We start from the raw sequence: 105,369 nt of genomic DNA on the forward strand, positions 1-105,369 counted from the left end.
GCCTCCTACCCCCCCCCGGGCCCCCACCCCCCCTTCTGTGGCAGCCCGCGGGGGCGGGGGCCGGGACACGGTCCCGGCCCCCGCGCCGCGTGGGACCCGGTCCGAGTGACCGGCCCCACATCCCCGGGGCCCGGTTTGACCCCCTCGGCCACCGCCCCGTAACCTTGACCGTCGGCGTGTCCATGGATATGAGGACGTGCCACATCCCCGTAAACCTCTTCCTCCGGAGCACACGGTGTTCCGGAGAGGCCGCCCGTCTTCGTCGGACGGCTGGACTGCGGGGGTGCCGTTCCCGAGCGAGAGAGTGAGATCCGCGTGTACGCCATCGTGCGCAGCGGTGGTCGCCAGCACAAGGTTGCTGTCGGCGACATCGTTGAGGTTGACAAGATTTCCACTGCCAAGGTTGGCGACACGGTCGAGCTCTCGACCCTGCTCGTTGTCGACGGCGACGCTGTGACCAGCGACCCGTGGGTGCTGGCCGGCATCAAGGTCCAGGCCGAGGTCGTGGACCACCACAAGGGCGTCAAGATCGACATCCTTCGCTACAAGAACAAGACCGGCTACCGCCGTCGTCAGGGCCACCGCCAGCAGTACACGGCGATCAAGGTCACTGAGATCCCCGCGGCTGCGAAGTAAGGGACTGAGGAGAGATGGCACACAAGAAGGGCGCATCGTCCACCCGTAACGGTCGTGACTCCAACGCTCAGCGCCTCGGCGTGAAGCGTTTCGGCGGTCAGGTCGTCAACGCGGGCGAGATCCTGGTCCGTCAGCGCGGCACCCACTTCCACCCGGGTGCGGGCGTCGGCCGTGGCGGCGACGACACGCTGTTCGCGCTGCAGGCCGGTTCGGTGCAGTTCGGCACCCACCGTGGCCGCAAGGTCGTGAACATCGTTCCGGTCGCCTGAGTCTGCGGATCCCCTGATCCACGGATCTGTTGATCCACGGGTCTGTTGATCCACGGATCTACTGACTCAACGGCTCACACCGAGCGTTTCGCGAGGCGGACCTCACTTCCCGATCGGGAAGGCGGGTCCGCCTTTCGCGTGTTGACATAGGTAATACCCCGTACGTATCTGGAGGCACTGCACCATGACCACCTTCGTGGACCGCGTCGAGCTGCACATCGCCGCGGGTAACGGAGGCCACGGCTGCGCCTCCGTACACCGGGAGAAGTTCAAGCCGCTCGGCGGCCCCGACGGCGGCAACGGCGGCCGTGGCGGCGACGTCATCCTGACCGTCGACCAGTCGGTGACGACTCTTCTCGACTACCACCACTCCCCGCACCGCAAGGCCACCAACGGCAAGCCCGGCGAGGGCGGCAACCGCGCCGGCAAGGACGGCCAGGACCTCGTCCTGCCCGTGCCCGACGGCACCGTGGTGCTGGACAAGGCCGGCAACGTCCTCGCCGACCTCGTCGGCCACGGCACCTCCTACGTCGCCGCCCAGGGCGGCCGCGGCGGCCTCGGCAACGCGGCCCTCGCGAGCGCCCGCCGCAAGGCCCCCGGCTTCGCGCTGCTGGGCGTGCCCGGGGACCTCGGGGAAATCGTCCTGGAGCTGAAGACCGTCGCGGACGTGGCCCTGGTCGGCTACCCGAGCGCCGGCAAGTCCTCGCTGATCTCCGTGCTGTCCGCCGCCAAGCCGAAGATCGCCGACTACCCGTTCACCACCCTGGTCCCCAACCTCGGCGTGGTGACCGCCGGTTCCACCGTCTACACCATCGCCGACGTGCCCGGCCTCATCCCCGGCGCCAGCCAGGGCAGGGGCCTCGGCCTGGAGTTCCTGCGCCACGTCGAGCGGTGCAGCGTCCTCGTCCACGTCCTGGACACCGCCACCCTGGAGTCCGAGCGCGACCCCGTCTCCGACCTCGACGTCATCGAGGAGGAGCTCAAGCAGTACGGCGGCCTGGGCGACCGGCCCCGGATCGTCGTCCTCAACAAGATCGACGTCCCTGACGGCAAGGACCTCGCCGAGATGGTCCGCCCCGACCTGGAGGCCCGCGGCTACCGCGTCTTCGAGGTGTCCGCGGTCGCCCACCTGGGCCTGCGCGAGCTGTCGTTCGCGCTCGGCGACCTGGTCGCCACGTCCCGCGCGGCCAAGCCCAAGGAGGAGGCGACCCGGATCGTCATCCGTCCCAAGGCCGTGGACGACGCCGGCTTCACCGTCACCCAGGAGGAGGACGGCCTCTACCGGGTGCGTGGCGAGAAGCCCGAACGCTGGGTCCGCCAGACCGACTTCAACAACGACGAGGCCGTCGGCTACCTCGCCGACCGCCTCAACCGGCTCGGCGTGGAGCAGGAACTGATGAAGGCGGGCGCCCGCGCGGGCGACGGCGTCGCCATCGGCCCCGAGGACAACGCCGTCGTCTTCGACTGGGAACCGTCCATGATGTCCGGCGCCGAGATGCTCGGCCGACGAGGCGAGGACCACCGCTTCGAGGAGCAGCGGCCCGCCGTGCAGCGCCGCCGCGACCGGGACGCGGAACGCGACGAGGCCCTGCGGGAGTACGGCGACTTCGACCCGTTCGAGTAATTCGCTGATCTGCCGTCGGGTCCGCGGGGTCCGTGAGATCCCACGGACCCGACGGACCCGACGGACCCGTGGGATCCCACGGACCCGCTAGTTCCATCAGCACTTCAGGCCCGTTGCGGCCGGGACCCGTTCCCGGTCGCAACGGGTTTTCTGTTGTCTGCCCAGTTGTCATGCGCACGCATGCCTGTGTTCAGCGGACGGACCGTCCGGTCGTGGGAGCTTCCGAAGGTCAGACCGTCCAAGAGGCCACTGTGGCAAGGGAGTCCGCGCATGACCGGAGCACCATCGCCCGACCGACGCCGCTTTCTGACCGCCGGTGCCGCCGTCCTCGGAGCCGCCGCATCCGCCCAGCTCTGGCTGCCGTCCACCGCCCGGGCCGCCGAAACCCCGCTGCCCGAGGGAGTGTTCAGCCTCGGCATCGCCTCCGGCGACCCACTGCCCGACGGCATCGTGCTCTGGACCCGGCTCGCCCCCGACCCCCTGCACGGCGGCGGCATGCCCGACGAGATCGTCCCCGTCGAATGGGAGATCGCCGAGGACGAGCGCCTCCACAAGGTCGTCCGCCGCGGCACCGCCGACGCCCGGCCCGAGTACGGGCACAGCGTTCACGTGGACGTACGAGGACTGCACCCCGGCCGCTCCTACTGGTACCGCTTCCGGGCCGGCGGCCGGATCTCCCCGACGGGCCGCACCCGCACCGCCCCCCACCCGCACGCCAGGGGCGGCTCACTGCGCGTGGCCCTCGCTTCCTGCCAGAACTGGCAGCACGGCTACTTCACGCCGTACGCCGACATGCTCGCCCAGGACCCCGACGTCGTCCTCTTCGTCGGCGACTACATCTACGAGTCCACGCCGTCCTCCGCCGGCCCGCGCCGCCACGAGGGCACCGGCGAGCCGTACACCCTGGCGCAGTACCGCAACCGCTACGCCCAGTACCGCAGCGACCCCGACCTCGCCGCCATGCACGCGAACGCGCCCTGGGTGGTCACCTTCGACGACCACGAGGTCGACAACGACTGGGCCGGCGAGATCCCCCAGGACCCCGACAAGCAGTCCCACGACGCGTTCGTCGCCCGGCTCGCCGCCGCCTTCCAGGCCTACTACGAGCACATGCCGGTCCGGGCCACCGCGATCCCCACGGGTCCGCACATCCAGATGTACCGCCGCCTGGAGTTCGGCCGCCTCGCCAGGCTCAACGTCCTCGACACCCGTCAGTTCCGCAGCGACCAGGTGACCAGCCAGGCGGCCGCCCAGGATCCCTCGCTCACCATGCTCGGCGCCGCACAGAAGCAGTGGCTGCTCGACGGACTGCACGACTCACCGGCCCGCTGGAACCTGATCGCCTCGCAGATCATGATGGCCGAGACCGACATCCTGCCCGGCGACGGAAAACTCTGGTACTACGACGCCTGGGACGGCTACCAGGTCGAACGCAACGCCCTGCTCGACGAGTTCGCCTCCGTCCGCAACCCCGTCGTACTCAGCGGCGACCGCCATCTCACCATGATCAGCGACTTGAAGAAGGATTTCGCGGACCCGTCGTCGGACGTCGTCGGCGCCGAATTCGTCGGCACCTCCATCTCCAGCAACGGCGACCAGGACCAGGCCGCCTTCCACGCCCAGTGGGACCCGCTGAAGGCCGACAACCCGCACTGGAAGGTCATCGACGCCCACCGCGGCTACCACCTCTTCGACATCCGCCGCGACGGCATCGACGCGCGCGTGCGCGTCGTCGACACCGTCGTCAGCCCGCAGGCCACCGCGAGCACGCTCGCCACCCTGCGCGTCGAGGCCGACGAACCGGGCGTACAGGTCGTCTGACGTACGAATCGGGCACGCCGAAAGTCAAGTCTTTGTAACGGGAGCCTGGGACTCATCTGTGTCCCAGGCTCCTCTCAGGTGAACCTAAGGTAAACGTCTTACCTTCCGTTAACCATGGAGACGGACTGTACGAGAGGCGAAGCCCCGGTGAACAACGCCCCCATAGGCCCCGTGAGCCCCACCGGTCGCCTTGCCGCCCTGCCCGCCGGCACCCGCCTGCTGCACATCGGCCCGCACAAAACGGGGACCACGGCCATCCAGGGCGCCCTGTTCGCAGCGAAGGACGAGCTGCCCGAACACGGTGTGGAGTTCCCGGCGACCACCCGGCACCCGATGGAAGCCGCCCTCGCCGCCTGCGCCCGGCCAGCGATGATGGGCGACACCGTGCCCACCGAGAAGCACTGGACGCGGCTGCTCAAGCAGGTCGAGGCCACCGGCTCCCGTACCTCGGTGATCAGCAGTGAGTTCTTCGCCGACGCCCCCGACGACGAGACCGTCGCCCGCATCGTCGAGCAGCTCGGCGGCGAACGCGTCCACGTCCTCGTCACCCTCCGCCCGCTCGCCAGGATCATGCCCTCGCAGTGGCAGCAGTACGTGCAGAACGGGCTGCGTATGGGCTACGAGGACTGGCTGGAGCACATGTTGCGCAAGGCCCCCTACGAGAAGCCCAACCCCAGCTTCTGGCGCCGGCACCGGCACGACCGGCTCGTCGAACGCTGGATCCGCGCGGTCGGCGCCGACCGGGTCACCGTCGTCGTGGTCGACGACCGGGACCGCGACGGCCTGATGCGCACCTTCGAAGCCCTCCTCGGACTCCCCGAAAAACTCCTCCACCCCGTCCCCGACACGGCGAACCGCTCCCTCACCCTCGCCGAGACCGAAATGCTGCGAAATCTCAACGTGGAATTCCGCGGCAATGGACTCCCCGACGAGCTGTATTCCAAGCTCGTCCGCAACGGCGCCGTCATGCATATGAAGAACTCGTGCAGCCCCACCGCCGCCGACGTGAAGATCTCCACCCCCGACTGGGCCGTCGAGGCCGCCGGCCGCATCGGCGCCGAGATCGTGGAACGCATCGGCGCCATGGGCGTGCGCATCATCGGCGACCCCACCCTGCTCCACGCCCTGCCCGCCATCCCCGCACAGCCCGGACCGCCTGCCGTGGAAGCCCGCATCGCCCCGGAAGTCGCCGCCCAGGCGCTCTACGGCGCACTCGCCGCGGCGGCCTCGGCCCCGGTCCGCCACACCGCCGAGCCGAAGTCCCGCACCGTGCACCAGACGTCGTCCAAGGAGCTCGTACGCGTCCTGGGGCACCGATGTCTGAAGAAGCTGCGACGGCGCTGAAGCGTGGGAAGAGTGGGACGGCTTAGCTCGGCTAAGCCTTCCCCATAGCACGGCGTAGTGCTGCTGAGACGTGCGTCGCGTCACGCACAGCAATCGGAATGCGCTGTGTAGTTACTCACAGCAAATTCACGGAACTCTTCCGGTGGCCCGGCGGGCGACGCCCATCACCAGCGATGCAAGGTGAATGAAAGGTTGCGGGCACATATGCAGCGGACGGCGCTCACCTTGCACAGCGGTTACCGGAAGTGGGACCATTTCCTGGTTCCCTGATGCCCCAAGGTAGGTCACCTGTGTCCCAGCACATAGCCAAGCCCCGAACCACCGCCGTGATCCTGGCCGGTGGTACCGGCCAGCGGGTGGGTCTGTCGATCCCCAAGCAGCTGCTGAAGATCGCCGGCAAGGCCGTCATCGAGCACACCCTGGCCACCTTCGAGAAGGCAGGCTCGATCGACGACATCATCGTGCTGATGGCACCGGGCTACGTCGCGGACGTCGAGAAGATCGTCGCCAAGGCCGGGTTCACCAAGGTCAAGAAGGTCATCGAGGGCGGCAACACGCGGAACGAGACCACCGAGCGCGCCATCGAGGCCCTCGGCGAGGGCCTGGCCGAGGGCGAGGACCTCAACGTCCTCTTCCACGACGCCGTACGCCCCCTGCTGTCGCAGCGCGTCATCGACGACTGCGTGACCGCACTGGAGCGTTACCAGGCCGTCGACGTCGCCATCCCGTCCGCCGACACCATCATCGTCACCCGCACCCATGGCGGGGACGGCGAGTTCATCACCGAGATCCCGGACCGCTCCAGGCTGCGCCGCGGCCAGACCCCGCAGGCGTTCAAGCTGTCCACGATCAAGCGGGCCTACGCGGTCGCCGACGGCGATCCCAACTTCCAGGCCACCGACGACTGCTCCGTCGTCCTCAAGTACCTGCCGGACGTGCCGATCCACGTCGTCGCCGGCGACGAGTACAACATGAAGGTCACCCAGCCCGTCGACGTCTTCATCGCCGACAAGCTCTTCCAGCTCGCCTCCAGCGCCGCCCCCGAGCAGAAGAGCGAGGACGCCTACCGCGAGCTGCTCACCGGCAAGACCGCGGTGATCTTCGGCGGTTCGTACGGCATCGGCAAGGACATCGCCGAACTCGCCGAGTCCTACGGCGCCAACGTCTACGCCCTCGGCCGCTCCACCACCGGCACCCACGTGGAGAACCCGGAAGAGGTCGACGACGCGCTCTCCAAGGCGTACGCCGAGACCGGCCGCATCGACTACGTCGTCAACACCGCGGGCGTGCTGCGCATCGGCAAGCTCGCCGAGACCGACAACGCCACCATCGAAGAGGCACTGAAGGTCAACTACCTGGCCCCGGTGCAGATCGCCCGCTCCAGCTACAAGTACCTCGCCGAGACCCAGGGCCAGCTGCTGCTCTACACCTCCAGCAGCTACACCCGAGGCCGCGCCGAGTACAGCCTGTACTCCTCGACCAAGGCCGCCATGGTGAACCTCACCCAGGCACTGTCCGACGAGTGGGCCGGCGACGCCGTCCGCGTCAACTGCATCAACCCGGAGCGCACCGCCACCCCGATGCGCACCAAGGCGTTCGGCCAGGAACCGTCGGGCTCACTGCTCTCCTCCGAGGCCGTCGCCCGCACCTCCCTCGACGTGCTGCTCTCCGAACTCACCGGCCATGTCATCGACGTCCGCCAGCAGGACCCGACGGCCGCCGCCGGCCAGGCCTCCGGCTTCGAGCAGGCCCTGGCCAGTGTCCTGGACCGACAGGACGGCGTGGCATAATCGACAGTCATTAGTCATCTGTTATTCAGGCCTCTGTGGTTGCGCGCGTTCGCTGAGCATTCACAGGGGCCTGAACCCGTAAATACCCAGATCGACAACCTCCCAGATCGTCCGCAAGGTCAAATTCAGGCCTTTTTGTCAGCAAAAGGTTCTCCGTGATATCCACCGCTATTCGCGTCGCCCGGGTGGGCAGCGCGGCCGAGCTGGCCGCGGCGGCACTCATGGTGCTGGGCTTCCCGGTCCTCATGGTCGCCGCGCTCGTCCCGAGCGTCTACGCCTTCGCGGCCGCGGCCGCCGTCACGTACCTGGCGGACCACTACCTGCACCGCAAGGGCAGCTACCTCATCAACCGCCTGAGCAAGGTCCGGGCCGGCCTGTCGATCCGCTTCCTGATCCGGCAGCTGCTGCTGATCCTGCTGCTGGCCCGCATGGACCTGTCGAACGGACTGGTCTTCTACGGCGCGATCGCCTGCTTCATCGCCTTCTACGGCCTGCAGGCCCCGCACGGCGCACTGGTCACCCTGATCCGCAACCGCCGCCGGATGCCGGTCGCCACCCGCAACGTCGACCTGAAGTCCCGCATCCGCATCCCGGACGCCCCGCCGCGCGGCCTGCTCGACCGCTCTGCCGAGAAGATGCTCCACCTCGACCTCGCGGCCGTCGTCGGCCTGCTGGTCTCGGCGATGACGGACAACGTGGTCGCCGGTTTCGTCGGCATCGGGATCACCCTCGCCCTGGGCTGCCTGTACGTCCTGGTGCTGATGCCCTACGTGCGCGGCCGCAAGACCCCGCCCGACGCCGACACCGTGCTGGCCGCCGTCGACGACTGGCTCGCCGAGTACCGGCCCGGGACCGTCCTGTACTTCTCCGGCTCCAAGGACTCCGCCTACCAGGTCAACATGTGGCTGGAGACCATGGAACAGCTGGAGTCCCGCCCGCTGATCCTGCTGCGCGAGCGGGTCATCCTGCAGAGCCTCGCCCCGACCACCGTCCCCGTCATCTGCGTGCCCGGCGGCGTGCACCTGATGAACATGGACCTCTCCACGGTCCGCGTCGCCCTCTACGCGGCCAACGTCGGCAAGAACATCCACCTGCTGCGCGTCCCCACGATGAAGCACGTCTTCATCGGCCACGGCGACAGCGACAAGCTGGCCAGCGTCAACCCGTTCAGCAAGGTGTACGACGAGGTGTGGACCGCGGGCCGCGCGGGCCGCGACCGCTACGCCATCGCCGACGTCGGCGTCCGCGACGACGACATCGTCGAGGTCGGCCGCCCCCAGCTGGCTCCCATCCAGGGCTGGCAGGGCGTCCCCGACGGCCGTATCCCCACCGTGCTCTACGCGCCCACCTGGGAGGGCTGGGACGGCGACCCCGGCAACACCTCCCTCGTACTGGCCGGCGAGAACATCGTGAAGAAGCTGGTCAAGGCCGACCCGCCGGTCCGCGTCCTCTACAAGCCGCACCCCTTCACCGGCACCGTCAGCGCCGAGGCCGGCGCCGCCCACCGGCGCGTCACCGCCCTCGTCGAGAAGGCCGCCGCCTCCCGTGCCACCGATGCCCGCTTCACCGCCGACACGGCCGCCCAGACGGCGGCGAAGGCCGAACTGACCCGCATCGAGACCCGCCTGACCGAGCTGGCCGGCACCGGCGACGACAAGCGCGACGAGGCCGAGGCCAGCCGGGACGACGTCGTCGACCTGAAGAAGCACGAGGAGATCGCCCGGCTGCGCGCCGACTGGAACGACTTCTACTGGCAGGCTCTGCCGTCGTACCGGCACGCCGTCATCACCGGCGCCGAACCCCGCCTCTACGACTGCTTCAACGTCTCCGACGCGATGGTCTCCGACATCTCCAGCGTGGTCTCCGACTTCATCGCGAGCGGCAAGCCGTACGCCGTCACCGATTCCGCGGGCGTCGGCGTGGAGGAGTTCAAGCGGGCGAACACCGCCGTGCGCGCCGCCGTGATCCTCTCCAACAGCGCCAAGGAACTCGGCGGCCTCCTGGACGCCGTGCGCGACCCGTCGGCCGATCCGCTGGCCGCGGACCGGGACGAGCTCAAGCACTACCTGCTCGGGCCGGACGAGCCGACGTCCATCGAGCAGTTCAACGGCGCGGTGGCCGCGCTCGCCCGCAAGGCCGAGACCCGCAACCTGGGCCAGGAGGCCCGGATCGCGGCCGGCGACCCCGAGGCGGCCGAACTCGCCGAGGTGCTGCCCGGCGGAAAGCCGCGGACGACCGCCGGCGAGGCGGAGGGCGCGACCGCCGGCTGACACTCGCAAAGACCGCGAACGGGCCCGGTCCCGGGGACATCCCCGGGACCGGGCCCGTCCCGGTTGTGCCGACGCGGCGCGTTCTCTTACTTCTGCTTAGTAATGCACGGATTTCTTCTTACTCATGCTTCGCCATCCGCGTTGAGTAGCTCTTACCGTGCGCCCGTACTGTCCGGTGTAACCCGCTGTACACCACCCGGCTGTCCGTTCGTCATGTGAGCTGGGCCACTGAGTGCGTACTCCAAGGCAACCTGTCGTGTCGATCGGCCATCTAAGACGTTGCGATCGAGGTGACGCAGGGGGAACGCACCATTGACTAGGGGGAAACGTGACCGTCGTTGCGCAGCCTGATGTGACCGTGATCATCGGGGCGTACGAAGCGATGCCGTACCTGGTCGAATGCCTGGCCTCCGTCGAGTGCCAGACCCTCGACCCGGCCCGCATGGAGGTCATCGCCGTCGACGACGGCTCCACCGACGGCACGGGGGAGTACCTGGAGGAGTTCGCGGCCCGCGCCGCCATGCCGGTGACCGTGATCCGCCAGGAGAACTCCGGCGGCCCCAGCGGCCCGCGCAACGTCGGGCTCGCCAAGGCCGCCGGCCGCTACGTGTTCTTCCTGGACGCCGACGACCGGCTCGGCCCCGAGGCACTGGAACGCATGGTCGCCATGGCCGACGAGAACAACACCGACGTCGTCCTCGGCAAGGTCGAGGGGATCAACCGCAAACCTCCGCGGTCGATGTGGGGCGAGACCCTCGGCCGTACCGACGTCTTCTCCTCCAACATCAAGTTCGCGCTCAGCGCCCAGAAACTCTTCCGCCGCGCCCTGCTGGAACGGCACAGCATGCGGTTCGACGAATCCCTGTGGACCGGCGAGGACGCGCTGTTCACCATGGAGGCCTACCTGCGCGCCGACGGCGTCTCCGTGGTCGCCGACTACCCCTGCTACTACCTCGTCGGCCGCGAGGACGGCAAGCACGTCACCAAGAGCGGCAGCTACATCCTCCGCTTCGACTCCGCGCGCGCCCTGATCAACCTGATCGCCGAGATGGTCCCGGCGGGGCCGCGGCGTGACAGCCTCATGGTCCGGCCGTTCAAGGTCACGCTGCTCCCGCAGTTCGGCCCGAAGTTCCTCAAGGACACCGACGAGGTACGGCAGCACAAACTGGAGCTCGCCAAGCCGCTGATGGACGCCCACTGGAACCCCGAGGTGGCCCGCCGCCTCAAGGTCCACGAGCGGCTCCAGCTGCACCTGGTCGCCGTCCGGCGCACCGACCTCCTCCCGGACGTCGTCGAGTTCGTACGGGCCAAGAAGAAGCCCACGCCGGTCGTGGAGGGGCGCGGCACCCGCGTCTATCTCGGCTACCCGCACTTCCGTTCCAAGGCGGCCGGCCTCCCCGACTGGATCTACCTCGCCGAACCCCGCGAGGCCCGCGCCGTCAAGGGCTACCGCGAGGAGGCCGCCAACACCTTCCTGCGGCGGGCGCTGCGGAAACTGCGGCGGTCGCTGCCGACCCGGAACGTGAAGGCGGCCGCGGCCTGACCCCGCCCCGAGCGGTTATCCGCCCGACCCCAGCGCCCGGCGGATCGGCTTGCCGACGGCCCGGCGGGCCCGCCGGTACACCGAGGCCGACGGTGTCGGCGGTGCCGGCGCGGCGGACTTCTTGGCGGCGCGGGACCCGGCACGAGCCAGTTCCTTCTCCAGCCGGGCGTTGTCCAGCGACAGTTCCTCGATACGGCTGTGCAGCCAGCCGAACCGCGAAGTGAGCGAGGCGACGTCCGCGTCGTTCCAGGGGCGGATTCCCGCCGGGAACGCCAGCGTCCGCATCCGCTCCTCGAAGGCCGCTCCGCCATCGCCGTGCGTGAAGGTGTTCTCCAGCCCGTTCCTGTCGAGGAACCCGGTGAACCGCTCAAAACGCTCCCGGTGACCGCCGACCAGTCCGCCGAAGTCGGCCTCCGCGTACAGCTTCGCCGGGTCCGCCGACTCGGGGTCCTTCACCGCCTGGTCCAGTCGCCGATGCGGAATCTCGAAGTAACGGCAGAGTTCCAGCGTCCGCGAGTCACCGCACAGCACAGTGGCCGGCGTGCCGGCCAGCAGTGCCGCGATGTTGCCGTGGATGCGCGAACCGAAGGAGAAGTCGAAGGAGCGGAGATCGTCGATCCAGGTGAACGGGTCGACGTAGACGCGCGCCTTGTCCTCGCGGAACATCGGATGGTCCGGGTGGGTCGGCATCGCGGTCACCGCGGCGTTGGGGTCCGACAGGTCCCGCCAGTGCAACTGCCGTGCGTCGCTGAGGTTCTGGCCGACGAAACGCAGATTCGGATAGCGCTCGTGGGTGCGCGTGATGATCCGGTCCAGGCCCTGCGCACGTACGGCACTGTGCGAGCCGTTGATCGCGATCCGCGATGCCGGCGTCAACTCCAGCGCCTTCTTGTGCACCGGGAGCCGTTCGCCGTACATGAACAGCGAAGGGCAGCCGATGACCTCGACGTCCTTGAAGCCCATGGCCTTCAGGTACTGCTCGGTGAACTCGCCCCGCACGCCGATCGACGCACTGCGCTCCAGCACCGCCGCGCAGAACTCCCGCACGGTCGGCTCCATCCGCTTGAGCCGTTCCGGGTTGTAGCTCACCCCGGTCTGCGCACCGACGCCGAGCACGACCACCGGGATGTTCAGCCGGGATATCAGCCGGGTCATCCGCTTCAACGCGCTCTCGAAGGAGGGCCGGAAGGCGTTGGCGAGCGGGATGACGAAGGCGTCGTACTCCTCGTTGATGCGTGCGGCGGCGGAGACGTCGGAGGGCATGCCGTTCGAGACGACCTCGGTGTCCGGCGTCTCGAGAATCTTGTGGGCGGCATCGCTGAAGATCAGGTTGCCCGAATTGGTGGCAATGACGTCCCGGTGCAGGGCCTCCTCGACGGTGACGACGTCGTAGGGGCTCTTACCCGACCTGAGGAGGATGCGCTTCACGCGGCGATCTTTAGATGACACAAACTTCAAGTTAACTTTAAGTTCGTTTCGATTTCTATGGAGAGACAACACAACCTTTTTGCCGTGCGCGACACGTGAAGGGTCCGTCACGCCCTGTTCTGTCCGCCGCCGGTCTCTCGCTCGTCCGTCATCGGTCCCCCCGCTTGTCCGGAGGCTGGACGGTCGGGCCTGGTGCAGGTCCCCTTCGCGTAGATTGCTGGCACGCGCAAGGAAGTGGGGACAGGACGTGGCAAGGGCTAGGCAGGCCGTCGGCGAGGCCCGCAGGATCGTCGTCAAAGTGGGCTCCTCCTCGCTGACCACCGCCTCCGGCGGCCTGGACGCCGACCGGGTCGACGCGCTCGTCGACGTCCTCGCCAAGAGCCGCAGCGGCGGGGAGAAGGAGATCGTCCTCGTCTCCTCGGGCGCCATCGCCGCCGGACTCGCCCCGCTCGGCCTGCGCCGCCGCCCCCGGGACCTGGCCCGCCAGCAGGCCGCCGCCAGTGTCGGCCAGGGGCTGCTCGTCGCCCGCTACACCGCCTCCTTCGCCCGCTATGCCGTCCGCGTCGGGCAGGTCCTGCTCACCTCCGACGACATGAGCCGCCGCGCCCACCACCGCAACGCCTCCCGCACCCTCGACAAGCTGCTCGCGATGGGTGCGCTGCCGGTCGTCAACGAGAACGACACCGTCGCCACCGACGAGATCCGCTTCGGCGACAACGACCGCCTCGCCGCTCTCGTCGCCCACCTCGTCCACGCCGACCTGCTGGTCCTCCTCTCCGACATCGACGGCGTCTACGACGGCGACCCCAGCAGGCCCGGCACCTCGCGGATAGCGGAGGTGAAGGGGCCCGAGGATCTCGCGGGCGTCGAGATCGGCAGCGCAGGCAAGGCCGGCGTCGGCACCGGCGGGATGGTCACCAAGGTGGAGGCCGCGCGGATCGCAGCCGCCGCGGGCATCCCGGTGGTCCTCACGAGCGCCGTGCACGCCGCCGACGCGCTCTCCGGCGGCGACACCGGCACCTACTTCCACCCCACCGGCAAACGGTCCGCAGACCGCCTCCTGTGGCTCCAGCACGCCTCCACCCCGCAGGGCTCGCTCACCCTCGACGACGGCGCCGTCCGCGCAGTCGTCCAGGGCCGCAAGTCGCTGCTGCCGGCCGGGATCGCCGCCGTGGAGGGCGATTTCGGCGCCGGTGATCCGGTCGAGCTGCGCGACACCGAAGGACGCGCGGTGGCCCGCGGGCTCGTCAGCTTCGACGCCAAGGAGATCCCCCAGCTGATCGGGCGTTCGACCAGGGAGCTGGCGCGCGAGCTGGGCCCCGCGTACGAACGTGAGGTCGTACACAGGGACGACCTGGTGATCCTGCACCCGTAAAACGGGGCGTAACGACGGACCCCGGTGGGGGACGTTCCGTAAAACCGCCACACGAACCCTTGCGGCCTGCTCAACTTTGACTCAGGACCACGTTCCGCACGAGCACAGCTGAAGGAGGCCGTCGTGAGACGAGTGCGCCCTGGGGCTGCGGCCTCCCGCGGTGCTCTGACGAGCGTCGCGGCCGGGGACACCTACGAGGAGCCGAAGGACCTGCCGCGCCTGTGGCACGTCACCCTCAGCGTCTGCGGTGCCGAGGTCCCCCTGCCGGAGCTGCGCCGCGGACTCGAACAGCTGGCCCACGACCACCCCTTCCTCCTCACCAGCCGCTACGCCTGCGACCACGCCGAGATCCGCTACTGGGAAGAGGCCCGCGACCTCCACGACGCCGCCGCCGTCGCCCTGCGTCTGTGGGGCGAGCACCGCCAGACCGCCGGACTGCCCGCGTGGGAGATCGTCGGTCTCGAGGTCATCGACCGCGCCACCTACCACCAGCGGATCGCCGAGGGCTACGGCCCGCCGCCCGCGACCCCGGTCGGCATCCACCCGTTCTGACGCCGCCCCCGACGCCCCCCTGCGACGTCGGCCGGTATTCACCCGTTCTGACGCCGCCCCCGACGCCCCCCTGCGACGTCGGCCGGTATTCACCCGTTTTGATCCACGTCTCGCGGTGTGGGATGACGCGTGGACGGCCCGCCGGCGCGCACTACCCTTCCCTCATGACCACGCTTTCGCCGTACGACGCCATGTCCCCGGTCACCCAGGCCGCCTACCGTGCCAAGGCCGCCGCCGCCGACCTCGCGCCGCTGCCGCGTGCCGTGAAGGACGACGCGCTGCTCGCCGTCGCGGACGCCCTGGAAGTGCGTACGAGCGAGATCGTCGAGGCCAACGCCAAGGACATCGCCAAGGCCCGCGAGAACGGCACCAGTGAGGCGATCATCGACCGCCTCACCCTCACCCCGGAGCGGGTCCGCGCCATCGCGTCCGACGTCCGCGACGTGGCGAAGCTGCCCGACCCGGTCGGCGAGGTCGTCCGCGGCTCCACCCTCCCCAACGGCATCGACCTGCGCCAGGTCCGCGTCCCGCTCGGCGTCGTCGGCATCATCTACGAGGCCCGCCCGAACGTCACCGTCGACGCCGCCGCCCTCTGCCTGAAGTCCGGCAACGCGGTCCTGCTGCGCGGCTCCGCCTCCGCCTACGAGTCCAACACCGCCCTCGTCCGCGTCCTGCGCGACGCCGTCGGCGGTGCCGGGCTGCCCGCCGACGCCGTCCAGCTGGTGCCCGGCGAGGGCCGCGAGTCCGTCCACGAGCTGATGCGCGCCCGCGGCCTCGTCGACGTCCTCATCCCGCGCGGTGGCGCCTCCCTCATCCAGACCGTCGTCATGGAGTCCAAGGTCCCGGTCATCGAGACCGGCACCGGCAACTGCCACGTCTACGTCGACGCCCACGCCGACATGGACATGGCCATCGACATCCTCATCAACTCCAAGGCGCAGCGGGTCAGCGTCTGCAACGCCGCCGAGACCCTCCTCGTTCACCAGGACATCGCTCCCGAGTTCCTGCCGCGCGCCCTGGACGCCCTCGCCGAGGCCGGCGTCACCGTCCACGCCGACGAACGCGTCCTCGCCTACGCCAAGGACTCCAAGGCGACCGTCGTCGAGGCCGTCCCGGAGGACTGGGAGACCGAGTACCTGTCGTACGACATCGCCGCCGCCGTCGTCGACTCCCTCGACAAGGCCGTCGAGCACATCCGGCTGTGGACCTCCGGGCACACCGAGGCCATCGTCACCACCTCGCAGCAGGCCGCCCGCCGCTTCACCCAGCTGGTCGACTCCACCACCGTCGCCGTGAACGCCTCCACCCGCTTCACCGACGGCGGTCAGTTCGGCTTCGGCGCCGAGATCGGCATCTCCACCCAGAAGCTGCACGCCCGCGGCCCCATGGGCCTTCCCGAGCTGACCAGCACCAAGTACATCGTCACGGGCGACGGCCACATCCGCCGCTGACGCCCGTCACCCCTGCACCCGCACGGGTGAGGGGCGCGCGGAAGGGCGTACGGGCCCCCGGACCGGCGTGAGAGGCGTCTCACCGGACCTATGAATTTCCATACCGTCTGCCCAAATTGACCCCCCAGGTCTACTCTGGATCCGTGCCGGAGGACGTGGGGGGCACGCCGTTCCCTGACGGCTGGGAGCCCGACGACGACCATGACCACGGAATGTCGGACGAAGAGTTCGACACCGTGGTCTTCGACGAGGCCTTCGTGAAGGCGGCCGTGGTCCACGAGCCGACCGCCGTCGAACGCCTCCTTGCCGCCGCCCAGGCCAGAGCCGAGGCCTCCGAGGCCGAGGCCCGCCGCGCCCACGCCAGAGGCGAGCGCTACGACGACCGCTACAGCCCGGACGGCACCGATCTCGGCGGCGAACTCGACGACCTGGACGACACCGACGTACTCGAAGACCGGTACGGCGCCGCCGGGACGTACGGCAAACACGTCCGCTGGCACCGTCCCGTCGCCTGGGTGCTCGCCCTCGTCATGGGCATCGGCATGGTCGCGCTCGCCTTCGCCGCGGTCTACCGCAGCGCCTCCTCGGGCGGCAGCCGCGACCAGGTGCCCCGGCCTCCCTCCACCGGTCAGGAACAGGGCACGGCGGCGGCGCCCTCCGTGTCCGCCGACTACTCCCAGCCCGCCAAGCCGGCGGCCTCCGCGGTACCCCGCACCCCCTGAGCGGCCGCGGCCGCCCTGGTGGCGGACCTGGTGAGAACCTGTCAGAAGTTGTCGTGTAGCAGCGCGTTTACCTGAGGCTCCCGAGACCTACTCTGAAGGTATGGGCGGGCCAGGAGACCCACCTGAGGGGACACCCGAGGGCGGCCCCGTGGGTGGCGAGGACGAGTACCGATCCGTCGTCTTCGACGAATCGTTTGTTCGCGCTGCCCGCCTCCAGGAATCTTCCGCACGCGAACGTATGAGCGACCATGCGCCCGCCGTACGCCGTCGGCCACCCCTGCGCCGGGGTCTCACCCGGCAGGCCCTGATCCTGGTCGTGCTGATCCTCGTCGCCTTCGGCACCGCGATCTACATGGGCGTCCGCCACCCCTACGGCACCGACGAGGCCGCCCAGCAGCCCGTCGAACCCCTCCGGATGACCGTCGTCCCGCTCTCCCCCCAGGGCGCGGTGCCCGGCACCACCGACGCCGAGACCCTGTTCGCGCACAGCCCAGCCGCACACTACGAGGTCGGCGCCGAGGGGATACCGCTGCCGGCCGCCCGGAGCACCGCGCACTTCTCCGACAGCCAGGTGGTCACCGCCCTGACCACGGTCAAGGACTACCTCGTCCGCTCCTCGCTCTACCCCGAGGTCCTCGACAGCAGCGAGGTGCGGCCCGCGCGGGCGCTGCTCGACCCCGGTCAGCTCGACCAGTTCGACCAGAGCGTCGACCACCCCGCGGCGGACGGCCGGCACGCCCCCACCGGATGGCTGGTCCGCTTCGACCCGGCCCGTGCCGAACTCGCCGACCCGAGGATCCGTGTCCAGGGCAGCCTCCAGGTCACCGAGACCGACCCGGCCACCCTGGAGGTCACCGCCGACCACACCTTCGTCTACGCGCTGCGCCCCGCCGATGCCCCGGTCGGCGCCGAGGTCTCCCTGTTCACCGTCCGCCGCGAGCTGACCTTCCGGTTCGACCGCGACGACCTGCGCCTGCACCAGACCCAGCTGCTCGTCTCCTACGTCCAGGCGGGCCCCCTGTCCTGTGCCGAGGAATCCGCCGACCATCTGCAGCCCCTCCTGGCCGGGCAGACGGCCAAGGCGGGCGGCCCGGCGGGCACGAACCCGTTCGCCACGGGCAGCGCCACCGCCCTGTGCGGGACGCTGGCCGCTGCGGCCGAGCCGAAGGTCTGAGCGGCCCGGACCGAGGCGACCGGGAGGACCGAGATCCCGCGACCGGGCCGTGCGGCCCGGCGCACCCCGGCCCGGCGGGGGATCCGGGCCCGGCGGGGGGCCCGGGCCCGCTACGCCTCGTCGTCCTGCGGGGGAGTGTCCCGCGGCGGCGCGTCCTTCGGCGGCGGCGCGCTCGTGAACCCGTCGAAACCGCGCCTCACCCGGCCACCCAGGCCTCCCGCCCCGCCCGCGATGTCGGAGACCAGCTTCATCAGCGGGTCCTTGGAGCCCTTCACGTCGTCGGCGTAGCTCGCCGCGGACTCCTTGAACGAGTCGCCGACCGAGGTGTCCTTGTCCTCCGTGCGCCGCGGGTAGTGACCGTCCATGATCCGCTGGTAGTCGCGGGACTCGGCCCACTTCTTCAGCTCGGCCGCGCGGACCGTGGTGAAGGGGTGCGAGCGCGGCAGCACGTTCAGGATCTTCAGCACGGAGTCGCGCAGGTCGCCGCCCGCCTCGTACTCCTCGGCCTGCTGCAGGAACGCGTCCACGTTCATCTCGTGCAGGTGGTTGCCGCCCGCTATCTTCATCAGCCCGCGCATCGAGGCCCGCAGATCCTGGCCCACCAGCAGCCCGGCCCGGTCGGCGGACAGCTCCGACTTGCGGAACCACTCCCGCAGGGCCGTCACGATCGCCAGGATGGCGAGATTGCCCAGCGGGATCCAGGCGACCTTCAGCGCGAGGTTCGTCAGGAACAGCAGGATCGTGCGGTACACCGCATGCCCGGACAGGGCGTGCCCCACCTCATGGCCGACGACCGCCCGCATCTCCTCCTCGTCGAGGAGTTCCACCAGCCCCATGGTCACCACGATGATCGGCTCGTCCAGGCCGATGCACATCGCGTTCGGCTGCGGATCCTGCGTCACGTACATCGGCGGGACCTTCTCCAGGTCCAGGATGTAACAGGCGTCCCGCAGCATGTCGTTCAGGTGTGAGAACTGCTGGTCGGACACCCGGACCGAGTCGGACAGGAACAGCAGCCTCAGGCTCCGCTCCGGAAGCAGCCCGCTGAGCGCCTTGAAGACCGTGTCGAAACCGCTCAGCCGCCGCAGCGCCACCAGCGCCGAACGGTCCGCCGGATGCTCGTACGCACGCGAGGAGATCCCCGGGAACCGCCTGCGCTGCCTGCTCGGCACGCGCTCCTGCCCGTTCTGCTCGTGGCCGTCGTCGGACATGTCATCCCCCATGTGCGTGAGTGTCTGCCGTGCCCCCGAGGCAGGGCCCAGCCTAGGCGGAGATACCGTGGACGGGCAGTACAGCCGAAGGAGTCCTCATGGAGCACCACCCCCCGGCCGCCTGGCTCACCCAGGCCGCGAGCGCCGCCCAGCAACAGGGCTCGGGCGACCTGCTCCGGGTCGTCCTCGTCGTCATGTTCGTCGGCTGCGCACTGACCGCCTGGTTCCTGCTGCGCGGGTACAAACAGAAGGACGACTGAGCCGCCGGGATCGTTCCCCCCGTCCGGTGCGACGCACGTGTGACCCACGAGGACGTGTGACGCAGAAGGACACGGGAGAACGCAGGAGCCGGGCCGGGCACCGGCCGGGTGGCGCTCGGGCGTCGGGCTTCGCTCGGGCCTCGGGCTTCGTTCAGGCGTCGGCCCAACGGAGGAGTCGGCGTGATCGCCGCCGGGCCGCACGCTTACGATGAGCCGACATCTTTATCCCGTCCACACGCGATAGGTCCTGCCGCAGATGATGAATCTTCACAGCGCCGCTGCCCAGTTGGTCACCCTCGCCGCCGAGGGCGAGGAGCACGGCGGCAACCACAACAGCCTCAACCCGGCCGTCACCGGTGGCAGCGCCCTCGTCATCCTGCTGCTCCTGCTGTGGATCACCACCCGCTTCAACCGCGACCGCTGAGCCGGACGCCGAGCCCGGCACCGGTCCTCCGGGCGGGGCCCACGGGCCGGGCCGGTAGGGTCTGCACGCATGGGAGAGCAGGACATGCCTACCGGTCCGGCGAATGACGAGGCCGACTACGCCGCCACCCCGGTGACGACCCCGCGGTACACGCCGGCGGGTCCCGCGCACACCGGCAAACGCCGCCTCGGCGTCATGGGCGGAACGTTCGACCCGATCCACCACGGTCACCTCGTGGCGGCCAGTGAGGTCGCCGCCCAGTTCCACCTGGACGAGGTGGTCTTTGTACCCACCGGGCAGCCGTGGCAGAAGACCGCCCGTGCCGTCTCACCGGCCGAGGACCGCTATCTGATGACGGTCATCGCGACCGCGGAGAACCCGCAGTTCTCCGTCAGCCGTATCGACATCGACCGCGGCGGCCCCACCTACACCGTCGACACCCTGCGCGACCTGCGGGCCCTCAACCCCGACACCGACCTGTTCTTCATCACCGGCGCCGACGCGCTGGGCCAGATCCTCACCTGGCGGGACTCCGAGGAACTCTTCTCCCTGGCCCACTTCATCGGCTGCACCCGGCCCGGCCACCACCTGACCGACCGCGGTCTCCCGGAGGGCGGCGTCTCGCTGGTGGAGGTTCCCGCGCTCGCCATCTCCTCCACAGACTGCCGTGCGAGAGTCGCCAAGGGCGACCCCATCTGGTACATGGTGCCGGACGGAGTCGTGCGCTACATCGACAAGCGCGACCTGTACCGCGGCGAGTGAGCCGAGAGGGGCACCGGTGAACGACCGATACGACGCGGGCTACGGAAGCGACCAGTACGAACTCGTCGGCTACGACGAGTACGGGCAGCCGGTGTACCGCCAGATCCCGGCACAACAGCAGCAGACGTACGACCCGTACGCGAGCCAGGGGCAGGGGCAGGGCTACGGCTACGACCCGTACGCCAGCGGCGGGCAGCAGACCGCGCCGTCCTACGACACCGGACAGCAGGCCCCCGTCTACGACACCGGACAACAGCCGTCCGTGCCGCCCACGCCCGGATACGACCCGTACGGCACCGGCGGCCAGACCGCCTACGACCCCTACGGGCAGGCGGCCACCGGCGGCCGGCAGCCCCGGGTCGCCGAGCAGACCGCGCACATCCCGCAGCAGGCCGGACCGGGCAGGGAACCCGGGCCCGTACCCGCCGGACCCCGCCAGGCCGACGACGAACGGGACTACCACACAGGGCAGTTCGCGTTCGTCGAGCAGCCGGACGGTGACTCCGAGGACGTCATCGACTGGCTGAACTTCACCGAGAACCGCACCGAGCGCCGCGAGGAGGCCAAGCGCCGCGCCCGCAGCCGGATGGTCGCCCTGGTCGTCGTCCTGGCCCTGGTCGCCGTCGGCGGCGTCGGCTACCTCTGGTACGCCGGAAAACTCCCCGGCGTCTCCTCCTCCGGCACCAAGGGCGGTACGACGACCTCCGCAGTCGCCCAGAAACGCGACGTGATCGTCCTCCACCTGCACAACACCGGCGGAGGCGGCACCTCGACCGTGCTGCTCGTCGACAACACCACCACGAAGCAGGGCAGCACCGTCCTGCTGCCGAACTTCCTCGCCCTCACCGACGACGACGGCACCACCACGACCCTCGCCAAGTCCGTCGACGACGACGGCTCCTCCGGCACCCGCGACCAGCTCGACACCGTCCTCGGCACCAGCATCGAGGGCACCTGGCGCCTCGACACCCCCTACCTGCAGAACCTCGTCGAACTCGTCGGCAACATCGACATCGACGCCGACGCCGACGTCCCCGACCCGGACGCCAAGAAGAAGGGCGAGGAGCCCCTCGTCCACAAGGGCAAGGACCAGACCCTCGGCGGCAAGGCCGCCGTCGCCTACGCCACCTACCGCGCCTCCGGCGAGGCCCAGAACGCCCAGCTGGAGCGGTTCGGGCAGGTCATGCAGGGTGTCCTGCGCAAGATGTCCTCCGACTCCTCCGCCGCGACGACCACCGTGCAGACCCTCGCGCAGATCCTCGACCCGTCCCTCACCGACAAGGACCTCGGCACCTTCCTCGCCAAGCTCGCCGACCTCGCCAAGGACGGCGACTACAAGACCGCCCTGCTGCCCGTGCAGAGCGACGGCACCCTCAGCGCCGAGACCAGCTCCAGCGTCGTCAAGGACATCCTCGGCGGCACCGCCAAGAGCCCCGCGGCCGGCTCCGCGGTCCGCGTCTCCGTCCAGAACGCCACCGGCGTCAAGGACGACACCGAGAAGGCCCGCGTGGTCCTCGTCAACGGCGGCTACACCTTCCTGGAAGGCGGTACGGCCTCCGGCACCCAGGCCACCTCCAAGGTGCTGTACTCCGACGCCGCCGACAAGGAGAACGCCACCGAGGTCGCCAAGACCCTCGGCCTCGGCACCGGCACCGGCACCGTCCAGAAGGGCACGGTCGGCTCGGGCGCCGACGTCTCCGTCGTCCTCGGCCAGGACTACAAGCCGTCCTCCTCCTGAGCGGCGGCCCCTCGCACCCCACGTGACCCGGTAATCACGTGGGGTGCGCCCGGTGGTCCGTGAGACCCTTGAGGTCAAACGACCGCCGACGGAAAGCCATGCAGTGACCGCAACCGATCGTTCCCTCGAGCTCATCTCCGCCGCCGCCCAGGCAGCCGCCGACAAGCTCGCCCACGACGTCATCGCCTACGACGTCAGCGACGTCCTGTCGATCACGGACGCCTTCCTGCTGGCCTCCGCACCCAACGACCGCCAGGTCAAGTCGATCGTCGACGAGATCGAGGAACGCCTCCAGAAGGAACTCGGCGCCAAACCGGTGCGCCGCGAGGGCGACCGCGAGGCCCGCTGGATCCTGCTCGACTACGTCGACATCGTCGTCCACGTCCAGCACAGCGAGGAGCGTGTCTTCTACGCCCTGGAGCGGCTGTGGAAGGACTGCCCCGAGATCGAGCTGCCGGCCGACGCCAAGGCCACCCGCGGCAAGGCGGCGGAGCACGCCCAGCTCCAGGCCGCCGAGGACACCGGCGAGCCGGGCGGGCAGTGGTGATGAGCGCCACGGGCGAGGTGACCGACCGCAAGGGCCGCGGCCGCCGCATCATCCTGTGGCGGCACGGTCAGACCGCCTGGAACGTGGAGCGCCGCTTCCAGGGCTCCACCGACGTCGAGCTCACCGAGACCGGCGTCGGCCAGGCCCGCCGCGCGGCCCGCCTGCTCGCCTCCCTCGGCCCGGACACGATCGTCTCCTCCGACCTGCGGCGGGCCTCCGACACGGCCGCCCAGCTCGCCGTCCTCACCGGCCTCGACGTGATCCACGACGAGGGGCTGCGGGAGACGTACGCGGGCGTGTGGCAGGGCCTCACCCACGAGGAGATCATCGCCCGCCACGGCGACGAGTACGCCGCCTGGAAGCGCGGCGAGCCGGTCCGCCGCGGCGGCGGCGAACTGGAGACCGAGGTCGCCGACCGGGCCGCTCCCGTCGTGCTCCGGCACGCCGAGAAGCTCCCCGAGGACGGCACCCTCGTGGTGGTCAGCCACGGCGGCACCATCCGCACCACCATCGGCCGTCTACTCGGCCTGGAGTCCCGGCACTGGGAGAGCCTCGGCGGTCTCACCAACTGCTGCTGGTCCGTGCTCGGCGGAGGCGCCCGCGGCTGGCGGCTCCTGGAGCACAACGCCGGCACCCTCCCGGAGCCCGTCCTCGGCGACGACGACTGAGGATCTTTGAGCCACCTGACCTCGCCGGGGCCCGGATTTCACTTTCCGGCAGGTCGCAGGCTAAAGTTCTTCTTGTTCACCCCGCCGAGCGGGAAGACGGGAAGAACGCAAGGGGCTATAGCTCAGTTGGTAGAGCGCCTGCATGGCATGCAGGAGGTCAGGAGTTCAATTCTCCTTAGCTCCACAGATCGACACTCCGCACATTGTCGAGTTGTCAAAGATCGGTGATGAGAATCCCGTCCTCCTCAGAGGGCGGGATTTCTCGTGTTCCACTCCCGGATGATCTCGGTGGCCTCCTCCTCCGTCACCGGCCACAGCCGCTGCCTGCGCTCCCGCAGCAACGCCACCCGCTCCCGCGTCCGTTCGTCCTCCGGCGTGTAGACCACGATCCGCGCCTCCGGCATCCCGTCGATCGACAGCGACTGCGACGTCATCCGCAGCTCGCCCACCGCCTCATGACGGAACGTCTTCACCCGCGGCCCCGGCTGCGCCACCGCCCCGCTCGCCCACAACCGGGCGAAGTACGGACTGGCCTGGGACAGCGCCTGTATGAAGTCCTCCCACGCCGGCTCGCCGACATGTCTGCCGTAGCAGGAACGCAGGGTGGCCACCATCACCGGCAGTTCACGCTGCAGGTGCACCACCGGGGAGGCCTCCTCCGAGACCGTGAACAGCGTCCACAGGACGTTCGGCACGCCGATCCGCACCGTCTCCGGCACCAGGAACAGGTCCCGGTACGCGGCGTTGGTGGCCAGCACGTCGTAGCGCGAGGTGTACACCACCGCCATCAGAGGGTCGAGTGCGTCGATGATGCCCTGCACCTCAGCGCCGACCGTCCGGGACAGCCCCTCCGGCATCGGGGCGAACGGCACCTCCGCCAGCCGGTACAGATGCTCCCGCTCCGGGAGGTCCAGCATCAGCGTCCGTGCCACCGCGTCCAGCACCTGCGCCGAGGCGTTGATCGGCCGGCCCTGCTCCAGCCACGTGTACCAGGTCACGCCCACGCCCGAGAGCTGGGCGACCTCCTCCCGCCGCAGCCCCGGCGTGCGCCGCCGCAGCCCCGGCGGCATCCCGACGTCCGCCGGCTGCACCCGGGCCCGCCTGCTGCGCAGGAACGCCGCCAGCTCCGGCCTGCGGCGGTGTGCTGTCGTCGCCATCGTCACGTCCCCCGTCGTCACGTCCTCCATCGTGGGCGCGGTCCCCGCCCGCTGCCAGGTGCTGCCAGTACCAGCATCGGCGGGCTCTCGGCACCCGTACCGGCCCGCCGCCACGCTCGGACGCATGACGACGACATCCCGGACGGGACCAGGTCCCGCACCGGCTCCGACCCCTGCCAAAAGTGAAGCACCCGGCACTGACAACCGGCCCCGGGTGCTCCTCGCGGTCGTCCTCGCGGCCCTGTTCATGGCCGTGCTGGACGTCTTCATCGTGAACGTCGCGGCCCCCACCATGGGTTCCGAACTCCACGCCTCCGGCGCGGACTTGCAGCTGGTCGTGGCCGGCTACGCCATCACCTACTCCGTGCTGCTGATCACCGGCGCCCGGCTCGGCGACCGGCTCGGCCACGGCCGGGTCCACCTGGCCGGCCTCGCCCTGTTCACGACGGCGTCGCTCGCCTGCGGCCTGGCCCAGGGGGCCACCGAGCTGATCGTGTTCCGGCTGGTGCAGGGCGCCGGATCGGCGGTGATGATCCCGCAGGTCCTCAGCATCGTCCAGCGCTCCTTCACCGGCGAGGCCCGCATCCGGGCGCTCGGCGCCTACTCCGCGGTCCTCGCGGTCGGCGCCGCCGCCGGCCAGATCATCGGCGGCGTCCTGGTCAGCGCCGACCTGTTCGGCACCGGCTGGCGGCCGGTGTTCCTCGTCAACGTGCCCGTCGGCGCCGTACTCCTCGTCCTCGGCCGGCGCGTCCTGCCGCTCGGCGCCGGAGCCGGTCCCGAGCGGGCACGCGGCCTGGACCTGCCCGGCCTGGTCCTGCTGGGGGCCGCCGTGTCGCTGCTGACGGTCCCGCTGGTGCTCGGCCAGGAGGAGGACTGGCCGCTGTGGTCCTGGCTGTCCCTGGCCGCCGCCGTGCTCCTGTTCGCGCTGTTCTGCGGCTACGAGTCGAGGCTGGCCCGGCGCGGCGGCGCCCCGCTGATCGCTCCCCGGGTGCTCCGCCACCCCGGCATGGCCCTGGCCGTCCTGCGCATCCTCGCCGTCATGGCCGTCAACGCCGGATTCCTCTTCACGCTCACCCTCCACGTCCAGAACGGCCTCGGCTACAGCGCGCTGCGCGCCGGTCTCACCTTCGCGCCGACCGCCGTCGTCTTCGGCACGGTCGCCCTCACCTGGCGCAGGTGGCCGGCCGCCTGGCAGCGGGCGCTGACTCCCGCCGGGTTCGCGCTCGCCGCGCTGGGCGTGGCCGGCGTCGGGCTGGCCTTCCACGGGGGCGGCGACGGGGGCGCGTGGCTCTATGTGGCGTACGCCGGCGTGGGTGTGGGGCTCGCGCTCGCGTTCAGCCCCACGCTCACCGGCGCGCTCGCAACCGTGCGCCCCGAGGACGCGGCGGACGCCAGCGGACTCCTCGCGACCGTCACCCAGCTCGGCCAGCTCATAGGGGTCGCCGCGTTCGGCACACTGTTCTTGAACCGGCTTGAGTCAGTTGGGGGCCCGCGGGCGTATACCTCTGCGGAGGCGCTGTCAGCCTGTGCATGGGCGCTCGCCGCGACGGCGGCCGCGGGTGCCGTGTCCGGACTGGTACTGAGGCGTCGCTGACCGTATTGGTCCGGCCGTGGCAGAATCAAACGGCCGGAAGGGGGCGCGGCCCGACGGGAGGAGTAGCGATGCCTGCGAGCATCCTTGAGGAGGGCGGCCACCTCCTCGGTGCGTCGTTGATACGGGACACGATCACCCGGCTGCTCTGCCCTTCCTGCGGTTCCGCGCATGTCGCCCAAGTACTCGGCGACAACGGCGGGATCTCCTACGTGTGCACGGCCTGCGGCCACAGCTGGAGCTGATCGATGGGTGCACACAGGCGGAAGTGCGACTGGTGCGGGAGCGGCACCCCGATCGTCCGCGACATGGAGCCGATCAACCCCGACTACCAGTACTGGTGCGAGGAGTGCGCGCGGGCGCTGATCATAAAAGGCGACCCGATCGAGACCTACCGTGAGCTCGAGGGCGAGCCGATCTACGGCCGGCTCCTCGAAGAGCACTGCACGCTCAAACGGTTCTATTCGTTCGTCACGGCCTGAGCGGGGCCCGGCTTCGGCAACGATGTCCGGGCGATCGCGAGGAACAGCACCCCGGCGACCGTGTAGAGCCCGGACAGCGTCAAGGCGACGGTGTCCTGGTGCAGTTCGGGCCGACCCTGGCCGTGCGGCACCCACCACAGGGCGTACGAGCAGAAGACCAGCAGTGTGACCGCGGCCGCTGTCCGCCGCCCGCGCGTCCACAGCAGCAGCACCACCGGTACGCACCACACCCAGTGGTGCGACCAGGACACCGGGCTGATCAGCAGCGCGGTCACCGCGCAGACGGCCACGGCCCAGGCCCGCCGGCCCCGCAACTCCGCCGTCACCGCCACCGCGAGCCCCAGGGCGGCCGTCAGGGCCGCCGCAGCGGCCCAGAGGGCTCCCGGGTCGGGAGTGTGCAGCAAGCGCGCCAGAACGCCGCGCAGGGCCTGATTCGCGGTCTCCTCGGCCCGCCCCACCCGACCCGTGCGGAACACCATCCCGGTCCAGAACCGCCACGAGTCGTGCGGCAGGACGGCCGCCGCCAGCAGGGTCGCCCCCGCGAAGGCGGCGGCCGCCCCGCGCGCGTGCCGCAGCCACGGGCCCCCGTCCCGTCCTGCGAGGCGCGCGGTCAGGCCCGTGGCGAGCAGGAACACCGCGAACAGGGCGGGCGTCAGCTTCACCGCGGCCGCGAGTCCCACACCCACCCCCGCCCAGCGGTCCGGGCGTTCGGCGGGACGACGTGACAGATCCCACAGCACCAGCGCGGCCAGCAGCAGATTGACCTGCCCGTAGCGCACGGTCGTCCACACCGGCTCGCACCACACCGCGGCCGCCGCGACCCACAGCACGCGCTCCACGCGCGCGTGCCCGACGAGCCGCATCGACAGCCCGACGAACACAAGCAGCAGGGCGAGATTCGCGGCCGTCGCCAGCGTGCGCATGCCCGTGACGTCCAGCAGCGTCAGCGGGGTGAACAGCAGAGCCGCGAACGGGGGGTAGGTGGACGGCAGATGAGCCGTCGTCGTACGCAGCGCGTAGAGATCGCCGCCGGCGCGGACCGTCGCCCCCTCCGCCCGGTAGACCATCAGGTCGATCATCGACACGTGCGCGGCCCGCTGGGCCACCCAGAACGCCATGAACGACAGGAGACACGCTCCCAGGGCCACCGGCACCCGGCGCCGGGTCTCGGAGAACGCGATCACGGTCACGAAGTCCGACACTAGCCTCCGTATCCGTACAGAACGGAAACGATTTGGTGGTGCACCCCTTCGACCGTGTAATGTTGGCGTCGCCGCCGGGGAAACCGGGCGGAACAGGACAAGGGGCTATAGCTCAGTTGGTAGAGCGCCTGCATGGCATGCAGGAGGTCAGGAGTTCAATTCTCCTTAGCTCCACAGAAGTCGAAGGCGGACCATCCGAACGGGTGGTCCGCCTTCGGCGTTTTCGCGGAAACACTCGGAAATCTCGTCCGAGGGAACTTCGTTCGCGGGTTCGTCCCGTACGCGTGGGGCGGGCCGCCCGACCAGGGTGACCCGCCCCACATGCGTGCTGTGAAATGTGCGATCAGCGTCCCAGCGCCCGGCGGCCGCGGCCCTGCGAGAGCACCGGCAGGTTCTTGGCCGGCGCCTGCGAGCGCGTGTCCTCCTCCAGGCGCAGGGCGAGCGCCGGGCAGCGGCGCACCGCGCGCAGCGCCTTGGCCTCCGCGAACCGCGGCACCTTCGCCTGCGCGACCGTCGGGAAACCGTCCGCGCCCAGCTCGAAGACCTCCGGAAGGATGTCCGCGCACAGACCGTGGCCCCTGCACAGTGTCCAGTCGACGTAGATCTTCTGACGGCTGCCGCCGCCGTTGTCCTCGGGCTCGCCGCCGCCCGGGATGCCCGTAGGCATCTTGCCGTCCTCGAAGAGCGGCAGAACGCCCTCCACGGGCCGTCCGCAGCCGTTTCCGAGAACGTGCGCTGCCAGGTCGTCGGTGAACGCCTTGATCGTCGACTCGAGGAACATCGCGGAGCCGTCCGGGTGCGAGCACGCGCCGCGCCGCTTCACGTTCTTCGCGACCTGCTTGAGCGCCTCCAGAGCGGCCGGTCCGCCGCCGTTGAGGATGTCCTCCATGCCGCGCGCGGCCGCGGGCAGGCCCAGGTAGCAGGGACCGCACTGTCCCGCGCTCTCCTCCGCCAGCCACTGGGCGACCCGCAGAGACTCGCCCAGCGGACAGGTCTCCTGCGTGATGGGCAGGATGGCGCCGGCGCCGAGCGCACCGCCCACCGCGTCGAGCGAGTTGCGGGAGACGATCGCCTCGTTGACCGTGGCCGCGTCGATCCACTTGCCGTGGTAGCCGCCGGTCAGCACACCCTGCGGCACCGGTGGGGCGCCGGCCAGCTGCAGGACGTAGCGCAGCGGCACGCCCGTGGGGACCTCGATCACCATGGGGCGGGCGACCGCGCCGGAGACCGTCAGCATGACGGTGCCCGGCTCGTCGTACAGGCCGGTGTTGCCGTAGCGCTCCGGGCCGATGCGGGCGGCGATCGCCAGCTGCGCGAACGTCTCCGCGTTCGACAGCAGCGTGGGCGCGCCGCCGACACCGTTCTGCGAGGCGCTGGTCTTGCGGCCGGGCGGGATCGCCGGGCCGCCGTCGATCGAGCGGATCAGCGATGCGGCGGCGCCGGTGACCATGCGGACCGGGTTGCGCTGGACGAACGCCTTCAGCGCCGAACGCCGGCCGTTGCTCAGACCGCGCTCGGCGAGCGCCTGCTCCATGGAGCGCTGCGTGGACTCCCGGGTGACCCCCACCACGAGCGTGCGGGCACCCAGCGCCTCGGCGCACAGCAGCGCACCGTCCAGGATCAGATGCGGGGCACGGTTGATCAGCACCGTGTCCTTGCGGCAGGCCGGTTCGTCCTCGCTGCCGTTGACGACGACGACCGGCCGTACACCGCGCTTGATCGCCGCCTCGGCGACCGAGCGCAGCTTCTTGTGGAAGGGGAAACCCGCGCCGCCGCGGCCCTTCAGGTTGATGCGTTCGGAGAGCTGCGCGAGCTGCTCCCCGCCCAAGGGCTCAAGCGGCCCGTGCACCTTGAGGTGCATGGGCAGATCGAGTCTTTCGACAAGGTCGAAGCCCGACGTGAGCTGCGGAAGGCCGACCACGCGGACTTCTGGGACGTCGGGCAGGGCCTCGTTCACCTATAGCCTCCGGAAGGCGTGTTCCAAGGTTCGCCCGAACCCGGGGCGTCGAAGGACGCTCCGGGCGGTGGTTCGTTGGCGGGACCGCTGTTGTACGTGTCATTCGAGTTGTACGTCCCGTACCGGGCATTCGTCTCACCCGTGTCGTACACGTCACGTCCGACCGTCCCGCCGGCGCCCGGATTGCCATAGGTCGGGATGTTGTATCCGGTGTCCTGGAGCGGGTCGTACGCGGACCGGGGGGCCTCGCCGACCGGCGGCGGGGACGGGATCGGCCAGCTGCCCGAGGTGCTCGATGGGCCGTCCACGCGCTCCATGCGCGCGGTCTGGCCGGCCGCGAACGGCGACTGGGGCTGGCCGGGCGCCGCCGTCGCCCGGTAGGCGGCGGCGTAGCCGGACGCCGGATCGGGGCCGGGTGCGGCGGCCGCCGCGGACGGGAACAGCGGGTTCGACTGCGAGGTCGCCGTGTCGGCGCGTGACGGCCTCGGCTCGCGCTCGCGCATGGTCTCGTAGCCCGGGTACCCGGACTCGCCCGCGCGGGCGCGGCTGGCGTCCAGGTCGTCCAGCTCCGGCCGCTCCGAACTGCCGAGGACGGAGACGAGACGGTCGGCGACCCTCCGCTTGAAGGGGCGTGGGGCGGCGCGCAGCGCCAGTGCGGCCATCACGCCGACCAGGCACAGGTCGTACGAGATCATGAAGAACGGCTTCGCCGCGCGGCCCGCGTACAGGCCGTGGATAAGCGCGGCGCACCAGGCCGGGTAGGCCAGCATGTGCATGGCCCGCCAGCGGGCGGCGACGACGGCCGGGGCGGCGAAGTTGCTGCGCAGGGCGCCGGTGACGCCCACGAAGATCATCAGCAGTCCGGCCAGCGAACCGAGCCCGATCAGGCCGGCGCTTCCGGTGACGCCGAGCGAAAAGGGAATGATCGCGGCGATCACCACGGTGTGATCGAGGGCGATCTTCGTGACGATGTGCACCAGCAGGAACGCGATCGAGGCGACCGCGGTCGTCCGGTGCACGGCCTGACCGACGATCCGCTGGCGGGTGTTGAGGAAGATGCGGTCCTGTGCGACCAGGCCCCAGATCACCGAGCAGCTCAGCGAGACGAGCGAGAGCACGCCCGCGCCGAAGTTCAGGAACGACTGGAACTGGCTGCCTCCGGTCAGCACGACCACGGGTATGAGCAACAGAACGACAGCGGACGCCACCCCCCAGGCCGAACGGCCTGGCTTGGGAAGCGTGCTGTTACTACGACGAGGGTTCATGGGGGCAACTCCGAGCAGTTCGGGAAAGCGGTCCCGGTGCCGCAGCCTAAGTGGCGCCATACCGATCAGTACGAGGTTTGAGTTATTGCGTTGTTATCAAAGGGCCGTGCGGTCCTTGTGATGTCCCTTAGCGGACGTTACGCGAACTAATTTTTGAACCTGGTTCAACTCTCGTCCCGATGGTCGCCTCAGACGCACGTGTCAACCGTTGATACGCAAGCGCGTCGCGGCTTGCTCAACGCCTGCGGTACCCTGACGCCATGCGTGCCGTACGCCTTCTGCTTAGCGGGCCGCGCTGATCAGTCCCGACCACCGGACGAAACGGTTGGTCGGCATCGGCGCGGCGTCCCCTCCTGTGCGAGGGGATTTTTCGTTTCTAGAACGTTCGCAGCCGCAGGCAGAGACGACCGATGGAGCTTTGAGGATCATGAGCGAGACGAACCCCGCTGCCGCCGCCACGTCGGCGGAGGCAGCGCCGCACCGCTACACGGCCGCTCTGGCGGCCGACATCGAGGCACGCTGGCAGGACTTCTGGGACGCCGACGGCACCTACGCGGCGCCGAACCCCACGGGCGACCTGGCCGGCGACCCCGCGCTGGTCGCCAGGCCCAAGAAGTTCATCATGGACATGTTCCCGTACCCGTCCGGTGCGGGCCTGCACGTCGGCCACCCGCTGGGCTACATCGCCACCGACGTCTTCGCCCGCTTCCAGCGGATGAACGGCCACAACGTCCTGCACACCCTGGGCTTCGACGCCTTCGGCCTGCCCGCCGAGCAGTACGCCGTGCAGACCGGCACGCACCCGCGCGTGTCCACCGAGGCCAACATCGAGAACATGAAGGTCCAGCTGCGCCGACTGGGCCTGGGCCACGACAAGCGCCGGTCGTTCGCCACGATCGACCCGGACTACTACAAGTGGACCCAGTGGATCTTCCTGCAGATCTTCAACTCCTGGTACGACGACGAGGCGAAGAAGGCTCGCCCGATCTCCGAGCTGATCGCCCAGTTCGAGTCCGGTGAGCGTGCCGTACCGGGCCACACGCGCGCGTGGAACGAGCTGACCGCAACCGAGCGTGCCGACGTCCTGGGCGAGTTCCGCCTGGCCTACGCCTCCGACGCACCGGTCAACTGGTGCCCCGGCCTGGGCACCGTGCTGGCCAACGAGGAGGTCACCGCCGACGGTCGTTCCGAGCGCGGCAACTTCCCCGTCTTCAAGGCCAAGCTGCGCCAGTGGAACATGCGCATCACGGCTTACGCCGACCGGCTGCTGGACGACCTGAACGAGCTGGACTGGCCGGAGGCCATCAAGCTGCAGCAGCGCAACTGGATCGGCCGCAGCGAGGGCGCCCGCGTCGACTTCCCGATCGACGGCGAGAAGATCACCGTCTTCACCACCCGCCCGGACACCCTGTTCGGCGCGACCTACATGGTGCTGGCTCCCGAGCACCCGCTGGTCGACCGGTTCGTCCCGGAGGCGTGGCCCGAGGGCACCCACGACGTGTGGACCGGCGGCCACGCCACCCCCACCGAGGCCGTCGCCGCGTACCGTGCGCAGGCCGGCGCCAAGTCCGACGTGGAGCGGCAGGCCGAGGCCAAGGACAAGACCGGTGTGTTCACCGGCGCGTATGCGACCAACCCGGTCAACGGCGACAAGATCCCGGTGTTCATCGCCGACTACGTGCTGATGGGCTACGGCACCGGCGCGATCATGGCCGTACCGGCCGGCGACCAGCGTGACTTCGAGTTCGCGCGCGCTTTCGAGCTGCCGATCGTCTGCATCGTCGAGCCGACCGACGGCCGCGGCACCGACACGTCGACGTGGGAGGACGCTTTCGCCTCGTACGACGCGAAGATCATCAACTCCTCGCACGACGACATCAAGCTGGACGGCCTGCCGGTCGCCGAGGCCAAGGCCCGTATCACCGAGTGGCTGGCCCGCAAGGGCATCGGCGAGGGCACCGTCAACTTCCGGCTGCGCGACTGGCTGTTCAGCCGTCAGCGCTACTGGGGCGAGCCCTTCCCGATCGTCTACGACGAGGACGGCGTCGCCCACGCGCTGCCCGAGTCGATGCTGCCGCTGGAACTGCCGGAGGTCGACGACTACTCGCCGCGCACCTTCGACCCGGAGGACGCCGACACCCGGCCCGAGACCCCGCTGTCGCGCGACGAGGACTGGGTCAACGTCACCCTGGACCTGGGCGACGGCCCGAAGAAGTACCGCCGCGAGACCAACACCATGCCCAACTGGGCCGGTTCCTGCTGGTACGAGCTGCGCTACCTGGACCCCCACAACAGCGAGCAGCTGGTCGACCCGCAGATCGAGCAGTACTGGATGGGCCCGCGCGAGGGCATGCCGCACGGCGGTGTCGACCTGTACGTCGGCGGCGCCGAGCACGCCGTGCTGCACCTGCTGTACGCCCGTTTCTGGTCGAAGGTCCTGTACGACCTGAGGCACGTCTCGTCCGCCGAGCCGTTCCACAAGCTGTTCAACCAGGGCATGATCCAGGCCTACGTCTACCGCGACGGCCGCGGCTTCCCGGTGCCCGCCGCCGAGGTCGAGGAGCAGGACGGCGCCTACTACTACCAGGGCGAGAAGGTCACCCGCCTGCTGGGCAAGATGGGCAAGTCCCTGAAGAACGCGGTGACTCCCGACGAGATCTGCGCCGAGTACGGCGCCGACACGCTGCGCCTGTACGAGATGGCGATGGGTCCGCTGGACGTCTCCCGGCCGTGGGACACGCGCGCGGTGGTCGGCCAGTTCCGGCTGCTGCAGCGGCTGTGGCGCAACATCGTCGACGAGTCCACCGGCGAGGTCACCGTCACCGACGCCGAGGCGGACGAGGAGACGCTGCGCGCCCTGCACAAGGCGATCGACGGTGTCCGCCAGGACCTGGAGGGCCTGCGTTTCAACACGGCCATCGCCAAGGTCACCGAGCTGAACAACCACCTGACGAAGGCGGGCGGCGCGCTGCCGCGGCAGGTCGCCGAGCCGCTGGTGCTGATGATCGCGCCGCTGGCCCCGCACGTCGCCGAGGAGCTGTGGCGCAAGCTGGGCCACACCGACTCGGTCGTGCACCGGGACTTCCCGGTCGCCGACCCGGACTACGTCGTCGACGAGACCGTGACCTGCGTCGTTCAGATCAAGGGCAAGGTCAAGGCCCGCCTGGAGGTGTCGCCGGCCATCTCCGAGGAGGAGCTGGAGAAGGTGGCGCTGGCCGACGGGACGGTCGTGAAGGCGCTGGACGGCGCCGGGATCCGCAAGGTGATCGTGCGCGCGCCGAAGCTGGTGAACATCGTCACGGCGTGACACCGCCGACCGCCTCCGGGTGGTCCCCTACGGGCAGGTTCGGGGTTTTTCTGGAACTCCGGGCCTGCCCTTTGCGTTTACCGTTGTGGAGCACGGCCATCCACGCCGTGCCCGGAAACGGCCGGGGTGGTGGGCAGCGAGGAGGAGCACCGTGGAAGCAGTGATCGCCGTATTCGCCGTGCTCTTCCTGCTCTTCGTCGCCGGTGGGGCGTACGTCACCTTCAAGGCCGTCGGTGCCGCCAAGCGCGGGGTGGACCGTACGATCACGCAGGCCCGGCGCACGGTCGAGGAACACACGCTGCGCGCCAAGTCCATGGTCCAGATCGGCCCGGCGGGCGAGATCGCCCAGCTCCGCCTCGCCCTGCGCACCTCGATGCGGGCCACCCAGGACGCGTTGTACGCGGGCGTCGCCGAGGACGAGTCGCTGAAGGAGTCCCTCGGGCTCTTCCAGCGCCTCAGCGCGCACGGACAGGAACTGGACGGCGAACTCAGACGCCTGGAGTCCGAACCGGACCGGGCCACGCTCGCCACGCGCCTGCCCGAGCTGCGCCGCCGCACCGAGCGCATCACCGAGTCCGCGGACGCGTTGCGCTGGGCGGCCCGCGACCGGGCCCGCCGCTTCGCCGACGACGATCTCGACACCCTGAGCACTCAGATCGGCGTCGAGGCGGACGCCCTGCGGCACTGGACCCGGCCGGATCCGGCCGCGCAGACCCCGCCGTGGCCCGAGGCCGCCGCCGGCCCCGGAGACCGTCAGACCTGGCCCGAGCAACCCCGGTCCGCCGCGGCCGAGGACCCGGTGCAGCCCGCGATCACGCCGCCCGGCCGCGCTCGGGTGTACCCCTGGCAGAAGAAGCCCCGGCCGGAGAGCACCACTTGACACGGCCGGTCCAGGTCCGGGCCGCCGGGGGCGGGCTGCCGCGCCCGGGCTACGCCAGGTAACCTCCAGCTCATGTCCCGCCATGTCGCGATCGTCACCGATTCAACGGCCTACCTGCCGCCGCGGACGGTGGAGCGCCACGGCATCACCGCGGTACCCCTGACCGTGGTCCTCGGTGACCGGGCGCTCGAAGAGGGCACCGAGATCTCGACGCGTTCCCTGGCCCAGGCCCTGCAGAAGCGGCGCCCCGTGACCACGTCCCGGCCCAGCCCGGAGGTGTTCGCCGAAACGTACCGCAGGGTCGCCGCGGCCGGGGCCACCGGCATCGTCTCGCTCCACCTGTCCGCCGAACTGTCGGGCACCTACGACGCGGCGGTTCTCGCCGCCCGCGAGGCACCCGTCCCGGTGCGCGTGGTGGACACCGGGATGGTCGCGATGGCCCTCGGTTTCTGCGCGCTCGCGGCGGCCGAGGCCGCCGAGGCGGGCGGCACCGTCGACGAGGCCGTCACGGCGGCGGAGAAGCGGGCCGCTGGCACCACCGCGTACTTCTACGTCGACACCCTCGACTATCTGCGACGCGGCGGCCGCATCGGCACCGCCCAGGCCCTGCTGGGCTCCGCGCTCGCAGTGAAGCCCCTGCTCCAGCTGGACGGCGGCCGGATCGAGCTGCTGGAGAAGGTACGGACGGCGTCCCGGGCCATCGCCCGCCTCGAGGAGCTCACCGCCGAGCGGGCGGGCGGTGCCGAGGTGGACATCGCCGTCCACCATCTCGCCGCCCCGGACCGTGCCTCGGCTCTCGCCGACCGGCTGCGGGCTCGGGTGCCCGGGCTGGTCGACCTGCACGTGAGCGAGGTCGGCGCGGTCATCGGCGCGCACACCGGACCCGGGCTGCTCGGGGCGGTCGTCTCGCTGCGGTGACCTGCGGGCCCGGGGCGTGAGCGTCGGCACGAGCACTCGTACGAGTGGCGAAGTTGTCCACAACCCGGCCGCGATCCACGGAAACCGACCAAGATCATCGCGGATCGGCGGAAAGCCCGATCCTCGTCGCATGGCACTTCGATCACGCTCACACGAGACACATGCGACCAGTGGCCCGGGCCGGGGCCCCACCTCCGACGGCCGCACCCGGCATCGGCGGTCCCCGGTCCGGGCCCGCATCCGGCACCGCCCCGCCCCGGCGGACGAACTGCGCCGCCGGGCGGAACTCCTCTTCGGCGAACGGGCCGTCGCCGGGCCGCCGGTGTCCGGGCAAGGACCGCCCGCCGCGGAGACGGTGACCGGCACCGGTGCGGCGACCGGACTGACCGCGGCCACGACCGCGGTGCGCACGGCCACGGCCGGAGTGCGCACCGCCGCGGCGGCCCTGTCCACGGCGGCGGCCGTGATGTCGTCGGCCCGTGCGCTGGCCGGTGAGGCCACGGTGCGGCGCGGGCCGGCGCCGCCCGGGCTGCGGTCCCGGGTCGGGCTCGCCGTACGGGAGCGGATGCCGGTGTGGCTGCAGACACGCTGCGGCCTGGAACGCCGGGGCGCGGTCGCGCTCGGGGCGGTTCTCGTCGTGGCCGCGGCGCTGGCCGTGCAGCACTTCTGGGCGGGCCGGACCGAGTCCGTGAGCGCACCGGAGGTGGTGCGCGCGGAGGCGCCGTACGAGAAGAGCGGGGAGGAGGGACCGGCCGCGGGCGCCGCTGCAACTGCCGGTGCCGGTGCCGGTGCCGGCGCCGCCGGGGCGCCCGGTGCGCTCGGCCAGAACGGCGGAACCGGCACGTCCGGGGCGGAGATCGTGGTGGATGTCACCGGGAAGGTCCGTGATCCGGGTGTGCACACGCTGCCGGCCGGGTCCCGGGTGACCGACGCGCTGCGGGCGGCGGGCGGGGTGCGGCCGGGTACGGACACCGACGGACTCAACCGGGCCCGCTTCCTGACGGACGGCGAACAGATCGTCGTCGGGGGCCCCGCCCCGCCGGCCGCACCGGGCCAGGTCGTGGGCGGTGCCGCGACGGGAGCCGGCCCGTCGGTCCCCGTCTCCCTGAACACCGCGACCGTGGAGCAACTCGACGCACTGCCCGGAGTCGGCCCGGTGCTGGCCCAGCACATCGTCGACTTCCGCACCCAGCACGGCGGTTTCCGTTCGGTCGACGAGCTTCGCCAGGTCAGGGGCATCGGTGACCGCCGCTACTCCGACCTGCGGGACCTGGTACGGCCATGAGGCGCGTGACCGGCGGCGCGGCTCAGGGACAAGTGGGCGGACACCGGGCCGGGTCCGCCAGTCCGGCGCAGCGGCCCGGGACCGCGCACGACCGGCGCGCGCGGCACGACGCGCGGGCCGACCTGCGGCTGGTGCCGCCCGCGCTGGCCGTCTGGGCGACGGCCGCGCTGGCGCTGGACGCGCCGCCCGGGTGGACGGCCGGGACCGCCGTCGCCTGCCTGGTCGCCGGGGTGGCCCTGCTGCGGCTCGGCCGGGCGCGCCCCCGGCCCGGGACGGTGGCCGTCGGCGTCGGCGTCGGCGTCGGTGTCGGGTCCGCCCGGCCGGCCTGGCGGCAGGTCTCGGCCGGCGCGCTGCTCCTCTGCGTCGCGGGGGCGGCCGCCGCTGCGGGGCTGCACGGGGCGGACGTGCGCCGAGGTCCGGTTCCCGAACTGGCCCGTGAGTACGCCACCGTGACCGCGGAGGTGGAGCTCACGGGTGACCCCTGGGCCGCCCGGCCGCGCGTGCGGGGGGACCACGCCACCCCGGCCGCGGTGCTGGTGCGCGGTGAGGTACGGCGGGTGGAGCGGGCTGACGGGGCCGCGCTGACGACGCGTTCACCGGTCCTGGTGGCCGTGGACACGGGGGTGCGGGCGCCGGGTGGTGGCGGCCGGGCGCGTTGGCTCGGGCTGCTGCCCTCCACGCGGCTGCGGGTGAGCGGGCGGCTGGCGCCGGCCACGGCCGGCGGGGACCGGGTCGCGGCGCTGCTGCGGGTACGGGAGCGCCCTGCGCCGATGGTGGTGGGGGAGCCGAGCGGGCCGCAGCGGCTGGCCGGGCGGTTGCGGGCCGGGTTGCGGGAGGCGACCGACGGGCTGCCCGAGGACGCGCGGGCGCTGCTGCCCGGGCTGGTCGTAGGGGACACCTCACGGATCACCCCGGAACTGGACGAGGCGTTCGAGGCGACCGACCTCGCGCACACCCTCGCGGTGTCGGGCAGCAACCTCACCATCCTGCTCGCCCTGCTCGTCGGACCTCCGGGACTGGCCCAGCAGGCCGAGCGCCGGGGGCTGGCACCGCGCCTCGGGCTGTCGTTGCGGGCGACCGCGCTGTTCGCGTCGGCGCTCACGCTCGCCTTCGTCGTCGTGTGCCGGCCGGATCCCAGCGTGCTGCGGGCCGCGGCCTGCGGAGCGGTCGCCCTGCTCGCCCTGGCGACCGGTCGCCGCAGGTCCCTGGTCCCGGCCCTGGCGACGGCCGTTCTGCTGCTGGTCCTGTACGACCCGTGGCTGGCCCGCAGTTACGGCTTCCTGCTGTCGGTGCTGGCCACCGGTTCGCTGCTGATGCTGGCGCCCGGGTGGAGCGAGGCGCTGCGGCGGCGCGGGGTGCCGGAGCGCCTGGCCGAGGGGCTGGCGGCGGCCGCGGCGGCGCAGGCGGTGTGCGGGCCGGTGGTCGCGGTTTTGTCGGCGCGGGTGAGTCTGGTGGCGGTGCCCTGCAATCTGCTGGCGGAGATCGCGGTCGCGCCGGCCACGATCCTGGGGTTCGGGGCGCTCGTGGCGGCTCCGGTGGCGATGCCGGTGGCCAAGGTGCTGGCGTGGTGCGCCGGTTGGCCGGCCGGGTGGATCGCGGGGATCGCCCGGGTCGGTGCCGGACTGCCGGGTGCGGGCGTGGACTGGCCTGGGAGCTGGGCGGGGGCGCTGCTGCTGGCCGGGGTGACGGTGGGCGTCGTACTGCTGGGGCGGCGGCTGCTGCGGCATCCGTGGTGGTGCGGGGTGCTGGGGGTGCTGCTCGTGCTGCTGGTGGTACGGCCGGTGCCGCTGACCCGGGTGATCACGGGCTGGCCGCCGCCCGGCTGGCGGTTGGCGATGTGCGACGTCGGGCAGGGCGACGCGACCGTGCTCGCGGCGGGTGCGGGTACGGGCGTGGTGGTGGACGCCGGGCCCGATCCGGCGCTGGTCGACCACTGCCTCCGGGAACTCGGCATCACCCGGATCCCGCTCGTGATCCTCACCCACTTCCACGCCGACCACGTGGCGGGGTTGCCCGGGGTGCTGCGCGGGCGGGAGGTGGCGCAGATCGAGACGACCGGGTTCGGGGAACCCGCGGACCAGGCCGAGTTCGTCAGGAGGCAGGCCGCCGAGCACCGGGTCCCGGTCGTGCGGGCGGTCGCCGGGGAGCGGCGCAGGGCCGGGCCGCTGGAGTGGCGGGTGCTGTGGCCGCCCCCGGATCCGGCTCCGGAGCCGGACGGGCCGAACGACGCCAGTGTCGCCCTGCTGGTCCGGTCGGCCGGGCTGCGGATGCTGCTGCTCGGGGATCTCGAACCCCCGGCCCAGCAGGAGCTGCTGAGATCACCGGCCGCCGCCGTCCTGGGCCGGGTGGACGTGCTGAAGGTGGCCCATCACGGGTCGGCGTATCAGGATCCGCAGTTGTTGCGGCTGGTGGCGCCACGGGTCGCGCTCATCTCGTGCGGGGCGGACAACCCTTATGGGCATCCGGCACCGGGCACGGTGGCCGAGCTGCGGGCCGTGGGGGCGGTGGTGCTGCGGACCGACCGGGACGGGGCGCTCGCCGTGACCGGCGGTGGCAGGGGCGGGGAGGCGGGGGAGTTGCACGTGGCGCGAGACTGAGGGCATGAACTCGGTGAACCCCGCGCGGATCGACACCTACCTCCACCGGCTCGGAGCCGACCGTCCGGCCCGGCCCACCGCGGAAGCCCTGCGCGCGCTGCATCTGCGGCACCTGCGGACCGTGCCGTTCGAGAACCTGTCGATCCACCTCGGCGAGGAGATCGTGCTCGACGGGAAGCAGTTGCTGGACAAGGTGGTGGGCGCGGGCCGCGGCGGGTTCTGCTACGAACTCAACGGTGCCTTCTCGGTGTTGCTGACCGCACTCGGTTTCGAGGTGACGCCGCTGGCGGCGCGGGTGTACGGGGCGGAGGGGCGGCTCGGGATCCCGTACGACCATCTGGCGCTGCGGGTGCGGACGGTCGACGGGAGCGAGTGGCTCGCCGACGTGGGGTTCGGGGCGCACAGCCACTACCCGCTGGCGTTCGCGGAGCGGGGCGAGCAGGCCGATCCCGGCGGGACGTTCCGGATCGCGGCCGCCGGTCCGGACGCGGCCGGGGTACGGGGTGAGGGCGGCGCGGCGGCCGGGGATCTGGACGTGCTGAGCGACGGGAAGCCGCAGTACCGGCTGGAGATCCGGCCGCGGGCGCTCGGGGACTTCACGGCCGGGGCGTGGTGGCACAGCACCTCGCCGTCGTCGCACTTCACACAGTCGCTGGTCTGTTCCCGGGTCACCGAGGACGGTGGGCGGATCACGCTCAGCGGGCGGACCTTGACCGAGACGGCGGCCGACGGGGCGCGCGAGGTACGGGAGTTGGAGCGGGACGAGGAGGTGCTCGGGGTCTACCGGGAGCGGTTCGGGATCCGACTGGACTGTGTGCCGACTGTGCGAAATCCGGGGAAAGATAGCCGGAATGGCTAATTCGGTCTTCGTGGGAGAACGTGTTTCTACTGGCGCGTAGCATGCTACTCGTGCGTAGTTCCGGCGCATGCGCCGGATTCCCGCGATGTGGGCCCGTGTTGCCCTGAAAGCCGCATCAGTGATCGAATGTTTCTTCGGTAACGGATGGTGGCGAGGCGTACAGGGGTGGCGAGGATGTTCGGCCGCTTGATGGGAAACCGAACGGACCGGGTGCAGCGGACGAGCCCCTTCGCGGCGGTGCAGACTCCGCCCGACGCCGGGGTGCTGAGCTGCCGGGTGCTCGACCCGGTCAACCAACCGGTGACGAATGCCGAGTTCGCGGTCAGCGACACCATGGGGCGCACGGTGGTCAGCGGGGGCACGGATCCCTACGGGTCGTTCGTGACGACCTTGCCGGCCGGGGAGTACCGGCTGGCCGTGTCCGCCGAGGGGTTCACGCCGTACCGGGCCACCGCGCAGGTCGGCGAGAACTGCCTCGCCTCGCTCGGTGACGTCACCCTCCAGATCGCCCAGCCGCCGGAACTGCCGGCACCCGGGGACTGGGAGATCGAGCCGACGCACTCCTCGATCGGTTTCACCGCCCGGCACATCGGACTGGCCCGGATCCACGGGCGGTTCAACTCGTTCGCGGGCGCGGTACGGATCGCCGAGCAGATGGAGCGGTCCGCGATGCACGTCGTGATCGACGCCGCGACCATCGACACGGGTGTCCGGATGCGCGACGACCATCTGCGGTCGGCCGACTTCCTGGACGCGCAGCGATTTCCGACGCTGGAGTTCTACAGCGACCGGTTCGTGCACAGGGGCGGCACCCGGTGGGCCGTCACCGGCGCGCTGTCCCTGCACGGCGTGACGCGCACGGTCACCCTCGACACGGAGTACCTCGGGCTCGGCAACGGCATGGAGGGCGAGGCACGGGCCGCCTGCCGGGCCACCACGGAACTCCACCGCGACGACTTCACCGTGAGCTGGCAGACCATGCTGGCGCGCGGGATCGCGGTGGTCGGGCCGAGTATCCGGATCGACCTGGACGTGCAGATCGTCCCGAAGGGCTGAGTCCGCCGGCGGTGCCCGAGAATGGGGCCGTGAGCGATGTGAGACACGTACTGGTGCTGCCGGACCGCGACGCGGCGGAGGAGGCGTCCCAGGCCCTCGGGGAGCGGTTCGGGGTCGACGAGGAGCCGCGGCTGGTGCGGGACGCGCTGGCCGGGGAGGACGACGCGGAGGACGCGCAGTGGCTGGTGCTGCTCACGGACGAGCAGGGCCGGCTGGACCCGGCGGAGCTGGACGCGTTCGCCGGGGAGTGGGAGGGATGGCGGGAGGAGCCGTAGGGGACCCGTAGAGGCCGTAGGGGTGCGGGCGGCCCGGGGCGGGGAAGACGCGGCCGGACCCGTTGTCAGTGGGCCGTGGGATGCTTGGCGCGATGGCCAAGAAGACTGCTGATGACGATCCGCTTGCCCCGGTCACGCTGGCCGTGGGACAGGAGGACCTGCTGCTCGACCGTGCCGTGCAGCAGGTGGTGGCCGCCGCCCGGGCCGCCGACGCCGACACGGACGTACGGGACCTGAGCCCCGACCAGTTGCAGCCCGGCACACTCGCCGAGCTGACCAGCCCGTCGCTCTTCGCGGAGCGCAAGGTCGTGGTCGTACGCAACGCGCAGGACCTGTCCGCCGACACCGTCAAGGACGTGAAGGCGTACCTCGGGGCGCCCGCCGAGGAGATCACGCTCGTCCTGCTGCACGCGGGCGGGGTCAAGGGCAAGGCGCTGCTGGACGCGGCCCGCAAGGCGGGGGCCCGGGAGGTCACCTGCCCGAAGATGACCAAGCCGGCCGACCGGCTCGCGTTCGTACGCGGCGAGTTCCGGGCGCTCGGGCGGTCCGCCACGCCCGAGGCCTGTCAGGCGCTGGTCGACGCCATCGGCAGCGATCTCCGGGAGCTGGCGTCGGCTGTGACCCAGCTCGCCGCGGACGTCGAGGGGACCATCGACGAGGCCGTCGTCGGGCGGTACTACACCGGACGGGCCGAGGCGTCGAGCTTCACCGTCGCCGACAAGGCCGTCGAGGGACGGACCGCGGAGGCACTCGAGGCGCTCCGCTGGTCGCTGGCGACCGGAGTCGCGCCGGTACTGATCACCAGCGCGCTCGCCCAGGGCGTACGGGCCATCGGCAAGCTGTCCTCGGCGCGCGGCGGACGCCCCGCCGATCTCGCGCGCGAGCTGGGCATGCCCCCGTGGAAGATCGACCGGGTACGGCAGCAGATGCGGGGGTGGACGCCGGACGGGGTCGCGGTGGCGCTGCGGGCCGTCGCCGAGGCGGACGCGGGCGTGAAGGGCGGCGGGGACGATCCCGAGTACGCCCTGGAGAAGGCCGTGGTGACCATCGCGCGCGCGGCGCGGTCACGAGGCCGGGGGTAGCAAGAGCAAGGAAGCAAGAGCAGAGAAGCAAGAGCAGAGAAGCAAGAGCAGAGAAGAAGGGGGCGCGGGGGGCGCCCGGGCATGCCGAAGGCCCCGGTGCCCGCCCTGGGGAAGGGCGAGCCGCCGGGGCCTTCGGTTCAAGATGTCGATCGACGCCCGCGTGGCGAACGCAGGCCGCGCGTCGATCCTCTGGTGCCGGTCGGGGGCGGATGAGAGAGGGCCCGCCCGGGTCCTTCCGGCGTCAAATCAAGGGTTCAGCCCTTGAGGGAAGCAACCTTGGAAGCAAGCGCCGACTTCTTGTTGGCGGCCTGGTTCTTGTGGATGACGCCCTTCGAGACGGCCTTGTCGAGCGCACGCGCGGCAGCGCGCTGCAGCTCGGTGGCCTTCTCGACGTCACCCGCGGCAGCGGCCTCACGGGCCTTGCGGACCGCGGTCTTCAGGGAGGACTTGACGGCCTTGTTGCGCAGCCGAGCCTTCTCGTTGGTCTTGATCCGCTTGATCTGGGACTTGATGTTCGCCACGAAAGAGCCTTTTCAGGTTCTGGCACGGGGCCGCGAAGGTCCCGTGCCGATGATTTCTTGAAGTCGTGCCTCGCGCTGAGAGGGCATGAGACACAGCTGCCCACGTTACCAGCGAGCCGGACAATGGCCCAAACCGGTCCCCGGTCCCTCTCCATGGGACCATGGAGACTACGTATTGATCCGACCCGAGGCATAAGGCGCCTCAAGAGACAGGACCCTGCGTGCCCGCGACCCCTAACAATGTGCCCGAGCCGAGCCGTACCGCCCCGGCTCTGATCCGCAATTTCTGCATCATCGCGCACATCGACCACGGCAAGTCCACGCTCGCCGACCGGATGCTCCAGCTGACCGGAGTGGTCGAGCAGCGGCAGATGCGTGCTCAGTACCTCGACCGGATGGACATCGAGCGCGAGCGCGGTATCACGATCAAGTCCCAGGCGGTGCGTCTGCCCTGGGCCCCGACCGAGGGCCCGGACCAGGGCAGCACGCACATCCTCAACATGATCGACACCCCGGGGCACGTCGACTTCACCTATGAGGTCTCGCGGTCGCTGGCGGCCTGCGAGGGGACGGTCCTCCTCGTCGACGCCGCCCAGGGCATCGAGGCGCAGACCCTCGCCAACCTCTACCTGGCGATGGAGAACGACCTCACGATCATCCCCGTGCTCAACAAGATCGACCTGCCGGCGGCGCAGCCGGAGAAGTTCGCCGAGGAACTGGCGAACCTGGTCGGCTGCGAGCCGGACGACGTGCTGCGGGTCTCCGCCAAGACCGGCCTCGGCGTGGACGCCCTGCTGAACAAGGTCGTCAAGGAGATCCCGGCGCCGGTCGGCGTCGCCGACGCGCCCGCCCGCGCCATGATCTTCGACTCGGTCTACGACTCCTACCGCGGTGTCGTGACGTACGTCCGTGTCATCGACGGCCAGCTCAACAAGCGCGAGCGCATCAAGATGATGTCGACGGGCGCCACCCACGAGCTGCTGGAGATCGGCACCAACTCGCCGGAGATGCTGTCCGCCGACGGCCTCGGCGTCGGCGAGGTGGGTTATCTGATCACGGGTGTGAAGGACGTCCGGCAGTCCAAGGTCGGTGACACCGTCACCAGCCAGGTCAAGGGCGCCACCGAGGCGCTCGGCGGCTACAAGGACCCGAAGCCGATGGTCTTCTCCGGTCTGTATCCGCTGGACGGCTCCGACTACCCCGAGCTGCGCGAGGCCCTCGACAAGCTCCAGCTCAACGACGCCGCGCTCGTCTACGAGCCGGAGACCTCCGCCGCCCTCGGCTTCGGCTTCCGGGTCGGCTTCCTCGGTCTGCTGCACCTGGACGTGATCCGGGAGCGGCTGGAGCGCGAGTTCGGCCTCGACCTCATCGCGACCGCGCCGAACGTGGTCTACCGCGTGGTCATGGAGGACCGGACCGAGTTCACGGTCACCAACCCGAGCGAGTTCCCCGAGGGGAAGATCAACGAGGTGTACGAGCCCGTCGTACGGGCCACGATCCTCGCGCCGACCGAGTTCATCGGCTCGATCATGGAGCTGTGCCAGACGCGGCGCGGCACCCTGCTCGGGATGGACTACCTGTCCGAGGACCGGGTCGAGATCCGGTACACCCTGCCCCTCGCGGAGATCGTCTTCGACTTCTTCGACCAGCTGAAGTCGAAGACCCGCGGCTACGCCTCGCTGGACTACGAGCCCACCGGCGAGCAGACCTCCAGCCTGGTCAAGGTCGACATCCTGCTGCACGGCGACAAGGTCGACGCGTTCTCGGCGATCACCCACAAGGACGCGGCCTACGCGTACGGCGTGCGGCTCGTCGCCAAGCTGCGCGAGCTCATTCCGAGGCAGGCCTTCGAGGTGCCCATCCAGGCCGCCATCGGCTCCCGGGTCATCGCCCGCGAGACCATCCGCGCCATCCGCAAGGACGTCCTCGCCAAGTGCTACGGCGGTGACATCTCCCGTAAGCGGAAGCTGCTGGAGAAGCAGAAGGAAGGCAAGAAGCGGATGAAGATGGTGGGTTCCGTGGAGGTTCCGCAGGAGGCCTTCATCGCGGTGCTCTCCAGTGATGACAGCGCGGGATCGGCCAAGAGCAAGAAGTAACCGCGGGTAACAATCCGTCGCGGGCGCAAATCGGGTACAACGGGGGTCCGCCGTGCGAAAGTGCGGCGGACCCCTACGCGTGCGTAGCGTCGCTCTGCGTGGACCGTGCGGTGAAACAGACAGGCCGATGCCCCTTACGTACGGGCCGGTCGCGGCTTACTCTGATCCCTGCTCGATAGTTACTCGCGAGTTAAACAACCAGAAACACCAGCGCGAACCGCACCGTGAGTAAACCCCAGCCGCACTGAGCCAGCCGCACCGTCGCGGGCCCCGGAGGACGTCGTGACCGACACACAGACACTGATCGAGAACCGACCGCCGTCCGTGGCGGCCCTCTTCCTGGATCGCGTGGCGGCCACACCGGACGCCGAGGCCTACCGCTACCCGGTGCCCGCGGCCTCCGGTCAGGGCCCGGACGACTGGAAGTCGCTCAGCTGGGCGCAGGCGGCCGAACGGGTCTACGCGATCGCGGCCGGTCTCATCGAACTCGGCATCCAGCCCGAGCAGCGGGTCGCCCTCGCCGCCTCCACCCGCGTCGAGTGGATCCTCGCCGACCTCGGCATCCTGTGCGCCGGCGCCGCCACCACGACCGTCTACCCGCAGACCAACGCCGAGGAGTCGGCGTTCATCCTCTCCGACTCCGAGAGCCGTGTGCTGATCGCGGAGGACGCGGCACAGGTCGCCAAGGCCGTCGAGAAGCGCGCCGAGCTGCCCGAGCTCGTCCAGGTCGTCGTCATCGACCCGGCCGGCGTCGAGACCTCCGACTGGGTCGTCACCCTCGCCGAACTGGAGCAGCGCGGCGCGAAGTACCTGGAGAAGCACCCCGAGCTGATCAAGGAACGGGTCGGTGCGATCACCAAGGACCAGCTCGCCACCCTCATCTACACCTCCGGCACCACCGGCCGCCCCAAGGGCGTACGGCTGCCGCAGGACAACTGGTCGTACATGGCGAAGGCGATCGCCGCGACCGGGCTGATCAGCAGCGAGGACGTGCAGTACCTGTGGCTGCCGCTCGCCCACGTCTTCGGCAAGGTGCTCACCTCCGGGCAGATCGAGGTCGGTCACGTCACGGCCGTCGACGGCCGCGTCGACAAGATCATCGAGAATCTGCCGGTCGTGCAGCCGACGTACATGGCCGCCGTGCCGCGCATCTTCGAGAAGGTCTACAACGGCGTCGCGGCGAAGGCCCGGGCGGGCGGCGCCGCCAAGTACAAGATCTTCCAGTGGGCGGCCGAGGTCGCCCGCGAGTACGCCAAGGTCACCCAGGACAACTTCCGCCGCACCGGCGCCGCGACCGCGCCCTTCGGGCTCGCAGCCAAGCACAAGGTCGCCGACGGGCTCGTCTACTCCAAGCTGCGGGAAGCTTTCGGCGGGCGGCTGCGGGCCTGTGTCTCCGGGTCGGCCGCGCTGGCGCCCGAGATCGGCTACTTCTTCGCCGGCGCCGGCGTGCACATCCTGGAGGGCTACGGACTGACGGAGTCCTCCGCCGCGTCGTTCGTGAACCCCGGCGAGGCCTACCGCACCGGTACGGTCGGCAAGCCGCTGCCCGGCTGCGAGGTGCGGATCGCCGACGACGGGGAGATCCTGCTGCGCGGCCCCGGCATCATGCAGGGCTACCACGGGCTGCCCGAGAAGACGGCGGAGGTCCTGGAGGCCGACGGGTGGTTCCACACCGGTGACATCGGCGAGCTGTCCCCCGACGGCTACCTGCGGATCACCGACCGAAAGAAGGACCTCATCAAGACGTCCGGCGGCAAGTACATCGCGCCCGCCGAGGTCGAGGGACAGTTCAAGGCGGTCTGCCCCTACGTCTCCAACATCCTCGTGCACGGCGCCGACCGGAACTTCTGCACCGCCCTGATCGCCCTCGACGAGCTCGCGATCCTGGAGTGGGCCAAGGAGAACGGCCTGGACGGCAAGTCCTACGCCGAGGTGGTGGCCGCGCCGGTGACCGTCGAGATGGTCGACGGGTACGTCAAGCAGCTGAACGAAGGGCTGCAGAAGTGGCAGACCATCAAGAAGTTCCGGCTGCTGCCGAGGGACCTTGATGTGGAGCACGGGGAGATCACGCCGAGCCTGAAGCTGAAGAGGCCGGTTGTGGAGCGGGAGTACAAGCACCTCATCGACGAGATGTACGCGGGGACGCGCGAAGCGTAGGGGACGACGGGGGACTGCGCGGCGGCTGCGGATTCGTCGTGGCTTGCCGGGCAGTTCCTCCCCCAGCCTTCGGCCGGGGGTACCCCCAGCGCCCCTCTAGTAAGACCGCTCAGCCCTGCTCAGCAGTCGCCGTAGTTCCCTGGCTTCCTCCCTCAGCGTCGCCACGTCGACAGGTTCTTCCGACAACAGGTCTTCCATGGCTGTCAGCCGCTTGCCCAACTCGCCGAAATCCGCCTGTTCACGCGCCAGCAGTTCCTGCAACTGCTGGTTCTTTCTGTGCAGTTCCAGGAAGACGTTGACCTTCGCCCGCAGCACCCACGGATCGAACGGTTTCGTCAGGTAGTCCGCCGCGCCCGTCGCGTAGCCGCGGAACGTGTACCCGGCGTCCTCCTCCGCTCCCGTCAGGAAGATGATCGGGACGTCTTTCGTCTGGTCGAGGCGTTTGATGTTCGCGGCTGTTTCGAAGCCGTCCATACCCGGCATGCGGATGTCGAGGAGGACCACGGCGAAGCGGCGGCGCAGCAGGGCCTTCATCGCCTCCTCGCCGGAGCGCGCCCGGACGATCGGCTCGTTCAGCGACCCCAGAACGGCTTCCAGTGCGATCAGGTTGTCCTCCATGTCGTCGACCAGGAGGATGCCGGCACGCTCGTCGGCGGTCATTGCTCCGTCCCTTCGCCGTCGGCCGTCTCGTCGTTCCGGGTGCTGTCGGGATCCAGGAGTGCGCAGACGACGGTGAGGAGCCGGTCGACGTCCACCGGCTTGGGTACGTAGTCGTTGGCGCCGCGTGCGATGGACTTCTCCCGGTCGCCCGGCATCGCCTTCGCGGTGAGGGCGACGATCGGCAGGCCGGTCCAGCGGGGGGCGCGGCGTATGGCCGCGATGGTCTCGTGGCCGTCCATCTCCGGCATCATGATGTCCATCAGGACGAGTTCGACGTCAGGGTTCCGTTCCAGGGTCTCGATGCCCTCCCGGCCGTTCTCCGCGTACAGCACCGGCATGCCGACGCGGCCCAGGACGTGGGTGAGGGCGAAGACGTTGCGGATGTCGTCGTCGATGATCAGGACGCGGCGGCCGGGGAGTACGCGGCCCGCGCGGCCGGTCTGCCACTCCTCGAGCCTGGTCGGGGTGGGCCAGGAGTCCTCCGGGTCAGGGCCGGTGGCCGGTGCGGGGCCGAGGGGCGGCCCGGCGTGGGGCTGCGGGGCCGGGCCGGGGGCCGTGTGGCCGGGGCTGACGACCGGGACGTACAGCGTGAACGTCGAGCCCTGGCCCGGTTCGCTCTCGGCGACGATCCGGCCGCCCAGCAGGCCGGCGATCTCCCGGCTGATGGACAGGCCGAGGCCGGTGCCGCCGTACTTGCGGTTCGTGGTGCCGTCGGCCTGCTGGAACGCCTCGAAGATGACCGGGAGCTTCTCGGCGGCGATCCCGATGCCGGTGTCCGACACCTCGAAGGCGATCACCTCGTCGCTGTCGCGGACGTAGTGGTGCTCGGGGTCCTTCACCCGCCGCACCCGCAGCTCCACCCGGCCCTTGGCGGTGAACTTGATCGCGTTGGAGACCAGGTTGCGCAGGATCTGCTGGAGGCGTTGTTCGTCCGAGTACATCTCGCGCGGCACGTCCTCGCCGACGGTCACCTCGAAGGCCAGGCCCCGGTCCAGGGTCAGCGGGCGGAAGGTCGCGTGGACGTAGTCGAGGAGTTTGATCAGGGGGAGGCGCTTGGGGCGTACGTCCATCCGGCCGGCCTCGATCTTCGACAGGTCCAGGATGTCGTTGATGAGCTGGAGCAGGTCCGAGCCGGAGCGGTGGATCGTCGTCGCGAACTGGACCTCCTGGTCGGAGAGACGGCCGTCCGGGTTGTCGGACAGCAGTCGGGCCAGAATCAACAACGAGTTCAGCGGAGTGCGCAGTTCGTGGGACATGTTCGCCAGGAACTCCGACTTGTACTGGGAAGAGGTCGCCAGGAGGGCGGCTTTCTCCTCCAGTTCCGCGTTCGAGCGCTGCAGTTCCGCCTGTTGTTTCTGAAGTTCGTCCGAACGTTCCTGGAGCTGCATCGCCAGCCGTTGTGACTCGCCGAGCAGGGACTCCGTGCGGGAGTTGGCGATGATCGTGTTGATCGCGACGCCGATGGTGTTGACGAACTGGTCGAAGAACGCGAGGTGGACGTCGGAGAAGCGGGAGAAGGAGGCCAGTTCGATGATGCCGAGGAGTTTGTCCTCGAAGAGGATCGGGATGATGACGATCGTCGTGGGCGCGGCTTCGCCGAGGCCGCTGTTGATCTTGATGTAGTCCCGCGGTGTCTCCTCGACGAGGATCCGTTTCTTCTCGCGGGCCGCCTGGCGGACCAGGCCGTGCACCGGGAGGCCGCCGGTCTCGACCGTCGCGTCCTGCGCGGAGCCGTAGCCGGCGATGAACGCGAGGCCCTTCGCCGGTACGGCCGTGCGCACGGCGGCGCCGTCCTCGTCCGGGTCGGCCAGGAAGAACGCGCCGTACTGGGCGTTCACCAGCGGGGTCAGCTCGCGCAGGATGAGGTCGGCGACCTCCATCAGGTCCCGGTGACCTTGCATGAGGGCGGCGAGCCGGGCCAGGTTGGACTCCAGCCAGTCCTTCGCGCGGGTCGTCTCGCGCAGGTTGGCCACCATCAGGTTGATGTTGTCCTTGAGCTCGGCGACCTCGCCGCGGGTCTCGACCGTGATCGAGCGGGACATGTCGCCCTGTGCCACAGCGGAGGCCACCTCGGCGATCGCGCGGACCTGGGTGGTGAGGTTGAGCGCGAGCTCGTTCACGTTGGTCGTCAGGCGCTTCCAGGTACCGTAGACGCCCTCCACGCGGGCCTGGCCGCCCAGCCGGCCGTCGGAGCCCACCTCGCGGGCCACCCGGGTCACCTCGGAGGAGAACGAGGACAGGGTGTCGACCATCGTGTTGATGGTGGTCTTCAGCTCCAGGATCTCGCCGCGCGCGTCCACGTCGATCTTCCGCGACAGGTCGCCCTGGGCGACGGCGGTCGCCACCTGCGCGATGTTGCGCACCTGCGAGGTGAGGTTGTCGGCCATGTAGTTGACGTTGTCGGTCAGGTCCCGCCAGACCCCGGAGACGCCGAGCACCTGGGCGCGGCCGCCCAGCCGGCCGTCGGTGCCGACCTCGCGGGCCACGCGGGTCACCTCGTCGGCGAAGGCCCGCAGTTGTTCCACCATCGTGTTGACGGTGTCCTTCAGTTCGAGGATCTCGCCGCGCGCGTCGACGGTGATCTTCTTGGAGAGGTCGCCGTTGGCGACGGCCGTCGTCACCTGGGCGATGTTGCGGACCTGGGACGTCAGGTTCAGTGCCATGAAGTTGACGTTGTCCGTCAGTTCTTTCCAGACCCCGGAGACGCCTCTGACCTGCGCCTGACCGCCGAGGTTTCCTTCGGTGCCGACTTCGCGGGCCACGCGCGTGACTTCGTCGGCGAAGGCGGACAGCTGGTCCACCATCGTGTTGATCGTCGACTTCAGTTCAAGAATCTCGCCTTTCGCCTCCACCGTGATCTTCTTGCCGAGGTCGCCCTGGGCGACGGCCGTGGAGACCAGGGCGATGTTGCGGACCTGGGACGTCAGGTTGTCGGCCATGAAGTTGACGTTGTCCGTCAGGTCCTTCCAGACGCCCGAGACGCCTCTGACCTGTGCCCGGCCGCCGAGGTTTCCTTCGGTGCCGACTTCGCGGGCCACGCGCGTGACTTCGCCGGCGAAGGCGGACAGCTGGTCCACCATCGTGTTGATGGTTGATTTCAGTTCAAGAATCTCGCCCTGCGCGTCGACGGTGATCTTCTGTGAGAGGTCGCCGTTGGCGACGGCCGTCGTCACCTGGGCGATGTTGCGGACCTGGGAGGTCAGGTTCGAGGCCATGAAGTTGACGTTGTCGGTGAGGTCCTTCCAGACGCCGGAGACCCCCCGTACCTGGGCGCGGCCGCCCAGCCTGCCCTCCGTGCCGACCTCGCGGGCCACGCGGGTCACCTCGTCGGCGAACGCGGACAGCTGGTCGACCATGGTGTTGACGGTGAGCTTCAGCTCCAGCAGCTCACCGGTCGCCTCGACGGTCACCGTGCGGGTCAGGTCGCCGCGCGCCACGGCCGTCGTCACCAGGGCGATGTCACGGACCTGCGCGGTCAGCCGGGACGCCATGGTGTTCACGGCCTCGGTGACGTCCCGCCAGCTGCCGGACAGGCCCTGCACCTTGGCCCGGCCGCCGAGCCGCCCCTCGGTGCCGACCTCGCGCGCGACCCGGGTCACCTCGCCGGTGAACAGGGACAGCTGGTCGACCATCGTGTTGACCGCGCGGGCGAGTCTGCGCAGATCGCCGCGCAACTGCCGGCTGCCGTCGTGCAGATCGACCCGCTGGGTCAGGTCGCCGCCGGCCACCGCGTCCAGCACGCGAGTGGCGTTCGCCGCCGGCGCGACCAGGGCGTCGAGGACCTGGTTGACGTCGTTGACCCGGGACGTCCAGGCGCCCTGGCCGGGGCTGGCCGACAGCCGCTCGTCCAGGCGGCCGTGGCGCACCAGCTCGCGCTTCACGCGTCGTACCTCGGTGTTGAAGTGGATGCCGCGGTCCATGATCTGGTTGAAGACCGCGGTGAGTTCGGCGACGATCCCCTCCCCGGTGGTGCCGTCGGCCCCGGTCTCCGGGACTTTCGTGAAGTCGCCGTCGCGGGCGGCGGTCATCGCGGCGAGCAGTGGGCGCAGTGCGGATGCTCGGAGTTGTTCCGTTTTCTGTCCGTCTTCGAGCACACGCGTAGCACTGTTCTCACTCATGGCGGCCCACTTCGGTAACTCGGTGCTTATGGGCGCAGTCAGTCTGTCACTCTGTCCGCATCGATCGGGATGTATTCGTCCGAACTGCTCGGGGAGCTGGACATGGGGGCCATACCCACGCAACGGGAGACCGTCTCCCGGGTCCGTGAGGCGCCTGCGCACGACGCGGCGCCCGCGCACGACACCGCGGGCCCGCGAGCGCAGGGGCGCGCGACCCTGCCCGGAAGCCCCCTCGCGCCCGGTTCCGCCCGCGCCCTGGTGCGCGCCTCCCTCGACGAATGGACCGACTGCGGACTTCTCCGTCCGGAGCAGCAGCGGGTCGCCGAGGACGCCATGGTCGTCGTCAGCGAACTCGTCACCAACGCCGTCGTGCACGCCGGTACGGACGTCGAGGTCGACTGGTGGCTGGAGACACAGGAGGAGACGGCGTTCGTCGTCGAGGTCACCGACCACCATCCCTCCCGGGCGCCCCGCGACCACCCGGGCGAGACGCCGTACGAGACACCGGAGTTCGGGCGCGGGCTGCGTCTGGTCGCCTCGCTCGCCGAGTCCTGGGGGGTGACGTACCGCACCGGCGCGAAGTCGGTGTGGGCGCGGCTGACCGGCCGCGGCGGCACGCTCCCCGACGAGCAGCAGCTGAAGGTCGCCGAGATCCTCGCCCCCGAGCCACCCGCACCTCCACAGGCGCACACGCACACGCACACGTACGCGCACGCGCACGGGGCCGCGGCGGAGGGCGGCGCATGCTCCCACCGGCCCGAACGCGACCGGGACTGGCTCAACCGGGGCGCGCTGTCCTTCCTCGCGGAGGCCTCCGACCTTCTCGCCGGGCAGCTCGACGAGAACCTGGTGGCCGCGCTCACCGGCCAGCTGATCGTGCCGCGGCTCGCCGACTGGTGCGCGGTGTGGCTGGAGGACGAGGCGACCGGGCGCGGGGGCGGCTGGGGCGACCCCGCCGGCGCGGGCGGCCCGCGGCTGGCCCGGGTCTGGCACGGCAGCGAGAACCGCATCGAGGAACTGCGCCGCGCCCTGGAGAAGGACCCGCCGTGCGCGCAGAGCGGCTTACGGTCCGGGCCCGAGCCGTATCCCTGGCCCGGCGCGGCGCTCGGCCCGCAGGGCGTCATCGGCTCGGCGCTCGCCTACCGGCTGATCGCGGGCGGCCGCCCGCTCGGCACACTCGTCATCGGACGCTCCGGCCCGGACGGCTTCCCCGACGAGATCACCGGCCTGGTGGAGGACTTCGGCCGCCGGGTCGCCCTCGCCATCGGCGCGGCCCGCCAGTACGCCCGCCAGGCCACCATCAGCGCCGTACTCCAGCGCGGGCTGCTGCCCGGCGCGGTCGCCGAGATCCCGGGCGTGAGCAGCGCGCTCGTCTACGAACCCTGCGACAAGGGCGGCCCCAGCGGCGACTTCTACGACCTCTTCCCGGCCGGCGACGGCCGCTGGTGCTTCGCCGTCGGCGACGTCCAGGGCAAGGGGCCCGAGGCCGCCGTCGTCATCGGCCTCGCCCGGCCCTGGCTGCGGCTCCTCGCCCGCGAGGGGTACCGGGTCGCCGACGTCCTCGACCGCCTCAACCAGCTCCTCCTCGACGACGCCACCGAGGCCGCCGACGCCGCCGCCCGCGCCCTGGTCGCCGCCGGCGGCCGCCCCACGCCGCCCGGCGACGGCCCGCAGACCCGTTTCCTCTCCCTCCTCTACGGCGAACTCACCCCCCTCGACGGCGGCGGCATCCGCTGCACCCTCGCCTCCGCGGGGCACCCGCTGCCGCTGCTCCTCGGCCCCGACGGCGAGGTCCGCACCGCCGCCCGGCCGCAGACCCTGCTCGGGGTCGTCGAGGACGAGACGTACACCAGCGAGACGATCGAGCTCGCGCCCGGCGACAGCCTGCTGTGCGTGACCGACGGGGTCACCGAGCGGCGCTCCGGCAGCCGCCAGTTCGACGACGGCGACGGGCTCGCCCGGGCCCTCGCCGGCTGCGCGGGGCTGAGCGCCGACCTGATCGCCGAACGCATCAGACGGCTCGTCCACGAGTTCGGCGGCGGACAGCCGGAGGACGACCTGGCGCTGCTGGTCCTCCAGGCGGAGTGACCGGGGCCGTACAGGAAAGTCGTACGGGAAATCGGTGCGGGACGAGTACGGGACAATGGGGGACATGCCTTCCGCACTTCCCGACGGCGAGCCGGTTCCGGACGACGGCGCGCTGCCCGCGTCCGCGCTCGCCGGAGCCGCCGCCCGCCCCCTCGGGTTCTACCTGCACGTCCCCTACTGCGCGACCCGCTGCGGCTACTGCGACTTCAACACGTACACGGCGACCGAGCTGCGCGGCACCGGCGGTGTCCTCGCCTCCCGAGACAACTACGCGGACACCCTGACCGACGAGGTCAGGCTGGCGCGGAAGGTCCTCGGCGACGACCCGCGCGAGGTGCGCACGGTGTTCGTGGGCGGCGGTACGCCGACGCTGCTGGCCGCCGCCGATCTCGTACGGATGCTGCACGCGATCCGCGACGAGTTCGGGCTCGCGGCCGACGCGGAGGTGACGACGGAGGCGAACCCGGAGTCCGTCGACCCCGCGTATCTGGCGGCCCTGCGGGAGGGCGGCTTCAACCGGATCTCCTTCGGCATGCAGAGCGCCCGGCAGCACGTGCTGCGGGTCCTCGACCGGACGCACACCCCCGGACGTCCCGAGGCGTGCGTCGCGGAGGCCCGCGCGGCCGGCTTCGAGCACGTGAACCTCGACCTGATCTACGGCACCCCGGGCGAGTCCGACGACGACTGGCGGGCCTCGCTGGACGCGGCGATCGGGGCCGGTCCCGACCATGTGTCGGCGTACGCGCTGATCGTCGAGGAGGGCACGCAGCTGGCCCGCCGGATCCGCCGGGGCGAGGTCCCGATGACCGACGACGACGTCCATGCCGACCGCTACCTGATCGCCGACTCGGTGCTGGCCGGGGCGGGTTTCGACTGGTACGAGGTGTCCAACTGGGCGACCTCCGAGGCCGGCCGCTGCCTGCACAACGAGCTGTACTGGCGGGGCGCCGACTGGTGGGGCGCCGGGCCCGGGGCGCACTCGCACGTGGGGGGCGTGCGGTGGTGGAACGTCAAGCATCCGGGGGCGTACGCGGCGGCGCTGGCGTCCGGACGGTCGCCGGGCGCCGGTCGCGAGGTCCTGACGGACGAGGACCGGCGGGTGGAGCGGATCCTGCTGGAGCTGCGGCTGCGCGAGGGGGTGCCGCTGGCGCTCCTGAAGGAGGAGGGGCTGGCGGCTTCGCGGCGGGCGCTGGGGGAGGGGCTGCTGGAGGCCGGGCCGTACGAGGAGGGGCGGGCCGTGCTGACGTTGCGGGGGCGGTTGCTGGCGGATGCGGTGGTGCGGGATCTGGTGGACTGATCACTCCCGAGGGTGAATCACTACGAAACGGGGGTTCGGTCCCTAACCTGGTTCGTAGGCTGCCGCCAAAAGGACGCGGCGGATGTGGAGGCCACGGAGATGACCGCTGTGGACGAACGCGACATGACCAGGTACCTCGAGGAGCTTGAGCCTCCCGAGGGCGTCAAGGTCGAGCTTCTCCGGGGGGTAATCGTGATGATGGCCAGCCCTGACATCGTGCACAACATGATCGTCGCCGATGTGCAGGACCAGATTCCGCGATCGCGCTGGTCTCGCCTTCAGACTCAGGACGTCGACATCCTGAATGAGGCCAGTGAGCCGGTACCGGACCTGGTGGTCGTCGAGCGGAGCCTGCTGCCTGACTCAGGCCGACTGCTGCCGTCCCAGCTGGTCACCATGGTTGTCGAGGTCGTTTCCAAGTCCAGCGTTCATCAGGACTATGTGGTCAAGAGGTCGATCTACGCGGCGGGCAGGGTGCCTGTGTATCTCGTACTCGACCCGATCATGGCGCAGTGCGTCCTGCTGACGAGGCCGGAGGGCCAAGGCGAGGATGCCAACTATCTGACGCAACAGATCACCAAGTTCGGGGACCCGGTGATGCTGGAGGCCCTGGGAGTCGAACTGGACACGAGCGACTTCGGAACCTTCCCCGACGTCAGGCCCCACCGCTACCCGTGACGAAGTCGATCAGTTCCTCCACCCGCCCCAGCAGCTCCGGCTCCAGGTCCTTGTAGGAGCTCACGCGCGCGAGGATCGCCTGCCATACCGCACCCGTGTTGTCCGTGGGCCAGCCGAGGGCCCGGCACACGCCTGTCTTCCAGTCCTGGCCGTGCGGGACGCGGGGCCAGGAGTCGATGCCCAGGGAGGACGGCTTCACGGCCTCCCAGATGTCGATGTACGGATGGCCGACGACCAGGGCGTGGTCGCTGGTGACCGACCGGGCGATGCGCCACTCCTTGGTGCCGGGGAGCAGGTGGTCGACGAGGACGCCGAGGCGGGCGTCGGGGCCGGGGGCGAATTCGGCCACGATGGCGGGGAGGTCGTCGACGCCCTCCAGGTACTCCACCACCACGCCCTCGATGCGCAGGTCGTCGCCCCAGACCTTCTCGACCAGCTCCGCGTCGTGGCGGCCCTCCACGTAGATGCGGCCCGCGCGGGCGACACGCGCGCGTGCGCCGGGGACGGCGACCGAGCCGGAGGCGGTGCGGGAAGGACGTACGGGGGCGGTCGGGGCCGGGCGTACGAGGGTGACCACGCGGCCCTCCAGGAGGAAGCCGCGCGGCTCCAGCGGGAAGACGCGGTGTTTGCCGAAGCGGTCCTCCAGGGTGACCGTGCCCGCCTCGCAGCGGATCACCGCGCCGCAGAAACCGGTACCGGGCTCCTCCACCACCAGACCGGGCTCGGCGGCCACCTCGGGCACCGGCTTCGGCTTCTTCCACGGCGGGGTCAGATCGGCGGAGTACTGGCGCATTCGGATGACGATAGGAGAAGCCGGGACGGCGTGGTCACGACACGCCGAAGCGGGCCGCCAGGGTGTCGCGTTGCGCCCGGACGAACGCCGCGTCCACCACCGCTCCGTGACCGGGCACGTACCGGGCGCGTTCGCCGCCGAGCGCCAGGAGGCGGTCCAGGGCCGCGGGCCAGCGGGACGGTACGGCGTCGGGGCCGGCCTGGGGATCGCCGGACTCCTCCACCAGGTCGCCGCAGAACACCACCTCGGGGTCGCCGGGGACCAGGACGGCGAGATCGTGGGCGGTGTGGCCGGGGCCCACGTTGGCCAGCAGGGCCTGGCGGCCGTCGCCGAGGTCGAGGGTCCACTCGCCGGAGACCAGATGACGGGGGAGGGGGAGGGCGTCGGCCGCCTCCTCGGCCTCGGGGGCGGGGAGACCGTTGCGGACCGCGTCCAGGCGGAGCGCCTCGTGGTCGTAGGCGAAGACGGCCTCGGTGCCCACCGCCGCGTACAGGTTCGCGCCCGCGAAGGCGGCCGCGCCGAAGACGTGGTCGAAATGCGGATGGGTGAGCGCGAGATGGGTCACACGGCGGTCGGCGAGCGCCTGCGCCTCCATGCGCAACCGTGCGCCCTCCGCCAGGCTCGAGCCGGCGTCCACCATCAGGGCCGTGCCCGCGCCGAGAACCAGACCGGCCGTGCAGTCCCAGCCCGGCAGCCGGCACCGGCCGACGCCTTCGGCCACCCGCTCCCAGCCCAGCTCTTCCCAAGTCACCGTCATGCCGCGACGCTAGCCGTAGAACGCCATGGGTCCTGACCGACCTTGCCCAGTCAGTACCCCACGGCCGTACACTGGGCCGGGGATGCTGGCACTCGCGTTCGCAGAGTGCCAGACGAAAGACCCGAAGGACCCGAAAGGCCGCGGGACGACTTTCTGGAGGTGTGGCGCCGGATGCTGAGTGAACGCAGGCTTCAGGTATTGCGCGCCATCGTCCAGGACTATGTCGGCACCGAGGAGCCGGTGGGTTCGAAGGCGCTGACCGAACGGCACAACCTCGGGGTCTCCCCGGCGACCGTGCGCAACGACATGGCCGCCCTGGAGGACGAGGGGTACATCGCCCAGCCGCACACCAGCGCGGGGCGGATCCCCACCGACAAGGGCTACCGGCTGTTCGTCGACAAGCTGGCCGGCGTCAAACCGATGAGCGCGCCCGAGCGGCGGGCCATCCAGAACTTCCTCGACGGCGCCGTCGATCTCGACGACGTCGTGGCGCGGACCGTACGGCTGCTGGCGCAGCTGACGCGGCAGGTCGCGGTCGTGCAGTACCCGTCGCTGACGCGGTCCACCGTGCGGCACGTGGAACTGCTCTCGCTGGCTCCGGCCCGGCTGATGCTGGTGCTGATCACCGACACCGGGCGGGTCGAGCAGCGGATGGTCGACTGCCCTGCGCCCTTCGGGGAAACGTCTCTGGCGGATCTGCGGGCGCGGCTGAACAGCCGGGTCGCGGGGCGCCGGTTCTCGGACGTGCCCCGGCTGGTGGAGGACCTGCCGGAAGCCTTCGAGGCCGAGGACCGCGGCGCGGTCTCGGCGGTGCTCTCCACCCTGCTGGAGACGCTCGTCGAGGAGAACGAGGAGCGGCTGGTGATCGGCGGCACCGCCAATCTCACCCGCTTCGGACATGACTTTCCCCTCATGATCCGGCCCGTCCTGGAGGCACTGGAGGAGCACGTCGTGCTGCTCAAGCTCCTTGGCGAGGCCGGGGATTCGGGCATGACCGTACGCATCGGTCACGAGAACGCCTACGAGGGACTCAACTCCACGTCCGTGGTGTCGGTCGGCTACGGTTCGGGCGGCGAGGCAGTCGCCAAACTCGGCGTGGTCGGACCGACCCGCATGGATTACCCGGGAACGATGGGAGCGGTACGAGCGGTGGCACGTTACGTCGGACAGATCCTGGCGGAGTCGTAAGTGGCCACGGACTACTACGCCGTTCTCGGCGTGCGCCGCGACGCGTCGCAGGAAGAGATCAAGAAGGCCTTCCGTCGGCTCGCGCGCGAGCTGCACCCGGACGTCAACCCGGATCCGAAGACCCAGGAGCGGTTCAAGGAGATCAACGCCGCTTACGAGGTGCTGTCGGATCCGCAGAAGAAGCAGGTCTACGACCTCGGCGGCGATCCGCTCTCGCAGAGCGGGGGCGCGGGCGCCGGGGGCTTCGGGGCCGGTGGCTTCGGGAACTTCTCCGACATCATGGACGCCTTCTTCGGTACGGCGTCCCAGCGGGGGCCGAGGTCGCGTACGCGGCGCGGCCAGGACGCGATGATCCGGATCGAGGTCGAGCTCGACGAGGCGGCCTTCGGCACGACCAAGGACATCCAGGTCGACACGGCGATCGTCTGCAACACCTGCAACGGTGAGGGCGCGGCGCCGGGCACCTCCGCCCAGACGTGTGACATGTGCCGGGGCCGGGGTGAGGTCTCGCAGGTGACGCGGTCCTTCCTGGGCCAGGTCATGACCTCGCGGCCCTGCCCGCAGTGCCAGGGGTTCGGGACGGTCGTGCCGACGCCGTGCCCCGAGTGCGCGGGTGACGGGCGGGTGCGGTCGCGGCGGACGCTGACCGTGAAGATCCCGGCCGGTGTCGACAACGGCACGCGGATCCAGCTCGCCGGTGAGGGTGAGGTCGGGCCGGGTGGCGGTCCGGCCGGTGACCTGTACGTCGAGATCCACGAGCTGCCGCACTCGACGTTCCAGCGGCGCGGGGACGATCTGCACTGCACGGTGACGATTCCGATGACGGCGGCGTCGCTCGGTACGAAGGTGCCGCTGGAGACGCTGGACGGGCTGGAGGAGGTCGACATCCGGCCGGGTACGCAGTCCGGGCAGTCGATTCCGCTGCACGGGCGCGGTGTCACGCATCTGCGCGGTGGCGGCCGGGGTGATCTGATCGTCCACGTCGAGGTGACGACTCCGACCAAGCTCGACCCCGAGCAGGAGCGGTTGCTGCGCGAGCTGGCCAAGCTGCGCGGGGAGGAGCGGCCGACGGGGCAGTTCCAGCCCGGTCAGCAAGGGCTGTTCAGCCGGCTGAAGGACGCGTTCAACGGGCGTTGACGGGTCACCGTGAAGGGGCTCCGCCCCTTCGACCCCACCAGGGGGCTCCGCCCCCTGGACCCCCGAAACCTATGCCCACCCACCACCCGACTCGGCCGATGAAGAGGCGAGGTCGGCAGGTCAAGGTGGTTGTGGGGCGGGGAAATTTCTGGCATGTGCCAAAGGGGCAGGCCGATTCGGACTTGTTCGGAGGACGTGACAACATGCCGTCATGTCCTCCGCACTGACCGATCTCTTCCCCATTCCGATCGTGCAGGCCCCCATGGCCGGCGGGGTCTCCGTGCCGCAGCTCGCCGCCGCCGTGTCCGAGGCGGGCGGGCTGGGGTTCCTTGCCGCCGGGTACAAGACCGCCGACGGGATGTACCAGGAGATCAAGCAACTGCGGGGGCTGACCGGTCGCCCCTTCGGCGTGAATCTCTTCATGCCGCAGCCGGAGTACGCCGAGTCGGGGGCCGTGGAGGTCTACGCACATCAGCTGGCCGGTGAGGCCGCCTGGTACGAGACCGAGCTCGGCGACCCGGACAGCGGCCGGGACGACGGGTACGAGGCCAAGCTGGCCGTGCTGCTGGACAACCCGGTGGCCGCCGTCTCCTTTCACTTCGGTGTGCCGACGCGGGATGTGCTGGACTCCCTGCGGCGGGCCGGGATGGTCACGCTCGTCACCGCCACCACCGCCGAGGAAGCCCTCGCCGTCGAGCGGGCCGGGGCGGACGCGGTGATCGCCCAGGGAGTCGAGGCCGGGGGCCATCAGGGCACCCACCGGGACGTGGCGGAGAACGACGGGTCCGGGATCGGGCTGCTGTCGCTGGTCGCCCAGGTGCGGGAGACCGTGGGGATCCCGGTCGTCGCCGCGGGCGGCATCATGCGCGGCAGCCAGATCGCGGCCGTACTGGCGGCCGGGGCGAGCGCGGCCCAGCTGGGTACGGCCTTCCTGGCCACCCCGGAGTCCGGCGCCGCCGCAGTGCACAAGCAGGCGCTCACCGACCCGCTGTTCACGCGGACCGCGCTGACCCGGGCGTTCTCCGGGCGGCCCGCCCGCGGCCTGGTCAACCGGTTCATGCGCGAGCACGGCCCGTACGCGCCCGCCGCCTACCCGGAGGTCCACCACCTCACCTCCCCGCTGCGCAAGGCCGCCGCCAAGGCAGGCGACGCGCAGGGCATGGCCCTGTGGGCCGGGCAGGGGCACCGGATGGCCCGCGAACTGCCCGCCGGGCAGCTGGTGGAGACCCTCGCGGAGGAACTCGCCGCCGCGTCGACAGCGTTGTCGACCGAGGGGGAGGAGGGCGGACGGTGACTGCTCCGGTGTTCGTGCTGGATCCGCTCGTGGTGCCCGGGGGCTCCGGTGGTGAGGTCGTGCTGGACGGGGCCGAGGGGCGGCACGCCGTCTCCGTGAAGCGGCTGCAGCCCGGTGAGGACGTCATCCTCACCGACGGGCACGGGCGCTGGGCCGAGGGTGTCGTGCGGGCCGCCGAGGGCAAGGACCGGCTGGTGGTGACGGTGCTGGACGGCGTCGTCGAGGAGCCCGTGCCGCAGCCGCGGATCACCGTCGTGCAGGCACTGCCCAAGGGGGACCGGGGCGAGGTCGCCGTGGAGACCATGACCGAGGTCGGCGTCGACGTGATCGTGCCCTGGCAGGCCGCCCGCTGCATCACCCAGTGGAAGGGCGAGCGGGGGCTGAAGTCGCTCGCCAAGTGGCGGGCCACCGCCCGTGAGGCCGGCAAGCAGTCCCGCCGGGTGCGGTTCCCGGAGGTCGCGGACGCGGCAAGCACCAAGCAGGTTGCGGCACTTCTGGCCAAGGCCGACCTCGCCGCCGTGCTCCACTCCGACTTCGAGCACGGCAGCGAGCCCCTCGCGGAGGTCCGGTTGCCCGCCGCGGGTGAGATCGTGCTGGTCGTCGGGCCCGAAGGCGGTGTCGCCCGGGACGAGGTGGCGCTCTTCGAGGAGGCGGGTGCCAGGGCGTACACCCTGGGGCCTACCGTGATGCGCACGTCGACCGCCGGGACGGCGGCCACGGCCCTGCTGCTGGGCCGCACCGGCCGGTGGTCCTGAACCGACCGCACCACACCCTGGGGGACACTCCGTGGAACTCGCTCAAGTACGGCTCCTGGTCAGCGACTTCGCCGCCTGCTACCGCTTCTACGCCGAGGTGCTCGGGCTGAAGCCGCAGTCCGGGGCGAGCGAGGGGCCGTACGAGAAGTTCAGCCCGCACGCCGGGTCGGCGGGGATCGCCCTGCAGGACCGGGCGATGATGGCCGCGATACTGGGCGAGTTGGGGGACACGGCGACCGGGCACCGTTCGCTGGTGGTGCTGCGCGTCGACGATCTCGACGGCTACTGCGAGCAGATCACGGGGCGGGGAGCCGTCCTCGTGCACGGGCCGGCGCCGATGACGGAACGCATGCGGGTCGCCCACCTCAAGGACCCGGAGGGGAACCTGGTGGAGCTGCAGGAGTGGTTGCTGCTGCACACCTGAGAGACCCTGAGGGACAGGGACCTGCAGACAGGGGGCACCGGCACGGGGGACCTCTTCGAACGCGTGAGTGGCCGTATGCCCTCTACCGTCACCGGCGCGACGGTGGCAGGCTGCCCTCCATGGGGGTATTGAGGCGGATTTGGCGCCGGCCGCGCGGGACCAGGGTGGCGGCCGTGACCGGGCTCGCGGTGATCGCCGTGGGCGGTGCGGTCGCCTGCCAGCCCAGCGACCTGAACACCGCGACGGTCGCCTACACCACCGACCGGACCGCCACCGCCGAGCTGAAACGCCAGCACGTCGACGTCAGTTGGCTCACCTGCACCGGCAACTACGGATCGGCCACGAAGACCGCGAAGGCGACGAAGACCGCGAAGACGCCGTCGACCGGCGCGACCACCGTCGTCTCCGTCGACTGCCAGGGCCGGACCGAGGACGGCCGGAGCATCACCGTCACCGGCCGGGTCACCAAGGCCGTCAGCGGAGCCTGTGTACGCGGGAACCTCGTGGCCAAGGTCGGCGGCAAGGAGTGGTTCCGGGTGAACGGGCTGGGCAACTGCGACGCGACACCCGGGCCGACGTACAGCACCTACCGGCCGCCCACCTACGGGCAGCAGCCCGGCCCCACCGTGACCGTCACGAAGACCGTCTGGTGCCAGGGCGACCCCAAGTGCTGGCCGGTGCAGGGCAAGTGATCGAAATCGGCCACCGGGAACACGCCCCGATGCATAGGCTGAGCGAGTGACTCAGGGTGCAGCGAACGGACCGCGGTCCTACCTCCGATTTCCGCACGTCCACGGCGACCTGGTCGCCTTCACCGCCGAGGACGACGTGTGGCTGGCGCCCCTGGACGGCGGCCGTGCCTGGCGGGTCAGCGCCGACAACGTCCCCGTGACACTGCCGCGCATCTCGCCCGACGGGACCACGGTCGCCTGGACCTCCACCCGCGACGGCGCCCCCGAGATCCACCTCGCCCCGGTCGACGGCGGCTCGTCCACCCGTCTGACGCACTGGGGGAGTTCCCGTACCCAGGTGCGCGGCTGGACCGCCGACGGGCAGGTCCTCGCCATCTCCACCCACGGCCAGGCCAGCCTCCGGCGCAGCTGGGCGCACACCGTCCCGCTCGACGGCGGCCCGTCCACCGTCCTGCCCTACGGCCCGGTCGGCCATGTCGCCCAGGGCCCGCACACCGTGCTGCTGTCCGCGCCGATGGGGCGGGAAGCGGCCTGGTGGAAGCGGTACCGGGGCGGTACGGCGGGCAAGCTGTGGATCGACCGGGACGGTCGGGGCGGGGAGGGCGCCGGCGAGTTCGTACGGCTGCACGCGGAGCTGGACGGGAACCTGGAGTACCCCGTGTGGGCCGGGGAGCGCATCGCGTTCCTGTCCGACCACGAGGGCACCGGGGCGCTGTACTCCTCCCTCGCCGACGGCTCCGACCTGCGCCGGCACACGCCCCTTGGGGGCACCTCCCGCTCGAGCGAAGCCGAGAGTGGGGGAGGTTTCTACGCCCGGCACGCGGCCGGCGACGGCACCCGGGTCGTCTACGCCTCGGCCGGTGAGCTCTGGCTCCTCGACGACCTGGAGGGCGCCGAACCGCGCCGCCTGGACATCCGGCTCGGCGGACCCCGCGTGGACCGGCAGCCGTACCCGGTCAACGCGGCCCGCTGGTTCAGCTCGGCCTCGCCCGACCACACCGCGCGCGGCAGCGCCGTCCTGGTGCGCGGCGGCGTGCACTGGGTGACCCATCGCTCGGGCCCGGCGCGGGCGCTCGTCGCCCAGCCCGGGGTGCGGGCCCGGCTGCCCGTCACCTTCCGCGCGGACGCGGAGGAGTGGGTGGTGTGGGTGACGGACGCCGAGGGCGACGACGCCCTGGAATTCGCCCCCGCGACCGGGCTGGTGCCCGGCGCCACCCCGCGCCGGATCGCCGCCGGACAGCTCGGCCGGGTCCTGGAACTCGCCGTCGCCCCCGACGGCGGCCGGGTCGCCGTCGCCGCCCACGACGGCCGGCTGCTCCTCGTCGAGCGGGAGACGGGCGAGGTCCGCGAGGTCGACCGCAGCGAGGACGGCGACGTCTGCGGACTGGCCTTCTCGCCCGACTCCGGCTGGCTCGCCTGGTCCCACCCCGGCACCGGCGGGCTCTGCCAGCTCCGCATCGCCCACACCACCGACCTCACGGTCACCGAGGCGACCCCGCTGCGGTTCCGGGACTACGACCCCGCCTTCACCCGCGACGGCAAGCACCTCGCGTTCCTCTCCACCCGCTCCTTCGACCCGGTCTACGACGAGCACGTCTTCGACCTGGCCTTCGTGGTCGGCGACCGCCCGCACCTGATCACCCTCGCCGCCACCACCCCCTCGCCGTTCGGCCCGCAGCGGCACGGCCGCCCCTTCGAGACCCCGGACAAGGACGAGACCCCGGACGCCGAGGGCACCCCCGCCACCCGCATCGACCTGGAGGGCCTCGCCGACCGGATCGTGCCGTTCCCCGTCGAGGCCGGCCGCTACTCCACGCTCCGCACCGCCAAGGACGGCGTGCTCTGGCTGCGCCACCCGGTGCACGGCGTGCTCGGCGCCTCCCGCGCCCACCCCGAGGACCCGGCGCCCAAGACCGAGCTGGAGCGCTACGACCTCGCCCAGCAGCGCATCGAGTACCTCTCCTCCGACGCCGACCACTTCGAGGTCAGCGGCGACGGCAAACGCGTCCTGCTGTGGGCCGACAGCAAGCTCAAGGTCGTACCCAGCGACCGCCGCGCCTCAGGCGACGACGACAGCGACACCAACATCACCGTCGACCTGGCCCGGGTCCGGCAGACCGTCGACCCGGCCGCCGAGTGGCGGCAGATGTTCGACGAGACCGGCCGCATCATGCGCGACCAGTTCTGGCGCCCGGACCTCGGCGGCGTCGACTGGGACGGCGTCCTCGACCGCTACCGCCCGCTCGTCGAGCAGGTCGCCACCCACGACGACCTCGTCGACCTGCTCTGGGAGGTCCAGGGCGAACTCGGCACCTCGCACGCCTACGTCACCCCGCGCGGCGGCTACGGCAACGGCGCCCGCCAGGGCCTGCTCGGCGCCGACATCTCCCGTCACGAGGACGGAAGTTGGCGGATCGACCGGATCCTGCCCGCCGAGACCTCCGACCCCGGCGCCCGCTCCCCGCTCGCCGCGCCCGGCGCCGCGGTGCACCCCGGCGACGCGATCGTGGCCGTCGCCGGCCGGCCCGTCGACCCGGTGACCGGCCCCGGCCCCCTCCTCGTCGGCACCGCGGGCAAGGCGATCGAACTGACCGTGTCCCCCGCGGGCGGCGGCGACCTGCGGCACCCGGTCGTCGTCCCGGTCGCCGACGAGGAACCGCTGCGCTACCACGCGTGGGTCGCCGACCGCCGGGCCCACGTCCACGCACTCTCCGGCGGCCGCCTCGGCTACCTCCACGTCCCCGACATGCAGGCACCCGGCTGGGCCCAGATCCACCGCGACCTGAGCGTGGAGATGGCCCGCGAGGGCATCGTCGTGGACGTCCGCGAGAACCGCGGCGGGCACACCTCCCAGCTCGTGGTGGAGAAACTGGCCCGGCGGATCGTCGGCTGGGACCTGCCGCGCGGCATGCGGCCGTTCAGCTACCCGAAGGACGCGCCCCGGGGACCGGTCGTGGTCGTCGCCAACGAGTTCTCCGGCTCGGACGGCGACATCGTCAACGCGGCGATCAAGGCACTGGGCATCGGCCCGGTGGTCGGCACCCGCACCTGGGGCGGCGTGATCGGCATCGACAGCCGCTACCGCCTGGTCGACGGCACCCTGGTCACCCAGCCGAAGTACGCGTTCTGGCTGGAGGGCTACGGCTGGGGCGTGGAGAACCACGGCGTCGACCCGGACGTGGAGGTCGTGCAGCGTCCGCAGGACTGGGGGGCGGGCCGGGACCCCCAGCTGGACGAGGCGGTGCGGATAGCGCTGGAGGCGTTGGAGACGACGCCTGCGAAGACTCCGCCCACTTTGCCGACCTCTTAGGGGCGCGAGGCCGTGTCGGCATGCGGCTGCGCCGCGTGGGCGCGACAAGCCCCCCGGACCCGCACCCGACGACGATACGATGCCCCCGCAACTGATCACCGGGCGAGGAGAAGACATGGCCGGGGAACCCCAGGACGACTGCCTGTTCTGCAAGATCGTCGCAGGCCACGTCCCGGCGACGATCGTCCGGGAGACGGACACCACCGTCGCCTTCCGGGACATCAACCCCCAGGCACCCACCCACGTCCTGGTGATCCCCAGGGTCCACTACAAGAACGCGGCCGAGCTCGCCGCGGGCGAACCCGCCATCGCCGCCGACATACTGCGTGAGGCCCAGGCCGTCGCCGACGAGGACAAGCTGGAGAGCTACCGCGTCGTCTTCAACACCGGCAGCGGCGCCGGCCAGACCGTCTGGCACGCGCACGCCCACGTCCTCGGCGGCCGCGGCCTGCAGTGGCCCCCCGGATAACTCGCCGTGTCCGTACGTGAACTGGTGGTCCTCGGCACCGCCAGCCAGGTCCCCACCCGGCACCGCAACCACAACGGCTACCTGCTGCGCTGGGACGGCGAGGGCATCCTCTTCGACCCCGGCGAGGGCACCCAGCGGCAGATGCTGCGGGCCGGGGTCGCCGCGCACGACCTGAACCGGATCTGCGTCACCCACTTCCACGGCGACCACTCCCTCGGCCTCGCCGGGGTCATCCAGCGCGTCAACCTCGACCAGGTCCCGCACCCGGTCACCGCGCACTACCCGAAGTCCGGGCAGCGCTTCTTCGACCGGCTCCGGTACGCCACCGCCTACCGCGAGACCGTCGGCATCACCGAGGCCCCCGTCGACGCGGACGGCGACCTCGCGGCCACCCGCTCCTACACGCTCCAGGCCCGGAAGCTCTCGCACCCCGTCGAGTCGTACGGCTACCGGCTCACCGAGCCCGACGGCCGCCGCATGCTGCCCGAACGGCTCGCCGCGCACGGCATCACCGGCCCCGACGTCGGCCGGATCCAGCGCGAGGGCGTCCTCGGGGACGTCACGCTCGACGAGGTCAGCGAGGTGCGCCGCGGCCAGCGGTTCGCGTTCGTGATGGACACCCGGCTGTGCGACGGCGTGCACGCCCTCGCCGAGGGCTGCGATCTGCTCGTCATCGAGTCGACGTTCCTCGACGAGGACGCCCGACTCGCCGCGGAACACGGCCACCTGACCGCCGGTCAGGCCGCCGCCGTCGCCCGGGACGCGGGCGTACGGCACCTGGTGCTGACCCACTTCAGCCAGCGCTACCCGGAACCCGAGAACCCCGAGAGTTTCGAACGGCAGGCACGGGCCGCCGGCTACGAGGGCGAGCTGACCGTCGCCCACGACCTGCTCCGAGTGCCGGTTCCGAAGCGCAGGTGAAGCGGCCGTACCATGCTTTGATGGCCCTCCCCAAAGCAGAACTGCACCTCCACATCGAAGGCACCCTGGAGCCCGAGCTGGCGTTCCGGCTGGCCGCGCGCAACGGCGTCGAGCTGCCGTACCCGGACACCGACGCGCTGCGCGAGGCGTACCGGTTCGAGGACCTGCAGTCCTTCCTGAACCTGTACTACGAGCTCATGGCCGTCCTGCGCACCGAGCAGGACTTCGAGGACCTCGCGAACGCGTATCTCGCGCGGGCCGCCGCCCAGGGCGTGCGGCACGCCGAGATCTTCTTCGACCCGCAGGCGCACCTCGCCCGCGGCGTCGGCATGGGGACGGTCGTCGAGGGCCTGTGGCGGGCGCTCGGCCGCAGCGTCGAGAACCACGGGATCTCCACCCGCCTGATCATGTGCTTCCTGCGGGACGAGTCCGCGGAGTCGGCGATGCGGACGCTGGACGCCGCGAAGCCCCACCTCGACCGGATCATCGGCATCGGGCTGGACTCGGCCGAGGTCGGGCATCCGCCGGTCAAGTTCCGCGAGGTGTACGAGGCCGCGGCCGAGCTGGGGCTCCGGCGGGTCGCCCACGCGGGTGAGGAGGGTCCCCCGGAGTACATCACCGAGGCACTGGACCTGCTCGGCATCGAGCGCGTCGACCACGGGCTGCGCTGCATGGAGGACCCGGAACTGGTCGCCCGGCTGGTGCGGGAGCGGATCCCGCTGACGCTGTGCCCGCTGTCGAACGTCCGGCTGCGCGCGGTCGACGTGCTCGCCGAGCACCCGCTTCCGGCCATGATCGAGGCCGGGCTGCTGTGCACGGTCAACTCCGACGACCCGGCCTACTTCGGCGGTTACGTCGCCGACAACTACCACGCCGTGCGCGACGCACTGGGCCTGACCAGGGAACAGATGCGGGAACTGGCCCGCAACTCCTTCCTCGCCTCCTTCCTGGAGGACGACGAGGAACTGCGGGCGCGGTACCTCGCCGAGGTGGACGCCTACGAGTTCCGCCCGGCAGGCAGCAACTAGGCAGCAACTAGGCCGCGACGTCCAGCCGTACCGGCGCCTCGCCGGTGCGCGCCGGGCCGGTCGTGACGGTGGTGGTCCTGCGCCGCAGCGCCACCGCCGTCAGCGGTACCGCGACCGCCAGCAGGGCCACCGCGAGGACCGTCCCCATCGCCGGGAAACCGGCCCGCGCCGCCAGCAGGCTGCCGGTCATCGGGCCGACGGCCGTCCCCAGCGACGACGCCGACCCGACCAGCACCGCCCAGCGGCCCCGCGGGTCCAGGGCGGCGGCGAGCCCGATGACGTACGAGAGGACGACCGGGTAGAGCAGGTTCCAGGCGATCTCGCCGGTAGCGAACGTCGTCAGGTCGGTCGCGGACGCGCTGAGCGCGATGCAGCCGGCGATCAGTACGGTGCCGAGACCGATCGGCAGGGCCCGGCCGAGCCGCGGGCCGAGGGCGCCCGCGCCGACCACGCCGAGCAGGCCGGTGCCGAGCGCCACCGCGAACACCGCGCCGACGGTCGCCTCGCTGAGATGCGCCTGCGTCAGGCCGATCCGGCCGCTGACCCCCCACAGCGAGTTCTGCACGGCCGACCAGCACGGCATCGCGGTCGCCAGCAGCAGGCCCGAGCGGAGGTGCGGGAGCCGGGAGCCGGCGGCGGTGCGGGGGAGGGCCGGGGCGGTACGGGGGGACAGGCGGGCGGTGAGCGGCCAGACCGCGAGCGCGGTGAGCGCGATCGCGGCGAGGGGCTGCGCGTGGCCGGGGCCGAGGTGCGGGACCGTCAGATAGACGGCACCCGCGAGGGCGGAGACGCCGAGCAGGCCGAGGGTGGTGGTGCGGTGGGGGTCCCTCTGGGCGGCGATGCCGGTGGCGGCGACGGCGGTGATCGTGCCGGAGCCGAAGCCTCCGACGGCTGCGCCGGCGACGACCGCGGGGACGGCGGTCGTCAGGGCGGCGCCGCCGTAGCCGACGATCGCGAGCAGGAGGCCGAGGCGGGCGAGGGTGCGGGGGCCGACGCGATCCACCCGGGCGGCGAGCAGGAAACCGGCCGTCGCCGAACTCAGCAGCAGGGCACTGCCGATGGCGCCTGCCTGGGTGGCGGAGAGGGGAAGCCCCGATTCGAGCCTGCCGACGGTGGTCGGGAGGAGGTACGGGGCCAGGTACCCGGCCGTGAAGAGGGCGACGAGGGGCCAGGGGGTGGTGCGGGGGGCGGACACGGGCGTTCCCAGGGCATGCGAAAGAAGCGGCTCGAGAAGGGGGTTGGGCGCAGGCCGTCGAGGGACAGGAACGCGCGGAGAATTTGTATCAAGGGAGGGGGAACGGAAGAAGGGTGGGGGGTGTGATGTGGGGCACGGTGGGGTTTCGGGGGCGGGGGAGGGGGTAGCCGTGCCGCGCGCCGTGCGGGTTTCGGTGGGGTGGCGGGTGCGGGTTGTGTGTGGCTGGTCGCGCAGTTCCCCGCGCCCCTTACGGGGCGCTGCTCTCGCGCCACCCTGCCAGTGCCGGTAAGCGTCCCCACCCCCCGGCCCCGGCCCCCTCCCCGGCCCAGCGCCTCTTGGTCAGCGCCAGTTGACCGTGCCGCCCGTTGTCGTTGACTCGATGCGGGTGCGGATGTCCTGCATCACCGTGATGATCCGGTCCTCGTGGGCCGGGGTCAGGCGGGCCGCCGGTACCGAGCAGCTGATCGCGTCCTGGGGCGGGGTGTCGTAGCGCAGGGCGAAGCCGAAGCCGGTGATGCCGAGGACGCTTTCCTCGCGGTCGATCGAGAAGCCGCGGGCGCGGACCCCGGCCAGGTCGGCACAGAGGGCGTCGCGGGTGGTGTGGGTGTGGGGGGTGAGGGGCCGGTAGGGGCCCACGGGGAGGTCGGCGTCCGGGCGTTCCGCCAGCAGCGCCTTGCCGAGGGCGCCCGCGTGGGCCGGGAGGCGGCGGCCCACCCTGCTGATCGTGCGCAGGTACTCGTGGGACTCCCGGGTCGCCAGGTACGCCACGTCCCGGCCGTCCAGGCGGGCCAGGTGGATCGTCTCGCCGAGCGCCTCCGAGGCCTCGTCGAGGTAGGGGCGTACGAGGCGGACGCGCGGGTCGGAGTCCAGGTAGCCGGTGCCGGTCAGCAGGGTGCGGATGCCGACGCCGTAGAGGGAACCGGTGGTGTCGGTACGCACCCAGCCCCTCGTGATCAGCGTCTGGAGGAGGGCGTACATCGAGCTGCGCGGGACGCCGAGTTCGTCCGCCAGTTCCTGGAGGCGGGCCGGGCGGTCGCCGCGGGCCGCGAGGAGCTCCAGCAGCTCCACCGTGCGCGCCGCGGACTTCACTTCGCGGACGCCTGCTGTCTCGGACATGTGCAGATCGTAGAGGGGCGGGGCGGTGTGCGCCGTTGACGGGGGTGCGTTCGCATATCTAGTCTCGGTTCTTGTACTTGGATACTGTCTATATCGGGAGACGAAGATGGGTGGGGTGACCGGACGGCCGGAGCATGTGGTGCGGAGGCTGCGGGACGGGATGGCGGGCGGGGTGCTGTCGTTCCCGCTCACCTCGTTCCACGCCGACGGGTCCCTCGACGTGGACGGATTCCGGGCCTACGTCGCGGGGCAGCTGGCCGCCGGGCCCGGCGCCCTCTTCCCGGCCTGCGGCACCGGGGAGTTCTTCTCGCTGGACGAGGACGAGTACCGGCAGGTGGTGAGCGTGACGGTCGAGGCGGCCGGCGGGCAGGTGCCCGTGGTCGCGGGGGTGGGCTACGGCTGGGCGCAGGCCGTCCGGTTCGCGCGCATCGCGGAGGAGGCCGGCGCGGACGCCCTGCTCGTGCTGCCGCACTACCTCGTCGGCGCCCCGCAGGACGGACTCGTCGCGCAGGTCGAGGCGATCGCGGGCCGGACCGGGCTGCCGCTCGTCGTCTACCAGCGCGGCCAGGTCGCGTACACCGCCGAGTCGCTGGCGCGGATCGCCGGCATCCCCGGCGTCATCGGGCTGAAGGACGGGCACAGCGACCTCGACCGGCTCCAGCGGCTCACCCTCGCCGCCCCGGACGGCTTCCTCTTCTTCAACGGCGCCGCCACCGCCGAGATCCAGGCCCGCGCCTATGCGACGGTCGGCGTCCCCGCCTACTCCTCCGCCGTGCACGCCTTCGCCCCCGAGATCGCCGACGCCTTCTTCGCCGCCCTGCAGAGCGGCGACCAGGGCACGGTCGACAAGCTGCTGCGCGACTTCTACGTGCCGTTCGTCGAACTGCGGGACCGGGTGCCCGGATACGCGGTGTCGCTGGTGAAGGCGGCGGCCCGGCTGCGCGGCCGGCCGGTGGGCCCCGTGCGCGCCCCGCTCACCGACCCGTCCGCCGCCGACCTGGCCGACCTCGACGCACTGCTCACCGCCGGCCTCGACCTCGTGGGGGCCGCGCGGTGAACCCCGCCGTCACCGGCGCCCGCCCCACCTGCTGAACACGCGGGGCGTGCACGAGCCGTGCACCGGCGGTACCCCGCCGGCAGCGCCGCCCGTTCGGGCGGTCGTACGGCGAGAGCGGCCGCCGCTCCCGCGCCATGGTGCAGACTGGCCGGATCCGCACCACGTCAGGGAGCGCACCGTGACCGCGTCCAACGCGTTCGCCGGAGAGGAACCGGAGTACCTCGACGACGACAGGGGAGCAACAGCACCGCACTGCGCCGCGCAGGTCGACCCGCTGGCCGGCCTGCGCGCGCCGGACGACCCGCCCTGGGACGTCTACCTCACCGGCACCGTCTTCCTCGACATCGTCTTCACCGGCCTCGACTCCGCGCCGGTGCGCGGCACCGAGTCCTGGGCCCGGGGCATGGGCTCCAGCCCCGGCGGCATCGCCAACATGGCCACCGCCCTCGCCCGCCTCGGCCTGAAGACCTCCCTGGCGGCCGCCTTCGGCGACGACCACTACGGCGAGTACTGCTGGGACGCGCTCGCCCAGGGCGAGGGCATCGACCTCTCCCCGTCCCGGAAGGTGCGCGGCTGGCACTCGCCGGTCACCGTGTCCATGGCGTACGAGGGGGAGCGCACCATGGTCTCGCACGGCCACGAACCGCCCGCCGACACGCTGTTCCGCCAGCAGAACGCCCCCGGGCACCCCGCCCACGCCCGCGCCGCCGTCGCCTCCCTCACACCCGGCACACGCAACCCCTGGATCGCCAGGGCGGCCGCCGAGGGGACCCGGATCTTCGCCGACGTCGGCTGGGACGACACCGGTGCCTGGGACCTCGCGGGCCTCGCCGACCTGGAGCACTGCGAGGCGTTCCTGCCGAACGCGGAGGAGGCGAGGCGGTACACCGGCGAGGACTGCCCGCGGGCCGCGGCGCACGCGCTCACCGCGTACGTGCCGCTTGCCGTCGTCACCCTCGGGTCGGAGGGCGCGTACGCGGTCGACGGGCGGACCGGCGAGTCCGCGGAGGTCCCGGCGATCGCCGTGGAGGCCCTCGATCCGACCGGCGCGGGCGACGTCTTCGTCGCCGGCTTCGTCACCGGGACGCTCGCCGACTGGCCGCTGGCCGACCGACTCGCCTTCGCGGGCCTCACGGCGGCGCTGTCCGTCCAGGAGTTCGGCGGCTCCCTGTCCGCTCCCGGGTGGTCGGAGATCGGGGCGTGGTGGCGGAAGGTGCAGTCGGTGGCGGGGCAGGATCCGGCGGCGCTGCGGCGGTACGCGTTCCTGGAGGGCCTGGTGCCGGAGGAGGACCAGGTGAGGCCGTGGCCGTTGCGGAGGGCGGTACCGACGATCGGGTTCGGGCGGTCGGCGTAGGGGGTGCGTGGGACGGGGGCCGGGGGTGGGGACGCTTACCGGCGCTGGCAGGGTGCCGCTGCGCCCACCCGTGCCGCCCTGCGGCACGCCTGCCCGCAGCTATGTAGCCGGCGCGACTGCAGCGCCCCTTCAGGGGCGCGGGGAACTGCGCGGTCGGCCCCCGCCGGCCCGCAGCCGAAGAACGGGCCCTACTGCCCGAGCACCCCGGCGACCTGCTCCCGCACCAGCGACCGCCCCGCCTCCGACACCCCCGACAACGCCCCGGCGAACAGATCCTCCACCCCGCCCCCCTCGGCCCCCACACTCCCGCTGCTCACCACGTACCCCTCCCGCACCGCGACCCGCAGCACACCCTCCGTGTCCACCGCCGCCGCGGCGATCGTCGGCACCTCCCCGCCCGCCGGATCCGACACCTTCGTGTACGCCCCCTTCACCGGCTCCCGCCAGCGCAGCGCCAGCAGCACCGGCGACTTGGCCTGCACCTCGGCCAGGTCCACCCGGTCCACCCCGTCCGCCGTGAGCACGTCGGCCCACGCGTCCAGTGCGATCGCCGCCGGCAGCAGGTCCCGCAGACTCGACCCGGCGATGTTCCCGCCCACCGTCGCCGTCCGGCGCACCGCCCCCGTGCCGACGCCCTTCGCCGCCTGCCGCAGCATCTCCGGGACCCGGTCGTCCACCTGGTGGAGGAGGACCGCGCCGCCGAGCACCCCGTCCCCGACCGCCGTCGCCTCCGGCACCTTCCGCAGGGACACCGCCTGTTCCGGGAAGCCGTCCCGCTGCCACGCGGCCCATATCAGGGTTGCTCCGCCGACGGGTATCGCCCCCTCGGCCAGACATTCCCGGGCCTCGGACACGGACGTGGGCAGACGCAGCTGCACGGCTACCTGCTTTCTGTGCGGACAGGTGGCGTGGAGCGAGCGAACGCGGCCCCCCGACCACGTATGGCAGTGACGGCAGGGATTCTGCCCCGGCGTGCAGGAGCGCATGCAGGGCTCACTGCCGCAGTGGGGGCGCCCTCCGCTGTGAAAAGGCCTACGGCGTTGTCAGTCCCGCGTCGTACGCTTGATATCGCGAGGCCGCCCTCAGCTACGCGGCCGTGACGAGGAGGAACCGCAGGCCTTAAGCGCCGGCCCATGACTCAGACACCCACAGCTCACACCCCCGCGCAGCAGCAGGCCCGAGCTCAGTTCGAGGTTCCCGCCCAGCACCCGATGGTCACCGTGCTGGGATCCGGCGACTCCCTGCTGCGCGTGATCGAGAAGGCCTTCCCGGCGGCCGACATCCACGTCCGGGGCAATGAGATCAGCGCGGTCGGCGATGCCCGTGAAGTCGCCCTCATACAGCGCCTGTTCGACGAGATGATGCTGGTGCTCCGCACCGGACAGCCGATGACGGAGGACGCAGTGGAACGCTCGATCGCCATGCTGCGGGCGAGCGAGAACGGGGAGGGCCCGGAGGAGACCCCGGCCCAGGTTCTGACACAGAACATCCTGTCCTCGCGCGGCCGCACCATCCGCCCCAAGACCCTCAACCAGAAGCGGTACGTCGACGCGATCGACAAGCACACGATCGTCTTCGGCATCGGGCCCGCGGGCACCGGCAAGACCTACCTGGCCATGGCCAAGGCGGTGCAGGCCCTGCAGTCCAAGCAGGTCAACCGCATCATCCTGACCCGGCCGGCGGTCGAGGCGGGCGAGCGGCTCGGCTTCCTGCCGGGCACGCTCTACGAGAAGATCGACCCGTACCTGCGCCCGCTGTACGACGCGCTGCACGACATGCTCGACCCGGACTCGATCCCGCGCCTGATGGCGGCCGGGACGATCGAGGTGGCGCCGCTCGCCTACATGCGCGGCCGCACCCTCAACGACGCCTTCATCATTCTCGACGAGGCCCAGAACACCTCTCCCGAGCAGATGAAGATGTTCCTCACCCGGCTCGGCTTCGAGTCGAAGATCGTGATCACGGGTGACGTCACGCAGGTCGACCTGCCCAACGGGACCAAGTCCGGCCTGCGCCAGGTGCAGGACATCCTGGAGGGCCTGGAGGACGTGCACTTCTCCCGTCTCACGTCCCACGATGTCGTACGGCACAAGCTGGTGGGCCGTATCGTCGACGCGTACGAGAAGTACGACAGCAAGCACGGCACGGAGAACGGCGCGCACCAGGGCGGCCGCTCGAAGTCCGCGCACAAGGGGAAGTAGACAAGCACAGCGCCATGTCGATCGACGTCAACAACGAGTCCGGAACCGAGGTCGACGAGCAGGCGATCCTCGACATCGCCCGCTACGCCCTCGCGCGGATGCGCATCCACCCGCTCTCCGAGCTCTCGGTGATCGTCGTGGACGCCGACGCCATGGAGCAGCTGCACATCCAGTGGATGGACCTGCCCGGGCCGACCGATGTCATGTCCTTCCCGATGGACGAGCTCCGGCCGCCGTCGAAGGACGAGGAGGAGCCGCCGCAGGGGCTGCTCGGCGACATCGTGCTCTGCCCGGAGGTCGCCGCCAAACAGGGGGCCGAGGCCGACACCCAGCACTCCATGGACGAGGAGCTCCAGCTGCTCACCGTCCATGGGGTGCTGCACCTGCTCGGCTACGACCACGAGGAGCCCGACGAGAAGGCCGAGATGTTCGGCCTGCAGGCGGCCATCGTGGACGGCTGGCGGTCGGAGCAGGGCCTGACCGGCCCGTCCCCGGCGCCGACGGTCTCGTAGCGGGCCGGGTCGTATTCGTATGAGTCCGCAGATCGTCCTCGGCGCGATCGCGCTGGTCGTCGTCGCCTGGCTGGCCGCCTGCGCCGAGGCCGGTATCGCCCGCGTCTCCAGTTTCCGGGCCGAGGAGGCGGTGAAGTCGGGGCGCCGCGGCAGCGCCAAGCTCGCCCAGGTCGCCGCCGACCCCACCCGCTACCTCAACGTGGCGCTGCTGGTGCGGGTCGCCTGCGAGATGGCGGCCGCGGCGCTGGTCACCTACGCCTGCCTCCAGGAGATCCCGACCACCTGGCAGGCGCTGCTCGCCGCGATCGGCGTGATGGTGCTCGTGTCGTACGTCGCCGTCGGCGTCTCCCCGCGCACCATCGGCCGCCAGCACCCGCTGAACACGGCGACGGCCGCCGCGTACGTGCTGCTGCCGCTGGCCCGCGTCATGGGCCCGATCCCGTATCTCCTCATCCTCCTCGGCAACGCGCTCACCCCCGGCAAGGGCTTCCGGCGCGGCCCGTTCGCCTCCGAGGCCGAACTGCGGGCGCTGGTCGACCTCGCCGAGAAGGAGTCGCTGATCGAGGACGACGAGCGCCGGATGGTGCACTCGGTCTTCGAGCTGGGCGACACCCTCGTACGGGAGGTGATGGTCCCGCGCACCGACCTCGTCGTCATCGAGCGGTACAAGACGATCCGCCAGGCCCTCACCCTCGCCCTCCGCTCGGGTTTCTCCCGGATCCCCGTCACCGGGGAGAGCGAGGACGACATCGTCGGGATCGTGTATCTGAAGGACCTGGTCCGCAAGACGCACATCAGCCGGGAGGCCGAGTCCGACCTGGTCTCCACCGCGATGCGGCCCGCGTTCTTCGTGCCCGACACCAAGAACGCCGGCGACCTGCTGCGCGAGATGCAGAAGGAACGCAACCACGTCGCCGTCGTCATCGACGAGTACGGCGGCACGGCCGGGATCGTCACCATCGAGGACATCCTGGAGGAGATCGTCGGCGAGATCACCGACGAGTACGACCGCGAGCTCCCGCCCGTCACCGACCTCGGCGACGACCGCTACCGGGTCACCGCCCGCCTCGACATCACCGATCTCGGCGAGCTGTACGGCCTGGAGGAGTACGACGACGAGGACGTGGAGACCGTCGGCGGCCTGCTCGCGAAAGCCCTCGGCAGGGTGCCGATCGCCGGTGCCTCCGCCCAGGTCGAACTCCCCGACGGCCGCAGGCTGGCCCTCACCGCCGAGTCGGCCGCCGGCCGCCGCAACAAGATCGTGACGGTACTGGTGGAGCCGATACCGGTACCCGACGCCGCGGAGGACGACCCCGAGTGACCCCGGACCAGCTCCGAGCCTTCTGCCTCTCCTTCAACGCGGCCGAGGAGGACTTCCCCTTCAACCCGGACATCTCGGTCTTCAAGGTGCTCGGCAAGATGTTCGCGCTGAGGTGGATCGACGCGGAGCCCCTCAAGGTCAACCTCAAGTGCGACCCCGAGGACGCGATCCGGCTCCGCACCGAGCACGAGGGCCTGATCGCCCCCGGCTACCACATGAACAAGCGGCACTGGAACACCGTGACGGTGGACAGCACCCTCCCCGACCGGCTCGTCAAGGACCTGATCGAGGACTCGTACGACCTCGTCGTCGCCGGCCTCCCGAAGACGGAACGGCTGCGCCTGGACCGGCCGTGAATCCGGTTGCCCGGGGTGGCAGGGGCACGGTCGGATGTCCTCCATGACCATCAGATACCCGCGCCCCCTGCGCCCCGGTGACCGCGTCGGTGTGACCTCCCCGTCCAGCGGGGTACCCGAGGTGCTGCGCGGGCGGCTCGACGCGGCGGTCCGTACGGTCGAGGAGCGCGGGTACGAGGTGGTGACCGGCCGGTGCATGGACGGTTCCACGCACATCAGCGCACCGGCCGCCGAGCGGGCCGCCGAACTCACCGGGATGCTGACCGACCCGTCGATCCGGGCCGTCGTACCCCCATGGGGCGGCGAGACCGGTATCGATCTCCTGCCGCTGCTCGACTTCGAGGCCATCGGGCGGGCCGAACCGACCTGGGTCGTCGGCTACTCGGACATGTCGACCCTCATCACCCCGCTGACCCTGCGCACCGGCGTCGCGACCGTGCACGGCAACTGCCTGATGGAAACGCCCTACCGGCCGCCGGAAGGTCTCGCGTCCTGGCTGGACGTGGTGGCCGCGCCCCAGGGGCGGCCGTTCACCCAGACCCCGCCGGGGCGGTACCGGGCCGCCGGACGGGACGACTGGATCGCGGAGCCCGGCATCAGGGACCTCACCCTGGACGCCGAGGGCGCCTGGACCCGGCTCGACAGGAACGGGGAAGTGGATGTGGACGTGGACGTCGAGGGGCGGCTGATCGGCGGCTGCATCGAGACCCTCGCCAATGTCGCCGGGACGCCGTACCTGGACACCGCCGGCTTCGCCGGGGACGAACCGCTGCTGGTCTATGTCGAGGCGTGCGAGGACGACGCGTTCACCGTCTGCCGGAACCTGCACGGCATGCGGCTCGCCGGGTTCTTCGACCGGGCGGCCGCGGTGCTCGTCGGGCGGACCAGGGCGCCCGGCAGCCCGACTCTCAGCCAGCACGAGGCGGTGCTCGACGCGCTCGGGCCGCTCGGCGTGCCGGTCCTCGCCGACGTGGAGTGCGGGCATGTGCCGCCGTACCTGCCGCTCGTGAACGGCGCGCGCGGGCGGGTGCTGCACTCCGCGGAACGGAGTCAGATCGTCCAGACCCTCGACTGACTCCGTCCGGGGGCGGGGAGGAGCGCGGGGGTGGTCAGGGTTGTTCGTATGCTCGGGGCATGACCGACAGCAACGCGCTTGATGCCGAGGACCGCAAGATCGTCACCCTGGCCCGCTCGGCCCGGGCCCGCAACGGGGTGCCCGAGGGGGCGGCCGTGCGGGACTCGACGGGCCGTACGTATGTGGCGGGGACCGTGGAGCTGGCCTCGCTGAAGCTGAGCGCGCTGCGGACGGCGGTGGCGATGGCGGTGGCGTCGGGGGCGGAGTCCCTGGAGGCCGCGGCGGTCGTGAGCGGAGCCGAGGAGGTCGCGGCGGAGGATCTGGCCGCGGTGCGGGATCTTGGGGGGCCGGGGACGCCGGTGCTGCTGGCGGGGGCGGACGGGGAAGTGCGGCTCACTGTCCCGGCCTGACCTTCGCCACCCGCCCACCCGACTCGCTCCGCTGAGAAGCGAGGACTTGTCTGACTCCGTCGGGGGAGGGAGCGGGGTGCGTTGACTGGGGGTGGCCGGGGTGGCCGGGGTGGCCGGGGTGGGTGGGCAGGTGCGGGTGCGTGGGGGTTGCTCGCGCAGTTCCTCCCCCACCCTTCGGCCGGGGGGACCCCCAGCGCCCCTTTCAGGTGGGACCGGCACAGCCGCCCCGAAGGGGCGCGGGGAACTGCGCGAGCGACCACGATGACGCCGCACCCGTCCACGCACCCCCGGCCACCCCCCGCCGCCGCCCCGCTCCCCACAGTCGGCCAAATTTCAACCTTGTAGGTCTGAGTCGCTCGCGTATCAATGGGACCGTAAGTTCCGACGGACCGTCAGATTCGGCCCCGCGGTGTGTCCGCACCCACCCGGACCGGGGTCGCCATCCCCACATGGCATTCCCACGCAACGGGAAGGGAGCCCGATCCCCATGAAACGAATAGCCACCGGTGCGGCACTCGCGGCGGGGGCCCTCGCCGCAACGGCGTTGGCCTTCGCGCCCACGGCCGCCGCCGTCACCCCGACCACCGCCACCGTCACCGCCAGCTGCGGCATCTTCGGCGGCGGCGCGGCCACCCTCACCGCCACCCAGAGCGGCACCTCCGCCACCCTCACGCTCACCTCCAGCGCGATCACCACCCCGCTCGCCCTGTCGGCGAACTCCATCGCCTCCACGCTGACCATGGCCAACTCGGCCGGCAGCAACGTCGTCTTCAGCGGCACCGTGAACCCGGCCATGTCCGCCGGCTCCGCGGTCACCGTCGGCCCCCTCCCCGGCACGGTGGCCTCCGGCGACAGCCTCGACTTCTACGGCGGCTCGCTGAAGATGGTCATCTTCGGCATCACCGTCACCTGTACGTCCAGCGCCGCCCAGTCCCCCGGCCCGTTCGTGTTCTGAGCCGCGGGACGGGTTCGTTCCGGATGCCGCAGAAGCTGATGAACCGTCAGGTTTCTGCGGCATCTCCATTGACTTCTCACGCGGCCTCCACATCAATGGCCCCCTGTCGGCGCAGAGGAGCCGCTGCGCCCGCAACCCTCAGGAGGGGGCTTCCATGGGTTCACCCCCAAGATCACGAAGATCCCGACGGTGGCGCTGGATCTCACTGTTCGGGGCGACCGCGCTCGCGGTCACGGCGGGCGGCGCGCTGGCCTGCCCGGCCGGTGCCGTCGGGACGAACGTCGACTTCGCCACGCACTGCATCCCGCCGGCCATCGCGGGCCTGCCGCCGATCGACGGCACCACCACCGCCAACATCTCGGTGGACAACACCAGCCCCAAGGTCGGCGACACGGTCACCGTGACCTACACCGTGGTCACGCCCGCCGCCAACAACCCCACCGCCCTCGCCCTGCCGGCCGACATCATGACGCCGACCGGGAAGGTGACGCTGGGCGGGGCGCAGACGGGGGACGTGACGGTCACCGGGCCGAAGAAGAACGATCCGGTGCCCGGGTACGGGGTCTTCCCGTCGTTCTCCATGACCGGGACGTTCACCGTCACCTCGCCGGGCGCCATCACGCTCTCGCCCAGCGACTACAACATCCACACCAGCTACATCCTGGAGCTGGACACCCCCTGCACGGTCACCAACCCGCCCGCACCGGTGTCGGAGACCGTCACGGCGACCTCGACCACTCCGGTCAACAACCGTGCCATCAGCCTGGACAAGGCCTCCGGCAACCCCGGTGACAGCGTGACCGTCAGCGGGCAGAACTTCACGCCGGGGGCGACCGTGACCCTCGCCGGACGGTCCGGGGACACCCAGACCGCCGACACGGCGACGGCCACCGCGGGCTCCGACGGTTCCTTCAGCGCGCCCCTCGTCGTCAACGACAAGACGACGACCGGGATCGTGGCCTATGAGGGAAGTGCGTGGAGCAGCGACGCGGGGGCGGGGCCTGCCGCCTACGTCGTCAACGACACCACGCCGGTTCCCGACGGGAGTCAGAAGCTGACGACCACCGTCAAGGCCGGGACCCTGTCCATGTCCCAGGCCGGGGACTCCGTCGCGCTGTCGGCGGTCGACTTCGGTCAGGGCGGGGCGTCCACGGGCAGCCTGCAGACCGTCACCGTCAAGGACTTCCGTGGCGGGCCGGCCGGCTGGTCGCTCACCGGCAAGGTCACCGACTTCACCGGTCCCGGCGCCAAGATCGACGCCGGGAAGCTGAGCTGGACCCCGAGCTGTGCGACCAAGTCGGGCAGCCCCAGCACCTGTGCGGCCGGTTCCGCGGGCACCGTCGGCAGTTCCGGAGCGACCCTCGCGTCGACCCCGGACGCCACGCTCACCGGCGGTGAGTTCACGGTCGACGCCGGACTCTCCCTGGACGTACCGGCGTTCACGCCTCCGGGGTCGTACTCCGGAGTCCTGACCCTGACGCTCACCTGAGCCGACTGCCGACTGCCGATTGCTCCAACTGCTCCAACCGCTCCAACTGTCAACTCCCTTGTGGCGACCGGGCTTTCGAACAGTGAGAGACCCGGTCGTCACCGACCCGCTTCCGACCGGGGGTCCGCACCCATGCGTCGCGTCAAGCCGTATGTCCTCCTCCTGAGCCTGATCCTCGGCGTCCTGTGCACGGCGGGTCCCGCCCGCGCCGCCGACAACGGCAGCTGGTCCGTCTACCCGGTCGCCTCCAAGATCGCGGCGCGGCCGTACTTCTACCTCTCGCTCGACCCCGGGCAGACGATCACCGACAAGGTGGCCGTCGCCAACAAGACCGGCAAGCCCCTCACCTTCCGGCTGTACGCGGCCGACGCCTACAACACCGCGCGGGACGGCGGCTTCGCCGTCCGGACGGTGAAGGAGAAGATGCGGGGGGTGGGGGCCTGGGCGAGGATCGGGAAGGCGCGGGTCACCGTCCCGCCGCACCGGACGGTCACCGTCCCGTTCACGCTGCGGGTGCCGAAGGGCGCCGAGCCCGGTGACCATCCGGGGGCGATCGTCGCGCTGGACGAGAAGGTCGATCCGGGGGCCGGGTCCCTCGCGCTCGGCGTGCAGCGGGCGGTCGGCGCCCGCGTCTACCTGCGGGTGAGCGGGCCGACGCTTCCGGCCGTCGCTGTGGAGAGCGTGCACATCAGCCATCACCAGCCGCTCGTGCCCGGCCTCGGCGCCAGCACGGCGACGATCTCCTACACCCTGCACAACACCGGGAACGTCACCCTGGATCCGAAGGTGCGGCTGCGGGCGCAGGGCCTGTTCGGGCGTACGCTGCTCAGCCGCGACCTCACCGGGGTCCCCTCCGAGCTGCTGCCGGGGGAGCGGGTCAAGCTCACCGCGCACTGGCGGGACGCACCCCAATTCGACTGGGGGAGCGTGACGTTGACGGCCAGCGCGGCCGGCACCGAGGAGTCGGCGAGCGCGTCGTTCCTCGCGCTGCCGTGGCTGGTGCTGGCGGTGGTCTTCGTCGCCGGGGCGGTGGCCGGTGCACTGTTCGCCCGGACGCGCCGGCGCGGCCGGGGCCTGCCGCCGCTCCTCGGCGGGCGCCGGCCGCTCAGAGGGCGTCGGGGCCGCGCTCGCCCGTCCGCACCCGTACGACCGTCTCCACCGGCACCGCCCACACCTTCCCGTCCCCGATCTTCCCCGTCTGCGCGGCCTTGACGACCGCCTCGATCACGGGCTCGGCGTCGGCGTCCACGACGACGACCTCGATCCGGACCTTGGGGACCAGGTCGACGCGGTACTCGGCGCCCCGGTAGACCTCGGTGTGGCCGTGCTGCCTGCCGTAGCCGCTGGCCTCGGTCACGGTCAGGCCGTGCACGCCGAGCTCCTGGAGCGCGGTCTTCACGGCGTCCAGGCGGTAGGGCTTGACGATCGCGGTGATGAGCTTCATGCCTGGGAATCGACCTTCTGGGCGGTGGGGACGACGGAGTGGGCGACCGGGGCGCCGTGGCCCAGGACCCCGTGATCGTAAGCGGTCTCGGCGTGCACCGTAAGGTCCAGGCCGGTGTGCTCCTGGTCCTCGGCGGCCCGGAAGCCCATCGCCTTGTCGAGCAGCCTGCCGATGCCGTACGTCACCGCGAACGCGTACGCCGCGACGGCGACGACCGCCACCGCCTGCCTGCCGAGCTGCGCGAGCCCGCCGCCGTAGAAGAGGCCCTCGGCGGAGCCGGTCATGGCCTTCTCGGCGAACAGGCCGATCAGAAGGGTGCCGATGATGCCGCCGACCAGGTGAACGCCGACGACGTCGAGCGAGTCGTCGTAGTCCAGCCTGAACTTCCAGCTCACGGCGTACGAGCAGACCACGCCCGCGGCGAGGCCGACGACGAGGGCGCCGAGCAGGGAGACCGAGCCGCAGGAGGGGGTGATGGCGACCAGGCCGGCGACCGCGCCGGAGGCCGCGCCCAGGGTGGTGGGGTGGCCGTCGCGCTTCTGCTCGACGAAGAGCCAGCCGAGCAGGCCGGTGCAGCCGGCGGCCAGGGTGTTGAGGAAGACGGCGGCCGCGAGGCCGTTCGCGCCGAGCGCGCTGCCCGCGTTGAAGCCGAACCAGCCGAACCAGAGCAGACCGGCGCCCAGGATCACCATCGGCAGGTTGTGCGGCCGCATGGCGTCCTTCTTGAAGCCGAGCCGCGGGCCGAGGACCAGGCACAGGGCGAGACCGGAGGCGCCGGAGGTGATCTCGACGGGCAGGCCGCCGGCGAAGTCGAGGGCGCCGAGGTGGTGTGCGATCCAGCCACCCGGGCCCCATACCCAGTGCGCGACCGGAACGTATACGAGCAGCGCCCAGACGGGGACGAACACCAGCCAGGCCCCGAATTTCGCCCGGTCGGCGATCGCACCGCTGATCAGCGCGGCCGTGATGATCGCGAAGGTGAGCTGGAAGGTGGCGAAGAGGAGAGTCGGGACGGTGCCCTGCACGCTGTCCGGGCCGAGGCCGCGCATGCCCGCGTGGGCGAGGTCGCCGAGGAGTCCGCCCCCGAGGTCGTCCCCGAAGGCGAGGGTGTATCCGCCCGCCAGCCACACCACCGTGACCAGGGCGATCGACACAAAGCTCATCATCAGCATGTTGAGGACGCTCTTCGTGCGGACCATGCCGCCGTAGAACAGGGCCAGCCCCGGGGTCATCAGCAGGACCAGGGCGGTCGCGGCGAGCAGCCAGGCGGTGTCACCGGTGTCTGCGTGCGCGGCGGAGAGGAACACGGGCGTCTCCAACGTCGGTCGGGGCTCGTCAGAGGGTCACCGGTCTCCGTTTCCGGTTGCGTACAGCTGTGTTTCCGTGACGTTTCGTTGCGTCGGGGTTACCGAAAACTCACGGTGCGGCCGGGCCTCGTGGATCAGGGAGAATGGGGGGCATGAGCGTTCGCAGCCAGTCAACCGAGCCGTCGGAATCGTCGTCGGAATCGTCGAAGGCCGTCCACCGGGCGGGCTTCGCCTGTTTCGTGGGCCGCCCCAACGCGGGCAAGTCCACCCTCACGAACGCTCTCGTCGGGCAGAAGGTGGCGATCACCGCGGACCAGCCGCAGACGACGCGGCACACGGTCCGCGGGATCGTGCACCGGGACGACGCCCAGCTGATCCTGGTCGACACCCCCGGCCTGCACAAGCCGCGCACGCTGCTCGGCGAGCGGCTCAACGACGTCGTCCGCACGACGTGGGCCGAGGTCGACGTGATCGGGTTCTGCCTCCCGGCGAACGAGAAGATCGGTCCGGGTGACCGTTTCATCGCCAAGGAGCTGGCCGGGATCCGCAAGACCCCGAAGGTCGCGATCGTCACCAAGACCGACCTCGTCGACTCCAAGACCCTCGCCGAGCAGCTGATCGCCATCGACCAGCTCGGCAAGGAGCTGGGCTTCGAGTGGGCCGAGATCGTGCCGGTCTCGGCGGTCGGCGACAAGCAGGTGAGCCTGCTGGCCGACCTCCTCGTCCCGCTCCTCCCCGAGGGCCCGGCGCTCTACCCCGAGGGCGACCTCACCGACGAGCCCGAGCAGGTCATGATCGCCGAGCTGATCCGCGAGGCGGCCCTGGAGGGCGTCCGCGACGAGCTGCCGCACTCCATCGCCGTCGTCGTCGAGGAGATGCTCCCCCGCGAGGACCGCCCCGCCGACAAGCCCCTCCTGGACATCCACGCCAACCTGTTCATCGAGCGCCCCAGCCAGAAGGGCATCATCATCGGCCCCAAGGGCAAGCGCCTGAAGGAGGTCGGCATCAAGAGCCGCAAGCAGATCGAGGCGCTGCTGGGCACACCCGTGTTCCTGGACCTGCACGTGAAGGTGGCGAAGGACTGGCAGCGGGATCCGAAGCAGTTGCGGCGGCTGGGGTTCTGAGGCCTCAGAGGCCTCTGCGGGTTCTGAGGGTTCTGCGGGGAACTGCGGTGCCGCCGGGCGGGCGGGGCCGGGAGGGCCCCTGCGCCGCGACGGATCTCTGCGCCGCGACGGATCTCTGCGCCGCGACGGATCTCTGCGTCGCGACGGATCTCTGCGCCGCGATGGACTGCTCCCCTGTGTACAACCTTCCGCGAGGCCGCAGGTCTGAACAGGCACACACCTACGCGAACTACCGGGGGGTAGTCATGCGACGCATACGACGCATAGGTACTGCAGTGGCCGCGATGATGCTGGCCGGCGGCGGTCTGCTGGCCGGCACGGTGCCGGCGGTGGCCGCGCCGACGGCCGTGGACTGTGCCGTGACCTGGGGCAGCCTCGACAAGACCGCTGACGCCGCCGCCTCCAGGCGGCTGACCGACGTGCGGACCGGACAGCACGAGTGCTACGACCGGCTGGTCTTCGACGCCCAGGGCACCTCGGCCGACCCGGTCGGCTACTACGTCCACTACGTCGACGTCCTGCACCAGGACCCGTCCGACGTCGTCGTCCCGATCAAGGGCGGCGCCATTCTGGAGATCTCGCTGTTCGCCCCGCGCTACGACCCGGTGACCGGGCAGCCCTACCCGGCGCTCCCGTCCGTCGACGTCACCGGGTACCGGACCTTCCGGGAGTTCAAGGTCACGGGCGGCTCCGAGGGCTACACCCAGGCGGGCCTCGGCGTCCGCGCCCGGCTGCCGTTCCGGGTCTTCCAGACGGCCAACCACCTCGTGGTGGACGTGGCTCACACCTGGTGATCCCGCACGGCCGCGCTCAGGTCCTGCAGCCCCACCACCCGCAGCAGCTGAAGGCGTTCGTAGGACTCCGTGCCCGGGCGGGCCGTGTGGATGACGAGGTGCTGGTGGGTCTCGGTGTTGATGAGGACCTCGCAGTCCAGTTCCAGGAGGCCGACGGCCGGATGGAGGAAGCGCTTCGTCGTCGCGCGGCGCACCGCCACCTCGTGTTCGGACCACAGGCGCGCGAACTCCTCGCTGCCCGCGAGGAGTTCGGCGACCAGAGCGGCCGGGACCGGGTCGGCGGGGCGGGCGGCGGCCACCGCCCGGAGGTTGGCCACGTGTTCGCGGGCCCGTGCCGGGCGGTCCTCCGGCGGGAAGACGCCGTGCGCCGACGGGTCCAGGAAGTAGCGGCGGAGCAGGTTGCGTTCGCGCGGCGGGCGGGCCAGCACGTCGCCGTTCAGCGCCCGTGAGAGGGCGTTCTGGGCCAGGACCTCGCCGCAGTCGGTCGTCACCAGCGCCGGGGTGTCGTGCAGCCGGTCCAGGACCAGCAGCAGCCCCGGGCCGACATGGGTGCTGGTCGCCTCCCGGCGCGGCGGCTCCTCGCCGGTCAGGTGGAACAGGTGGTCCCGTTCGTCCTGCGTGAGGCGCAGCGCGCGGGCCAGTGCCGTCAGCATCTGGCGGGACGGGCGCGGGCCCCGGGACTGTTCGAGGCGCGTGTAGTAGTCGGCGGACATGCCGGCCAGCGAGGCCACCTCCTCGCGCCGCAGCCCGGGGGTGCGGCGCCGGGCGCCGGGAGGCAGGCCCACGTCGGAGGGGTCCAGGCGGGTGCGGGCGTGGCGGAGGAAGTCGGCGAGCTCGGGGCGGTTCACCTCTCCAGGGTGGCCCGGGGCGTCCGGCTTATCCAGGGAGTGCCGCTCCCCTGATCGGGAGGTCTCTCCCGGCGGCGGAGGACCGGGGCGAGGGTGAGGGGACCAGAGCGAAGGAGAAGGTCATGATCACTCTTGTCACCGGGGCGACCGGACAGGTCGGGCGGCGGTTCGTGCCGCGGCTCGTCCAGCAGGCCCGGGCGGACGAGCAGGTACGGGTCCTGGTGCGGGACGCGGCCCGCGGGGAGCCGTTCGCCGCGCTGGGCGCCGAGGTCGTCGTCGGCGACCTGCGGGACGAGGAGGCGCTCGGCAAGGCCGTCGCCGGGGCGGACGCCGTCGTGAACGTCGCCGCCGCCTTCCGCGGGGTGCCGGACGAGGAGGCCCGCGCCGTCAACCGGGACGCGGCCGTCGCTCTGGGCAGGGCCGCGGTCTCGGCCGGCGTACGGCGGTTCGTGCAGGTCAGCACCGGGCTCGTGTACGGCACCGGACGCGGCCGCCCGCTGACGGAGGACGACGAGAGCCGGCCCGGCGGTGCGATGTGGGGCGCCTACCCGGAGTCCAAGGCGATCGCCGAACGGGAACTGCTCGCCCTGGACGGCGGCATGGAGGTGCGGATCGGGCGGCTGCCCTTCGTCTACGGCGAGGGCGACCCGCACCTCGCGAACGCCCTGCAGTGGGCCGCGCGCTGGGAACCGACCCAGCGGCTCCACATGGGCCACCACGCCGACGTCGCGCAGGGGCTGCTGCGCCTCCTGTACGCCCCGGCGGTGAACGGGCCGGTGTACAACATCGCCGACGACACGCCCGTCACGGCGGTGGATCTGCACCAGGTCAACGGGGTCGAGCTGCCCGAGGGCATGGGCGGCCGCAGCGACCGCGATCCCTGGCTCGGGATCATGTCCACCGGGAAGATCCGCCGGGACCTGGGCTACCGGCCGATCTATCCGAGCGTGTGGACGGCCCGGGACGCCGGGGCTCTGTAGGACAGGGCCGTGCGCTCTGCGGGAAGTGTCGCGACATGCCGTCTGCCGACTGCGGCGCCGTCGTGGCTGGTCGCGCAGTCCTCCCCCGGCCTTCGGCCGGGGGCACCCCCAGCGCCCCTTCGGGGGCGCTAGTCAACCCCTCTGATCCGCCCCACCAGCCACGCCCCCGCCAGCCCGATCACCGCCGCCACCAGGTACAGCACGCGGTAGCCGCCGAGGTAGGTGACGATCGGTGCGGCGAGGGCGGGGGCCGCGACCTGGGGGAGGGCGTTGGCGACGTTGATGACGCCGAGGTCCTTGCCGCGGTCGACCGCCTTCGGCAGGACGTCGGTCATCAGCGCGAAGTCCACGGAGGTGAAGACCCCGAAGCCGATGCCCAGCACGGCGGAGGCCACGAGCGCTCCCGGCCAGGTCTGCCACACCGCCAGCAGCGCCGTCGCGACCGCCATCAGCATCCCGGACCAGATCACGAACGGCTTGCGGCGGCCCACCCGGTCCGACCAGACCCCGCCGACCACGACCGTCGCCATCAGGGTCAGCCCGTTGACGGCGGTCAGGATCAGGACGCCCTGGTCGGGGTCGGAGTAGTGCAGGCGGTCGCGGAGGTAGTAGAGCAGGTACAGGAGGACCAGGGAGTTGCTCAGGTTGATCAGGAAGCGGGTCAGCCAGGCCCAGCCCAGGTCGGGGTACCGGCGCGGGCTCAGCCAGAAGCCGGTCAGGAAGGCGCGCCAGGACCAGGGCGGCCGGTCCGCCGGCGCCAGCCGCAGGTCCGGGTGGCGGAGTACGTACGGCAGGACGCCCAGCGCCGTGAACACCGCGCACGCGACATAGCCCGCCCCGATGCCCCCGGCGGCCGTCGCCAGGCCGGTGCCGCCGACCACGCCGAGGATCTGCGCGGCCCCCAGCCAGCCGCCGACCGAGCCCCGCTGGAGCCTCGGCACCCGGTCCGGCACCGCCGCCGTGACCGCCGCGAAGGCCGCGTTGAGGGTGAGCTGGACCAGGCCCCAGCCCAGCATCATCGTCCACATGCCGCCCGCGCCCGCGAGCAGCAGCAGGGACAGCGCGCCGCCCGCCGTACCGGCGACGATCCACGGCGTACGGCGGCCCCAGCGGGACGTCGTCCGGTCCGACAGCGCGCCGAAGACCGGGTTCGCGGCGAGCGACACCACCGCGCCGACGCCGGTCACCCACGCCAGCATCGTCTCCTTCGACATCCCGGAGCCGGGCGCGAAGTCCTTGGCCTGGGAGGCGAGGAGGATCTGCAGGGGGCCGTACCAGCCCACCCAGATCGCCCCGTTGGCGAGCGAGAGCGCCGACGTCCAGCCCCGGCCGACCCGCTCGACCGGCTCCGCCAGGGCGGCGGCCGGCTCGGCCGGCTCCCGGGTCGTCGTCATCTCTGCGCCCGCAGGACGTCCCGGTACCAGGCGTACGACGACTTCGGCGTCCGCGCCTGTGTCGCGTAGTCGACGTGGACCAGGCCGAAGCGGCGCTCGTACCCCTCGGCCCACTCGAAGTTGTCGAGGAGCGACCAGACGAAGTAGCCGCGCACGTCCACGCCGGCCTCGACCGCCTTGTGCAGTGCCCGGATGTGGCCGTCCAGGTAGGCGATGCGGTCCTGGTCGTCGACGCCCTGGTAGGAGCAGCCGTTCTCGGTGATGACGACCGGCGGGAGGCGGTCGCCGTAGCGGTCGCGGAAGGTGGTGAGGAGTTCCGTGAGGCCCTCGGGGACGACCGGCCAGCCGAAGTCCGTCACCGGGACGTCCTCGATGTCCTGGACGGAGAAGGGGAGTTCGGCGGGGAGGGTGAGCCCGCCGAACTCGATCTCGGTGCCCTGCGGGGCGCCGACCCTGGTGGGGGCGTAGTAGTTGATCCCGTACCAGTCGAGGGGTTCGGCGATCACCTTCAGGTCGGCGGCGACGTCGCCGGGCATCAGGTCGCCCATGCCGTCCGGGTACTCGCCGAGCAGGAGCGGTTCGGCGAACAGGCGGTTGAGGAGGAGGTCGTAGAAGGCCGCCGCCTCCAGGTCGGCCGGTTCCTGCGAGGCCGGCCAGGTCGGGCCGTGGGAGTTGGCGATGCCGATGTCGGCGGCGCCGGCCGCGCGCAGCGCCCGTACCGCCAGGCCGTGCGCGAGGAGCTGGTGGTGGGCGACCGGGAGCGCGTCGAACATCAGCTGCCGGCCGGGGGCGTGGGCGCCCAGGGCGTAACCGAACAGGGTCTGTTCGGCGGGCTCGTTGAGGGTGATCCACTTCTTCACGCGGTCGCCGAGCCGGTCCGCGACCGTCGAGACGTAGTCGGCGAAGTGCGACGCCGTGTCGCGGTCCAGCCAGCCGCCCCCCGCGGCGGAGCCGCTGTCGGACACAGTCTGAAGGGCCGTCGGCAGGTCCCAGTGGAAGAGGGTCGGGACCGGGCGGATGCCGGCCGCGCACAGCTCGTCCACCAGGCGGTCGTAGAAGTCCAGGCCGCCCGCCGAGCGCACCCGCGGCCAGGAGACGGAGAAGCGGTACGCGTCCACGCCCAGGCCGGCGAGCAGGGCCACGTCCTCGGCGTGGCGGTGGTAGTGGTCGCAGGCCACCGCCGCCGTCGAGCCGTCCTTGATCCGGCCCGGCTCCGCCTCGAACACGTCCCACACGGACGGCTCGCGCAGGTCGGCCGCGCCCTCGATCTGATGCGCCGAGGTCGAGACGCCCCAGAGGAAGCCGTCCGGGAAGCGGGGGAAGCCGGGGATCGGATGGACCGAGTCTGTCGCCATGGCCGGGATCATCCTTACCACCGGTAACGTAAGTCAACGCCCGGGCGTGAACTACCCGTTACGGGACCCGGTCACGCCCCTTCCTTCAACACCCGCGAGATCAGTTCGCGTTGGTCCTCGGACAGCCGCGGGTCGGCCGCGTACACCGTCCGGCCGTCCACCGTGATCTCGTACGCGAACCCGTCCGGCACCCCGGGCGGCGGGGAGCCCCGGCCGGCCGCGAGCGCGCGCTCGGCCAGGGCCTGCCACTCGGCGGCGTCGGACCGGCCCGAGGTGTCCACCTCGGCCCGGCGCTCGATGCCCGCGAACCCGCCCGTGCGCCTCACCTGAATACGCATGGGTCCCTGTGTAGTACGGAACCGGGCGGTGCGCATCCCCGCCCCTGGGGGGGCAGGAGTCCTGCACGGTCCGGTCAGGAGGCCTGTACCCCGACCTGGGCCCAGGCCTTGAGGGCCGCCTCGCTCTCCTCGCCCGTCTGGTAGCGGGTCCTGGCCGCGGCGACCGTGAGCTTCGCGAAGTCGACGAACGTGGCGTCCGACTGCAGTTCGCCGCCGGTGAGGACGTCGTACCAGATCTGCCCGGCCCGCTCCCAGGCGTTGCCGCCGAGGGCGGTGGCGAGCAGGTAGAAGGCGTGGTTGGGGATGCCGGAGTTGATGTGCACGCCGCCGTTGTCCCGGCTGGTCTTCACGTAGTGCTGCATGGTCGCCGGCTGCGGGTCCTTGCCGAGGCGCGGGTCGTCGTACGCCGTGCCCGGGGCCTTCATCGAGCGCAGCGCCACCCCGTTCACGCCCGGGGCGAGCAGGCCCTCGCCGATCAGCCAGTCGGCCTGGTCCGCGGTCTGGCCGAGGGAGTACTGCTTGATGAGCGAGCCGAAGACGTCGGAGACCGACTCGTTGAGGGCGCCGGACTGGCCGTAGTACTCCAGGTTGGCGGTGTACTGGGTGACGCCGTGGGTGAGTTCGTGGCCGATGACGTCGACGGAGGTGGTGAAGTCGACGAAGATCTCGCCGTCGCCGTCGCCGAACACCATCTGGTCGCCGTTCCAGAAGGCGTTGTCGTAGTTGACGTCGTAGTGGACGGTCGCGTTCAGCGGCAGCCCGTCGCCGTCGATGGAGTTGCGCTCGTACGCCTTCAGGTACAGCTCGAAGGTGGCGCCGAGACCGGCGTAGGCGCGGTTGACGGTGGCGTCCTGGCCGGGCTCGGAGCCCTCCGCGCGGACCTCGGTGCCGGGCAGGGCGGTGCCGTGCTCGGCGTCGTAGATCGTGCGGTGCGGAGCGGTGTCGGGGGCCGCCGGGGCGGCGACGGCGACGGCCGTGGTGCGGACCGCGGTGATGCGGCGGCGGATGCGGGCCGCGGAGTCGTGCTGCAGGGTGCGCAGCGCGGAGTCGGCGAGCGCCTGGTCCTCGTGGGCGGCGAGGTGGTCGAGGATGTGCGGCGGCACGATCGTGCAGAAGACGGGCGTGTGCGCGCAGAAGGCGGACGTGCGGTCGATGACGGGCTCAGAGCCCCCGTTGGTCGTCATGCACCGCACCCTCGCACTGAGTCACTCGACTGTCACTACCCGCAACCATGATTGGTGAAATACCGTGACAATTGGCCACTCTCTGTAAGGGGGAGTGGTATGGCGCACTTTTTGTCCTGTTTGTTCCAGCGGTCCCGCATACTGATACGGCGCCCCGCGTCCGAAGGGGCTCGGCTAGCATGCGGAGCATCATGCGTTTCGGGCTGCTTCTTCTTAGCTGCCGCGGCGAGGGCCTGTAGTCCAGGTCGACTCCCTCCCCGCGGAGCTTCGCGTTGCGTCGTCGGCCGTCCTTCCGGACACCCACTAGGAGCCCCGCAATCATGGCGAACCGCCAGCAGCCCAGCACCATGCCGATCCACAAGTACGGCCGCTACGAGCAGGTCGACATCCCGGACCGCACCTGGCCGGACAACCGGATCACCGTCGCTCCCCGCTGGCTCTCCACCGACCTGCGCGACGGCAACCAGTCCCTGATCGACCCGATGTCGCCCGAGCGCAAGCGCCGGATGTTCGACCAGCTGGTCAAGATGGGCTACAAGGAGATCGAGGTCGGCTTCCCGGCCTCCGGCCAGACCGACTTCGACTTCGTGCGCTCGATCATCGAGGAAGAGGGCGCGATCCCGGACGACGTCACCATCTCCGTACTGACCCAGGCCCGCGAGGACCTGATCGAGCGGACGGTCGAGTCCCTGAAGGGCGCCCGGCGGGCCACCGTCCACCTGTACAACGCCACCGCCCCGGTCTTCCGCCGGGTCGTCTTCCGCGGCTCCAAGGACGACATCAAGCAGATCGCCGTCGACGGCACCCGCCTGGTGATGGAGTACGCGGAGAAACTGCTGGGCCCGGAGACCGAGTTCGGCTACCAGTACTCGCCCGAGATCTTCACCGACACCGAGCTGGACTTCGCGCTGGAGGTCTGCGAGGCGGTCATGGACGTCTACCAGCCGGGCCCGGGCCGCGAGATCATCCTCAACCTGCCCGCCACGGTGGAGCGTTCGACCCCCTCCACGCACGCCGACCGCTTCGAGTGGATGCACCGCAACCTCTCCCGCCGCGAGCACGTCTGCATCTCCGTCCACCCGCACAACGACCGCGGCACCGCTGTCGCCGCCGCCGAACTGGCGGTCATGGCCGGCGCCGACCGCGTCGAGGGCTGCCTGTTCGGGCAGGGCGAGCGCACCGGCAACGTCGACCTGGTCACCCTGGGCATGAACCTCTTCTCGCAGGGCGTCGACCCGCAGATCGACTTCTCCGACATCGACGAGATCCGTCGCGTGTGGGAGTACTGCAACCAGATGGAGGTCCACCCGCGCCACCCGTACGTGGGCGACCTGGTCTACACGTCCTTCTCCGGCTCCCACCAGGACGCCATCAAGAAGGGCTTCGACGCCATGGAGGCCGACGCGGCCGCGAAGGGCGTCACCGTCGACGACATCGAGTGGGCCGTGCCGTACCTGCCCATCGACCCGAAGGACGTCGGCCGCTCCTACGAGGCGGTCATCCGGGTCAACTCGCAGTCCGGCAAGGGCGGTATCGCCTACGTCCTGAAGAACGACCACAAGCTGGACCTGCCGCGCCGGATGCAGATCGAGTTCTCGAAGATCATCCAGGCCAAGACGGACGCCGAGGGCGGCGAGGTCACCGGCGCCGCCATCTGGTCGGTCTTCCAGGACGAGTACCTGCCGAACCCGGAGAACCCCTGGGGCCGTATCCAGGTCCGCACCGGGCAGTCGACCACCGACACCGACGGCACCGACACCCTCACCGTCGAGGCCACCGTCGACGGCGAGGACACCGTCCTGACCGGCTCCGGCAACGGCCCGATCTCCGCGTTCTTCGACGCGCTGCAGGGTCTGGGCATCGACGTACGTCTCCTGGACTACCAGGAGCACACGATGAGCGAGGGTGCCTCCGCGCAGGCCGCCTCCTACATCGAATGCGCGATCGACGGCAAGATCCTCTGGGGTATCGGCATCGATGCGAACACGACGCGTGCGTCGCTGAAGGCGGTCGTCTCCGCGGTGAACCGCGCCGCCCGCTGAACCTTCTGACCAGCGACTTCACGGCCCCGACCGCCTCACCCGGCGGTCGGGGCCGGGTCGGTTCCCGGCCAACTCGATGTGCAGGTCACGGACAGGTCTCGTACGAGGTACTGACTCCGGCTCCTCCATGTGGCTAACATCACGCCAGCGGTGGCGATGTTGCCACGGGGTTACGGAGGTGCGACGTGCTGCCAGTACGGGGACGAGACGGCCGAACCACCAGGCCTGCCCGCATCCTGGGCACCCGCACCGCGTGGACACCCGTCGGCGACGGCGAGTTCTACTGCCCCGGCTGCGGAGGCGACCGCAACTACCAGCGGCTCACCGGCCGTCGCCGCTTCACCCTGCTCGGCGTGCCCGTCCTGCCGCGCGGCACCACCGGGCCGGTCGTGGAGTGCGCCGCCTGCCGCCACCACTACGGCACCGACGTCCTCGACCACCCCACCACCTCCCGCTTCTCGGCGATGCTCCGCGACGCCGTGCACACCGTCGCCCTCGCCGTCCTCGCCGCGGGCGGCACCTGTTCCCGTGCGTCCCTGGAGGCGGCGGCGGGCGCGGTCCGCGCGGCCGGCTTCGAGGAGGCCACGGAGGAGCAGCTGGGCGTACTGGTGGAGGCCCTCGTCGCCGACACCGGACGGGTCTTCGAGCAGCCGTACCGCGCGAGCCTGGCGATAGAGCTGCACGAGGCCCTCGACCCGCTGGCCCCGCACCTCGCCCCCGCGGGCCGCGAGTCCCTGCTCCTCCAGGCCGCCCGCATCGCGCTCGCCGACGGCCCCTACACCAACGCCGAACGCGAGGTACTCGGCACGGTCGGCGCGGCCCTCACCATCTGCGCCACCGACGTGACCCGCCTGCTGGCGGCGGCGCGTCTGCCGTCCTGAGCGCCGGTCTCCGGGCCGCCGTATCTGACGGGACGACAAACCGTGTGACCCGTTTGGCCGTTGCGGGGGTGCGGTGAAGGTGATGAGGGGGACCATGGAAGAGTGAGCCATGTGTCTCCTGTGACCCGTGCGAGCCGGATCTCCCTCGCCGCCGCCCTGCTGCTCGGGGCGTTCACGGTCGAGCCCAGGGCATGGGCGGCCGGCTGCGAGTCCTCCGTGCCGTACGTCTCCGGCGAGGGCGGCTACGCCCAGTACCGCATCCCGGCCGTCGTCCGCACCACCCACGGCACGCTGCTCGCCTTCGCCGAGGGCCGGCACGCCACCGCCGGGGACAGCGGTGACATCGACGTCGTGCTGAGACGTTCCGCCGACGGCGGCTGCAGCTGGAGCCCGCTCCAGGTGGTGGCCGACGGCAACGGGGACACCCGCGGCAACCCGGCGCCCGTGGTGGACCCGAAGAGCGGCGAGGTCGTCCTGGTGACCTCCTACAACGACGGCTCGGTGAGCGAGGCGCAGATCATGCGCGGCCAGGTCACCGAGGCGCAGAGCCGCCGGGTGTACGTGCAGCGCAGCCGCGACGACGGGCGCCACTTCACCCGCCCGCGCGAGATCACCGCCCAGGTGAAACCTTCCGGCTGGCGCTGGTACGCCACCGGCCCCGGGCACGCCGTCGCGCTCACCCGGGGACCGCACCGCGGCCGCCTGGTCGTCGCCGCCGACCACTCCGCCGCCCCGCGCGCCGGCTCCGGCGACACCGGTCAGGAGGCCAGGTACTACGGCGGCCACGCGATCTACAGCGACGACGGCGGCCTTGCCTGGCACCTCGGCTTCGTCGACGACTCCTACACCGGCAACGACAACGCCAACGAGACCACCGCCGCCCAACTCCCGGACGGCCGCCTGTACTTCAACGCCCGCGACCAGAACGGCCTCAGCCCCGGCAACCGCCTGGAGGCCTGGTCGAGCGACGGCGGCGAGACCCTGGACGCCGCCTACACCGTCCAGCCGACCCTCGCCCGGGTCCCCGTGGTCGAGGGCTCGGTCCTCCAACTGCAGGGCTCCGAGGCCCCGTTGCTCTTCTCCGCCCCCTCGGTCCCGACGGCCCGCAAGGCCATGGCCCTGTGGACCAGCACGGACCAGGGCATCACCTTCGGCAGGCTCCGCACCCTGTCCGCCCGGAAGGCCGCCTACTCCGACCTGGTCCAGGTGGACCGGAGCACGGTGGGCGTGCTGTACGAGACGGGCACGAAGACCGCGTACGACACCATCGAGTTCCGGCGGGTCGCGGCCCCCTGAGCGGGCCGGGCCGCCCCGGCCCACCGGGCAACCGAATCCGGGGGTCCGGTGGTCTGGAGGGCGAGGGGGTGGCTGATGCAGGCCGAACTAGAGGCCCAGTTCCAGGAATTCGTCAGAGCACGGTGGTCGCACCTGGTGCGGACCGCCTATCTGCTCACCGGTGACCCGTACCACGCGGAGGACCTGACGCAGACCGCGCTGGCGAAGGCCTACCGGTCCTGGCGGCGTGTCTCCCGGACCGACCATCCGGAGGCGTACGTCCGCCGCATGCTGGTCAGCTGCAACAGCGACCGGTTCCGCAAGCGCCGGGTCGCCGAGTCGCTGACCGCCGCCCCGCCGGAGCGCGCGGGGCACGACGACGCGGTGTCCCGGGCCGACGAGCGCGGCACGCTGCTCGCGGCCCTGGCCGGGCTGCCGCCGAGGCAGCGCGCGGTGGTGGTGCTGCGGTACTGGGAGGACCTGTCCGAGGCCGAGGTCGCCGAGGTGCTCGGCTGCTCCCCGGGCACGGTCAAGAGCCAGGCGTCCAAGGGCCTGGCGAAGTTGCGTACGGTTCCGGGACTCGCGCAGGCCATGAGCCACGCGGCGCCCGCGCAGGGAGGCAGCAGGTGAGCGGTCAGAAGCAGGCCGGGGCGACCGAGCCGGAGTTCGAGGCCCGGGTGCGGGCGCTGCTGGCGGGGGACGCGTCCCTGGTCCGGCCGTCGGCGGTGCCGTACCCGGAGATCCGCCGCAGGGGCGTGCTGGAGCGGCGCCGCCGCCTGGCCGTGGGCGGGGCGGCGCTGGCGGCCCTGGCGGCGGTACCGGTCGGCGCGTACGCGCTGGGCGGCGGCAGCACCACGACGAGTCCGGCCGGGCCCAGCCCCACCGTGCTGACCAGCGGGCGCCCGGCACCGACCCTGTCGGCCAGTGCGTCGGCGAGTGCGTCGGCCAGCGCGTCGCCCCCGGCACCGTCGGCGCCTTCGACACCGTCGGCCACCCCGACCGCCCCGGCGCGCCCGGCGTCCGCGGCGCACCAGTTGCTGGACGGGATCACCTTCGACCAGGCCGCCGACGGACTCGGCAAGTGCCTCGACTACAACAAGGCGCACCGCCTGCCCAAGGACCCCGCCTACATCGACCTGGGCAGGCCCGCCGACTACCGGATCATCCTGGCGATGCGGAGCACCGGGGACTCCAACGCCCCCGGCGACGGCTACTTCGTGGTCGCGGTGCGGGAGAAGCCGGTGCCGGCCCGGCTCATCTGCACCGTCAAGGACGGCCGGGCCGAGGGGCTGAACACCAGCAGCGGCGATCCCTTCGGCGACGCGGGGACGCGCGTGGTCCCGGACATCAACAGCGGCAAGCTGTACCAGGAGTCGGTCATCGACAAGGGCAACTGGAAACTGCCGTTCCGCTGGGGGATCATCGGCGGCTACCGCGCCTCGGTGGCCACGATGACGGTCTCCTACGGCGGCGAGGCGGGCGAGGTGGTCCTCGACCACGGCTGGTTCGTCGCCACCGGCACCCTGCACAAGCAGGTCACCGCGGCCCCGCACCTGAAGGGCTACGACGCGGCGGGCAAGCTCGTCTACGACTCCGACCGCGACGCGTCCTACGAGAAGACGCTGCCCTAGCCGGCGCACCGGGGCCGGGGCTCTTCGGGCCCGTTGTGCGGTCGGCGGCCGCGGTCGGCGGCCCAGGTGTCAGCCGGAGACGGCGGAGACGGCGGCGAAGAGCCAGTGCTGCGGAACGTCGTACTCCGGGGCGGTGAAGAAGCCGTGGGTCGCGTGGCCGAGGTCCTCCAGGGTGAGGGATCCGTCGCCGTCGCGGTCGAGCCGCGCGAACTCGCCCGCGGCGCTCGGGTCGGTGACGTTCCGGGCCTTCAGGTACTTCTCGAACTCGCTCTTGCCGACCTTGCCGTTCCCGTCGGCGTCCATCAGCGCGAAGACCCCGGCCGTGACCTCGCGGATGTAGGCGGGGAGGTCGGCGGCCGACTTCCCGACCATCGTCCTCTCCACGCACGAGGACATCTCGGCCCTGGTCAGCCGGGTGTCCATGTTGGAGTCGCCGGCCTTGACGACTCCCGTGATCAACGCCTGCACGATGCGAGCCCGCTGCGCCTCCGCACCGGCCGCGTCGTCGGCGGTGCGCGGCAGGTCGCCGCGGTCGACGTAACCGTTCCTGTCGGTGTCGATGAGGTCGAAAAGGCGAAGAACCCTCGTCTCGTACCCGCCCATGGTGGTCGTCCTCCCGTGAGACGCCGCTGCCCGGATGATCACCAGGAAAGCTAGGTCGTGACCGCGCGGACGCCGCTGCGACGCCACCCGTGATCACCCGAAGGTGTGCCGTACAGCTGCCGCCGATACGCCGTGGGCCGATCCGGCGGACCGGCCCTAGCCCTCCGTCTCCGTCTCCTCCCGCAGCGCCGCATCGAGCAGGGCCCCGGCCGCCCGGCGCGTGACGTCCTTGGCCTCCTCGGGGTCCAGTTCGCAGACGTCGCGGGTCGAGACCAGGGCCTCCACGCCGTAGACCAGGGTGAGCGCCATGGTCAGCCGGCGCAGTGCGGCCGGCGGGAGGGTCGCGGCGAGCGGGTCCAGGGCGGTCCGGGAGAGGTCGAGGCGGTTGCGGCTGCGGGTCGGGAAGCGCTCCTCCTGCCCGTCGGTCTGCCGGAAGTACCGCTCCAGGCTCGCGCCGAGCATCGCCCGCCACACCGGCTCGTTCGCCAGCTGCATGTCGGCGACCCGGGAGACCACCGCGTCCACCCGTCCGGCGGGATCGGCGGGCAGGTCGGCGGTGACGTCCGGGGTGCGCAGCAGGGTGCGGGTCTCCCGGATCAGCTCCTGGGGGCTGGAGAAGTAGCGGTAGGCGGTGGCGGGCGAGACCCGGGCCCACATGAGCGCCGAGGAACGCGGTGATCCGGAGGGTTCGGTCGCCGTCTACACCGACGACGTCGAGCACGACGTCGTCGGCGACCCGAACGGCCCGAAGCGCGGCATCCCGGCGGCGCTCGACTTCTACCGGCAGCTGTGCAAGGACTTCCACGCCGAGAGCGAGGAGCGGACCCGCACCTACTACTCCGACGACGCCGTCACCATGGAGAACGTGATGACGGGGACCGTGCCCGGCTCCATGCTGGGCATCCCGGGCGGCGGCCGCCGGGTCACCTTCCGGATCCTGCACGTCTTCGAGTTCCGCGACGGCCGGATCTCCCGGGAGAACGTGTGGCTGGACGGCGCCGCGGTGGCCGCCCAGCTGACGGCTCCCGCGTAAGCACCCCGGCGCCGGCCGCCGCCCGTGCGGCCGGCGCCGACTCGCGCGCGTCCGCCCGACGCCAACTCCTGCGCGTGCGCGGGGCCATGGCCCCGCCGCGGCCCCGCCATCGTGGTGCCATTGGTCCCACCTCTGGCGGTTTACGCCATTCGCGTGCGTTGCCTTGACCGTCCCCGAACCCCCTCTTATGGTCGCGCTTACACAGGATGTCCGACGTCTCCGTTCCCCCACACTGGAGGCACCGTGCGCGACGAGGCGACCCACGCCCGCAGGACGTTCCTGACACTCACCGGCGCGCTGGGCGCGGCAGCGGCCCTGCCGTCGCTGACGGCGTGCGGCCCCAAGTCCACGATCGACCTCGGCGGCGACGGCTCCGACCGCACCCTCACGGCCGTGATCGGCTACGGCAACGACGGCAGCTGGGACCCCACCCAGACGGCGTCCGCGTTCGCGATGGCCGCCAACAACCACATCTACGAGGGCCTGGCCGACACCGACCCGATCACCCGCGCCCCCTACCCGGCGCTGGCGACCCGGCTGCCCGCCGACGCGAACGCCACCACCTGGCGGTTCACCCTGCGCCCGGGCGCCACCTTCCACGACGGCAGGCCGGTCACCGCCGACGACGTGGTCTTCGTCTTCGACCGGATCCTCGACCCCGGCACCCGGACCCTCGCCCAGGGCTTCTTCGCGAGCTGGCTGAAGGAGGCCCGCAAGGCCGACGCCCGGACCGTCGACCTGGTCCTCCGGTTCCCCTTCCCGGACGGGCTCGCCCGCCTCACCCTCGCCAAGATCATGCCGGCCCACGTGTTCTCCCGGCCCGGCGCCTGGGACGACGCGATCAGGGGACTGGCGATCGGCTCGGGACCGTACCGGCAGACCGCGCACCACCCGAAGTCGAACACCACCTTCGCCGCGTACGAGCACTACAACGGCCCCCGCAGACCCGCCTTCCGGAAGATGAACTGGCTGACGATCGTCGACGCCGCCTCCCGCGTGGCCAGGATCTCCGGGGGCACCGCCGGCGCCCAGATCTCCGACAACATCCCGTACGCCAACATCCCCCGCCTCGAACAGGGCGGGCTGTCGGTCGGCGGCGGCGCCGGGATGAACAACGCGTTCCTGATGTTCAACACCCGGCACAAGCCCTTCGACGACGTCCGGGTCCGGCAGGCCCTGCACTACGCCATCGACAAGGCGAAGATCGTCGAGGTCGCCCTCAAGGGCCACGGAAAACCCGCGAGTTCGTTCCTGAACGAGACCAACCCCGCCTACCGGCCGGCGAAGACGGTCTACGACCACGACCCGGCGAAGGCCCGGGCCCTGCTGAAGGCCGCCGGAGTCAGCGGCCTCCACGTGAACATCCTCGCCGTCAACGTGAGCTGGCTCGTCGACTGCCTGCCCACCATCAAGTCGTCCTGGGACGCGATCGGCGTCGCCACGACCCTGTCCCCCCAGGAGACCACGGCCGTGTTCACCAAGATGGACCAGAAGCAGGACTACCAGGTCGTCGCCGCCGTCTCGAACCCCAACCAGTTCGGCCTCGACGCCGACCTGATCATGCGCTACAACTACGGCCCCGAGAACCTCTGGACGGGCTACGCCCGCTGGTCGGACGACGCCGTCGCGAAGCAGCTCTTCAAGGACATGGACGCGGCCACCCGCGAACCGGACCCGGACAAGAGGACGACGATGATCCAGGACTACATCGACGTCGTCGCCGAACAGGCCGTCCTCTACCCGGTCGTCCACAACGAGCTGATCACCGCCTGGGACCCGCGCAGGCTCACCGGCATAAGGGCCCAGCCCTATCCCGGCATCAACGTCCTCACCGCCAAGTGGGCCTGACGGCATGACCGCCGTCCTGCGCATCCTGCTGCGCCGCACCGCCCTGCTGGTGCCGCTGCTGCTCGGCATCGCCCTGTTCGTGTTCCTGGTGATGCGCTTCTCCGACGTCGACCCGGCGTCCGCGTTCTTCCAGGGCGCCAACCCCACCCCGGGGCAGCTCCACGACTTCCGCGAACGCAACGGCCTCCTCGACCCGCTGCCCTTGCGCTACGCCCGCTTCGTCGGCGGCCTGCTCCACGGCGACCTCGGCACCAGCGCCCTCACCCGCACCCCGGTCCTCGACCAGGTGCTCACCGCCCTGCCGCTCACCCTCCAGCTGACCTTCCTCGGCCTCGGCATCGCCGTCGTCCTGGCGCTGGCCGCAGGCGTGACCGCGGCCATCCACCGGGACCGGGCCGCCGACCAGGTCATCCGCGTCCTCTCCCTGGTCGGGGTCGCCGCCCCCGCCTTCTGGCTGGCGCTGCTGATGATCCAGTACCTGGCCGTCGACCGGGGCTGGTTCCCGTCCGGCGGCTACATCAACCCCGAGGACTCCGTCACCGGCTGGCTCAGGACCATGGCCCTGCCCGCCCTCGCGCTCTCCCTCCCGGTGGCCGCCCAGCTCACCCGGATCGTCCGCACCTCGGTGGTCGAGGAACTCGACAAGGACTACGTCCGCACCGCGATCGGCAGCGGCCTGCCGCCCCATGTCGTGGTCGGCCGCAACGTGCTCCGCAACGCGCTCGTGAACCCCCTGACCGTGCTCGGCCTGCGGGTCGGCTACCTCCTCGGCGGCGCCGTCGTCATCGAGACCGTCTTCGCCCTGCCCGGCATGGGCAAGCTGATGATCGACGCCGTGCAGAACGGCGACCCCGCCGTGGTCCAGGGCGTCGTCCTCACCACCGCGACCGGCTTCGTCGTCGTCAACCTCGTCATCGACATCCTCTACCTGCTGGTCAACCCGCGCCTGAGGGAGGCCGTATGACGACCCGCACCCGCGCGGCCCTCACCGCCGCGCTCGCCCGCCCCGGCGTACGGCTGCGCAGGCTGTCGCCGTCGTCGAGGACGGCCCTCGCCCTGCTGACCGTGATCGTCCTGGTGGCCGCTCTCGCCCCCCTCCTCGCCCCCGACGACCCCCTCGCGCAGCAGGCCCCCGTCGACGGCACCGGCCACCCCTCCGCCGGACACTGGATGGGCCAGGACAGCCTCGGCCGGGACATCCTCAGCCGGCTGATGTACGGCGCCCGCTGGTCCCTCGCGATCGGCCTCGGCGCGACCGCCCTCGCCCTGACCGCCGGAGCCCTCCTCGGCGCCCTCGCGGCCACCTCCCGCAGAGCCGTCGACGAGACGCTGATGCGCTGCCTGGACGTGGTGATGGCGTTCCCCGGCATCGCCCTGGCCGCCGTCCTCGTGGCCGTCTTCGGCGGCGGCATCACGGTCCTGATCTGCGCGATCGCCTTCCTGTTCACCCCGCCGGTGGCCCGGGTCGTCCGCGCCAACGTCCTCGACCAGTACGGCGAGGACTACGTCACGGCGGAACGCGTGATCGGCGCCCGCACCCCGCACATCGTCGTCCGCCACGTGGCCGTCAACTGTCTCGCCCCCGTCCTCGTCTTCTGCACGGTCCAGATCGCCGAGGCCATCGTCTTCGAGGCGTCCCTGTCCTTCATCGGCGCCGGTGTCCGGCCCCCCGACCCGTCCTGGGGCAGCGTCATCGCGGACGGCAGGAACATGGTCCTGACCGGCGGCTGGTGGGCCACCCTCTTCCCCGGCCTGCTGATCCTCCTCACCGTCCTCTCCCTGAACATCCTCTCCGAGGGCGTCTCGGACGCGTGGGCGTCACCGGCCGGAAGGGAGGTGGAGCCGACGGAGCCTGCGGAGGTACTCGATCCGGGCGAGGTCCTGGAGCTGCCTTCCTTGGCCGAGGCCGCCGACCGGCTACGACGACGTGCCCGGCCCCTGCCCTCCCGGGAGGGACCGCCGGTCCTGTCCGTGAAGAACCTCGCGATCGCCTTCCCGGACCGCCACCGGGGGGTGAACATCGTGAACGGCATCAGCTTCGACGTGTATGCGGGCGAAGTCCTGGGCCTGGTGGGGGAGTCGGGCTGCGGCAAGTCCCTGACGGCCCTGACGATCATGGGTCTGCAGCCGAAGGCGGCGCGGGTGACGGGGCGGATCGATTTTCATCCCGGTGAGGTGACGCGCCCCAAAGGGGCGCGGGGCTGTACTGAATATGCGGCTACCGCCGCGCGGGCGCGACCAGCCCCCCCCCCCCCCCCCCCCCCCCCCCGCCCGCCCCCCCCCCCCCCCCCCCCCCCCCCCCCCGCCCCCGGGGGGGGCGGGGCCCCGGGCAGCCAGAAACC

General features: G+C 71.3%; 92 protein-coding genes and 2 tRNA genes. 71 read left to right on the top strand and 23 right to left on the bottom strand.

Features of this window, described 5'->3' with window-relative positions; all coding sequences use genetic code 11:
- The first annotated feature begins 315 nt into the window (after window positions 1-315).
- From rplU to ACFWPQ_RS31615, 8 genes are all read left to right on the top strand, one after another.
- Window positions 316-636, top strand: a complete 321-nt coding sequence (gene rplU, locus ACFWPQ_RS31580; protein WP_007381993.1) for a 50S ribosomal protein L21 — start codon at window positions 316-318, stop codon at window positions 634-636.
- A gap of 14 nt (window positions 637-650) precedes the next feature.
- A complete protein-coding gene (gene rpmA / locus ACFWPQ_RS31585) occupies window positions 651-905 on the top strand; it encodes a 50S ribosomal protein L27 (protein ID WP_010041940.1) in 255 nt (84 codons plus the stop codon).
- Between the two features lie 184 nt (window positions 906-1,089).
- Complete coding sequence (gene obgE / locus ACFWPQ_RS31590; RefSeq protein WP_384042193.1) at window positions 1,090-2,529, top strand: GTPase ObgE; 1,440 nt, start codon at window positions 1,090-1,092, stop codon at window positions 2,527-2,529.
- A gap of 270 nt (window positions 2,530-2,799) precedes the next feature.
- On the top strand, window positions 2,800-4,350 hold the full coding sequence (locus ACFWPQ_RS31595) for an alkaline phosphatase D family protein (RefSeq protein ID WP_384042196.1): 1,551 nt from the start codon (window positions 2,800-2,802) through the stop codon (window positions 4,348-4,350).
- Window positions 4,351-4,464: 114 nt separating this feature from the next.
- A complete protein-coding gene (locus tag ACFWPQ_RS31600) occupies window positions 4,465-5,694 on the top strand; it encodes a hypothetical protein (protein ID WP_384042198.1) in 1,230 nt (409 codons plus the stop codon).
- A gap of 290 nt (window positions 5,695-5,984) precedes the next feature.
- Window positions 5,985-7,484 carry a D-ribitol-5-phosphate cytidylyltransferase gene (locus ACFWPQ_RS31605; RefSeq protein WP_384042201.1) on the top strand — a complete coding sequence of 500 codons (1,500 nt, stop codon included), beginning with the start codon at window positions 5,985-5,987 and terminating at the stop codon, window positions 7,482-7,484.
- Between the two features lie 155 nt (window positions 7,485-7,639).
- The gene (locus ACFWPQ_RS31610) at window positions 7,640-9,754 is read left to right on the top strand and encodes a hypothetical protein (RefSeq protein WP_384042203.1); all 2,115 of its coding nucleotides are present in this window, start codon (window positions 7,640-7,642) and stop codon (window positions 9,752-9,754) included.
- A 382-nt stretch (window positions 9,755-10,136) separates the two neighbouring features.
- The gene (locus tag ACFWPQ_RS31615; protein WP_384042462.1) at window positions 10,137-11,297 is read left to right on the top strand and encodes a glycosyltransferase family 2 protein; all 1,161 of its coding nucleotides are present in this window, start codon (window positions 10,137-10,139) and stop codon (window positions 11,295-11,297) included.
- A gap of 15 nt (window positions 11,298-11,312) precedes the next feature.
- Here the strand turns inward: ACFWPQ_RS31615 and ACFWPQ_RS31620 are convergent, their stop codons facing one another.
- Window positions 11,313-12,725: a polysaccharide pyruvyl transferase family protein gene (locus tag ACFWPQ_RS31620; RefSeq protein WP_384042206.1), complete on the bottom strand. Its 1,413-nt coding sequence runs from the start codon at window positions 12,723-12,725 to the stop codon at window positions 11,313-11,315.
- A gap of 247 nt (window positions 12,726-12,972) precedes the next feature.
- Here ACFWPQ_RS31620 and proB point away from each other — a divergent pair, with 247 nt between their 5' ends.
- The 5 genes from proB to ACFWPQ_RS31645 all read left to right on the top strand — a co-directional run bounded on the left by proB (window position 12,973) and on the right by ACFWPQ_RS31645 (window position 17,999).
- The gene (gene proB, locus ACFWPQ_RS31625; protein WP_384042208.1) at window positions 12,973-14,100 is read left to right on the top strand and encodes a glutamate 5-kinase; all 1,128 of its coding nucleotides are present in this window, start codon (window positions 12,973-12,975) and stop codon (window positions 14,098-14,100) included.
- A gap of 123 nt (window positions 14,101-14,223) precedes the next feature.
- Window positions 14,224-14,652 carry a hypothetical protein gene (locus ACFWPQ_RS31630; protein WP_046733220.1) on the top strand — a complete coding sequence of 143 codons (429 nt, stop codon included), beginning with the start codon at window positions 14,224-14,226 and terminating at the stop codon, window positions 14,650-14,652.
- Between the two features lie 164 nt (window positions 14,653-14,816).
- Window positions 14,817-16,103, top strand: a complete 1,287-nt coding sequence (locus tag ACFWPQ_RS31635) for a glutamate-5-semialdehyde dehydrogenase (protein ID WP_384042211.1) — start codon at window positions 14,817-14,819, stop codon at window positions 16,101-16,103.
- Window positions 16,104-16,246: 143 nt separating this feature from the next.
- The gene (locus ACFWPQ_RS31640; RefSeq protein ID WP_384042214.1) at window positions 16,247-16,825 is read left to right on the top strand and encodes a hypothetical protein; all 579 of its coding nucleotides are present in this window, start codon (window positions 16,247-16,249) and stop codon (window positions 16,823-16,825) included.
- Between the two features lie 100 nt (window positions 16,826-16,925).
- Entirely contained in the window at window positions 16,926-17,999 is a 1,074-nt protein-coding gene (locus tag ACFWPQ_RS31645; protein WP_384042217.1) for a hypothetical protein, read from the top strand.
- 110 nt (window positions 18,000-18,109) lie between these two features.
- On the opposite strand, the gene ACFWPQ_RS31650 is transcribed toward ACFWPQ_RS31645, so the two are convergent.
- Entirely contained in the window at window positions 18,110-19,210 is a 1,101-nt protein-coding gene (locus tag ACFWPQ_RS31650; RefSeq protein ID WP_384042465.1) for a M48 family metallopeptidase, read from the bottom strand.
- Window positions 19,211-19,308: 98 nt separating this feature from the next.
- Between ACFWPQ_RS31650 and ACFWPQ_RS31655 the strand changes: the two genes are divergently transcribed.
- The 7 genes from ACFWPQ_RS31655 (at window position 19,309) to ACFWPQ_RS31685 (ending at window position 23,793) form a co-directional block, all read left to right on the top strand.
- Window positions 19,309-19,470: a hypothetical protein gene (locus ACFWPQ_RS31655; RefSeq protein ID WP_384042219.1), complete on the top strand. Its 162-nt coding sequence runs from the start codon at window positions 19,309-19,311 to the stop codon at window positions 19,468-19,470.
- 256 nt (window positions 19,471-19,726) lie between these two features.
- The gene (locus ACFWPQ_RS31660; RefSeq protein ID WP_177232770.1) at window positions 19,727-19,894 is read left to right on the top strand and encodes a hypothetical protein; all 168 of its coding nucleotides are present in this window, start codon (window positions 19,727-19,729) and stop codon (window positions 19,892-19,894) included.
- A gap of 69 nt (window positions 19,895-19,963) precedes the next feature.
- Complete coding sequence (gene nadD / locus ACFWPQ_RS31665) at window positions 19,964-20,656, top strand: nicotinate-nucleotide adenylyltransferase (protein WP_361294528.1); 693 nt, start codon at window positions 19,964-19,966, stop codon at window positions 20,654-20,656.
- 16 nt (window positions 20,657-20,672) lie between these two features.
- Window positions 20,673-22,394: a LytR C-terminal domain-containing protein gene (locus ACFWPQ_RS31670; RefSeq protein ID WP_384042222.1), complete on the top strand. Its 1,722-nt coding sequence runs from the start codon at window positions 20,673-20,675 to the stop codon at window positions 22,392-22,394.
- Window positions 22,395-22,497: 103 nt separating this feature from the next.
- Window positions 22,498-22,941: a ribosome silencing factor gene (rsfS, locus tag ACFWPQ_RS31675; protein ID WP_361294534.1), complete on the top strand. Its 444-nt coding sequence runs from the start codon at window positions 22,498-22,500 to the stop codon at window positions 22,939-22,941.
- Window positions 22,941-23,609: a histidine phosphatase family protein gene (locus ACFWPQ_RS31680; RefSeq protein ID WP_384042225.1), complete on the top strand. Its 669-nt coding sequence runs from the start codon at window positions 22,941-22,943 to the stop codon at window positions 23,607-23,609. Before rsfS ends, ACFWPQ_RS31680 begins: the two co-directional genes overlap by 1 nt.
- 111 nt (window positions 23,610-23,720) lie before the next feature.
- A tRNA-Ala gene (locus ACFWPQ_RS31685) sits at window positions 23,721-23,793 on the top strand.
- A 61-nt stretch (window positions 23,794-23,854) separates the two neighbouring features.
- On the opposite strand, the gene ACFWPQ_RS31690 is transcribed toward ACFWPQ_RS31685, so the two are convergent.
- A complete protein-coding gene (locus ACFWPQ_RS31690; protein WP_384042228.1) occupies window positions 23,855-24,796 on the bottom strand; it encodes a helix-turn-helix transcriptional regulator in 942 nt (313 codons plus the stop codon).
- 94 nt (window positions 24,797-24,890) lie between these two features.
- Here ACFWPQ_RS31690 and ACFWPQ_RS31695 point away from each other — a divergent pair, with 94 nt between their 5' ends.
- The 3 genes from ACFWPQ_RS31695 to ACFWPQ_RS31705 all read left to right on the top strand — a co-directional run bounded on the left by ACFWPQ_RS31695 (window position 24,891) and on the right by ACFWPQ_RS31705 (window position 26,839).
- Window positions 24,891-26,360, top strand: a complete 1,470-nt coding sequence (locus ACFWPQ_RS31695; RefSeq protein WP_384042231.1) for an MFS transporter — start codon at window positions 24,891-24,893, stop codon at window positions 26,358-26,360.
- A 68-nt stretch (window positions 26,361-26,428) separates the two neighbouring features.
- Window positions 26,429-26,602, top strand: a complete 174-nt coding sequence (locus tag ACFWPQ_RS31700; protein ID WP_361294543.1) for a hypothetical protein — start codon at window positions 26,429-26,431, stop codon at window positions 26,600-26,602.
- Window positions 26,603-26,605: 3 nt separating this feature from the next.
- A complete protein-coding gene (locus ACFWPQ_RS31705) occupies window positions 26,606-26,839 on the top strand; it encodes a hypothetical protein (protein ID WP_006136074.1) in 234 nt (77 codons plus the stop codon).
- Here ACFWPQ_RS31705 and ACFWPQ_RS31710 read toward each other — a convergent pair.
- Window positions 26,818-28,029 (bottom strand): glycosyltransferase 87 family protein, encoded by a 1,212-nt coding sequence (locus ACFWPQ_RS31710; RefSeq protein ID WP_384042234.1) that lies wholly within the window; start codon window positions 28,027-28,029, stop codon window positions 26,818-26,820. The two genes, ACFWPQ_RS31705 and ACFWPQ_RS31710, sit on opposite strands and share 22 nt — an antisense overlap.
- A gap of 113 nt (window positions 28,030-28,142) precedes the next feature.
- Here ACFWPQ_RS31710 and ACFWPQ_RS31715 point away from each other — a divergent pair.
- Window positions 28,143-28,215: transfer RNA gene (locus tag ACFWPQ_RS31715), tRNA-Ala, on the top strand.
- A 169-nt stretch (window positions 28,216-28,384) separates the two neighbouring features.
- Here the strand turns inward: ACFWPQ_RS31715 and ACFWPQ_RS31720 are convergent.
- Both ACFWPQ_RS31720 and ACFWPQ_RS31725 read right to left on the bottom strand, forming a co-directional pair.
- A complete protein-coding gene (locus ACFWPQ_RS31720; protein ID WP_181801638.1) occupies window positions 28,385-29,998 on the bottom strand; it encodes an NADH-quinone oxidoreductase subunit NuoF family protein in 1,614 nt (537 codons plus the stop codon).
- Window positions 29,995-31,263: a cytochrome b/b6 domain-containing protein gene (locus ACFWPQ_RS31725; protein ID WP_384042237.1), complete on the bottom strand. Its 1,269-nt coding sequence runs from the start codon at window positions 31,261-31,263 to the stop codon at window positions 29,995-29,997. The genes ACFWPQ_RS31720 and ACFWPQ_RS31725 overlap by 4 nt, the downstream gene beginning before the upstream one ends.
- Before the next feature lie 427 nt (window positions 31,264-31,690).
- On the opposite strand from ACFWPQ_RS31725, the gene leuS reads away from it, so the two are divergent.
- From leuS to holA, 9 genes are all read left to right on the top strand, one after another.
- The gene (gene leuS / locus ACFWPQ_RS31730) at window positions 31,691-34,570 is read left to right on the top strand and encodes a leucine--tRNA ligase (protein ID WP_384042240.1); all 2,880 of its coding nucleotides are present in this window, start codon (window positions 31,691-31,693) and stop codon (window positions 34,568-34,570) included.
- Window positions 34,571-34,721: 151 nt separating this feature from the next.
- Window positions 34,722-35,450 carry a hypothetical protein gene (locus ACFWPQ_RS31735; protein ID WP_384042243.1) on the top strand — a complete coding sequence of 243 codons (729 nt, stop codon included), beginning with the start codon at window positions 34,722-34,724 and terminating at the stop codon, window positions 35,448-35,450.
- A gap of 72 nt (window positions 35,451-35,522) precedes the next feature.
- Window positions 35,523-36,368: a DegV family protein gene (locus ACFWPQ_RS31740; protein ID WP_361294559.1), complete on the top strand. Its 846-nt coding sequence runs from the start codon at window positions 35,523-35,525 to the stop codon at window positions 36,366-36,368.
- A 130-nt stretch (window positions 36,369-36,498) separates the two neighbouring features.
- Entirely contained in the window at window positions 36,499-37,653 is a 1,155-nt protein-coding gene (locus ACFWPQ_RS31745; protein ID WP_384042247.1) for a helix-hairpin-helix domain-containing protein, read from the top strand.
- Window positions 37,650-40,250, top strand: a complete 2,601-nt coding sequence (locus ACFWPQ_RS31750; protein WP_384042249.1) for a ComEC/Rec2 family competence protein — start codon at window positions 37,650-37,652, stop codon at window positions 40,248-40,250. Before ACFWPQ_RS31745 ends, ACFWPQ_RS31750 begins: the two co-directional genes overlap by 4 nt.
- A gap of 13 nt (window positions 40,251-40,263) precedes the next feature.
- Window positions 40,264-41,109 (top strand): arylamine N-acetyltransferase, encoded by an 846-nt coding sequence (locus ACFWPQ_RS31755; RefSeq protein ID WP_384042468.1) that lies wholly within the window; start codon window positions 40,264-40,266, stop codon window positions 41,107-41,109.
- 174 nt (window positions 41,110-41,283) lie between these two features.
- The gene (locus ACFWPQ_RS31760; RefSeq protein WP_384042251.1) at window positions 41,284-42,165 is read left to right on the top strand and encodes a YceI family protein; all 882 of its coding nucleotides are present in this window, start codon (window positions 41,284-41,286) and stop codon (window positions 42,163-42,165) included.
- A gap of 29 nt (window positions 42,166-42,194) precedes the next feature.
- The gene (locus tag ACFWPQ_RS31765; protein WP_384042253.1) at window positions 42,195-42,440 is read left to right on the top strand and encodes a hypothetical protein; all 246 of its coding nucleotides are present in this window, start codon (window positions 42,195-42,197) and stop codon (window positions 42,438-42,440) included.
- Between the two features lie 92 nt (window positions 42,441-42,532).
- Window positions 42,533-43,522: a DNA polymerase III subunit delta gene (holA, locus tag ACFWPQ_RS31770; RefSeq protein ID WP_384042255.1), complete on the top strand. Its 990-nt coding sequence runs from the start codon at window positions 42,533-42,535 to the stop codon at window positions 43,520-43,522.
- Between the two features lie 254 nt (window positions 43,523-43,776).
- On the opposite strand, the gene rpsT is transcribed toward holA, so the two are convergent.
- Entirely contained in the window at window positions 43,777-44,043 is a 267-nt protein-coding gene (gene rpsT / locus ACFWPQ_RS31775) for a 30S ribosomal protein S20 (protein ID WP_089106790.1), read from the bottom strand.
- A 221-nt stretch (window positions 44,044-44,264) separates the two neighbouring features.
- On the opposite strand from rpsT, the gene lepA reads away from it, so the two are divergent.
- Both lepA and ACFWPQ_RS31785 read left to right on the top strand, forming a co-directional pair.
- Complete coding sequence (gene lepA / locus ACFWPQ_RS31780) at window positions 44,265-46,139, top strand: translation elongation factor 4 (protein ID WP_384042259.1); 1,875 nt, start codon at window positions 44,265-44,267, stop codon at window positions 46,137-46,139.
- Between the two features lie 282 nt (window positions 46,140-46,421).
- Complete coding sequence (locus tag ACFWPQ_RS31785; RefSeq protein WP_384042262.1) at window positions 46,422-48,296, top strand: AMP-dependent synthetase/ligase; 1,875 nt, start codon at window positions 46,422-46,424, stop codon at window positions 48,294-48,296.
- A gap of 96 nt (window positions 48,297-48,392) precedes the next feature.
- On the opposite strand, the gene ACFWPQ_RS31790 is transcribed toward ACFWPQ_RS31785, so the two are convergent.
- Together ACFWPQ_RS31790 and ACFWPQ_RS31795 are read right to left on the bottom strand one after the other, a co-directional pair.
- The gene (locus ACFWPQ_RS31790; protein WP_384042264.1) at window positions 48,393-48,956 is read right to left on the bottom strand and encodes a two-component system response regulator; all 564 of its coding nucleotides are present in this window, start codon (window positions 48,954-48,956) and stop codon (window positions 48,393-48,395) included.
- Complete coding sequence (locus ACFWPQ_RS31795) at window positions 48,953-53,074, bottom strand: HAMP domain-containing protein (protein WP_384042267.1); 4,122 nt, start codon at window positions 53,072-53,074, stop codon at window positions 48,953-48,955. The genes ACFWPQ_RS31790 and ACFWPQ_RS31795 overlap by 4 nt, the downstream gene beginning before the upstream one ends.
- Window positions 53,075-53,176: 102 nt before the next feature.
- Here ACFWPQ_RS31795 and ACFWPQ_RS31800 point away from each other — a divergent pair, with 102 nt between their 5' ends.
- The 3 genes from ACFWPQ_RS31800 to ACFWPQ_RS31810 all read left to right on the top strand — a co-directional run bounded on the left by ACFWPQ_RS31800 (window position 53,177) and on the right by ACFWPQ_RS31810 (window position 57,137).
- On the top strand, window positions 53,177-55,162 hold the full coding sequence (locus ACFWPQ_RS31800; RefSeq protein ID WP_384042270.1) for a SpoIIE family protein phosphatase: 1,986 nt from the start codon (window positions 53,177-53,179) through the stop codon (window positions 55,160-55,162).
- 64 nt (window positions 55,163-55,226) lie between these two features.
- Window positions 55,227-56,459 (top strand): radical SAM family heme chaperone HemW, encoded by a 1,233-nt coding sequence (gene hemW / locus ACFWPQ_RS31805; RefSeq protein WP_384042274.1) that lies wholly within the window; start codon window positions 55,227-55,229, stop codon window positions 56,457-56,459.
- Between the two features lie 99 nt (window positions 56,460-56,558).
- Complete coding sequence (locus ACFWPQ_RS31810) at window positions 56,559-57,137, top strand: Uma2 family endonuclease (RefSeq protein ID WP_384042277.1); 579 nt, start codon at window positions 56,559-56,561, stop codon at window positions 57,135-57,137.
- Here ACFWPQ_RS31810 and ACFWPQ_RS31815 read toward each other — a convergent pair.
- Complete coding sequence (locus tag ACFWPQ_RS31815; RefSeq protein WP_384042280.1) at window positions 57,115-57,930, bottom strand: DUF3097 domain-containing protein; 816 nt, start codon at window positions 57,928-57,930, stop codon at window positions 57,115-57,117. The two genes, ACFWPQ_RS31810 and ACFWPQ_RS31815, sit on opposite strands and share 23 nt — an antisense overlap.
- Before the next feature lie 34 nt (window positions 57,931-57,964).
- Window positions 57,965-58,687: an MBL fold metallo-hydrolase gene (locus ACFWPQ_RS31820; protein WP_384042283.1), complete on the bottom strand. Its 723-nt coding sequence runs from the start codon at window positions 58,685-58,687 to the stop codon at window positions 57,965-57,967.
- A gap of 171 nt (window positions 58,688-58,858) precedes the next feature.
- On the opposite strand from ACFWPQ_RS31820, the gene hrcA reads away from it, so the two are divergent.
- From hrcA to ACFWPQ_RS31870, 10 genes are all read left to right on the top strand, one after another.
- A complete protein-coding gene (gene hrcA / locus ACFWPQ_RS31825; RefSeq protein ID WP_384042286.1) occupies window positions 58,859-59,875 on the top strand; it encodes a heat-inducible transcriptional repressor HrcA in 1,017 nt (338 codons plus the stop codon).
- Entirely contained in the window at window positions 59,876-61,012 is a 1,137-nt protein-coding gene (dnaJ, locus tag ACFWPQ_RS31830; protein ID WP_217549614.1) for a molecular chaperone DnaJ, read from the top strand.
- Between the two features lie 211 nt (window positions 61,013-61,223).
- Window positions 61,224-62,306, top strand: a complete 1,083-nt coding sequence (locus tag ACFWPQ_RS31835; protein WP_384042288.1) for a nitronate monooxygenase — start codon at window positions 61,224-61,226, stop codon at window positions 62,304-62,306.
- Complete coding sequence (locus ACFWPQ_RS31840; RefSeq protein WP_384042291.1) at window positions 62,303-63,061, top strand: 16S rRNA (uracil(1498)-N(3))-methyltransferase; 759 nt, start codon at window positions 62,303-62,305, stop codon at window positions 63,059-63,061. The genes ACFWPQ_RS31835 and ACFWPQ_RS31840 overlap by 4 nt, the downstream gene beginning before the upstream one ends.
- A 31-nt stretch (window positions 63,062-63,092) precedes the next feature.
- A complete protein-coding gene (locus tag ACFWPQ_RS31845; protein WP_384042294.1) occupies window positions 63,093-63,485 on the top strand; it encodes a VOC family protein in 393 nt (130 codons plus the stop codon).
- A gap of 119 nt (window positions 63,486-63,604) precedes the next feature.
- On the top strand, window positions 63,605-64,177 hold the full coding sequence (locus tag ACFWPQ_RS31850; RefSeq protein ID WP_384042297.1) for a hypothetical protein: 573 nt from the start codon (window positions 63,605-63,607) through the stop codon (window positions 64,175-64,177).
- 46 nt (window positions 64,178-64,223) lie between these two features.
- Window positions 64,224-67,487, top strand: coding sequence for a S41 family peptidase (locus ACFWPQ_RS31855; protein WP_384042300.1), 3,264 nt, complete (start codon window positions 64,224-64,226; stop codon window positions 67,485-67,487).
- Between the two features lie 115 nt (window positions 67,488-67,602).
- A complete protein-coding gene (locus tag ACFWPQ_RS31860; protein WP_384042303.1) occupies window positions 67,603-67,956 on the top strand; it encodes a histidine triad nucleotide-binding protein in 354 nt (117 codons plus the stop codon).
- Window positions 67,957-67,962: 6 nt separating this feature from the next.
- Window positions 67,963-68,877, top strand: coding sequence for a ribonuclease Z (locus ACFWPQ_RS31865; RefSeq protein ID WP_384042306.1), 915 nt, complete (start codon window positions 67,963-67,965; stop codon window positions 68,875-68,877).
- A 20-nt stretch (window positions 68,878-68,897) separates the two neighbouring features.
- The gene (locus ACFWPQ_RS31870) at window positions 68,898-69,905 is read left to right on the top strand and encodes an adenosine deaminase (protein WP_384042309.1); all 1,008 of its coding nucleotides are present in this window, start codon (window positions 68,898-68,900) and stop codon (window positions 69,903-69,905) included.
- 7 nt (window positions 69,906-69,912) lie between these two features.
- Here the strand turns inward: ACFWPQ_RS31870 and ACFWPQ_RS31875 are convergent, their stop codons facing one another.
- Window positions 69,913-71,100, bottom strand: coding sequence for an MFS transporter (locus ACFWPQ_RS31875; RefSeq protein WP_384042311.1), 1,188 nt, complete (start codon window positions 71,098-71,100; stop codon window positions 69,913-69,915).
- 339 nt (window positions 71,101-71,439) lie between these two features.
- A complete protein-coding gene (locus tag ACFWPQ_RS31880; RefSeq protein WP_384042314.1) occupies window positions 71,440-72,216 on the bottom strand; it encodes an IclR family transcriptional regulator in 777 nt (258 codons plus the stop codon).
- A 115-nt stretch (window positions 72,217-72,331) separates the two neighbouring features.
- Here ACFWPQ_RS31880 and ACFWPQ_RS31885 point away from each other — a divergent pair, with 115 nt between their 5' ends.
- The gene (locus ACFWPQ_RS31885; RefSeq protein ID WP_384042317.1) at window positions 72,332-73,273 is read left to right on the top strand and encodes a 5-dehydro-4-deoxyglucarate dehydratase; all 942 of its coding nucleotides are present in this window, start codon (window positions 72,332-72,334) and stop codon (window positions 73,271-73,273) included.
- 178 nt (window positions 73,274-73,451) lie between these two features.
- Window positions 73,452-74,627: a carbohydrate kinase family protein gene (locus ACFWPQ_RS31890; protein WP_384042318.1), complete on the top strand. Its 1,176-nt coding sequence runs from the start codon at window positions 73,452-73,454 to the stop codon at window positions 74,625-74,627.
- Window positions 74,628-74,815: 188 nt separating this feature from the next.
- On the opposite strand, the gene ACFWPQ_RS31895 is transcribed toward ACFWPQ_RS31890, so the two are convergent.
- Window positions 74,816-75,505, bottom strand: coding sequence for an FAD binding domain-containing protein (locus ACFWPQ_RS31895; protein ID WP_384042321.1), 690 nt, complete (start codon window positions 75,503-75,505; stop codon window positions 74,816-74,818).
- A gap of 255 nt (window positions 75,506-75,760) precedes the next feature.
- Here ACFWPQ_RS31895 and ACFWPQ_RS31900 point away from each other — a divergent pair, with 255 nt between their 5' ends.
- The 9 genes from ACFWPQ_RS31900 (at window position 75,761) to ACFWPQ_RS31940 (ending at window position 84,158) form a co-directional block, all read left to right on the top strand.
- Window positions 75,761-76,828, top strand: a complete 1,068-nt coding sequence (locus ACFWPQ_RS31900; protein WP_361299673.1) for a PhoH family protein — start codon at window positions 75,761-75,763, stop codon at window positions 76,826-76,828.
- 14 nt (window positions 76,829-76,842) lie between these two features.
- Window positions 76,843-77,340, top strand: a complete 498-nt coding sequence (gene ybeY / locus ACFWPQ_RS31905) for an rRNA maturation RNase YbeY (protein WP_089106771.1) — start codon at window positions 76,843-76,845, stop codon at window positions 77,338-77,340.
- A 19-nt stretch (window positions 77,341-77,359) separates the two neighbouring features.
- Window positions 77,360-78,661: a hemolysin family protein gene (locus tag ACFWPQ_RS31910; protein ID WP_384042324.1), complete on the top strand. Its 1,302-nt coding sequence runs from the start codon at window positions 77,360-77,362 to the stop codon at window positions 78,659-78,661.
- Window positions 78,658-79,017, top strand: a complete 360-nt coding sequence (locus ACFWPQ_RS31915; RefSeq protein ID WP_384042326.1) for an MmcQ/YjbR family DNA-binding protein — start codon at window positions 78,658-78,660, stop codon at window positions 79,015-79,017. Before ACFWPQ_RS31910 ends, ACFWPQ_RS31915 begins: the two co-directional genes overlap by 4 nt.
- Window positions 79,018-79,060: 43 nt before the next feature.
- Window positions 79,061-80,092, top strand: a complete 1,032-nt coding sequence (locus ACFWPQ_RS31920) for a S66 peptidase family protein (RefSeq protein WP_384042329.1) — start codon at window positions 79,061-79,063, stop codon at window positions 80,090-80,092.
- Window positions 80,093-80,151: 59 nt separating this feature from the next.
- On the top strand, window positions 80,152-80,502 hold the full coding sequence (locus ACFWPQ_RS31925) for a cytidine deaminase (protein WP_384042330.1): 351 nt from the start codon (window positions 80,152-80,154) through the stop codon (window positions 80,500-80,502).
- Between the two features lie 487 nt (window positions 80,503-80,989).
- Window positions 80,990-81,457: a hypothetical protein gene (locus tag ACFWPQ_RS31930; RefSeq protein ID WP_384042332.1), complete on the top strand. Its 468-nt coding sequence runs from the start codon at window positions 80,990-80,992 to the stop codon at window positions 81,455-81,457.
- Between the two features lie 154 nt (window positions 81,458-81,611).
- A complete protein-coding gene (locus ACFWPQ_RS31935; RefSeq protein ID WP_384042334.1) occupies window positions 81,612-82,946 on the top strand; it encodes a beta-xylosidase in 1,335 nt (444 codons plus the stop codon).
- A gap of 132 nt (window positions 82,947-83,078) precedes the next feature.
- Window positions 83,079-84,158, top strand: coding sequence for a WxL protein peptidoglycan domain-containing protein (locus tag ACFWPQ_RS31940; RefSeq protein WP_384042337.1), 1,080 nt, complete (start codon window positions 83,079-83,081; stop codon window positions 84,156-84,158).
- On the opposite strand, the gene ACFWPQ_RS31945 is transcribed toward ACFWPQ_RS31940, so the two are convergent.
- Both ACFWPQ_RS31945 and ACFWPQ_RS31950 read right to left on the bottom strand, forming a co-directional pair.
- On the bottom strand, window positions 84,052-84,390 hold the full coding sequence (locus ACFWPQ_RS31945) for a P-II family nitrogen regulator (RefSeq protein ID WP_361299696.1): 339 nt from the start codon (window positions 84,388-84,390) through the stop codon (window positions 84,052-84,054). The two genes, ACFWPQ_RS31940 and ACFWPQ_RS31945, sit on opposite strands and share 107 nt — an antisense overlap.
- On the bottom strand, window positions 84,387-85,697 hold the full coding sequence (locus ACFWPQ_RS31950) for an ammonium transporter (protein ID WP_384042341.1): 1,311 nt from the start codon (window positions 85,695-85,697) through the stop codon (window positions 84,387-84,389). The genes ACFWPQ_RS31945 and ACFWPQ_RS31950 overlap by 4 nt, the downstream gene beginning before the upstream one ends.
- A gap of 143 nt (window positions 85,698-85,840) precedes the next feature.
- On the opposite strand from ACFWPQ_RS31950, the gene era reads away from it, so the two are divergent.
- Both era and ACFWPQ_RS31960 read left to right on the top strand, forming a co-directional pair.
- Complete coding sequence (gene era, locus ACFWPQ_RS31955; RefSeq protein ID WP_384042344.1) at window positions 85,841-86,821, top strand: GTPase Era; 981 nt, start codon at window positions 85,841-85,843, stop codon at window positions 86,819-86,821.
- 287 nt (window positions 86,822-87,108) lie between these two features.
- A complete protein-coding gene (locus tag ACFWPQ_RS31960) occupies window positions 87,109-87,615 on the top strand; it encodes a hypothetical protein (RefSeq protein WP_361299962.1) in 507 nt (168 codons plus the stop codon).
- Here ACFWPQ_RS31960 and ACFWPQ_RS31965 read toward each other — a convergent pair.
- The gene (locus ACFWPQ_RS31965) at window positions 87,603-88,463 is read right to left on the bottom strand and encodes a helix-turn-helix transcriptional regulator (protein ID WP_384042347.1); all 861 of its coding nucleotides are present in this window, start codon (window positions 88,461-88,463) and stop codon (window positions 87,603-87,605) included. The two genes, ACFWPQ_RS31960 and ACFWPQ_RS31965, sit on opposite strands and share 13 nt — an antisense overlap.
- A 122-nt stretch (window positions 88,464-88,585) precedes the next feature.
- Between ACFWPQ_RS31965 and ACFWPQ_RS31970 the strand changes: the two genes are divergently transcribed.
- A complete protein-coding gene (locus tag ACFWPQ_RS31970; RefSeq protein ID WP_384042349.1) occupies window positions 88,586-89,443 on the top strand; it encodes an NAD-dependent epimerase/dehydratase family protein in 858 nt (285 codons plus the stop codon).
- A gap of 128 nt (window positions 89,444-89,571) precedes the next feature.
- Here the strand turns inward: ACFWPQ_RS31970 and ACFWPQ_RS31975 are convergent, their stop codons facing one another.
- The 4 genes from ACFWPQ_RS31975 to ACFWPQ_RS31990 all read right to left on the bottom strand — a co-directional run bounded on the left by ACFWPQ_RS31975 (window position 89,572) and on the right by ACFWPQ_RS31990 (window position 93,714).
- Window positions 89,572-90,837, bottom strand: coding sequence for an MFS transporter (locus ACFWPQ_RS31975; protein WP_384042352.1), 1,266 nt, complete (start codon window positions 90,835-90,837; stop codon window positions 89,572-89,574).
- Window positions 90,834-92,192, bottom strand: a complete 1,359-nt coding sequence (locus tag ACFWPQ_RS31980) for a GH1 family beta-glucosidase (protein ID WP_384042355.1) — start codon at window positions 92,190-92,192, stop codon at window positions 90,834-90,836. The genes ACFWPQ_RS31975 and ACFWPQ_RS31980 overlap by 4 nt, the downstream gene beginning before the upstream one ends.
- A 71-nt stretch (window positions 92,193-92,263) precedes the next feature.
- Window positions 92,264-92,530 carry a protealysin inhibitor emfourin gene (locus ACFWPQ_RS31985; protein WP_361299716.1) on the bottom strand — a complete coding sequence of 89 codons (267 nt, stop codon included), beginning with the start codon at window positions 92,528-92,530 and terminating at the stop codon, window positions 92,264-92,266.
- Window positions 92,531-92,604: 74 nt separating this feature from the next.
- Window positions 92,605-93,714, bottom strand: a complete 1,110-nt coding sequence (locus ACFWPQ_RS31990) for a M4 family metallopeptidase (RefSeq protein ID WP_384042359.1) — start codon at window positions 93,712-93,714, stop codon at window positions 92,605-92,607.
- Window positions 93,715-94,034: 320 nt separating this feature from the next.
- Here ACFWPQ_RS31990 and leuA point away from each other — a divergent pair, with 320 nt between their 5' ends.
- From leuA to ACFWPQ_RS32015, 5 genes are all read left to right on the top strand, one after another.
- Complete coding sequence (gene leuA / locus ACFWPQ_RS31995) at window positions 94,035-95,756, top strand: 2-isopropylmalate synthase (protein WP_384042362.1); 1,722 nt, start codon at window positions 94,035-94,037, stop codon at window positions 95,754-95,756.
- A gap of 185 nt (window positions 95,757-95,941) precedes the next feature.
- The gene (locus ACFWPQ_RS32000; RefSeq protein ID WP_384042364.1) at window positions 95,942-96,637 is read left to right on the top strand and encodes a TerB family tellurite resistance protein; all 696 of its coding nucleotides are present in this window, start codon (window positions 95,942-95,944) and stop codon (window positions 96,635-96,637) included.
- Between the two features lie 120 nt (window positions 96,638-96,757).
- On the top strand, window positions 96,758-97,933 hold the full coding sequence (locus ACFWPQ_RS32005) for an exo-alpha-sialidase (protein ID WP_384042472.1): 1,176 nt from the start codon (window positions 96,758-96,760) through the stop codon (window positions 97,931-97,933).
- A gap of 75 nt (window positions 97,934-98,008) precedes the next feature.
- Window positions 98,009-98,542: a SigE family RNA polymerase sigma factor gene (locus ACFWPQ_RS32010; RefSeq protein WP_384042367.1), complete on the top strand. Its 534-nt coding sequence runs from the start codon at window positions 98,009-98,011 to the stop codon at window positions 98,540-98,542.
- The gene (locus ACFWPQ_RS32015) at window positions 98,539-99,543 is read left to right on the top strand and encodes a hypothetical protein (protein WP_384042369.1); all 1,005 of its coding nucleotides are present in this window, start codon (window positions 98,539-98,541) and stop codon (window positions 99,541-99,543) included. The genes ACFWPQ_RS32010 and ACFWPQ_RS32015 overlap by 4 nt, the downstream gene beginning before the upstream one ends.
- A gap of 69 nt (window positions 99,544-99,612) precedes the next feature.
- On the opposite strand, the gene ACFWPQ_RS32020 is transcribed toward ACFWPQ_RS32015, so the two are convergent.
- Both ACFWPQ_RS32020 and ACFWPQ_RS32025 read right to left on the bottom strand, forming a co-directional pair.
- Window positions 99,613-100,146: an EF-hand domain-containing protein gene (locus ACFWPQ_RS32020; protein ID WP_384042371.1), complete on the bottom strand. Its 534-nt coding sequence runs from the start codon at window positions 100,144-100,146 to the stop codon at window positions 99,613-99,615.
- Window positions 100,147-100,302: 156 nt separating this feature from the next.
- Window positions 100,303-100,803, bottom strand: coding sequence for a TetR/AcrR family transcriptional regulator (locus ACFWPQ_RS32025; RefSeq protein ID WP_384042374.1), 501 nt, complete (start codon window positions 100,801-100,803; stop codon window positions 100,303-100,305).
- Here ACFWPQ_RS32025 and ACFWPQ_RS32030 point away from each other — a divergent pair.
- The 4 genes from ACFWPQ_RS32030 to ACFWPQ_RS32045 all read left to right on the top strand — a co-directional run.
- On the top strand, window positions 100,802-101,179 hold the full coding sequence (locus ACFWPQ_RS32030) for a nuclear transport factor 2 family protein (RefSeq protein ID WP_384042376.1): 378 nt from the start codon (window positions 100,802-100,804) through the stop codon (window positions 101,177-101,179). The two genes, ACFWPQ_RS32025 and ACFWPQ_RS32030, sit on opposite strands and share 2 nt — an antisense overlap.
- Before the next feature lie 243 nt (window positions 101,180-101,422).
- Window positions 101,423-103,027, top strand: a complete 1,605-nt coding sequence (locus tag ACFWPQ_RS32035; RefSeq protein ID WP_384042378.1) for an ABC transporter substrate-binding protein — start codon at window positions 101,423-101,425, stop codon at window positions 103,025-103,027.
- A gap of 4 nt (window positions 103,028-103,031) precedes the next feature.
- Window positions 103,032-103,991 carry an ABC transporter permease gene (locus tag ACFWPQ_RS32040; RefSeq protein WP_384042381.1) on the top strand — a complete coding sequence of 320 codons (960 nt, stop codon included), beginning with the start codon at window positions 103,032-103,034 and terminating at the stop codon, window positions 103,989-103,991.
- The coding region (locus ACFWPQ_RS32045; RefSeq protein ID WP_384042383.1) for an ABC transporter permease subunit at window positions 103,988-105,369 on the top strand (1,382 nt) is incomplete at its 3' end. The genes ACFWPQ_RS32040 and ACFWPQ_RS32045, both read left to right, overlap by 4 nt.

Source organism: Streptomyces sp. NPDC058464, from assembly GCF_042721035.1.
GTDB lineage: Bacteria > Actinomycetota > Actinomycetes > Streptomycetales > Streptomycetaceae > Streptomyces.

Coding starts and splice junctions, on each gene's coding strand:
- ACFWPQ_RS31645 (WP_384042217.1), top strand. CDS start 16,926: ATGGGCGGGCCAGGAGACCCACCTGAGGGGACACCCGAGGGCGGCCCC.
- ACFWPQ_RS31980 (WP_384042355.1), bottom strand. CDS start 92,192: ATGGCGACAGACTCGGTCCATCCGATCCCCGGCTTCCCCCGCTTCCCG.
- ACFWPQ_RS31660 (WP_177232770.1), top strand. CDS start 19,727: ATGATGAATCTTCACAGCGCCGCTGCCCAGTTGGTCACCCTCGCCGCC.
- ACFWPQ_RS31985 (WP_361299716.1), bottom strand. CDS start 92,530: ATGCGTATTCAGGTGAGGCGCACGGGCGGGTTCGCGGGCATCGAGCGC.
- leuS (WP_384042240.1), top strand. CDS start 31,691: ATGAGCGAGACGAACCCCGCTGCCGCCGCCACGTCGGCGGAGGCAGCG.
- rpmA (WP_010041940.1), top strand. CDS start 651: ATGGCACACAAGAAGGGCGCATCGTCCACCCGTAACGGTCGTGACTCC.
- ACFWPQ_RS31940 (WP_384042337.1), top strand. CDS start 83,079: ATGCGTCGCGTCAAGCCGTATGTCCTCCTCCTGAGCCTGATCCTCGGC.
- ACFWPQ_RS31745 (WP_384042247.1), top strand. CDS start 36,499: ATGGCACTTCGATCACGCTCACACGAGACACATGCGACCAGTGGCCCG.
- ACFWPQ_RS31880 (WP_384042314.1), bottom strand. CDS start 72,216: ATGTCCGAGACAGCAGGCGTCCGCGAAGTGAAGTCCGCGGCGCGCACG.
- ACFWPQ_RS31860 (WP_384042303.1), top strand. CDS start 67,603: ATGGCCGGGGAACCCCAGGACGACTGCCTGTTCTGCAAGATCGTCGCA.
- ACFWPQ_RS31975 (WP_384042352.1), bottom strand. CDS start 90,837: ATGACGACGACCCGGGAGCCGGCCGAGCCGGCCGCCGCCCTGGCGGAG.
- ACFWPQ_RS32030 (WP_384042376.1), top strand. CDS start 100,802: ATGAGCGCCGAGGAACGCGGTGATCCGGAGGGTTCGGTCGCCGTCTAC.
- ACFWPQ_RS31615 (WP_384042462.1), top strand. CDS start 10,137: ATGCCGTACCTGGTCGAATGCCTGGCCTCCGTCGAGTGCCAGACCCTC.
- ACFWPQ_RS32040 (WP_384042381.1), top strand. CDS start 103,032: ATGACCGCCGTCCTGCGCATCCTGCTGCGCCGCACCGCCCTGCTGGTG.
- ACFWPQ_RS31595 (WP_384042196.1), top strand. CDS start 2,800: ATGACCGGAGCACCATCGCCCGACCGACGCCGCTTTCTGACCGCCGGT.
- ACFWPQ_RS31850 (WP_384042297.1), top strand. CDS start 63,605: ATGGGGGTATTGAGGCGGATTTGGCGCCGGCCGCGCGGGACCAGGGTG.
- ACFWPQ_RS31930 (WP_384042332.1), top strand. CDS start 80,990: ATGAAACGAATAGCCACCGGTGCGGCACTCGCGGCGGGGGCCCTCGCC.
- ACFWPQ_RS31815 (WP_384042280.1), bottom strand. CDS start 57,930: ATGCGCCAGTACTCCGCCGATCTGACCCCGCCGTGGAAGAAGCCGAAG.
- hemW (WP_384042274.1), top strand. CDS start 55,227: ATGCCTTCCGCACTTCCCGACGGCGAGCCGGTTCCGGACGACGGCGCG.
- ACFWPQ_RS31945 (WP_361299696.1), bottom strand. CDS start 84,390: ATGAAGCTCATCACCGCGATCGTCAAGCCCTACCGCCTGGACGCCGTG.
- ACFWPQ_RS31810 (WP_384042277.1), top strand. CDS start 56,559: ATGACCGCTGTGGACGAACGCGACATGACCAGGTACCTCGAGGAGCTT.
- ACFWPQ_RS31750 (WP_384042249.1), top strand. CDS start 37,650: ATGAGGCGCGTGACCGGCGGCGCGGCTCAGGGACAAGTGGGCGGACAC.
- ACFWPQ_RS31835 (WP_384042288.1), top strand. CDS start 61,224: ATGTCCTCCGCACTGACCGATCTCTTCCCCATTCCGATCGTGCAGGCC.
- nadD (WP_361294528.1), top strand. CDS start 19,964: ATGGGAGAGCAGGACATGCCTACCGGTCCGGCGAATGACGAGGCCGAC.
- ACFWPQ_RS31910 (WP_384042324.1), top strand. CDS start 77,360: ATGAGTCCGCAGATCGTCCTCGGCGCGATCGCGCTGGTCGTCGTCGCC.
- holA (WP_384042255.1), top strand. CDS start 42,533: ATGGCCAAGAAGACTGCTGATGACGATCCGCTTGCCCCGGTCACGCTG.
- ACFWPQ_RS31705 (WP_006136074.1), top strand. CDS start 26,606: ATGGGTGCACACAGGCGGAAGTGCGACTGGTGCGGGAGCGGCACCCCG.
- ACFWPQ_RS31800 (WP_384042270.1), top strand. CDS start 53,177: ATGGGGGCCATACCCACGCAACGGGAGACCGTCTCCCGGGTCCGTGAG.
- ACFWPQ_RS31600 (WP_384042198.1), top strand. CDS start 4,465: ATGGAGACGGACTGTACGAGAGGCGAAGCCCCGGTGAACAACGCCCCC.
- obgE (WP_384042193.1), top strand. CDS start 1,090: ATGACCACCTTCGTGGACCGCGTCGAGCTGCACATCGCCGCGGGTAAC.
- ACFWPQ_RS31790 (WP_384042264.1), bottom strand. CDS start 48,956: ATGACCGCCGACGAGCGTGCCGGCATCCTCCTGGTCGACGACATGGAG.
- ACFWPQ_RS31870 (WP_384042309.1), top strand. CDS start 68,898: ATGGCCCTCCCCAAAGCAGAACTGCACCTCCACATCGAAGGCACCCTG.
- ACFWPQ_RS31970 (WP_384042349.1), top strand. CDS start 88,586: ATGATCACTCTTGTCACCGGGGCGACCGGACAGGTCGGGCGGCGGTTC.
- ACFWPQ_RS31925 (WP_384042330.1), top strand. CDS start 80,152: ATGACCGACAGCAACGCGCTTGATGCCGAGGACCGCAAGATCGTCACC.
- ACFWPQ_RS31920 (WP_384042329.1), top strand. CDS start 79,061: ATGACCATCAGATACCCGCGCCCCCTGCGCCCCGGTGACCGCGTCGGT.
- ACFWPQ_RS31695 (WP_384042231.1), top strand. CDS start 24,891: ATGACGACGACATCCCGGACGGGACCAGGTCCCGCACCGGCTCCGACC.
- ACFWPQ_RS31635 (WP_384042211.1), top strand. CDS start 14,817: ATGACCACGCTTTCGCCGTACGACGCCATGTCCCCGGTCACCCAGGCC.
- ACFWPQ_RS31740 (WP_361294559.1), top strand. CDS start 35,523: ATGTCCCGCCATGTCGCGATCGTCACCGATTCAACGGCCTACCTGCCG.
- ACFWPQ_RS31935 (WP_384042334.1), top strand. CDS start 81,612: ATGGGTTCACCCCCAAGATCACGAAGATCCCGACGGTGGCGCTGGATC.
- leuA (WP_384042362.1), top strand. CDS start 94,035: ATGGCGAACCGCCAGCAGCCCAGCACCATGCCGATCCACAAGTACGGC.
- ACFWPQ_RS31690 (WP_384042228.1), bottom strand. CDS start 24,796: ATGGAGGACGTGACGACGGGGGACGTGACGATGGCGACGACAGCACAC.
- ACFWPQ_RS31990 (WP_384042359.1), bottom strand. CDS start 93,714: ATGACGACCAACGGGGGCTCTGAGCCCGTCATCGACCGCACGTCCGCC.
- ACFWPQ_RS32020 (WP_384042371.1), bottom strand. CDS start 100,146: ATGGGCGGGTACGAGACGAGGGTTCTTCGCCTTTTCGACCTCATCGAC.
- ACFWPQ_RS31655 (WP_384042219.1), top strand. CDS start 19,309: ATGGAGCACCACCCCCCGGCCGCCTGGCTCACCCAGGCCGCGAGCGCC.
- ACFWPQ_RS31960 (WP_361299962.1), top strand. CDS start 87,109: ATGCTGGCCGGCGGCGGTCTGCTGGCCGGCACGGTGCCGGCGGTGGCC.
- era (WP_384042344.1), top strand. CDS start 85,841: ATGGGGGGCATGAGCGTTCGCAGCCAGTCAACCGAGCCGTCGGAATCG.
- ACFWPQ_RS31725 (WP_384042237.1), bottom strand. CDS start 31,263: ATGAACCCTCGTCGTAGTAACAGCACGCTTCCCAAGCCAGGCCGTTCG.
- ACFWPQ_RS32010 (WP_384042367.1), top strand. CDS start 98,009: ATGCAGGCCGAACTAGAGGCCCAGTTCCAGGAATTCGTCAGAGCACGG.
- ACFWPQ_RS31680 (WP_384042225.1), top strand. CDS start 22,941: ATGAGCGCCACGGGCGAGGTGACCGACCGCAAGGGCCGCGGCCGCCGC.
- ybeY (WP_089106771.1), top strand. CDS start 76,843: ATGTCGATCGACGTCAACAACGAGTCCGGAACCGAGGTCGACGAGCAG.
- hrcA (WP_384042286.1), top strand. CDS start 58,859: ATGCTGAGTGAACGCAGGCTTCAGGTATTGCGCGCCATCGTCCAGGAC.
- ACFWPQ_RS31795 (WP_384042267.1), bottom strand. CDS start 53,074: ATGAGTGAGAACAGTGCTACGCGTGTGCTCGAAGACGGACAGAAAACG.
- ACFWPQ_RS31760 (WP_384042251.1), top strand. CDS start 41,284: ATGTTCGGCCGCTTGATGGGAAACCGAACGGACCGGGTGCAGCGGACG.
- ACFWPQ_RS32025 (WP_384042374.1), bottom strand. CDS start 100,803: ATGTGGGCCCGGGTCTCGCCCGCCACCGCCTACCGCTACTTCTCCAGC.
- ACFWPQ_RS31900 (WP_361299673.1), top strand. CDS start 75,761: ATGACTCAGACACCCACAGCTCACACCCCCGCGCAGCAGCAGGCCCGA.
- ACFWPQ_RS31650 (WP_384042465.1), bottom strand. CDS start 19,210: ATGTCCGACGACGGCCACGAGCAGAACGGGCAGGAGCGCGTGCCGAGC.
- ACFWPQ_RS31820 (WP_384042283.1), bottom strand. CDS start 58,687: ATGACGGTGACTTGGGAAGAGCTGGGCTGGGAGCGGGTGGCCGAAGGC.
- ACFWPQ_RS31700 (WP_361294543.1), top strand. CDS start 26,429: ATGCCTGCGAGCATCCTTGAGGAGGGCGGCCACCTCCTCGGTGCGTCG.